The 87021-nt window shown below is 50.7% G+C and carries 64 protein-coding genes, 1 tRNA gene and 5 pseudogenes; 57 read left to right on the top strand and 13 right to left on the bottom strand.

Going from position 1 to position 87021, the window contains the following annotated elements; genetic code table 11:
• Positions 1-347: 347 nt before the first annotated feature.
• A pseudogene (locus tag ACFPYJ_RS14925) lies at positions 348-548 on the bottom strand (IS110 family transposase); the annotation flags it as partial.
• A gap of 924 nt (positions 549-1472) precedes the next feature.
• Here ACFPYJ_RS14925 and ACFPYJ_RS14920 point away from each other — a divergent pair.
• Complete coding sequence (locus tag ACFPYJ_RS14920) at positions 1473-2360, top strand: NAD(P)-dependent oxidoreductase (protein WP_379188950.1); 888 nt, start codon at positions 1473-1475, stop codon at positions 2358-2360.
• Between the two features lie 551 nt (positions 2361-2911).
• On the opposite strand, the gene ACFPYJ_RS14915 is transcribed toward ACFPYJ_RS14920, so the two are convergent.
• Positions 2912-3205 carry a transposase gene (locus ACFPYJ_RS14915; protein ID WP_379188949.1) on the bottom strand — a complete coding sequence of 98 codons (294 nt, stop codon included), beginning with the start codon at positions 3203-3205 and terminating at the stop codon, positions 2912-2914.
• An 80-nt stretch (positions 3206-3285) separates the two neighbouring features.
• Entirely contained in the window at positions 3286-3900 is a 615-nt protein-coding gene (locus ACFPYJ_RS14910; RefSeq protein WP_379188948.1) for a helicase-related protein, read from the bottom strand.
• 455 nt (positions 3901-4355) lie between these two features.
• Here ACFPYJ_RS14910 and ACFPYJ_RS14905 point away from each other — a divergent pair, with 455 nt between their 5' ends.
• The 5 genes from ACFPYJ_RS14905 to ACFPYJ_RS14885 all read left to right on the top strand — a co-directional run bounded on the left by ACFPYJ_RS14905 (position 4356) and on the right by ACFPYJ_RS14885 (position 8214).
• Entirely contained in the window at positions 4356-4778 is a 423-nt protein-coding gene (locus ACFPYJ_RS14905) for a DoxX family protein (RefSeq protein WP_379188947.1), read from the top strand.
• A gap of 74 nt (positions 4779-4852) precedes the next feature.
• The gene (locus ACFPYJ_RS14900) at positions 4853-5182 is read left to right on the top strand and encodes an ArsR/SmtB family transcription factor (protein ID WP_379188946.1); all 330 of its coding nucleotides are present in this window, start codon (positions 4853-4855) and stop codon (positions 5180-5182) included.
• Positions 5179-5598: an SRPBCC family protein gene (locus ACFPYJ_RS14895; protein WP_379188945.1), complete on the top strand. Its 420-nt coding sequence runs from the start codon at positions 5179-5181 to the stop codon at positions 5596-5598. Before ACFPYJ_RS14900 ends, ACFPYJ_RS14895 begins: the two co-directional genes overlap by 4 nt.
• A gap of 22 nt (positions 5599-5620) precedes the next feature.
• On the top strand, positions 5621-6004 hold the full coding sequence (locus ACFPYJ_RS14890; RefSeq protein WP_379188944.1) for a DoxX family protein: 384 nt from the start codon (positions 5621-5623) through the stop codon (positions 6002-6004).
• Positions 6005-6315: 311 nt separating this feature from the next.
• Positions 6316-8214 carry an FIMAH domain-containing protein gene (locus tag ACFPYJ_RS14885; protein WP_379188943.1) on the top strand — a complete coding sequence of 633 codons (1899 nt, stop codon included), beginning with the start codon at positions 6316-6318 and terminating at the stop codon, positions 8212-8214.
• A gap of 54 nt (positions 8215-8268) precedes the next feature.
• Here the strand turns inward: ACFPYJ_RS14885 and ACFPYJ_RS14880 are convergent, their stop codons facing one another.
• Both ACFPYJ_RS14880 and ACFPYJ_RS14875 read right to left on the bottom strand, forming a co-directional pair.
• Complete coding sequence (locus ACFPYJ_RS14880) at positions 8269-10059, bottom strand: sensor histidine kinase (protein WP_379188942.1); 1791 nt, start codon at positions 10057-10059, stop codon at positions 8269-8271.
• Between the two features lie 5 nt (positions 10060-10064).
• Complete coding sequence (locus ACFPYJ_RS14875) at positions 10065-10808, bottom strand: response regulator transcription factor (RefSeq protein WP_379188941.1); 744 nt, start codon at positions 10806-10808, stop codon at positions 10065-10067.
• Positions 10809-11073: 265 nt separating this feature from the next.
• On the opposite strand from ACFPYJ_RS14875, the gene ACFPYJ_RS14870 reads away from it, so the two are divergent.
• The 7 genes and pseudogenes from ACFPYJ_RS14870 to ACFPYJ_RS14840 all read left to right on the top strand — a co-directional run bounded on the left by ACFPYJ_RS14870 (position 11074) and on the right by ACFPYJ_RS14840 (position 26018).
• Positions 11074-12405 (top strand): ABC transporter substrate-binding protein, encoded by a 1332-nt coding sequence (locus ACFPYJ_RS14870; protein WP_379188940.1) that lies wholly within the window; start codon positions 11074-11076, stop codon positions 12403-12405.
• A 26-nt stretch (positions 12406-12431) separates the two neighbouring features.
• Entirely contained in the window at positions 12432-13370 is a 939-nt protein-coding gene (locus ACFPYJ_RS14865; protein ID WP_379188939.1) for a carbohydrate ABC transporter permease, read from the top strand.
• A complete protein-coding gene (locus ACFPYJ_RS14860; RefSeq protein WP_379188938.1) occupies positions 13370-14203 on the top strand; it encodes a carbohydrate ABC transporter permease in 834 nt (277 codons plus the stop codon). Before ACFPYJ_RS14865 ends, ACFPYJ_RS14860 begins: the two co-directional genes overlap by 1 nt.
• Before the next feature lie 43 nt (positions 14204-14246).
• Positions 14247-14381: pseudogene (locus ACFPYJ_RS14855) on the top strand (phosphate-starvation-inducible PsiE family protein); the annotation flags it as partial.
• A 198-nt stretch (positions 14382-14579) separates the two neighbouring features.
• A complete protein-coding gene (locus ACFPYJ_RS14850) occupies positions 14580-18074 on the top strand; it encodes a PA14 domain-containing protein (protein WP_379188937.1) in 3495 nt (1164 codons plus the stop codon).
• Between the two features lie 25 nt (positions 18075-18099).
• Entirely contained in the window at positions 18100-19698 is a 1599-nt protein-coding gene (locus ACFPYJ_RS14845) for an S-layer homology domain-containing protein (RefSeq protein WP_379188936.1), read from the top strand.
• A gap of 26 nt (positions 19699-19724) precedes the next feature.
• Complete coding sequence (locus ACFPYJ_RS14840; RefSeq protein WP_379188935.1) at positions 19725-26018, top strand: glycoside hydrolase domain-containing protein; 6294 nt, start codon at positions 19725-19727, stop codon at positions 26016-26018.
• Positions 26019-26401: 383 nt separating this feature from the next.
• On the opposite strand, the pseudogene ACFPYJ_RS33205 reads toward ACFPYJ_RS14840, so the two are convergent.
• Positions 26402-26543: pseudogene (locus ACFPYJ_RS33205) on the bottom strand (transposase); the annotation flags it as partial.
• Between the two features lie 108 nt (positions 26544-26651).
• Between ACFPYJ_RS33205 and ACFPYJ_RS14835 the strand changes: the two are divergent.
• The 11 genes and pseudogenes from ACFPYJ_RS14835 to ACFPYJ_RS14785 all read left to right on the top strand — a co-directional run.
• Entirely contained in the window at positions 26652-27419 is a 768-nt protein-coding gene (locus tag ACFPYJ_RS14835) for an SDR family NAD(P)-dependent oxidoreductase (protein WP_379188934.1), read from the top strand.
• 375 nt (positions 27420-27794) lie between these two features.
• Positions 27795-28661 (top strand): aldo/keto reductase, encoded by an 867-nt coding sequence (locus ACFPYJ_RS14830; RefSeq protein WP_379188933.1) that lies wholly within the window; start codon positions 27795-27797, stop codon positions 28659-28661.
• Between the two features lie 84 nt (positions 28662-28745).
• Positions 28746-29261 (top strand): annotated as a pseudogene (locus tag ACFPYJ_RS14825) (reverse transcriptase domain-containing protein); the annotation flags it as partial.
• Positions 29262-29558: 297 nt separating this feature from the next.
• Positions 29559-30869 carry a response regulator gene (locus tag ACFPYJ_RS14820; RefSeq protein ID WP_379188952.1) on the top strand — a complete coding sequence of 437 codons (1311 nt, stop codon included), beginning with the start codon at positions 29559-29561 and terminating at the stop codon, positions 30867-30869.
• 17 nt (positions 30870-30886) lie between these two features.
• Positions 30887-33634, top strand: coding sequence for a sensor histidine kinase (locus ACFPYJ_RS14815; protein WP_379188932.1), 2748 nt, complete (start codon positions 30887-30889; stop codon positions 33632-33634).
• A 521-nt stretch (positions 33635-34155) separates the two neighbouring features.
• Positions 34156-35595: an ABC transporter substrate-binding protein gene (locus tag ACFPYJ_RS14810; protein WP_379188931.1), complete on the top strand. Its 1440-nt coding sequence runs from the start codon at positions 34156-34158 to the stop codon at positions 35593-35595.
• A gap of 59 nt (positions 35596-35654) precedes the next feature.
• Positions 35655-36557 (top strand): carbohydrate ABC transporter permease, encoded by a 903-nt coding sequence (locus ACFPYJ_RS14805; protein ID WP_379188930.1) that lies wholly within the window; start codon positions 35655-35657, stop codon positions 36555-36557.
• Between the two features lie 2 nt (positions 36558-36559).
• Entirely contained in the window at positions 36560-37393 is an 834-nt protein-coding gene (locus ACFPYJ_RS14800; RefSeq protein WP_379188929.1) for a carbohydrate ABC transporter permease, read from the top strand.
• 239 nt (positions 37394-37632) lie between these two features.
• Complete coding sequence (locus ACFPYJ_RS14795) at positions 37633-44421, top strand: S-layer homology domain-containing protein (RefSeq protein WP_379188928.1); 6789 nt, start codon at positions 37633-37635, stop codon at positions 44419-44421.
• A 397-nt stretch (positions 44422-44818) separates the two neighbouring features.
• A complete protein-coding gene (locus ACFPYJ_RS14790; RefSeq protein ID WP_379188927.1) occupies positions 44819-46009 on the top strand; it encodes a cytochrome P450 in 1191 nt (396 codons plus the stop codon).
• 238 nt (positions 46010-46247) lie between these two features.
• Positions 46248-46382 (top strand): annotated as a pseudogene (locus tag ACFPYJ_RS14785) (spore coat protein); the annotation flags it as partial.
• Positions 46383-46562: 180 nt separating this feature from the next.
• Here the strand turns inward: ACFPYJ_RS14785 and ACFPYJ_RS14780 are convergent.
• From ACFPYJ_RS14780 to ACFPYJ_RS14765, 4 genes are all read right to left on the bottom strand, one after another.
• A complete protein-coding gene (locus ACFPYJ_RS14780) occupies positions 46563-46745 on the bottom strand; it encodes a hypothetical protein (protein ID WP_379188926.1) in 183 nt (60 codons plus the stop codon).
• A gap of 263 nt (positions 46746-47008) precedes the next feature.
• Entirely contained in the window at positions 47009-47527 is a 519-nt protein-coding gene (locus tag ACFPYJ_RS14775; protein WP_379188925.1) for a hypothetical protein, read from the bottom strand.
• Between the two features lie 25 nt (positions 47528-47552).
• Positions 47553-48305, bottom strand: a complete 753-nt coding sequence (locus ACFPYJ_RS14770; protein ID WP_379188924.1) for a hypothetical protein — start codon at positions 48303-48305, stop codon at positions 47553-47555.
• Positions 48302-48946: a sigma-70 family RNA polymerase sigma factor gene (locus ACFPYJ_RS14765; protein WP_379188923.1), complete on the bottom strand. Its 645-nt coding sequence runs from the start codon at positions 48944-48946 to the stop codon at positions 48302-48304. Before ACFPYJ_RS14765 ends, ACFPYJ_RS14770 begins: the two co-directional genes overlap by 4 nt.
• 554 nt (positions 48947-49500) lie before the next feature.
• Between ACFPYJ_RS14765 and ACFPYJ_RS14760 the strand changes: the two genes are divergently transcribed.
• From ACFPYJ_RS14760 to ACFPYJ_RS14745, 4 genes are read left to right on the top strand one after another with little or no spacing between them, the layout of a single operon-like run.
• The gene (locus ACFPYJ_RS14760; RefSeq protein ID WP_379188922.1) at positions 49501-50502 is read left to right on the top strand and encodes a sugar phosphate isomerase/epimerase family protein; all 1002 of its coding nucleotides are present in this window, start codon (positions 49501-49503) and stop codon (positions 50500-50502) included.
• Positions 50503-50507: 5 nt separating this feature from the next.
• Positions 50508-51290, top strand: coding sequence for an SDR family NAD(P)-dependent oxidoreductase (locus ACFPYJ_RS14755; RefSeq protein WP_379188921.1), 783 nt, complete (start codon positions 50508-50510; stop codon positions 51288-51290).
• Positions 51291-51317: 27 nt separating this feature from the next.
• Entirely contained in the window at positions 51318-53312 is a 1995-nt protein-coding gene (locus ACFPYJ_RS14750; RefSeq protein WP_379188920.1) for a YjhG/YagF family D-xylonate dehydratase, read from the top strand.
• Between the two features lie 2 nt (positions 53313-53314).
• A complete protein-coding gene (locus tag ACFPYJ_RS14745; protein ID WP_379188919.1) occupies positions 53315-54085 on the top strand; it encodes an SDR family NAD(P)-dependent oxidoreductase in 771 nt (256 codons plus the stop codon).
• Between the two features lie 109 nt (positions 54086-54194).
• Here the strand turns inward: ACFPYJ_RS14745 and ACFPYJ_RS14740 are convergent, their stop codons facing one another.
• On the bottom strand, positions 54195-54482 hold the full coding sequence (locus ACFPYJ_RS14740) for a hypothetical protein (RefSeq protein ID WP_379188918.1): 288 nt from the start codon (positions 54480-54482) through the stop codon (positions 54195-54197).
• Positions 54483-54735: 253 nt separating this feature from the next.
• Here ACFPYJ_RS14740 and ACFPYJ_RS14735 point away from each other — a divergent pair, with 253 nt between their 5' ends.
• Entirely contained in the window at positions 54736-55227 is a 492-nt protein-coding gene (locus ACFPYJ_RS14735) for a hypothetical protein (RefSeq protein WP_379188917.1), read from the top strand.
• Between the two features lie 286 nt (positions 55228-55513).
• A tRNA-Thr gene (locus ACFPYJ_RS14730) sits at positions 55514-55588 on the top strand.
• Between the two features lie 84 nt (positions 55589-55672).
• On the opposite strand, the gene ACFPYJ_RS14725 is transcribed toward ACFPYJ_RS14730, so the two are convergent.
• Positions 55673-56635 (bottom strand): LysR family transcriptional regulator, encoded by a 963-nt coding sequence (locus tag ACFPYJ_RS14725; RefSeq protein WP_379188916.1) that lies wholly within the window; start codon positions 56633-56635, stop codon positions 55673-55675.
• A 339-nt stretch (positions 56636-56974) separates the two neighbouring features.
• Here ACFPYJ_RS14725 and ACFPYJ_RS14720 point away from each other — a divergent pair, with 339 nt between their 5' ends.
• From ACFPYJ_RS14720 to ACFPYJ_RS14675, 10 genes are all read left to right on the top strand, one after another.
• A complete protein-coding gene (locus ACFPYJ_RS14720; RefSeq protein WP_379188915.1) occupies positions 56975-58543 on the top strand; it encodes an ABC transporter substrate-binding protein in 1569 nt (522 codons plus the stop codon).
• 16 nt (positions 58544-58559) lie between these two features.
• Entirely contained in the window at positions 58560-59504 is a 945-nt protein-coding gene (locus tag ACFPYJ_RS14715) for an ABC transporter permease (RefSeq protein WP_379188914.1), read from the top strand.
• 19 nt (positions 59505-59523) lie between these two features.
• On the top strand, positions 59524-60429 hold the full coding sequence (locus tag ACFPYJ_RS14710; protein ID WP_379188913.1) for an ABC transporter permease: 906 nt from the start codon (positions 59524-59526) through the stop codon (positions 60427-60429).
• 37 nt (positions 60430-60466) lie between these two features.
• The gene (locus tag ACFPYJ_RS14705) at positions 60467-61207 is read left to right on the top strand and encodes a cysteine hydrolase family protein (protein ID WP_379188912.1); all 741 of its coding nucleotides are present in this window, start codon (positions 60467-60469) and stop codon (positions 61205-61207) included.
• Between the two features lie 45 nt (positions 61208-61252).
• Entirely contained in the window at positions 61253-62215 is a 963-nt protein-coding gene (locus tag ACFPYJ_RS14700) for an ABC transporter ATP-binding protein (protein ID WP_379188911.1), read from the top strand.
• 25 nt (positions 62216-62240) lie between these two features.
• On the top strand, positions 62241-63254 hold the full coding sequence (locus ACFPYJ_RS14695) for an ABC transporter ATP-binding protein (protein WP_379188910.1): 1014 nt from the start codon (positions 62241-62243) through the stop codon (positions 63252-63254).
• 11 nt (positions 63255-63265) lie between these two features.
• Positions 63266-64504: an MFS transporter gene (locus ACFPYJ_RS14690; RefSeq protein ID WP_379188909.1), complete on the top strand. Its 1239-nt coding sequence runs from the start codon at positions 63266-63268 to the stop codon at positions 64502-64504.
• Between the two features lie 328 nt (positions 64505-64832).
• Positions 64833-66494 carry an ABC transporter substrate-binding protein gene (locus ACFPYJ_RS14685; protein ID WP_379188908.1) on the top strand — a complete coding sequence of 554 codons (1662 nt, stop codon included), beginning with the start codon at positions 64833-64835 and terminating at the stop codon, positions 66492-66494.
• The gene (nikB, locus tag ACFPYJ_RS14680) at positions 66494-67432 is read left to right on the top strand and encodes a nickel ABC transporter permease (protein ID WP_379188907.1); all 939 of its coding nucleotides are present in this window, start codon (positions 66494-66496) and stop codon (positions 67430-67432) included. The genes ACFPYJ_RS14685 and nikB overlap by 1 nt, the downstream gene beginning before the upstream one ends.
• A gap of 100 nt (positions 67433-67532) precedes the next feature.
• The gene (locus ACFPYJ_RS14675; RefSeq protein ID WP_465263358.1) at positions 67533-68339 is read left to right on the top strand and encodes an ABC transporter permease; all 807 of its coding nucleotides are present in this window, start codon (positions 67533-67535) and stop codon (positions 68337-68339) included.
• Position 68340: 1 nt separating this feature from the next.
• Here the strand turns inward: ACFPYJ_RS14675 and ACFPYJ_RS14670 are convergent, their stop codons facing one another.
• Entirely contained in the window at positions 68341-69240 is a 900-nt protein-coding gene (locus ACFPYJ_RS14670) for a LysR family transcriptional regulator (RefSeq protein ID WP_379188905.1), read from the bottom strand.
• Between the two features lie 89 nt (positions 69241-69329).
• Between ACFPYJ_RS14670 and ACFPYJ_RS14665 the strand changes: the two genes are divergently transcribed.
• From ACFPYJ_RS14665 to ACFPYJ_RS14585, 17 genes are all read left to right on the top strand, one after another.
• Positions 69330-70262: a DUF4392 domain-containing protein gene (locus tag ACFPYJ_RS14665; RefSeq protein WP_379188904.1), complete on the top strand. Its 933-nt coding sequence runs from the start codon at positions 69330-69332 to the stop codon at positions 70260-70262.
• Entirely contained in the window at positions 70210-71001 is a 792-nt protein-coding gene (locus ACFPYJ_RS14660; RefSeq protein WP_379188903.1) for a putative hydro-lyase, read from the top strand. Before ACFPYJ_RS14665 ends, ACFPYJ_RS14660 begins: the two co-directional genes overlap by 53 nt.
• Positions 71002-71025: 24 nt before the next feature.
• Complete coding sequence (locus tag ACFPYJ_RS14655; protein ID WP_379188902.1) at positions 71026-71994, top strand: ABC transporter ATP-binding protein; 969 nt, start codon at positions 71026-71028, stop codon at positions 71992-71994.
• Between the two features lie 18 nt (positions 71995-72012).
• Positions 72013-72969: an ABC transporter ATP-binding protein gene (locus tag ACFPYJ_RS14650; protein WP_379188901.1), complete on the top strand. Its 957-nt coding sequence runs from the start codon at positions 72013-72015 to the stop codon at positions 72967-72969.
• Between the two features lie 31 nt (positions 72970-73000).
• Positions 73001-73888: an alpha/beta fold hydrolase gene (locus ACFPYJ_RS14645; protein WP_379188900.1), complete on the top strand. Its 888-nt coding sequence runs from the start codon at positions 73001-73003 to the stop codon at positions 73886-73888.
• A 34-nt stretch (positions 73889-73922) separates the two neighbouring features.
• Positions 73923-74636, top strand: coding sequence for a gamma-glutamyl-gamma-aminobutyrate hydrolase family protein (locus tag ACFPYJ_RS14640; protein ID WP_379188899.1), 714 nt, complete (start codon positions 73923-73925; stop codon positions 74634-74636).
• Positions 74637-74692: 56 nt separating this feature from the next.
• Positions 74693-75508: a serine hydrolase gene (locus ACFPYJ_RS14635; RefSeq protein WP_379188898.1), complete on the top strand. Its 816-nt coding sequence runs from the start codon at positions 74693-74695 to the stop codon at positions 75506-75508.
• Between the two features lie 15 nt (positions 75509-75523).
• Positions 75524-76726 (top strand): M20 metallopeptidase family protein, encoded by a 1203-nt coding sequence (locus ACFPYJ_RS14630; protein WP_379188897.1) that lies wholly within the window; start codon positions 75524-75526, stop codon positions 76724-76726.
• Between the two features lie 475 nt (positions 76727-77201).
• Complete coding sequence (locus ACFPYJ_RS14625; protein WP_379188896.1) at positions 77202-78407, top strand: asparaginase; 1206 nt, start codon at positions 77202-77204, stop codon at positions 78405-78407.
• Positions 78408-78427: 20 nt separating this feature from the next.
• Positions 78428-80194, top strand: a complete 1767-nt coding sequence (locus ACFPYJ_RS14620; RefSeq protein WP_379188895.1) for an asparaginase domain-containing protein — start codon at positions 78428-78430, stop codon at positions 80192-80194.
• A gap of 492 nt (positions 80195-80686) precedes the next feature.
• A complete protein-coding gene (locus ACFPYJ_RS14615) occupies positions 80687-81025 on the top strand; it encodes a VOC family protein (RefSeq protein WP_379188894.1) in 339 nt (112 codons plus the stop codon).
• A gap of 207 nt (positions 81026-81232) precedes the next feature.
• Positions 81233-81814 (top strand): hypothetical protein, encoded by a 582-nt coding sequence (locus tag ACFPYJ_RS14610; protein WP_379188893.1) that lies wholly within the window; start codon positions 81233-81235, stop codon positions 81812-81814.
• A 183-nt stretch (positions 81815-81997) separates the two neighbouring features.
• The gene (locus ACFPYJ_RS14605; RefSeq protein WP_379188892.1) at positions 81998-82381 is read left to right on the top strand and encodes a VOC family protein; all 384 of its coding nucleotides are present in this window, start codon (positions 81998-82000) and stop codon (positions 82379-82381) included.
• Position 82382: 1 nt separating this feature from the next.
• Complete coding sequence (locus ACFPYJ_RS14600) at positions 82383-82883, top strand: DinB family protein (RefSeq protein ID WP_379188891.1); 501 nt, start codon at positions 82383-82385, stop codon at positions 82881-82883.
• A gap of 443 nt (positions 82884-83326) precedes the next feature.
• On the top strand, positions 83327-84064 hold the full coding sequence (locus ACFPYJ_RS14595) for a cyclase family protein (RefSeq protein WP_379188890.1): 738 nt from the start codon (positions 83327-83329) through the stop codon (positions 84062-84064).
• 226 nt (positions 84065-84290) lie between these two features.
• The gene (locus ACFPYJ_RS14590; protein ID WP_379188889.1) at positions 84291-86468 is read left to right on the top strand and encodes a PrsW family glutamic-type intramembrane protease; all 2178 of its coding nucleotides are present in this window, start codon (positions 84291-84293) and stop codon (positions 86466-86468) included.
• A gap of 1 nt (position 86469) precedes the next feature.
• Entirely contained in the window at positions 86470-86799 is a 330-nt protein-coding gene (locus ACFPYJ_RS14585) for a hypothetical protein (RefSeq protein ID WP_379188888.1), read from the top strand.
• Positions 86800-87021 lie beyond the last annotated feature (222 nt).

The following is an 87021-nucleotide window of genomic DNA, read 5'->3' as shown; positions in this document are numbered from 1 at the left end:
TGACGGATTCTTCGACCCATTTTCATCATCTGTGGTGCAGCGCTTGCGCTGCATGTGTGGCTAACGGGTACGATAGCATAATGACCAGAACGAAAGGCGCCATTTCAATACAGCTGCCTTTTCCCCGCTAAAGAATAAAATCGAGAATTAATTATGGATATATTAACCATTTGCGATGTGGCCATTATGGTTAGAGACCGTTGGGCAACAAGTAAAAATGCTAGTATCCATTACTTAGATAGTGTGGGCGAAAATAATGGAGAGATTACGCCTGTTGTTTACGTGCCTGGCGCATTTGGATTCGCCGAACAGTTTCGCGATGAAATGAATGTTTTGTCAAACAGACGATAATGGCCCGTAGCTTCTAACACAACAGCCGGACGCTGCCCCGTAAAGGACTCTATGTCTTGAGCAGAACGGAGAAAGGACGCTAATCCCTCAAGATCGTGCTTAAAACGATAGGTCTTTCCGTAGGGCGTTCCTCGATCTGCAAAAGCTTGTGCATGACTTTCCCCTTTTGATACATCCAAACCAATGACAGGATTCATTTACCATTCACCGGTAACCCCTAACCTTCTTGCCGTCCACATTATCGCATGTGATTCGGGATCATTGTCCCAACCAGCCTAATCATGGTTTAACAAGTAGGGGGGATAAACTGTATAGCTCTCGGGATCTAGCTCCCACGGACAGAATCGTCCGATCCCCGGCTACCGCTATGTTACAACCACAAAGAAAAGAGGTCGACCAGAAAGTAAAATGTACCTATAGGGCAGACCTTTTTCAAGTGTCCACTCTATAGGGTGCATTTCAAAGTTCTGGTGACCTCATAATACGAACGGGCAGAATAGTGGAGGTGCGCCTATTTACTTGATGCCGAAGATAAAATTCGCTGAACTAATGTGATATTACACCGCAATAACAACATGGAAGGTAGCCCAATTATTGGCTGCCTTTTCCTAGATAACTGGAAGGGTTGCTTAATGATTTCGAGAACCGTTAGTTTGAAGGCCTACACGACATTAACCGCAAGCTGCTTCAGAATTGCACAACCGCATCCGTGAAGACGGCGGATTCATGCTCTACAAAGCCTAAAATTGCGACGTTCTCCAATTCTCTAAGTACCGAGCGTATTTCTCTTTAAACTTCCAACAAGGAACCATCTGTTCCAGGAGCACCCAGCAGATAACTTTCGACTGTTTCCCGCCAAATGGCAGGAAGAAGTCACTGGGCAAAATCATTTGGCTTTCTGTTCGCTGATCCATCTTGACGTCTCCAAGTGCACGGTTTTTGACGGGGTTACGCCCGTTTTCCTAACACTTAATTCGACAGAAGAGGCGATAAACTTTTTTTTCTTTTGTTCAACAAGCCCTAGTTACTTCGATGTTATTGAATAGAAACGGCGTTCTCTTTTGTGTATAATTTAGTTTTGCACGAAAAAAATAAAAAGAAATAAAAAAATGGAGATGGAGATGAAGGGTCGCATGTTGTCAATCGGATGGATCGGATTAGGAAATATGGGCGTGCCCATGGTCAAGAATTTGCTGAAGGCGGGTTTTCAGGTTCGTGTCTATAACCGTTCCCCCGAAAGAGCCGAAGAGGTGCTGAAAGCCGGTGCAGTGTGGGCGGGGTCGCCAAAGGAAACGGTTCAGCAGTCGGATATGACGTTTACGATGGTATCGGACGTCGCCGCTGTCGAAGCTTTGCATACAGGAGATGAAGGCATTCTCGCCGCACCACTCGCCGGCAAAATCGTGGTCGATATGAGCACGATCGGGCCCGAAGATTCCAGACGATTCGCGCAGCTTGTCAAAGAGAGCGGCGGAGAATTTCTGGACGCGCCAGTGTCCGGTTCGGTCAAGCCGGCCCAGGACGGGCAGTTGGTCATTTTGGCGGGCGGAAATGCCGACGTCTTCGAGATCTGCCAGCCTATGTTCAGGGCGCTCGGCAAAAGGTCGATTCTGTTCGGGGAGAACGGAAGCGGATGCTTGGCGAAGTTGGTCATCAACCTGCTGTTGGGCATAACGGTGCAGGGAGTTTCCGAGGCATTGGTTCTTGCGGATAAAGTGGGGCTCAACCGCGCTCAAGTGCTGGAAATGATGCTGGAATCCGCGCTGGGCTCGCCATTTTTGCGCATGAAGCAGCAGCTTTTTTTGGAAAATGACTTTCCGGCGGCTTTCGCTCTGCGGTTGATGCATAAAGATATCGGGCTTGCCCTTGATGTCGCGAGACGAACCGAAACGCCTTTGCCGGCGGCTTCCGCGGCCAATACCGTTTATTCGGAGGCTATAGCGAGCGGAATGGGCGATCTTGACGTCAGCGCGGTTTATTTGCAGCTCAAAGAGATGGCGGGGCTTTAAGTTCGGGGAAAGGGATCCCAGCATTTAATCTCAAATACGGCCAAGCCCGTAACTGCTGGGTACGTTAGATCTGATCGGCCAGCAACGATTTAGGACAGAAGCCAAAGCGGGCGCGGTAGGCTTCTACGGAAGCCTGCAGCGTGATGCCTTCATTGTAGTTAATCCAGATGAAGTCTGTATGATGATTTGATGGGATGCAGAAGGTTAAGTAAATAAGTTCGTACATCATTTTGGAGGCTTAGGTTTTGATCCCACTTTTCCCCATAAGCAAGCATTCGTGAGAAAACTAGATCGTACCGAGGGAGTTCAATAATAAAGGGGGCAGTTTTTTATTGGAAAAATCAACACTTTATCGTACTAACGGGCACGATAGCTTAATAAAAGACATTGGACGAAGGAGCTGCCGCGGCATTCTACGACTATTCGTATGAATCTCTTTGATCGTATCTAATAGCTCTCGGTTCGCTAGCCGCTTCTGGACACGTGTAGAACCTGGCACATCTTTGCAATCCGAAATTCGAAGCGATGTTCATAGATGAATGTAAACGTGATTATTTCAGATTTTTCGCGAAGTAGGCCGCCGCCTTTTTTAAGATTTCATTCTCTTCTTTTAAGTCTGCGAGCTGCTTTCGTAGCTTGCGCATCTCATCATCTTCAGGCTTTAAGTTCCCGCTGCCCGGAAATGCGCCTTCTCCATCACGTTTATACGTTCTCACCCAGTCTCGGACTGTGGTGTAGTGAACATCCAGTTCCTTGGCCGCATCGCCTACTGTTGATTCCCTAGCCAAGATTCGTAGTACTACTTGCTCCTTAAATGCTTTGTCAATCTTCTTCCGCTGCCCCATATTAAATCCCTCCACGTATATTATAGAGGTTTTCTATGTGTCTATCAGTACAATGCTGGCAGCCTTGCTGCAGCGTTACACTATGGGTTCCGGCATTCCCGATATTCGAACTCGTCGATTTTGCCCGACGTTAGGAGATAATATATGGTCGCTTCTTTATGATATGATGTTTGTCTCGATATGCGGTTGTTGCGCTGCAGAATATCAGAGTAGCGGGCCGGATAATCATAGTGCACAAGATGATTTGCCGCCGTAACGTCGAGACCGGTGTTGACGGAATCCGTAATAAGCAGAACGGTGGATTCCGGGATTTTATTAAATCTGTCAATCATCTCATTGACCTCATGGATGGAAAGCTGTGTCGTAATAATAAAAACGCCCTTGATGTCCTCGTCCGCAGAAAGCTTGTCTAATAACAGGGCGGTGACGGCATTCGATTTGGAGATGACGACCGCCTTTTCCCTTCTGTCACTCACATCTCGGATGATGGACCTCAGCATGTTCATTTTTTGCGGATTCTGGTTGCACATAAGCGCCATTTGCTCTTTAATCGCCATGAGCTGTTTTTTTTCATGAATGGAGGAGGCCCGGCTATCTCGCTCGGAAGCAGTAAAGTAATTATTCAAAAGCTTCAAGTATTCGGTTTCATATTCGGGCTCCAAGGATACGACGATCTGTTTTTCAGTAATGTTCATGATATCAGTCATCCTTCCTGCTCTTCTTATTCTTTGAATAATAGTAACGTAACTTATGATACGGTTCTCTCGACGAAACGGCAAGCTTCATAAAATGGAATTTTACAACGCGACGGCAAGAAATATTACCTGGGGTACGTCAGTTGAACAAGCTATGGCAGCAGCCGGTTAAAACGATCGGCTGCTTTTTCATTGAAGTAACGGGAGTTATTTAGTACCGAATGACATTAATCAAGCAGCCCTGACAACCAACAAAACTGAGTCATGATCATAAAGCTTCGGTATTATCGCACTGAGGCTTTTTAACATGTTGAGTTTAAAAATGTTGTTGACACGACACCAAATGGTGTCCTATAATAAAAGCGTCACTAAATGGTGTCCAATTAGGAGTTAGTCATTTGGAAAGTTTGGAACCTGAATAAGCCTCACTTGAAACTATTATGAGGAGGAAACAAATGAGTAAGATTATCGGTGCGGAAACAACCACGAAAGTAGAAGCCCAGCCCCGAGGAAAAATGATTGCTTATTGGACAGTCACATTACTACTCGCAGCAGCTGTTATGTTAAGTGGTATCGGGCAACTGATGCAATATGGGGGAAACCTCGAGTTAGTGAGGAATCTTGGTTACCCATTATACGTCTTGACCATTCTCGGGATTTGGAAAGTGCTTGGAGCCATCGCTCTCGTCATGCCAGGTTTTCCTCGGCTTAAAGAATGGGTCCACGCTGGTATCTTCTTTGTAATGACTGGTGCGGCTTTATCTCATGCGTTTGCTAACGATTATGGTGATTACGGGTTTAATATTATCCTTCCGCTTTCATATGCTGCACTAAATATCGCCTCGTGGGCGCTACGTCCGAAGAGCCGCAAACTTTAGGGAGGTGCTGAAATTAACGGCTGTCCCTTCGTATCACTAATAGATTTCTACTACAGAAAATTGGAGGGAGTGCTGTGAGCGAGAACAACGAATTACGGGATGTGTTTGACGCGATTGCAGATCCAACTAGGCGCCGACTGATTCGTCTGTTAGCAGAGGCAGAGGAGATACCGCTTCATGAATTAACGGCACAGTTTCAAATGGGCCGTACAGCGGTATCCAAGCATTTGACAATCCTTAAAGAGGCCGGACTGGTACTTGACCGAAAAGTCGGCAGAGAAACGCGATTTAGGTTAAACGCCTCTCCACTCAGAGAAATTCAAAATTGGGTGGCTTTCTACGGCAAGTTCTGGAGTACGAATATGTTGCGCTTGAACCAACTATTAGAGGAGGAAGAAGAATGAGTTTAGCATTATCCTTGGATTTTCAGTACACGACATCGATCGAGAAACTTTGGTCCGCCTTAACCGATTCAAGCAAGCTTGCCAAGTGGGTGGTCAACATCCACAATGGTCAGGCGATGGAAAATGATTTTGTGCCCGTCGTAGGACACCGTTTTCAGTTTCGCACTCAGCCGTCCGAATATTGGGATGGCATTATTGACGGAGAAGTGCTTATCGTGGACGCACCAAACCGGGTGTCCTATACTTGGGCCAGCGGAGGAGAAAAGCACACGGTCACCTGGACGCTGCAGGATTTAGGGGACGGAAAGGTTAACCTTCATCTCGAACAAACCGGATTCGCCAATGCTCAAGGTCTCGAAGGCGCTAGGTATGGCTGGGGTAAATGGTGCGGCGAGCTTGAAAAGGTATTAGCCTAGTTGTAAAAGGAAGGAGAGCCTTATGAATATCATTTTTGTTATTTTACAAAGTTTTCTGCTCGTCTCCATGGCCTTTGGCGGCGGAAGCAAGCTGGCTGGTGCGAAAAATTTTGTTGAAATGTTCGAGTCGATTAAACTGCCGCAATGGTTTCGAGTTGTTACGGGGCTCGTTCAACTAGCCGGGGCAGCCGGACTTGTTATCGGATACTGGAATCCGGCAGCAGCCGTATGGGCAGGCATTTGGATTGGCATCACGATGCTGGTGGCATGCCTTTCACATTTCAGGTATTATAGCAAAAATGTAGGAGAGCCCACTATGCAGGGCTCTTTTTCATTTCCAAAAAGGAGGCGTCAACATTTTGCAAAAGCAGGATTTTGTACATATGTCTATATCCCTATGACTTGATCCGATCCCTGGGTCGATTTCGGGTGGCAAGCAATTTGACTTCCAGCACGATGGAAGGCGACATTTGAACGCATGCATGCCAAATAGGCGTAATCAAATGAATTGGCTCCTATTTTGTAGAAAAGAGCATTTTTTCTATAATCAACATCCCTTTCTTATTTAAACAATACTAACCGCTTAAAACAACAGGAGATTTTCTATAATCCGGTACATTGTTCTATTCTTTGGCGATTGATATGGTAGAGACGAGGTAAATGAAAGCGCTTATATACCTAGGCGTACTTTAAAAATTGGGAAGGAGACAGGGAGCTATGATGAAAAACAAGCACTTATGGAAGATGAATGTCCTCTTGGCATTCACGGTCTTTTTGTCGGTATTGCTCTTAGGTTCCGAGCCTTTAAGCTCCAAAGCTTATGCTGCGAATACCGTATTTAATCAAAAAGGCTCAGGTATTCTTGGTTGGCATGCCACACCTTATGGAGGGGGATTTACCGAAGACAAAATGAAGGCGAACACCGATTGGCTTGCCGCCAACTTTAAGGACGCGGGTTACGAATATGTCAGTGTAGACGGCTGGGTCGGCGACACCACCGTACACAATGCGGACGGTTACATTACAACATATAAAAACGACTGGCAGCACGATTGGAAATATTGGGCAGATTATGTCCATTCCAAAGGCCTAAAGTTAGGGATTTACTACAATCCTTCCTGGGTGCATCAGTCGATCGCTGATGACACGAACAATAAAATTATTGGAACCGACATTCCGATCAAAAGCATTACCGATCCCGCACATATGCACCAAACCCGTTATATCATTGACCCAAGTAAATCAGGTTCGGAGCAGTACGTCAAAGGAATGATCAATTACTATAAGAGTGTAGGTGTCGACCTCCTCAAAATCGACTTCATCCGGTATGTTGACGATGCCTATGGTCCAGAAGCGACAACGACTTTGTACCGTTGGATGAGGGAGGCGGCCGGCGATGACATGATCTTATACTATGCCAATGCCAAAAACCGCAATCATGCCCAGGATGAAGTGAAATATGCCGATATTATTAGAGCAAGCGAGGACTGGAGAACAAATTCCAGCGTACCGGGAGTCTGGTACCATACAAGCGCCCGCAACAGAGGGCAAGTAAAGGATAACAGCTGGCCGCCTGCGTACAATATTTTCGATGGATTCGATTGGCTGTCGGATGTCTCTGGAAGAGGAAAAGTTGTCATTGACGGTGACTTTAGTGTTTTGAGCTCAGGGGGAACAGATGCCGAGAAGAAAACCAGAATCAGCTTGCTTGCCTTGGCAGGCAGCAGTATAAATATCGGAGATAACTTCTCTAACATAGGACAGAATGATGTTTACTACTTAAACCCGGAAATTCTGGAAATGAACAAGAAAGGTTTTGTGGGCAAACCACTTTCCCGTGATTTGAATGATTCCCGAAGCCAAATATGGCAAGGAAAGCTGGCAGATGGCACCTGGATTGTCGGATTGTTCAACAGGGAAGATACGGCACAATCCCGCTCGGTTAATTTTTCCCAGGATTTAGGACTAAAAGGGAGCTATACAGTGAGTGACATGTGGTCACATTCCGGGCTGGGTGTCATGTCGTCTTACAGCGAGAATATTGAACCGCATGGAGTCAGACTTCTGAAAATAGCGGACAATACTCCACCTACCTTGAAGTTGAATGTTAACGGCACAACAATGGTCGAAGGAACAGCTTATGCCGATGATCAAATGGTGACCTTCAATCTGAGTGCTGAGGATTCGCTGTCCGGTGTGGATACTCAGACAATCACCCTGGACGGAAAGTCCTATACGATCGGAACAACAATGGACTTGGCAGGCAAGCTAGGTGATCACAGTCTACGTGTTACGGCAACAGATTTTGCCGGAAACACCATGAATCAAACGTTTACCTTCAAAGTAAACACCAATATTCAGTCCATCCTGAATCTGATCGATCGATATATAGCTTCTGGAGACATCAAAGGGAGTCTAGTTAATTTATTGAAGAATAACTTGGATCAAGCGAGACATCAAACCAATAAAGTCTTACCAAAGCAAGTTATCCATTTCTTGCAAGAAGCTCTCAAGCATCTAAACGACAATCCTAAACTGCTTTATGTGAGCGATGACGCGAAAACCGTCCTGAACACCGATCTTCAATCACTGATTACGGGCTTGTCCGGACAATAAAAAGAAATGCCAGTATCAAGATTCAATTGATGCTGGCTTTCTTTGTTGAAGCTGCTATGTGGAAATGGGAATACGGATCTGTACGGAAGTTCCCCAACCAGATTTGCTTAGAATCCTCAGACTGTACTGGGCTCCATAAGTTAAAATCAACCGTTTATTCGTATTATAGAGTCCGATATTCTGGGCTTTGTCACCAGTCGATTCATTCTCCCGGCTTTCTTCCGGTTCTTTTTCCAATTGCTGTCTGACTTTCTGCAATCGTTCCTTTGTCATCCCAACACCACTATCCGTCACATCAATGGTGATGAAAGCAGAGGAGCACCGCAGTCGGATCTTGATCCCGCATATGCCATTTTTTTCTTTAATGCCGTGATAGATGCTGTTTTCAATTAAAGGCTGCAGCAGCAGTTTGGGGACAAAGTGACGCTCCGGATCGCTATCCAAATCCCAAACAACTTTAAACTGATCCTTGTAGCGGATCTTTTGAATTTCAAGATAAACTTCCGTATATTGAATTTCCTTTTGGAGCATCACTGTTTGCTGGTAGGGAGCGGTTAAAGCATATTTCAGTATATCGCCTAAGTGCTCGATCATCGTACTAGCTTCATTCGGTTTTTTCGTTATCGCTACGGTCTTCCAATAGATAATCTCCAAAGTATTATACAAAAAATGGGGATTTATCTGCGATTGCAGAGCCAGCATCTCCATAAAACGCAGCCGATAATTCCTTTCGGACAATAGGACCTTTAAATAGCTTTGTTCTATGAAGCCTTTAATAATGTTCTGAAGAATAAAGCCATATTCATCAATGACCTTAACCGGTTGAGCAGGTAAAGGTTTGCCTTGCTCGACGGATTTGATGATCGTTACGATGTTCTTTAAGTTGTTATAATTCTTTCTCGTCAGCCAGTAGGTGATCGCCAATCCGATTAGAAGGGAAACCACGAGTAAGGATATAGTAATTTGACTGAGTTGGATGGGAATCCGGTAAAGAATGGTTTGCGGGATGAGTGATATATAATGGAGCCCCTGACGGTTGGATTGCAGCCGGGTTACGGTATAAGCTTTAGATCCCAATCGGATAGTTGAAGATTGAGCAGAAGAGGCCATTATTTTTTGTAGATCCACTTGGGAGGAAGCAAGGGTAGACCTATCCGTTTGGAATAAAACCCGGTAATGATCGTCTGCGATCAATACCGTTTGGTCCTTAGACACGAGATCAGCCAGCATCTTCTCGATATATTCGGGAAGTATATTTAGAACAATTACTCCTGTGACTTTGGCAGTGCCCGTTGTATGAAGCTTGCGGTAGACTGAAATGACGCGCTTTTTCTCAATTCCGTACCGGTTGATCTGCCTTTCTTCCAGCCAAGTTTCTCCTGAGCCAGCCCGTTTGTAGGATTCGTACCAGCTTTGGTCATAGAACCGGTCGAATGATACAAATCCCTCTGTCGAAGTTAACATGTTTTTGGCCGGATTGTTGTAATAAATATAGATGGAATCGATAAACGGACGAGCATAGGCCGGGGCGGTAGCGAAATCAGCAATTAAATCACGGGTCACCGCTTGATCGTATGTTAAGGCGTTCGAATTTAGAATATCCTTCAGACGTACAGCTATATTGTTGCTTGTCTGAAATCCAAGGGATAACGTATCCATTTCATTCAGAATCAGCTCAACATTGTCTCTAGTCTGGGTCAGCAAATTTAAGTTGTTCAGGTTAATATCCTGTTTGACAAAATGCTGTGTAATTAAAATAGCCAACGAACCTAGAATCAGAATGGGTATCAGGAGTGGGATGAGGAAGAAAATCAAATTTTTAAACATGTATTGTTGTTTCCACATGGCTCTTAATCCCCTTCGTGGATGTATAGACGGAATTCTCTAGGGTTCTTGCCATAGAAAGCCTTAAAAGATTTGGAGAAATTTTTAGGATTTCCGTAGCCGACCAACTCGCTGATTTGGTAAGTTTTATACTGCGGATCAGTTAAGTATTCGGTTGCTTTTGTCATTTTGATCGATAAAACATAATCAGAGAAGGATTGTCCCGTTTTCTTCTTAAAATAGGTGCTAACATAGTAAGGATTCATATGGACGATCTGGGCAACATCCTTCAGGCAGGCTGTGCGAAAGTGTTCATGAACGTAGGATTTAATTTTTCCGATCAATACTTCTTCTTCACTCTGAGGCTTCGGCATAGGAACAGCCGATTTCGTCTCCCGGTCCAATTCTTCTTTAAGCTTGCCGAATACCTCTGCAAGCTCTCTATATTTAGTAGGCTTTACGATATATCCTTTGGCCCCGTATTCTAAAGCTTCCTTGACATATTCGAAATCCTTATGTCCAGTCAAAAAGACGATTTTAACCTTTGAATTTTCATTGTATAACTCTCGGGCCAACTCAAGACCGGATTTGATAGGCATTTTAATATCACAGAGAATGACATCCACAGATTGATCCTTAAGGAAATCAAGCGCTTGTTTACCGTTTTCAGCTTCCCCTGCAATATGGAACCCCAATTCATCCCAAGGAAAATAGTTACTGATCCCGTGAAGGATTTCATACTCGTCTTCTACGATAAGCATTGAATACATCTTGCCAGCCTCCTTCTCCCTATGACAGCTCACGAAGTTAGTTTATTATAGCCCATGTAAACCTTTTCGTCGCACTCCTTTCTTAAACAAGACCCCCTTTTCTAAAATCAGCACCCCATTAAATAAAAAAAGATTTCAGAAATGCTTAAAAGACAGCGCCTGAAACTATAATCCGATACATACCGAAACAGGCCGCATCCTGTTAAGGTTGAAGTAAGTCAAGATTAGATTCTAGATCAAACAAGAGAAAGAGGGTTCGATGGCTATGAAAATGAAATGGGTCGGTGTATGGTGCTCTGTTGCTCTATTCAGTATTTTGGCGCTGAGTGGATGTGGAGGAACAACAAATGATAACAACAGTCAGGGTGCTTCCGGGAAACCGGGAGATAAAGTAACTTTGCGTTTCTCCTGGTGGGGAAGCGATGACCGTCACAAAGCGACACTTGCGGCACTAGACAAATACATGGAGCTGAATCCGAATATCAAAGTGGAAGCAGAATATGGAGGATTCGATGGCTATGAACAGAAACTGAAAACCCAACTGGCAGGTGGAACCGCTCCTGATTTGATACAGGTAGATCAGCCTTGGCTCTTTGACATATCCCAACAAGGAGACGTTTTCGTCGATTTGAACACCTTGAAAGATACTGTCGATCTTACTCAGTTTGACAATAAATTCCTTGCCGATTATTCAACAGTGAACAATAAACTTCTTGGGCTGCCTACAGGAATCATTGGAATGGTGTTCTACTACAATAAAGATTTGTTCACAAAATACGGCATACCTGAGGATACCAAGTGGGATTGGGACAACCTGTTGGTATACGGCAAGAAAGTGCACGACCAGAGCAACGGTAAAGATGTCTTGATGAACATTGATCCCAACCTTGCAACCGAATTAGTCAGATACTATGTCATGCAAAAAACAGGTAATCAATTCGTGAAGGATGATTACACGCTTGGCTTCGACAAAACCGTAGCTGTTGAGGCGATGAATTATATTAAAAAATACCTGGATGCCGGTGTCATTCAACCTTTTGAAGAATCCACCGCTTTCTCAAACAAGATTGAACAGAATCCGAAATGGTTCAAGGGCGAGATCGGCTTTACTATGAATTTTACTTCCAACATTCCGGTGATGAAGAAGGATATCACGTTCGCAACAGATGTTACCGCCTCCGTGATCGCAAAGGACGCCAAAAGAACAGCAGTTGATACTCGTCCGGCACAAATTTTTGCAATTAACAAAAATTCTAAGAATGTGAAAGAATCGGCCAAGTTGATGAACTGGCTTCTAAACGACAAAGATGCAGCAACGATTCTTGGTGATGTTAGAGGAACTCCAGCTTCCAACAGTTCCCTGAAAGTGCTGACAGATGCCGGTAAAATTGAACCAAGCATAGCAAAAGGAACAGAAATCGCTTTAAAAACGAGTGGAGGCCCGTTAAACGGAATCAGCAGCAACGCGGAATTGGGTAAAATTCGTTTAGACAATATTCAAAAGTTGGCTTACAAAAAGGCAACACCAGAACAAGCGGCCGACGAATTGATCAAAAATATGAACGCCAAGCTGAAGGAATTGAAAAGCAGCCAGTAATACTAAAGTAAAGGAGAGGTGAACCTATGAAAACAATGGCGGAACACCGTCATAAGTCTATAACCGCCAAGCGAAGGGCCAAACGCCGGTCCTGGAACTATATGGGGTTGCTTTACATCAGTCCTTGGCTCATAGGTTTTCTGTTATTCGAATTATATCCCTTTGCCTCATCCTTCATCTATTCGTTTACAGACCTGAGCTTATTAAGGAAGCCACATTTTATCGGACTGGATAACTTCACCAATTTGTTTTCCAACGACCCTTTGTTTCTTAAATCGCTGCAAGTTACTTTCATATTCGTGTTAATTGCAGTACCCTCTAAAATTATATTCTCATTGCTAGTCGCCCTCATTCTTAACATGAAGCTAAAAAGCATCAACTTGTTTCGAACCATTTACTACTTGCCCTCCATTATGGGGGGCAGTGTAACCGTTGCTATTCTATGGAGGTATTTATTCTCCAAAGAAGGACTGATCAATGTCATGTTAGACCGGATCCATATCCCGGGGGTGGATTGGATCGGCAGTCCCAAATATGCCCTGTTTACGATCAGTTTGCTGACCGTGTGGCAGTTTGGATCTTCTATGGTACTTTTCTTGGCAGGATTAAAACAAGTTCCGGGTGAGCTTTACGAAGCAGGCAAAATTGATGGAGCTTCCCGAATACGGATGTTTTTCAGCATCACATTGCCTCTTATTACTCCTATTTTATTTTTCAACCTGATCATGCAGATGGTCAATGCTTTCCAAGAATTTACCGGAGCTATGATCATTACCGGTGGAGGACCGTTAAACTCCACTTATCTGTATGGTTTATTAATTTACCAGAACGCATTCCAATTCTTCAAAATGGGGTACGCATCGGCACAATCCTGGGTGCTGTTTATCATTATCCTGATCTTTACTTTCTTCACGTTCAAATCTTCATCCAGCTGGGTCCATTACGAGGATGGGGGTAAAAACTAATGAAGAAACTATCTACACTAAGCTCGTATATGTTGTTGTCTCTTTTTGGGCTGATTATGATTTATCCGCTACTGTGGCTTGTTTCGGCAACCTTTCGAACCAATGCTGAAATCTTTTCTTCCATCGGACTCATCCCAAGCCACATCAATTGGGATTCCTATATTAACGGTTGGAAGGGAACCGGACAATATTCTTTCGGAACCTTTTATACCAACTCTATACTGCTTACCCTTCCGGTAGTGGTCGGTACAGCGCTCTCAAGTCTTCTAGTGGGATACGGCTTCGTTCGGTTTGAATTTCCTTTAAAAAAAATATTGTTTTCACTTATGATTTCCACGCTCATGCTTCCAGGAGCGGTTATCATCATCCCACGCTATCTACTGTTTAAGCAGCTGGGCTGGCTGGACAGTTATTTACCCTTTATCATTCCGGCCTTCTTAGGAACTTTTCCGTTCTTTAACTTTATGATGGTTCAGTTTTTCCGCGGTCTTCCAAGGGAATTGGACGAATCGGCGAAGATGGACGGATGCGGATCCTTCGGTATTTTGCTGCGGATTCTGCTCCCACTGTGCAAACCCGCTGTATTCTCGGTTAGTATCATTCAGTTTATCTGGGTGTGGAACGATTTCTTCAACGTTCTGATCTATGTGAACAGCGTAAGAAAATTTACTTTGCCGCTTGCTCTTCGGATGTCTCTGGATGCAGTCGCCAACGTGAATTGGAGCGAAATTATGGCGATGTCGCTGCTAACTATGCTTCCTTGTATTTTCATTTTTTTCTTGGCGCAGAAGCATTTTGTTGAAGGAATTTCAACAACAGGGTTAAAAGGATAATGTATAGCTTGTGAAGTGAGAAGCAGTTCAATGTCAAGGCCTAAAATATACTGCTCTTTTTTTGTATTTCGCGTTTATTTCGATGGTATTGACTTATTTTAAAGAGAACTATCACTTCCCAATTAGATATCTCCTTTATATTGGGATCACAGCGACCATTCGATTCATTATCGTTAACGGAGCCTTTCTTTGAGAAAGGCTCTTTTGGCTTTCATCCGTATATGGCATGCACGAAAAAAACAATAAAAGAAGCAGCAAAATAGTGTTTCTTTTTTACAAAAATTACATGTTGATTTTACACTCTATGAATAGAACCTCTCTCTATTCCGGCTTATACTAATCTAGCAAATCAATATTAGTAGGAGGGAATGTAGGAGTGAAGAGAAGTTTCAAGCTGACGAATCGTATGCTTGTAGTCGTGATGCTTTGGACGTCGGTGTTCGCTGCCGCGGGTTATTTCGCGGTGCAGCAAGCCAATGCCAGAACAACCGCTACGAACGTTTTTGCAGCAGCTGGCGTAACTGCAACCGCGAATGGGTACGTGTCGGAAGATTTTGCGCCGTCCCATGCGATTGACGGAAATATGGACAGCGGCAAGTGGGTTTACGAGGGCGACAGCAATTTGCCTACGCCGGAGAACCCGTATTGGCTCAAAATCGACGCAGGCTCGGAAGTCACCGTACAGCAATTCGTACTGGCTCATGCTGGTGCTGGCGGCGAGCAGGCGCAATACAATACGAAGGATTTCATGATAGAAACGAGCAGCGACGACGTGAGCTGGACGCCTGTCGTTACCGTGACGGGCAACACGTACGGCACGACGACGCATGATCTGGAAACGCCGGTGAAAGCGAGATATTTCAAGCTCGACATCACGAATCCAGGCGATGAGGGTCCTGCCACGGGACGTTATTCGGCTCATATCTATGAATTCCAAGCCTTTGGTTTTGCCGAAGCACCGGCCGGTACGGTCCAAGGAGCGACCGGAAACGTTCAGGGCTTGCTAGGCGAATATTACCTGGGCACCGGCTCGGGCAATAATTTTGCTTTCGGCGATTATAAAGCGACCACGGTCGATCCACTGATCAATTTCACGGATTTGAACCCGGTCCTGACCAACTTCACGGGCGGAGAGGACGGCGCGAACGTGCGCTGGACCGGCCAAATCATGGCGCCGCAAACGGATGACTATACGTTCTATATGCAGGGCGACAACGGATTCCGCATGTGGATCGACGATAAGCTCGTCATCGACCACTGGGTGAATGACTGGGATAAAGAGCAAGTAAGTACCCCTGTCACGCTGGAAGGCAATCGGAAATACAGCTTCAAAATCGAATACTTCGAAGACTTTGGCGGCTCCAACTTGTACCTTCGCTGGTCGACGCCGACTATGACGAAGGATATCGTGTCAAGCAATGCGTTCTTCCTGCCTGCGGATTACACGGGAGCTGCAGCGAGTACCGTTGCGGCCGATGGCAAAAGCATCTCGCTGACGATGGTTTCGGACATGAATCAGCTGACGACCGATCTGCACAATCATATGATCGTGATGGCCGATGCGCTGCCTGTTCAAGTGCAAAGCATCGAACAGGGCGTGGACACCTCCAGTATGACCTTGAAATTGGCGAAAGCCATTTTGCCGGGTCAACGGGTGAGCCTTTCCTATGACGGACAAGCCGGTCTGCAATATGCGGATGGAACGGTTGTAACGAGCCTTAAATTCAATCCGACCAACTTATCTGAATTGGTGAACTATTCGCCGATCGCGATCGCAATGTCGATCTACGGCAGCGCGAAGACGAACCGTTCTTTCGCTTGGTACACCAATTACAACAGGCCGCAGAACGCGCCGGCGAACGCGACGGACAGCATCGTCGAGGTCGTGCCGGCCTCGGAATCCTTCGATTCGCCGGATGTCAAACGTTTCGTAGGCAAGCCGGAAGAGACGAAGATTCTCAACAATCTGAAGATCACGAACAGCACGACCGGATCGTTCATCAGCCATAAAGTGCTGGTGGAAGGCCTGACACCGGGAACGGCCTACAAGTATCGCGTAGGAGCGGAAAATTATTGGAGTCAGACGGGGACATTCACGACCGAAGGCGAGAACGAAAACACCTTCAATTTCTTGTATATGACGGACTCGCAAGGCTCCAACACGCAGGATTACAGCGTTTGGGCCAACACGATGACGCAAGCGCTGCAGCATGTAACGGATCCAAAGTTCCTGCTCATGACCGGCGACCAGGTTGATGCGGGCGCCTTGGAATCCCAATGGCTGGACTATTTCGGAGAGCCGCAGGATATGCTGATGAACCTGCCGATCCAGGCAGCCGTCGGCAACCACGAAGGACCTTATAACGATAACTATTACTATCATCTCAATTATCCGAACAATTCGATCGAGGATCCGTTGCCGCCGGGCAGCGTGTACGCGTACGACTACGGCGATGCGCATATCATGGTGCTTAACACGATGGATATCGGCTGGGACGACCGCCAGAAGGCATCGTTCAGCCACGAGATCGAATGGCTGAAGAGAGAAGTCGCGCAAACGGACAAGAAGTGGAAGATCGTCGCGTTCCATAAAGCGATTTATTCCGTCGGCAACCATGCCATCGAAAGCGATATCTTGGCCCTGCGCCAAATGCTGTACCCGGTCTTCGACGAGCTGGGCATCGACGTGGTGCTGCAAGGCCATGACCATACCTTTATGCGTTCGTTCCAAATGTACAACAACCAACCGATCAAGAACGTCCAGAAGGACGATCAAGACCGCGTGCTCAATCCAGACGGAACGCTGTATATGATCAACAACTCGGCCGCTACGAAATTCTACGATATCCAAGACGGCGTCGACCGCTTCTACGCGGACGTCTTCCTGCAGCCGAAGAAAGCGATTTACTCCGGCATCAGCATGACGGAGAACAGCTTTACGATCAAGTCCTACCAATCGGGCGATGATGCGCCGTTCGATACGTACGCCATCGTAAGGGACGACGTGAAACCGAATCCGGTCGAAGACTTGACTGCGGTCAAGACGGATGACGGCAAACGGACGATCACGTGGACCAAACCGCAAGACAGCTCTGACAATGTTATCAGAGGGTTCCGAATCTATGAGGCCAACGGCAAACTGGGCCCGAACTGGAGCGTTTATCTTCCGGTTGCAGCAGGTCAGGACAGCTATCAATACGTCGTGGAAAATATGAACCTTGACCAAACGTATAATTTCGTCGTGAAAGCCATCAACAAACGCGACAATTCGGATGCCAGAACCGCGACCAGCGCAGGCATCCAACCGGCGGCACCTACCGCGCCGGTCATGGACGATGCGCATAATACGTTTGGCTGGACGAATGCTCCGAAGTATACACAGCCGACCGATTATGAATTCAGCGTGAACAACGGCGCAACATGGAAGCTGGTGACGGCGAATCCACAGCCGGTTGGAGACGGCGATTATCCTGCAGGTTCCGTTCAGGTGCGCATTGCAGCCAATGCGACGCTGGGCATTGCGTACGGCATGCCGCTTGCGTCGACCAAAGCGTACACCAAGAACGACGTTCGGGACACGTTCCTGCTCATGGGAACCATCGATCGAGGCGACCAGATTAAAGTCGGCGTGAACGTCGAGCAGCTGACCGAGTACGGCGACGACGCGTTCCTGGTGTTCCAGCTGTTGAAGGGGAAAAACCCGGCTCCGGTGCTCATCAGCGCCGTTCCGCTGAAACAAACGAAGATGGCAATTACGCAGTACTTCAACGAAACGGGATCGGATTACAAGGTGAAGGTGTTCGTCGTGAATCAATTTGACAGCAAGCTTACCACGCCTACCCAATTGGCGAAACCGATCCTGCTCCAATAACGGCTAGAAAGAGAGGACTGCAAACGTGAAAAAGGTTTTGGCGGCCATGCTGGTGTTGCTCTTCGTCCTATCACCGGTTTCCAGCTACGCGGCGGCTTCTTTCGCACTCGACTTGAGTGCGCAGGAAGTGCTGCGCGGCGATGAAATTACGCTTTCCGGGACGGCATCGAACGACGTTGTCGTGAAGATCGTGCGTCCCAACGATACGGTATTCTATCTGGATGTCATCGAGCCTGCGAACGGCATATTCAGTGCGACGATTACCATTCCGGATACGGAGGATTTTGCGCCTTACGGCGTGTATAAAACAGTCGCTAGCAGCGGCTCCGCCACGTTGAACAAGTCTTTCAACGTTGTGGACAAGCTTGGCGGCGGAGGCACGACGCCTGGCAACGGAAACGGAACGGTTACTCCACCGACCGATACGGGCACGATTCCGGCCGATGCCGGCAGTACGTCCGGTTCCGTCATTCAACCGGATAAAGCCAAAGACGGCACGTATATCTTCGGCGGTGACACGCTGACTTCCGCGATCGAACAAGCACTGGATTCCGTGACGATCGAGCTGCCAGTATCGACGGGCACGTCCGGAAATGCGCTGGAATTCCCCGCACAAGCGCTGAAGACCCTGATGGACAAGGATTTGGATCTCATCGTCATCTCCGATAACGGCACGGTTCGTTTCCTGGCAGGAGCCATTGCGGCTCCAAGCGAGAGCGGACAAAGCACGAATATTCGCATCGTGCTGAACACTGTACTGACGGATGATGCCAAGAACGCCATTAATGGGACGCTCCAATCGAATACGGATTATGCGTCGACCGGCGTTGTGATCTCGGTCGTGATTCAGGTGCATTCGGGCAATAACGTCTCGGAGGTCCACAATCTAGACAAGCCGGCCGTGGTCAACCTGAAGCTGACGAAGGAACAAGAGCAGCTGATCGATTCCGACCTGGCCGGTGTGTACTACGTAAACGGTAAGCAGCTTGAGTATGTTGGCGGCACGGTAAGCAACGGTACGTTGACGTTCCAGGCGAATCATTTCTCGTACTATACGATTCTTGAATACAACAAAACCTTTGCGGATTTGAATGGACATTGGGCGGAGAAACCCGTGAAGTCCCTGACCGCGAAGCATATCTTGAACGGCGTGGACAAGCAGCATTATGCGCCAAGCCGTAACATTACGCGGGCGGAGTTCACCACGATGATCATGCGGAGCATTGAATGGACGGGGAACGCCGACGTGCAAGCCGGAACCAATCCGTTCAAGGACGTGCCGGCCGGCCGGTACTACACCGATGCGGTCGCTCAAGCGGCATCGCTTGGCATTGTTTCGGGCTATGAGGGCGCGTTCAGACCGAATGACAAAATCACGCGCGAAGAAGCGGTCGTTGCGCTTGTGCGCGCCGCCAAGTATTTCGAATTGTCCTCGCCAGGCAAGGGAGCGCCTGCTTTCGCGGATGCGAAAGACATCTCGGCATGGGCAACTGCCGCTGTCGATGAAGCCTGGTCGAAGGGTCTGATCGAGGGCGATGGCAAGCAGTTCAATCCAAAGAAATCCGTGACGCGAGCTGAGGTTGCCGTGATGATCAATCGACTGCTGCCAGTCGGTTCTGTGTAAGACGAACGAAGGAGGACCAAATTCGAATGTGTAAAAAGCTTCTTGCAGTTGTAATGACGGCATTGTTCCTCTACAACATGCTGGTGCCGTTATCCTCGGAAATCGTGTCCGCGGCGACGGCGGTTCAAGGCGAGCCGACCAAGAACGTAGCGCTCGGAGCGACCGCGACGGCTTCCGGCCAGTGCAACGCGAACGAGGGCGCCAGCAATGCCGTTGACGGCAAAACCGACACGAAATGGTGCGACAATACATCCGTTTCGAAAAAATGGCTGATGCTCGACCTGGGCAAAGTCTACAACATCAACGAATGGGCCGTGCAAAACGCGGCCATCAACGAGACGTCGAACAGCCCTTTCTGGAACACGAAGGATTTCCGGCTTCAGAAGAGCGGCGACGGCACAACATGGACAGACGTCGACGTCGTGAAGAGCAACGTGCAAACGATCGTGGACCGCTTAGTGACGCCGTTCGCAGCGCGGTACGTGCGGCTTTATATCGACAAGGCCGCTTACGACAACAATACGGCCCGTCTGTACGAGCTGGAATTGTATGGGGTCGATGCGGATCAAACCCCGGTCGGTCCGGCAACGAACCTGGCGCCGATCGACTATGTGGATCCGTTTATCAACACGCTGGGCGACAACGGGCAGACGAACCCAGGTCCAACGACGCCTTTCGGCCTGGTATCCCTCGGTCCTGACAGCGATGGCGGGGCATTCAGCGGTTACTACTACGAGAGCAAATATTTGAAGGGCTTCTCGCATCTTCGTTTCAGCGGCGTTGGCTGCAGCGGCGGCGGCGGCAACATTCTCATGATGCCAGAGACGCGCGATTTTACAAAGAACGTCGCGGATTATAAGCAGAAGTACGACAAGAGCAGCGAGCAGGCTTCCGCAGGCTACTACGGCGTGACACTCGCATCGGGCATCGGCGTGCAGCTGACGTCTTCGGACAACGTCGGCTTCCACAAGTATACGTTCCCGAACTCGGCGAATACGGGCTCCGCATTGGTTGACCTCTCCAACTCGTACGCAGGCATGGTGGATGCCAACCTGAAAGTGGAGAGCAACAACGAAATCACGGGTATGATCAAGTCCAAGAACGTATGCGGATATGGTTACTACACGATCTATTACTCCATTAAGTTCGATCATAACTTTGACTCCTACAGCACGTGGCAAGACGATGCGGTAGGCCAAGTGGCACAGCGCACCGGCTACAAAAGCGGCGCATGGGTCAATTTCAACACGCAAGACAACAAAGTGATTCAAGCGGAAGTCGGCCTGTCGACGGTCAGTGTGGAACAGGCGCAAGCCGAGCGCGGCCAATACTCGGACTTGGACTTCAACGCGCGTCACGCGGAGGCGAGAGACGCTTGGAGCAGCGTGCTGAACAAGGTTGAGATCACGGATTCGAACGAAGAGAACAAACGCGTGTTCTACACGCAAATGTACCACTCTTACCTGAGCCCGAAGAATGTCACCAGCTCGGCCGGCACGTTCAAGGCGGCTAGAGACGAGAACACCATTCGCCAAGCCTCCGAGCTTGGCGATGATTTCGAATATTACAACGGCTGGACGACGTGGGATGATTTCCGCAAGTACGCCATGTTCTCGCTCTTCGAGCCTCAGCGTTACAACAACATGGTGAAGTCGCTGGTCGATCTTTACAGCACCCGCGGCTCCTATACTCAATACGGCGACGGCTACTGGCCGAGTCCGACTGTACGGAACGAGTTTAACGGTGCCGTTATTCTCGATGCTTATGCGAAAGGCTTCAAGGATTTCGACGTGTACAAAGCCTTGAAAGGAATGGCCGTCGATGCGGACAACTTCTCGATCAGCGACGCCGATATTTCCGGCAAGCTGGAGAAGTACAACAGCGCTTCGTTCCCGATGAAATTAGCTCAATTGATCGGGGATAAAGCGACGTATGACAAGTACAAAAGTCTCGCGTTGTCCTATAAGAATCTGTGGAATAAGAATCAAGTGGACGAGAAGGGCGTTAAGACCGGCTTCTTCACGCCGAACGGCACGACGGTCGGCACCGGCGATATTTTGGCGGTCGACCGGTATGCGTACCAAGGCAACCTGTGGCAGTACCGCTGGTCCGTGCCTCAGGACGTGAACGGCATGGCCGAGCTGATGGGCGGCAAAACGGAGATGGCGAAGCAGCTGCTGCATTTCTTCGCGATCGACGAATATATGGCGATCAATGAAGAGGATATTCAGGCGCCGTATTTGTTCGACTACCTGGGCTATCCTTATCTGACGCAATATTACGCAAGAGAGTTTACGACTGAAGTCGTGACCCAGAAATACCACAACCACGGGGCGTATATGTATCCGATGAAATCGCGCGTCTACCGCGACGATCCGGAAGGCTACTTGTCCTCGATGGACGACGATGCCGGCGGCATGGGCTCTTGGTACGTGTACAGCGCGTTGGGCTTGTTCCCTGGGAACCCGGGCGAAGCGGATTTCTTGATCGGCTCCCCGATTTTCTCCGAGGTGAAGCTGCATATGGGCAGCGGCAAAACGTTGACGATCAAAGCAGATGACGTATCCAGCGAAAATCGTTTTATTCAATCCGCGGAGCTGAACGGAAACAATTTCGATCAAGCTTGGATTAAATACGACGATCTGATGGCCGGCGGCACGCTGGAATTCCATATGGGCAGCAAGCCGAACACCAGCTGGGGCGCCAAAGCAAGCGCTGCTCCGCCGGCGATCGATTACTCGGCGGATATCGACAACAACCTAAACCACGAGCCGTTGATTGCCGAGAAATCGACGTGGAAATTTCTCGATAAAGGCCAATACGCCGGCAATGGCTGGACGGACCTGAATTTCGACGATAGCAGCTGGAGCTCCGGCCAAGCCATGCTTGGATACGACAGCTACGGCAAACCGGCGACGAAGGTCAGCTACGGGCCGAACGTCAACAATAAATACCCGACGACTTATTTCCGCAGAACCTTCAATGCCAAGGACGTCAAGAACATTCTCGAGCTGGATGCCAGCTTGATTCGCGACGACGGCGCGATCGTGTACTTGAACGGGCATGAAATCTCCCGTACCAACATGCCGACGGGAACCGTGAATTACAACACCTACGCGAACGCGACCGTAGCGGATGAACGCGACCGGAACGGATTCGTCATCGATCCGGCATATCTGGTCGAAGGCGAGAACGTCTTGACTGCCGAGGTGCATCAGGTCAACGGAACGAGCACGGATATCGCGTTCGAATTCAGCCTTGAAGCGGTCAGAAAGCTGACGATCCCGGCTGCGCCGACGAATCCGGCCGTGGACGACAAAGCGAACACCTTCGGATGGACGCCGGCGGACGGCATCGAGCCAGCGACCGATTATCAATTCAGCACGGACGGCGGCAAAACGTGGAGACCTGCCACGTCCAATCCGCAGACGGTCGGACCGCTTAATTATGCGGCAGGCGCGATTCAGGTTAGAGCCAAAGCCAATGCGGACATGAACCGCGCGGCAGGCGAAGCGCTGATCTCGAATGCGGCCTATACATCGGACGTGAAATGGGATGTGTACGATCTCAAGGCCGATATCCATCGGGATGGCAACATGACGGTCGATGTTACCGGTACCTTGAAGGGCGACTATGTCAATTCGGCAGTCGTGGTCTTCCAACTGATGGACGGTAATCAGCGCGCTTGGTTGTCCAGCGCAGTGCCGGTCAAACAGGGAAGCTTCGACATTTCGCAAATCTATAACGTGAATGCAAGCAAATATCAGGTCAATGTCTACCTGGTGAACGAGTTCAACGGAGATATTTACCAATCGCCGTTGTGGCTGGCCGATCCGATCGAAAATCAGGCGGAACCAGGAACCTTACCTGATCCGGAAGGACCGCCGACCGTCGAGGATCCGATTCCGGTACCCCTGCCATTGCCGGAACCGGATGCGCCGGAAGAGCCGGGAGAGCCGGGGGATAACGGCTTGACCGTACAATTCGAAGAACGAACGGAGTGGACTTCAGCCACGCATCCAGCCGGCAACGGGGGACTGAGCACGGAAGCAAGCAACGGCGGAGTCGTAGTTGCACATACGTTCAACGGAGCTTGGCTGGCCTATAATGTCGATTTCGGCACGACCGGATCGAACAACGTAACCGTTGAATACGATGCGCCTACAGATAAAGTGCCGGCAGGCAGCAAGCTGGAGTTCCGATTGGGCAGCATCACCAGCGAGGTTGTCGGTACCGTTAATCTGGAGGATAAGCTGAGCGGATGGGGTTCCTATATCGCGACGAAAGCCAACCTGAGCAGAACGCTTACGGGAGCGCAGAAATTGTATGTCGTGATGGTAGCTGGCACGCCAAACAATCTCCCTTATATCGGGAACTTCGATTGGTTTAAATTCGGCTACGAGCCGGTCAGAAGCGATTTTGCCAAGCTGGAACTGGAAACCTATGACGAATGGACGACAGACTTGAATCCGGCTAATAACGGCCCGTTGAAAACGGAAGCTGGCAAAAACGGAGCGGGGCAACAAGTCGCCAATACGTTCAACGGTGCATGGTTCGCTTACAAGCGCATGCATTTCGGCAGCGAGGGCGTGAATCAATTCTCCGTCGAATACTCGGGCAACTTGTCCAACACGTTCGCAAACTCCGCCTTGGAGGTTCATCTGGGCAGCCCGACCGGTGCGCTGATCGGTACGACTGCAACGCCTCCGACGGAAGCAAACGGTTGGGGAACGTATGCGACGGTCACCGGTAGCTTGTCGCAAACCATTACTGGAATTCAAGATATCTATTTTGTGCTGACCGGCAGCGCTGCCCAAGGCGAGACGGGCAAGAAATACATCGGCAACTTCGACAATGCAAGCTTCTCCTTCAACGATCAGACGCCGGGAGACCCAGGGGATCCTGGGGACCCGGGAGATCAGCCGGATGCGGACGTCTTGAAGCTCGAATTCGAGCAGAAAACCGACTGGACGGAAGCGGTCAGCCCCGATATGGGCGGAACGCTGGCAGTAGAGGACAATAACGGCGGACAGACGATCGGCAATACGTTCAACGGTGCATGGCTATCCTTCAAAAATGTCGATTTCGGCAGTCAGAAGGGCAGAAACAACATTGCGATCGTCTATGACGCCCCGGACGACAAAACGCCTGCGGACATCAAGGCGGAAATTAGGCTGGGCGGAATCGCGGGCCTGCTTGTCGGCACGGTCGACCTACCGAATACGGGAACGGGTTGGGGTCACTACAACACGGTCGTTGCGGATTTGGCGACAACGATATCCGGCAGCCAAGACGTATACATCGTATTGAAAGGCACCACGTCGAGCGCGCTTCCTTACGTGGGCAGCTTCGACAGCTTTACTTTGGGCTACGCAGCCGTTCGCAGCGACTTCGCCAAGCTGGAGCTGGAGAAGTACGACGCGTGGACGACGGCAACGAATCCGAACAACAACAATACGCCGCTTAAAACGGAAGGCGGCAAGAGCGGACTGCAAGTAGCGAATACGTTCAACGGCGCATGGTTGGCATTTAAACGAATGGATTTCGGAAGTCACGGCGTTGACCAGTTATCAATCGAGTATGCGGGCAATACGGGCAACTCTTATGCAAACTCCGCGGTCGAGGTTCATCTGGGCAGCCCTGGCGGTACCCTGGTGGGCACGATTGCAACGCCTCCGACGGCAGCAAATTGGACGACGTATACGACGGTTGCCGGCAGCTTGATGCAGAAGATTTCTGGTATTCAAGATATCTATCTTGTGTTTACCGGCAGCGCGGGCTCAGGTGAGACGGGCAAGAAATACGTCGGCAACTTCGATGATGCTAGCTTCTCGTTAAGCGCTCAGCAGCCGGAAGCGGACGTGACCGTGGAGCTTGAGAACAAGATCAGCTGGTCGACGGAAAAGAACACCTTTAACAACAATCCGTTAAAGACGGAAACCCGTCCGGCAGGCATTGACAGAACCATTGTCGGCAACACCTTTACGGGTGCATGGCTGATTTACAATGTCGATTTGGGCGCTCAAGGTAAGAATTCCATCGACATCGACTATGATTCGCCTTCCAACAGGGCGCCTAACGATGTCGTGGCGGAGATCAGATTGAACAACAAGGATGGCGATATTATCGGCAAGGTCAACCTCCCGAATACGGGTGGCGCCTGGGATAATTACAAAACCGTCACCTCGCATCTAGATCAATTGGTAACCGGCAATCAAACGATCTGTGTCGTGTTCAAAGGCTCGACGACATCAGGCCTGCTGTATGTAGGGAACTTCGATAAGATGAAATTTACCAAAGTAATAACGATGCACCCGTAAGGGCAGCCCTTTAGACAGTGAAAAATGCCCCTAACCTACAAGCTGACGCCGATCTCAAGCGGCGTCAGCTTGATTAGTTTCAGTTGAATAATCCGTACCTCGTTGTAATACCGAATATATTACTCGATTCGATGGAGCGGATATCAAACGTCCAAGAATTCCAAAACTAAATTTAAGGTCAATCCGGGCTTCGCCAGCAAAGACGAGTCTGAGGCAGCTGGCAAAAATCGGCTGCCTTTTCCACACTATTCTAGCTAATAGCTTGTAAATATTTAAAACTTATTAGATTAACTCTACGATGCTATACTGAAAAATGAGCATAGTAAATAGCCTTCCCTGCAGTTAGGGGGAGGATTTCCTGAGAAATATGGCTAGGTATAAGGGTATAAGGTTGTTCGAAGGTTTCTGGATCCGCGTTTAGTTGTGTTTCGAGAAGATGTAAATTGTGTTTCTAGTAGACTTGCCGGAAGAGAAGACGCTTGGGTCGATGCCAGCAAATGCAGCAGGCTTTATTGCATGATCAAATCAATCGGTTTTTACCTTCGTATGGAGAAAATAAAAAGGTGATGATTGAGATACTTTACTGTTGTTATAACTGATAACAAAATACACATAAGAAAAGAGGAACTGGGAATGACTCTCGATATGTTTAAGCTTAATGATAGAGTGGCGCTTGTAACCGGTGGGAACAAGGGTCTTGGGTTTGCAATGTCCAATGCGTTGGCCGGGGCTGGTGCCAATGTAGTCCTGACGAGTCGAGATCTCGGAATGGCACAGTCAAGCGCTGAAGCTATTGCACAGGCTACTGGCCGGCACACATTAGGTCTGGAGGTAGACGTGACAGATACGGATCAAGTGGAGACTATGGTTCAATCGGTTGTTGAGCAGTTCGGGCGCATCGATATACTGATAAACAATGCGGGCATCAATATTCGTAAACCGATTGACGAATTAGATGAAGAAAGCTGGGATCTTGTACAAAATACGAATCTGAAGGCTCCTTTTCTATGCACTCGCGCTGTAGCTAAGCATATGAAAAATCAACAATACGGCCGCATCATCAATGTCTCTTCCATGTTAGGCATTGTCGCTTTGCCGGAGCGGGGCGCGTACTGCTCGAGCAAGGGAGGTCTTATTCAGTTTACAAAAGTCATTGCGTTGGAATTGGCGCCTTATAACATTACGGTAAATGCCTTATGCCCCGGTCCGTTTGCTACGGAAATCAATACTCCGGTATTCAACAATTCGGAAGCGAGCCGATTTTTCCTGGATCGTATCGCATTAAACCGGTGGGGGCGGCCGGAGGAGCTTGGAGGCGCAGCGGTCTTCTTAGCCTCGGAAGCCTCCAGCTTTATGACGGGATCTTCAATAGTGATTGATGGAGGCTTTACGGCCACATAAAAATGAGGTCGACCAGAAAGATCTGGTGAGTTCATAATACGATCGGGCACGATAGCACAATGCGAAGGTCCGAAGCGCGTAGTATAAAAAAATAAAACGTATGTTGTTGTTATTCGTCATACAAAACTGCCTTTCGAACTCAACATTTCAATCTTTGTTTGAGATTGAGACTGGAAATCAAAAGAAATGGTCATTCTATTTTTTGGGTGCAGATGCTAGTTCATTATCATGGCCAGTAACATCGAGGTAACTATATGAACTCTATTTCAGTACTACAGTTGAAAAAGCCAAACTGCTATACTTGAAAATGGAAATATTTCATCGTCACATTTGGATACTTCCAATAAAAAACTCATCTCTCAAGGAGGTTTTATAATGACAATGCCACAACGTAAATTGGGTTCGACGGGACTTTTCGTCGGAGAAATAGGGATGGGCTGCATGCCGTTGTCCGTTAACGGGCGTCCGCCCGAGAAAGACGGCATCAAAACGATTCATGCCGCATTGGAGCAGGGCATTACGCTGTTCGATACAGCTGATGCCTACTGTTTGAATTCTACCGAAAATGGTCATAACGAACGTCTGCTGGCCAAAGCACTGCAAAACCGTCCCGAAGCCATCGTGGCGACAAAAGGCGGGCATATCCGTCCGGAAGGGCGCTGGGAGACCGACGGACGCCCCGAGCATTTGCGTCAAGCGTGCGAGGACAGCCTTCGCGCGCTCGGAGTCGAAGCGATTGCGCTTTATCAATTCCACCGTCCGGATCCGAAGGTGCCTTTCGCCGAGTCCGTTGGGGCGGTCGCGGAATTGCAGCGGGAAGGGAAAGTCGTTCATGTGGGGCTGTCGAACGTTTCGGTTGCTCAGCTTGAAGAAGCTCGCGGAATCGTGACCGTAGCGAGCGTCCAAAACCGCATGAACCTGTTTGACCACTCTTCCATGGACGTGATGAAGCGCTGCGAAGAGCTCGGCATCGCCTTCCTGCCGTACAGCCCGCTGAACGGCATGGGCAACGCACGCGGTATCGGCAGCAACGAAACGCTTTCGCGGATCGCCGACCGGCATGACGCTTCGCCGCAACAGATCGCAATTGCCTGGCTGCTCCAATTGTCACCGGCCATCCTTCCGATTCCCGGCGCGAGCAAAGCAACCAACATCATCAACTGCGCTGGCGCGGCAAACGTTACGCTGTCCGCCGAGGACGTTGCCGAGCTGAACGGCATCGCCGCCCAAACCACGGCTTAATCGCATCCGTTGACAAAGAGCCGCCCTTCCAATTGGAGGGCGGCTCTATCGTGTACGCCCAGCATGGGCGTCATCTATACGGTGAAATTCTTTGACCGAGTCAACCATGGCATGCTCATGGCTCGGGTAGCGAGGAGAGTGACAGACAAGCGTGTGCTGAAACTGATTCGTTCCTACCTGAACGCTGGGGTCATGGCACACGGAAGGCTAGAGAAAACGGACGAGGGAACGCCGCAAGGGGGCCCATTAAGTCCGCTCCTAGCGAATATTCTGCTGGACGATCTGGACAAAGAGTTGACTAAGCGAGGACTGCGATTCGTCCGATATGCAGACGATTGCAACATTTTCGTTGCTAGCAAGCGTGCAGGGGAGCGCGTCATGGAGTTGGTAACACGCTTCGTAGAAGGAAAGCTGAAACTGAACGTGAATCGAGCAAAGAGTGCGGTAGACCGTCCTTGGAACCGCAAGTTCCTAGGATTCAGTTTCCTAAGAGACAAGAAAGCGGCGATACGTCTAGCGCCGCAAACCATCTCGCGTTTCAAAGAGAGGGTACGGGAACTAACGAACCGAACGCGATCCCAGTCGATGGAAAGCCGCATCCGACATGATTTTCCCATTCCGCCCCGGCAATATCGGGGACGATACAAAATGTTCCCATGCGATATTACACACGATTAACGTTGTTCGACAAATGATACTTGGAAAAGTTGAATCCATCAATGAAGCCCTTTTCGATGTTCAACCAGCACAATTCAACTGTCGGAAGTCAAAAACATGGGCCCATTAAAAGTCGCGTAAATCGTCCTTGACATCAGTATACTGGAATCAATCTAGCAATGATGTTACTTACTGGTAACCATAGCAGCGGGAGGAAATAAATTGTATAAACTGCTGATCGTGGATGACGAGAGAGAGATCCGCGAGGGCTTGGCTTCGTGGACGTGGGATCAGGTCGGAATCGAAGTGGTGGGCTGTTGCTCGCATGGTTTGGAAGCGCTTCAATTTGTCGAGGAGCATCCCGTCGATATCGTCATTACGGATATCCGGATGCCGTTCATGGACGGCATCGAGCTGATGACTTCGCTGAACGGGCAATATCCGTTCATTCGTGTCGTCATCCTATCCGGCTACAACGATTTTGAATATGCCAAGAAGGCGCTGCAGTTCGGAGCAATCGATTATTTGCTCAAGCCACTGCAGTTTCAGATGCTGTACGACACGTTCGCCAAAGCGGTCGAACGGCTGCGCGAAGAGAAGCAGGCCGAATTCCGCGTGTCCGTGCTGAAGCGCAAGGCGGAAATACTTACGCGGGTGCTTCGCGCCGATTTTCTGCGCCGCCTGTTTCAGGAGCGCCTCTCCGAGGTCGATTTGGAGCAGGGATGCTCCGACGGCGAAGTGCTGCTCGAAGGCACCTGTTACCAGATCGCGGTTTTTCGTCCGGACCGTCTGGCATCTTCTGGGGCAGGCATGGGAGACCAGGAGAAGAAACTGCTTGTTTTCTCGCTAGACAATATTTTGACCGATTTGTGGGAAGGCAAGGAGATTGGCTACCACTGGGTGAATGGACAGACGGGCGAAGCTTACGTGCTATCCACAAAGCCGGACGCCGAAACGCATTTCGCCGAGCTGCTGCCGCTCTGGCGCAAGTACAGAGGGTTGTTTAAATCCACTTTCTCCGGCGGCATCGGCCATACGGTCGGATCGCCAGCCAATATCTACCTATCCGCGCAGGCGGCGTCCGCGGCGCTGTCCGCGAACATGGAAGAGGGAACGCTTGCGGCCGTGCAGCCCGGGACCTCCCAGAATCCCCAGCTCGCACCGCTCGTCCTCGCCAGAAAGGAACAATTTGCCGCCGTGACCGTCGCCGAAGGCAGCCAAGAAGCGGAGCCGGTCAGCATGCTTCTGGTGCAGGCGAAGCAGTACATACGCGACCATTACGACCGCAGCCTGACCCTGAAGGAGGTTGCGGAGCAAGTGCATGTCTCCGGCAGCCATCTCTTCGCGTTGTTCAAAAACTCGGGTCAAACCTTCCTCAGCTTTCTGACTTCCATCCGGCTGCAGCGGGCCATGGAGCTCCTCAGCGGAACGAATCTCAAAATCTATGAAATCGTCGAGCAGGTTGGCTACTCCGATCCGGCTTATTTCACAGAGGTCTTCAAGAAATACACGGGCAGGACGCCGCACGAATACCGCAGCAAATCGCGGTAAACCCGGAGGGACACGGCATGATCAAACGGTTCGGACCGACGCTCCGGCGGATCGTCATTCTCGCAGCGGCGCTTACCCTGGTCACGCAACTTGCGCTTGCCTATATCGGCATCACGTACATAGATGCCATCGACAAGTCGCTGCACGAGAAGCGAACGCAGGACATACTCTACCAGTTTCAGCAGAACGTGCTCGTTCAGCTGAACAACATCGACAATTTGATGCTGCTGCTCCAGACGCCGGAGTTCAGCGATTACTATAAGAACCTCATGCGTCTGCGCAGCGATAACGTCGCGACCCTCGGTATGTGGGAGCTGCAGCAGAAGTTCAATACGCTCGACCTGTCGCCGGATTCCTTTCGGGCGGTTTACTTCCTGGGACAGAGCTTCGTCCAGCGCTCCTTGGCGCAGAAGATCGGATCCGCTTCCTTCGTGGACCTGCCCCGGGTTGATCAGGACCGGCTGCATTATTCCAAGCTGGACAAGCTGATCCTGCCGGACCGCGAGCAGCTGACGCGGTACACGCAGGCGGACTTCGCGCAGGCGTTCCGCACGAACAACCCGATGCTGGAGAAGGCGGACATCAATCAGCTGAAGGAGTTCATGGCGGAAATTCAGGGCCGGCTCGTGTTCTCGAACGGCAACGAGAACGGCGTGCTCACGATCATCGTGCTGAGCGACCGCTTCTTCCAGCAGGCCATTCCCGAGAAGTCGCCGGAGGGGACGTATTTCTCCGTCGTCGGCAAGGACAAGCGGCTGCTGTGGACGACCGCGCCTTCAAACCCGCTGAGCGGGCTGGAGGACACCGGCGCCGGCTCAACAAACGCGTCGAAGGAAGGACAGGCGGACACCGCGTCCTACAACAACGCGGTCAAGCAGCTGACGCCGTTTAACCTCAGCATCGTTTACACCGACAAGGACGGCGGAACCGGGGCGCTCCGCGGCGAACGCATCTACCAAATGGCTGTGCTGTCGCTGGTGACGCTGCTCATCACGATCCTGTTCAGCTACTTGTATCTCAAGCAGGTGTTTAAGCCGTTCCGCATGATTTCGATTCAAATCAAGAGCTTCTCGCTCAGCAGCGAGTGGCTGTTGCGGACACTACCGGATGATCTGATCAAGAAAGGCTTCCACGCCGTTTCCATGCGGAACAAAATCATTCTCGCCCTCATCGTCGCGGTCGGTGTTCCCGCCGTCTCGGATGGCGTGCTGTACGCGTGGCTGTCGGAGCACGACACCAAGCGGGAGATGCAGACGTCGGTCAACGTGACGAGCCGCTTCTCCGCTGTCAGCATTCACAACCGGCTACAGTTCACGGAAACGATCCTGAAAGAAATTTCCGCTAGCCGGCAGCTGCAGGATTACGTGACAAACAATTATACGACCCCGCTGCTGATGGGCGGTCTCCCGACCAATCTGCTCATGTTTCCGGGCCTGAATGACATTTCGTATTTCGTCCTGCTCGACGAGAACGGCAACTGTATTTATTCTTCCATTTTCTCGAACAACAAGAGCGCTTTCAATACCGACACAGACTATTTGAAGGACCGCGACGATCCGTATTGGATCACGAATTACAACAACGTCTTCAATCCACTGTCAACCGCGCTACTAAAGCGGATGGAAGGCCCCGGCGAAGCCACCTATCTGCTGATGGTGCCGAAGCAGTCGATTTTCGAAAACATCGATTCGGGCTTGATCAATACGTCGTACACTATCGCCGACGCCAGAGGACATATGATCTATGAGTCGCGCGCGAACGCCGCCGTCGACGATCCCGGCTGGCATTTCTCCACGATCGGCATTCCGAACACGGACTGGAAGCTGACGATCGGCTTCGTCTTCACCGACGTGCTGGAGATGAACCGGGAGTATCAGCAACAGTTTCTGCTGTTCACGTCGATCGTGCTGCTGCTGTCTATCGCCGTGGCAGTTCCGATTGCGATCCAGCTGGTAAAGCCGATCCATCGGTTAAAGGAGACGATGCTGCGGGTAGGCGAAGGGGACTTGTCGTTGCGGCTTGAGGATATCGACAATACGGAAATCGGCGGCATCGTGCGCAGCTACAACCGCATGATCGACCAGCTGCACCGCGTGATGTGCGAAGAGAACGAGCTGATCGCGATGAAGACGCGGGCCGAGCTCGACATGCTGCAGGCACAGATCAATCCGCATTTTCTGTACAATACGCTGGAGGTCATCAACATGCGCAGCATGAAGAGCGGCAATCTCGAGGTGAGCGCGATCGTCAGGGCACTGGCGGATTTGTTTCGCTACAGCATCGCCAAGGGCTCGGATATCGTGGAGCTGGACAAGGAGCTGGCGCATGTCGCCAACTACGTCACCATCCAGCAGATCCGCTTCGGCCACAGCTTCGAGGTGGACTACGAGGTTCCAGACGAGCTGAAGAGCAGATCGATCGGGAGGTTTGTGCTGCAGCCGATCATCGAGAACGCGATCAAGCACGGCTTCGAGGGCTGGGAGGATGGCGGACGAATCGTCATCTCGGCGTCGGCGGAGAACGGCAATCTCAAGGTGCGAATCGTCGATAACGGGATCGGCATGGATAAAGAGACGCTGGTGCACGTGAGAGCGGACATGGAGCGGGAATACGGGAAGGCGCAAAGCGATGAGAACGGCATAGGGCTGCGCAACGTCTATCAGCGGCTCAGGCTTATTTACAGGGAAGGCACGTCCATGACCATCGAAAGCGGCGAAATGAAGGGGACGGCCATTACCCTGACGGTGCCGCTGCACACTCCGTAGAAATGACCGTCTAATTGGATGATTGCCATCGACTTTTGAATTCTAAAGGCGATGACGACCTGCAATGAAATTCAGTGGAAAGAAAGCGATAGTGAAATTACTGTTGATCGCACTGCTATTATCCGTGCTGCCGCTCACCTATGGCCGGCAATGTGTTTCACGGGCTACATTCCTCGAACGACACGAGCTCGACGCAAATCGGAACCACGCAAAAGATTCCCGATGGGCACGAAAATGTTGAATGGGTTAGCTGTGACATCGACCGATACGACGCAGCTGAACACGTCCACGTTCACGAACGTCGACGGCACCACGACTCCACGACGACTCCGCCTCCTTCGCCGATTACAAAATCCCAAGCCGCTGGCTCTCGACCCATCTCTAAGACAACGGCACGAGAATCCAACACCATACGATTACCCCTTAAAATTGGAGGATCATCGTATACAAACGCTTACATTCCGCGTGCTATATTTTATTCAGCAAGAAGCAATCATTACTTCTCCAAGGGGGAAAAGAAATTGAGAAAATGGACAATCATGCTGACAGCGGTAACGGCTGCGGCCGTCGTGCTGTCGGGATGCAGCAATAACGGAGGCAATACCAGTAGCAGCGGAACAAACGGAAACGCTACAACGACGAACGACAGCGGCGGCACAGCGTCCGGCAACGCCGCAACCGGCAACGACACCGGCGGCGCAAGCAACGGCGAAGTCGTCACGATCCGCACGAGCATTTCCGACGGCGAGCTGTCCAAGGATCAAATCGCCGAATTCGAGAAAGAGCATTCGAACATCAAGATCGAGCTGGAAAATCTAGATGGCACGAAACTGGCGGCCGAGCTCGCGACGGGCGGCGCTCCCGACGTCATCCGGCTGTCCGGGGTATTCGATCTTCCGAACTACGTCATCAAGGGCATCGCGCTCGACCTGACGGACCGCATGAACACCAGTACGGTGATTAAACAGGACGACTTGCTGCCGATCACGAACGTCTTCCGCTTCGACGGCAAAACGGTCGGTACGGGCCCGATTTACGGCCTGCCGAAAGACTGGTCCAACGATTATGCCATCTTCTACAACAAGAAGCTGTTCGACGCTGCCGGCGTGCCGCTCCCGGATCCTACGAAGCCGCTGTCCTGGCCGGAAGTCATGGACTTGGCCAAGAAGCTGACGATCAAAGACGGCGGCAAAATCAAGCAGTACGGCCTGGCCGCCAACGAGTGGGGCAAAACAGAGCCGAACTTCAACAACTTGCTGCAATACCTGCTCAGCGCGGGCGTAGACGTCAGCGCGGAGGACAACGCCTCCGTCGACTTCAACAAGCCTGAGGTCAAAGACTATATCAATATGTGGGTCGACGCGGTCAAGAACAACGTCGGGCCGAACTCTGTTAACAACGACCAAACGTCCGGCGGCGACCTGTTCTTCAAGGACCAAGTCGCGATGATCATCGATGGCTACTGGTACAGCGGAGTGATTCGCTCCAACGAAAGCGCGAAAACGCATCTGGCCGATTACGGTATGCTGCCGACGCCGACGGCTCTGAACGGAACGCGCGTCGTGCCTACGGGCGGCGCAACCGGCGCCATCATCAACAAAGCTTCGAAGCATCCTGACGAAGCTTGGACGTTCTTCGAATGGTTCTTCAGCGGCAAACCAGCCGACGACCGCGCGAAAACCGGCTGGGGCCTGCCGATCTTCAAGAGCAAAATGGAACTCCTGCCCAAGGATACTGACTTCGACAAGCAAGTCAATGCAGTACTCCAAGACGAGCTGAACTACACGAGTCAATACCTGAAAGTTAACCCTTACCTTGCAGGCGGCGGCTGGTCGATCTTCGATAAATACGTACAGCCGCTGTACTTCGGCAAATCGAACATAGACGAAGCGGTCAGCGGCATGACCAAAGACGCAAACGTCGCCATCCAGGAAGCGAAAGACGCAATCGACAGCCAGTAAATTCTACCTGGGAGAGTTCACGACGGAACTCTCCTTTCTTGCAGAAAGGAGTGGAAAGCGTGAAGGAGAAGACGAAAAGAACGATCGCGTTTTATTCAATGATATCCCCATGGTTCATCGTTTTTCTATTTCTGGGTCTGTATCCGCTGTTGTACGGGCTGTACCTCAGCTTCACCAACTATTACGGGTTCAATATCCAACATTTGAAATTCGTAGGAATGAAGAACTACCATAAAGTATTCACGGATTCCGACGCCATGTACTCCCTTGGCAGAACGCTTTACGTTACGGCCTTCAACGTGCCGCTGGGCGTGGCAATCGGGCTTGGGCTCGCAATGCTGCTGAACCGGCAGGTTCGCGGTGTAGGCGTCTACAGGACGATTTTCTATTTACCGTCCATCGTACCTGCGCTGGCTAGCGTTATCATGTGGAAATTCATTTTCTCCAGCAACAACGGCGTTCTGAACGGAATACTTCACTCGCTCGGTTTGCCTGAAGTGAACTGGCTTGGATATGGCTATGCTACGACGTCACTGATCATTATGCTCCTATGGGGTGCCGGAGGCGGCGTGTTAATCAATCTGGCAGGACTTAAGGGCATTCCGCGGGATTTATACGAAGCGGCTTCTATCGACGGGGCGACGACCTTCAAGAGAACGATCTATTTGACGATGCCTCTCATGACGCCGGTTATTTTCTTCAATGTCATCATGGGCATCATCGGCTCCTTGCAAATTTTCATGCAGCCGATCCTGCTGAACGGAACGGAGCTGCTCGCCCGTCCGATCCAGCCGAACTACCTGTACTTCGTCCACGCCTTCCAGCAAGTATTCTCGTTCCAACGGTTCGCTTACGGCATGTCACTGTTGTGGATTCTATTCCTAGTCATTCTGACATTGTCTGTTATCGTCTTTACGACAAGCAAGTATTGGGTTCATTATGAAACGGATCAGGAGGGGTGACCGTGTTAACTACAGCAAAAAGACAAAGAGGATCCATACCGTTATACACGGCTCTGGTTATTTGTTCCGCGATCTTTATATTTCCAATGTATCTCGCGATTGTCAACGCGTTAAGCGCTTGGAACACGACGCCGGGCCTTTTACCGAACGGCTTTCATCCGGAGAATTTCAAGTACGCGACAACCTTGATCGATTTCTGGCATTTTGGCAAAAACTCTGTCATCATCTGTGGAATTTCGCTCTGCACCTCGACGCTGACCAGCGGCCTCGTCGGATACGCCTTTGCGCGCATAGCCGCTCCAGGGCGGAACTTCTTGTTCATGGTTGTTCTTTCAACGATGATGGTGCCAGGAATCGTGACGCAAATTCCGGCATACATTTTGTTTCATAATTACGGTCTGCTGGATACGTTCTGGCCTTGGCTGTTCTGGGGAATCGGCGGCAACGCATTCTATATCTTTCTGTACCGCCAGTTCTTCTCTTCCGTTCCAAAAGAACTCGAGGAAGCAGCGAGGATCGACGGCTGCTCGATCCTCCGAACCTATTGGAATATTTTCCTGCCAATGTCGCTGCCGGTCGTGGCCACTGTAGCGATCATGACGTTTCAAGGGTCGTGGGGAGACTTCATAACGCCGTTCATGTTCTTGAAAACAGAGCATTATCCGCTCGCCACCGCGCTGGGCACGATCAGCTATACGGCGAACGGCACTAAGCTGGTCTTGCAGTCCGTCGCGACCGCAGCGGCTATTCTGCTGATGATTCCCGTTCTTTTGACGTTCTTCTTGGGACAACGATATATTGTCGAAGGTATTGTCACTACGGGCGTTAAAGGATAACAACGAGACAAGCAACCGCATAAGGCTTCACCGGGACAAAAGTAAAAGGGGGGATACTAGCGACAAGACGAGACTCACTGTGCGACCACATCTTTTATAACCGCAATATCGAAATTGGTTGCCGAAGCGGACGCCACATGCCTCAACGTTTAGACAACGATACTGTTATGAAAAGCTGAAAATCAAATAAAGGTTTGGAAAACAGGAGAATCCAAAACTGTAGAATGGGAGGTACATAAATGGCACTGATGCGTAGATTCAGGCGAATTAATCGCTCCATGGCGTTCATATTGACGTTTGCCATGGTATTATCCAGCTTCGCGAGCATGAGCTTTCAAGTGAAAACAGCCCAGGCGGAGGAACCGCCGGTCAGCGAAAGCGATCGGATCACCTCGGTTATTTCGCCGGCTTACCGTTCGGAAATCAATGACAATACGATTTCTGTTGAATTCTATAACAAAATCGGGACGTCGGCAGTGGTATATTCGCAGAAACAGCCTGACGATTTGAGCATCGGCAGCAACGGCTCGCGAGATAAAGTCGGCGAGGTTAATCTGGTTGACGGTCATGGAACCGTCGAATTCAAAGCCTCCGAATATCCATATGGTCCGATTTCGTTGCGTATCCAAGTTTTGAAGGACGGCGCTGAAATCGATAACTGTTACTTACAGCTTTACAATAAAGCAGGCGTCAAATGGAAAACAGGGATTGACAACGCGCCTGTAAATCCGGTAACGGCGGGAATGGATGTTGCCTATACGGATGATTTCAAGACAATGCCGACGATTTCGAAAAGCGGGATCGGTACCCAATACGCCTCCGCGAAAATAGACGAAGCACGGGGCGGCATGTTCGGCTGGGCGGCGTTCGAGGACTATGACGGTCCTTATAACCCGTTTGCCATCACGGACGACGAATTAATGAAGATTACGACAACCTATCATCCAACGGGTTATGTACGGAATGATTATTGGAAGCAGAAGGTCAGCACCGGCTATCTTTCTTCCGAAAATCAGGCGGGAACGGGCTTCCATACCGAAGGCGGCCGCAACCAATATTTCGAGGCCAAAATGTTCTTCGGTCCGAACCCCGGCATGTGGCCCGCGTTCTGGCTGCTGACGGCGAACGGATATGTCCAGAATCCGAATATGCAAAACGAGCCCAGCGACGAACTGGACATTATCGAAGGGTACATGGGAACGCCATCCGGCTACCAAGTCGCATGGCACCCGTGGAGCTACGACAAGGATCCCGGTTCCGGCTACGACCCGAGCAAATTGGGCGGCGGATATCAAGTCAACCTGGATACGCCGGCGTTCAATAATATCAACCTGGCGATGGGCTTCCACACCTTGGGCGTTTACGTTACGAAGGATTGGACCTATTACTATTGCGACAATGTCGAGGTGGTCCGCCATAAAACGTTGCCGTACAGCTGGAAGTATGGCAATTACTTCATCATCAACGCGGCGTTGTCAGATCATTACGGCATCTCCCCGAACAGCAGCGATCCGTTCGAAAATTTTGAAACGCCGTCCGGATTTACCCGTTACGGCAACGAAAGCGAAACCTACGTGGACTGGGTGCGGGTTTATCAGGACGCGGCGGACAAGGCGCGCTTCGAAAGCGAGCCTTCGGTAAAAGCGCCGGCGGGCGACGTGGCGCGCGTGAACATCAACCGCAACGCGTCTGCAGCTGAGCTAACCGGCAGCTATAAAGTCGAGGTGCCCCAAGGATGGAAAATTCGCGAAGGCGACAGCTTTGTTGACGTTAATGGCGTTTATGATGCGGCGTTTTCGGCGGGAGTAACGGCCGATACGTTGACGTTCCTCGTTCCGATCGATTATGCCGGGACGGGAAATATCAAGATTACGCCTATGTCGAGCGACGGTGTTGAATATGATCCGATCGTCATCACGGCGGAAGGCAGCAATCCGGAAGGCGAGCTTGTCCGCGTGGACGGCAACACCTACCCTTACAGAAGCAAGAGCGGCGATTCGGCCGGTTCGTGGCTGAACTACGATCCGGACACCAATGTAACAAATTATTTTAATTTTCTCAGCGGCAATTGGTGGCGCGACAGCTGGACCTGGATGTACGTCGCGGACAATCCCGATTCCAAATTGCAATTCAAGTTCAACGGCGTTTCCGTTGCGATGGATATGATCCAAAGCGAGACCAGCGGCGCCGTCGACATATATCTGGACGGGGAGCTTCAGACGCGATTCGACGCCTACAGCAGCGACGAAAAATCGGTACGGGCGTTTGAAAAGAGAGGACTGGCGGACGGCGATCATACGCTTGAGATCAGGGGCGTCGACGGGACCGCAAACCGCTATATCCGAATCGCCGGGTTCGAGTACCGGCATATCGAGGATCCTACGCTTGCGAAATTTTGGACTGACGATACCTTCTTCGCGGCGGGACCGGGAGATGAGCTCGCGGTTAGGATCAATCGAAACGGCGCGGCAGGCACCAAGTTCGGCGAGTATGTCCTGAGCTTCCCTTCCGATGGATGGAAAGTTTCGGACGACGGCGAATGGAGGGCTGTAACCAGCCAACATTTTTCGACCAACAATTACACGGATACGATCGTTCTCAAAGTTCCCGATGGCTATAACGACAAGAACGGCAAGGTTGTCATCACGCCGACGATTGCTGACGGAAACTACGACCCGATGAGGATTACCGTTCAGGCTCCGGACGCGCCGGAAGCTCCTCCGATTACCGGAAACGGCAATTTGACGACGGTGGACGCGAGCAGCTATCCGTTCGCGCTTCGTCCGGGAGCAACCTCCACTGCATGGACCAATTTCGACAAAAGCTCCCAGCCAAACGACTACTTTACGTTTAACGGCGGCTGGTGGTCCGACAGCTGGAGCTGGATGTACACGACGGCTAGTCCGGGTCAAACGTTAACTTTTACGTTCGAAGGCGATGCCGCGGCTCTCTATGCCCGCTACATTAGCGGGGGCAGTCAGTTTGACTTATACCTGGACGGCGTCAAGCAGGCTTCCGTCGACACGAACGGCAACAGCGGGAAAAGGAGAGTTTTCAGCAAAAGTGGTCTTCCCGCTGCCGAGCATGTGCTTGAGATCAAAGTTACGGGCGTAGGAGGCACCGTAGCCCTTGAAGGGTTCGAGTATGATTATATAAAGTCCACGCAGTCCAAGACGGTCCGCGTTGATCATAACACATACGCGTATAAAAGCACGGATGGCAGTACAGGCGGCAATTGGGCGAATTTCGACAAAAACAGTCAAAGTCTGGATTACTTTACGTCCGCAGGCGGCTGGTGGAGCGACTCATGGGCCTGGATGTATAATCGGGCAGGAACCGGCAACAACGGAGAAACCATGACGTTTGCATTCGAAGGCGTGTCCGCTGCGTTATACATGAGAACGTATGAAGCGGGCGGCTTAGTGGACGTCTATCTGGATGGCCACTTTGAAACAACCGTTGACTCCAAGAGTTCCTCCGCCGTTTCGAATGTCAAGGTTTTTGAGAAGACCGGCTTGCGCGGCGGCAAGCATACGCTCGATTTGAAGGTCAAAGGCGATGACAGCAGGGAAAACGTCGTCATCGACGCGTTCGAATACGTGTACGATCCGACCGCCCCGGCTGCGATATTTTCCGCTCCGGCTCAGGTAAACGTCATACAGGGTCAAACCGTAAGCATTCCGATAAATCGCGATGAAGCCGCGCAGAAATTGTCCGGAACCTACGATATCGTGCTTCCAAACAGTGATTGGTCTATCGTTTCCGGTGCGAGCTTTGCCGCAAACAGCGAAACCGACACGATTATTTTGAATGTTCCGGAAGATTACGTGTCGAAGAACGGCAAGATTATCGTTACGCCTACGGTCGGCGAAGAAAAGTATTCCCCGATCGCCATTGCGGTCAAAGCGCCGCAGAAAGCGCCCAGAGATATCGTTTCATTGATTTCGCCGGAGTACCGCGCGGAGCTTGACGGCACGACCGTACTCCAATTCATCGTTCCGGGCGGCTATACAAAAGCAGCCGGATATAGCTTGCATCAGCCTGACGCCGCACATCCGGATTCAAGCGGATATGTGGTCGAGCTTGCCGCAACGAATTTAGACAGTGAAGGGGAAGGCACGATTACGTTCAATGCCAACGATTACCCTCACGGTCCGACTGCCATAAAGGTTGTCGCTTGGAAAGCCGACAGCGTGACGAAAGTCGAAGATTACTTCCAGTTCTTCAACAAAGGCGGCGTGGACTGGAATATCAGCCTGGACAACGCGCCGATGCCCGCGCAGCTTGAAGGCAGAGATATGCAGGTTGCCTTCGAGGACGACTTCAAAACCATGCCGTCCATTTCCAAGACAGGCAAAGACGAACAAGAGAACAGAACGACCTATATCTCGCACAAGCCGGATAGCAAAGATTATGGGGACGCTTTGTTTGCCGATCATAACGGCGCGTACGATCCGTTCGCGGTCGTCGAAGATTACATGAGAATTAAGACGACCCATTATGACGAGAAGCTGCCCGCCAGCGTGGACCAATACCAACGGAACTTTACGACAGGCTTTCTCAGCTCGGTAGGCGAGGATGGAGGCGGCTTCCGCACGAAAGGCTACGTGGAGCAGTACTTCGAGGCCCGCTTCTTCGTCGGAGCGAACCCCAGACAGTGGCCCGCCTTCTGGACGCTAACCGGCGTGAACGACGACGCGACCGACGAACTGGATATTATCGAAGCGTACTTGCCGACGACCTCCGGTTACGAGATTGCGACTCATCCATGGGGGTACGACCCTAACCTCGGCGGAGGCAAGAGCGTCAAGACGGTGGATTTGCTCGGCGACGCCGGAGATATCGCAATGGGCTTCCATACTTACGGCGTTCTCATTACGGAATCGTATACCACCTACTATTTCGACAATATTGAAGTGTATAAGCAGAAGACTTTGCCATTATCCTGGCGCAAAGGGAACTACTTCATCATCAACAACGCCATTACGCAAAGCGATGCTTATCCGGAAGGATACGGATTCGAGCGTTACGGCAACGAATCCGACATGTATATCGACTGGGTGAGGGTGTATCAGCAGCCTGCTCCCAAGGATGTCGTCTTTGACACCACGATTCTCAGCCCTGTCAGCGTAACCCCGGGCAGCGACGTAAGCATCGGCATCAACCGCGTGACGGACGGCGCGAAGGCTTTGTCCGGCACCTACGATATCGACATGCCGGCAGGCTGGACCATTGTTTCCGGCGGTTCCTTCAGCCCTGGCGCATCGAAGGACACCATTGTGCTGCATGTGCCCGATAATTATTTTAAGAACAATTATGATCTTAAGATTACGCCGATAGCCTCGGATGGCACCAGACACAAGACTTTAACCGTACCGACGACGAATACGGACGACTCTTTCGGCGTCGAAATCTATCCTGCGCAAAACGCGGCGAAGAACGGGTGGGATGTCAAGGTAGCGCTCGTCAATAAACGTACAAGCGGCACGTATGTTGGAGGCTCTGTGAAGATTGAAGCTCCGAGTTCGCTTGCCGGGAATTACGAATTCGGCGAAATTGCACCTAATTCCAGGCAGATTGTGAACATTCCGGCATCTATGCTGTCCATGGATAACAAAACGGAGGTTACATTCAAGATTACGCGCGAAGACGGCTATGAACGAAGCATCGTGAGAAATATCAGCAGCCTTACGGCGACAAGAGTCAACGATGGCAAGCCCATTGCGATTGACGGAACGATTGTCCCTGAACAATGGGCGGGTTCCATGGTCGTCAACTTGGGCGAAAAGCAGTCTACTTCGATAGACGGCAAACCATGGAGCGCAAGTGATAGATCGGCGGCCCAATACGTAAAATGGGATGACAATTACCTGTATCTCGCTGTTGAAGTGTCGGACGACATTCATAGCATGGAAGCGGGCGACGTATACAACTCATGGGGCTCGGACAGCCTGCAGATTTCGTTCGACCCGGAACGAGCCGGAGGATATACGGTAAACGATGGCAACCACCCGCGCTTTATTGCTTCTTTGGATGCCAATGCAGGCGAATCCGCTCTGGGGGTCGAAACATGGGGCAAAGTAACAACCGGTCAATTAAACGATATCAAGTACAAATTCAAGAGGGACGAAATAAACCATAAGACGAATTATGTGATCGCTTTCCCTTGGAGTAGTATTTTAACCGATGATCGGAAGCCTGCGACGGCAAACTTGACCGATATCGGTATTTCGGTTCTTGTCAATGACAACGACGGAAGCGGAAGAGAAGGCTGGCTCGAATATATGGGCGGTATCTCAAGCGGCAAGGATCCATCGAAATTCGGCGATTTGATTCTGTCCGACCGGACCGACGTCAACATACCTGATCCCGGCGACGGTGGAAATGGTGGAAATGGCACGGATGATAACGGATCCGGCTCGGGTACGGATACGCCTGGAGGAAACGGCACGGATTCCGGCAGCGGCGGAACGTCGGGCTCGAAGTTCAGTGACGTGGGCAAGAACCTGGCGTGGGCCGCAGATGCGATTCAATACCTCTCCGATCACGGTATCATTAAAGGCGTAGGCGACGGGAAGTTCGCTCCGTCGCAGCAGGTCAAACGCGGCGACATGCTGCTGATGCTGGTGAGAGCGCTCGACCTGAAATCAGATGCGGACGGCAACTTCTCGGACGTGCCGAAGGGCAGCTACTACTACGATGCGATTGCCGTCGCGAAAGCGCTGAAAATCGCCTTGGGCGACGGCGGCAATTTCAATCCCGCTTCACCGATCATGCGCCAGGATCTGATGGTGCTGATCGACAGGGCGATGCAGGCAGCAGGCAAGCCGCTCCCTGAAGGAGACGACGCGGATCTGATAGGCTTTGCGGACCATGACGGAATAGCCGGTTACGCCAAGGCTTCCATCACAAAACTGGTGAAGGCGGGCATCGTCAAGGGAGACGGAACCGGCATCAACCCGCAGGGCTACGCGACGCGGGCCGAAGTGGCGGTCATCCTGTACGGCGTTCTTACGATGAAGCAATAAGTTCAGGATACGAAAGACTCGCAAAAGCGCTCGAAAGCAAAGACAGATCCCGGCGGATTCAATCCGCCGGGATCTGTTCGTTATGACTGTATAAAAGAAACGTACGAGCTGTACCGATATACTTATAAAGTACCATTGGCACGAGGTTTCCGTATTCAAGAGCCAGATCGGCAAATCAGAATGATGGATCAATATGACTTTATTAAGGATTCGGCAGGCCTCGCGGTCTGCAGCTTCCAGAATGCGATAACGGACAGATTACTTGAATAAGAGATTTGTTTCAGCTAGCATAGTGTTTAAAGAAATAATAAGAGGTTACTTTATAGGAGGATTACCGGCAGACTGCGCAAAAAAGAAGCAAGTCCATTTATTAGGAGTAAAGGAGAATAGGAAAAAAATGCAGAACGACAAATATGCTAATATGCTGATCATGCCTGAACTTGATTCGACGGAAAAGCGATTGCTCCCCTTTGAAATACTTTCAAAGCTGAGAAGGGAAGCTCCCGTACGTTACGATAATTCAAGAAATTGTTGGGATGTATTTGCTTATGACGATGTGCATCGTGTTCTAAAGGATTCACTTACGTTCTCTTCCGTCCGCGGTACCGCTGCAGGGCAGAACCTCCTGTTTATGGATCCTCCTAAGCATACTCAAATGCGTGATCTGGTGAATAAAGCTTTTACCCCTAGAGCAATTCAGGAGCTTGCTCCGCGGATTCAATCCATTACTGAAGACTTGCTGGAGCAGGTATCCGGACAAGAGATGGACCTGGTAAGCGATTTTGCCACTCCAATGCCTGTAATCGTAATAGCGGAGCTGCTTGGCGCTCCAACGGAAGACCGATCTCTATTTAAAAAGTGGTCCGATATCCTAGTTGAAAGCGCAGAAAACGCAACAGATGAAGCTTTTCAGAAAATCACTGAAAAACGAATGCATGCCATGCAAGAGCTTGCCCAATACTTTAAAAACATTATTGAAATCCGTTCCAAACATCCGCAAGATGACCTTATCTCAGCATTACTCATAGCTGAAATCAATGGGGAGAAGCTTACCGATAGGGAGCTTATTAGTTTCTGTATTCTCCTTTTGGCTGCAGGAAACGAAACGACTACCAATCTGATTACCAACGGAGTGCGCATCCTGGCTGAACAACCATCCGTTCAGACTGAACTTTACCGGAATCTGGATGCCATACCAAGCTTTATTGAGGAAGTGCTGAGGTATTACCCTCCGATCGTGGCAATTGGCCGTATAGCCACTAAGGATACCGAGATCGGCTCTCAAACCGTTAAGGCAGGCGAGCAGGTTATTTCCTGGGTGGGAGCGGCCAATCGGGATGAGTCTAAGTTTTCGGAGCCAGACAAGTTTAATCTTCTTCGAAAACCAAACCCTCATATGTCATTTGGCTTCGGCATTCATTTTTGCCTAGGGGCGCCACTTGCACGCCTTGAAGGTAAAATAGCTTTGCAGGTGCTTTTGGAGCGTTACGAAGAAATCAAGCTGGTATCGGACAGACCATTAATACCGATCCCAAGTTCTTTCGTATTCGGCGTGAAGAATTATCCAATTTCGTTCGTACGAATGTAAAAAGTTGGTGTCTATTGAACCTGCGGTTAGCAGAAGACAACGAGTTCTTAAGTTATAGATTAAAAAACCCGTCAAAGAATGTGCGGGGGACACGAAAGTGGAGGTGCAGTTCAATGCAGCAGCTCCTTTTTTTTCTGGTCTGAAATTAAAGCGATGTCCTTATTCAACGGATCCGGAATTGAAGGCAATTCTGCAAGAAGATGTGGAGCTATCCACTCGGCAGCTAGATCTGGAATATATGACAGGGATGAATACGATGACCGATCAAGTCATTGCTATGGATTTCTTAATAAATGCCAAGAGCGGTGTCCGCAAGTATGCTATGGCAGTTACCGAATGTGCCACTCCGGGAATCAAGGCTGTATTAACCAGACGGCGACGAGTATACCGTTTTGATACAGTTTGAAAGTGCGCTCCCTGTAATTGGGAACGCACTTTCAGCTTGTAGGTTGGAAGTCCCCATTTGTTGTTTAATGGCATCAATTCCCGAAAATGACAAGAACATATTTTGTGTAGTTAGATAAAGCATTAAAGTGATGAAGCCTAATGACAATTAAATTCGTTTAAATACTGCGATGATTTTATTAATTGCTACATATATTTTTCTTCCCAGTAATTTCAGTATAACGACTCCTTTTATCACTTTCATAACTACGCCTATTATTTCTTCCCCTGAAACCGTTTTAAGTACAACAACTTTCCCGCGAGATTGATTCAAAATTTCACTGATATACATGAAATATCCCTCCCTTCTTGTCTCATATTCTATTAATATGAGATTGAAACGATAGGGTTCGGGCTTATCCTTATTACGGGCCGCAACAACAACTGAGGTCGACGCCTCTGCACCGTTAGGCGAAGTCGTTCTGCAACTCGAATTACAATATTCAACAAACTGGACACGGAAACGATAGCGGAGGGAGCTTGCAAAGACCTCCGACTCTGCAGCTGCCTGCATAAGCCGAAGGCCTGTCGTTATATGGTTAGGCGATTCAACGATTAGCTGCGGGAAAACAGCTTTCTGCGCTTTGCGACCAGTATCCCGGCAATGATGGCTGCAGCAGCAGCTAGCGTGATCCACAAATTACCGGACGACTCTTGCCCATTGCCGGCATCAGATGGAGCCGCAGCATCCGCAGCACCTGCCGCTTCGAAGGTTACGGCTTGCGCCCCTTCCACGACTTTCACCGATTCGCGGCCGAATTTCTGGTAGAGGAAATTCGCGTGTTTCTCGTCATAGGGCGTAATGCCGACTTCCACCGAACCGCCCACTACAACCGTATGGGTAACGGTGAAGCCTTGTTCAGCCAGTTCGTCATGACCGGCGCCGGAAATAAAGGCATCGATCTCGGCTTGCTTGTTCGCAAGTTTGTCTTCGGCAGCGGCCGTATTGGATATTTTTACGGATGAGGATTGAGCGTCTCCCGGAGCAGCCATTGCAGTTCCGGCAATCATGACGAGCATGCAGCTGGCCGTAAGCAGCACCTTCGCCCAACGTTTCTTATAGGCTTGTATCATGTACATTACCTCCTGATTATAAGCGTTATTGTTCTGTTTGATTAACGAACGGTTCCATCGATCGAGCTACCAATACCGCTTCGCCCCCGGTCAAGATTCCTGAGAGCATGTAATGAATACCCTTCGAGGACCAGTGAAGCTCCACATTCGCTGCCGCTTCCTCCTGCTCCGGAACGGACGGGCTGACAATCAAATAACCGACGGCGCCGTTCACATCAACCGTTTTGCCGCTTTGCGGCATATCTGCATTCTCTTTTTGTGCGAATACGCCGAATGATCGGTCTCCTGCAACATAACTGAACGCGGCATCCGTTGCCTTCCCTTCTTCCGGTCCCGTTACGTTGATTTCATAAAGGGAGAACCCATCCGGAATGTAGGAAGGGATGAGCAGTCCGTCACCGAACGAACGGCTTGCTTCTTCGTAGCTGTCCAACACCCGCGGTCCTCTGCCGGAAGGACCGGTTGGTCTTACGGAGCCATCAGGGTCCTTGAAGGTGTTAACCGGTTCTCCTATAGGAGGCGTACCGTCCGGCGAAATGACATGTTTCGACTCACTGACGAACAGTAAACCGAGTAACGCTGCCGCGACCGCTATCCCCACAAACCATATGTTTCGTCCTGGTTTCCGTACTTTCCGGACCGCAGATCGCTCCTGGGCAGTTCCGGAGAGCTGTCTCACCTTTTCTTTCATATCTGCGTCAAATTGAAGGTTATCGAACAGAAGATCGTCAGCTTCGGCTTTCACGCGTTCTCTGATCTCCTTGTCCCGGTGTGTCATTGTACGAGTCCCTCCTTTGCCAGGCATTCGCCCAGAAGCTCCCTTGCCCGGTGAAGCCGTCCGCGAACGGTACCTTCCGGAACTCCGGTAGCATCGGCAATTTCTCGGGTTCCCAGGTCAAGGTAATAATACAAGTAAATGACCTCGTGATAATGAGCGGGCAGTTTGACGATATATTTGAGAATCGTCGTCTGGTCCAGTCGCTTCATCGCTTCTTCCTCGACGCTGCGCAGAGCGGTTTGCTTCATTAGAACCGGATCCGTTGGCTGCTCCTGAGTCATTTTCAATCCCAGTTTATCTCGACAGGCATTAATTGCGATCGTAGTCAGCCACGTTTTCACGCTGCTGTCCCCCCGAAATGACGCCCATTTGCGGAAGGCTCGGAGAAAGACCTCCTGACTGACGTCCTCCGCCAAATGCCGGTCGCCCAAATAAAAATAGGCCGTTCGCAGCACGGAGGAACCGTAGTCGGTCATCAGTTGTTCAAGCGCCAAGGAGGGTTCTGAAGGGAACATGGATTTGTTGTTTGGGCTGGCCGGCCTCGCCATCGGTTGATCACCTCCATACCCTTTAGACGGCTCAACTTCCGAATCCGCTACATAGAAATTCAAATAAAAAACAAGAGGAGGTGGGTACCGCAAGTTACAAGCCGCATATTTGGTATGATTCCTTCATTGTTGACAGAGAAGAAAAGTCCATTGGTACTATGGATTTAACAACTGTTAACTGCAAGTGGCGTAGATCGTTCGAAAATGGAGCATTTGATACGAGATGGCGCAATACATGCGGGTTTTCTTGATAAATTCAGGCAAAATCGGGATAAACCGCCATTTACAACTGATTACCTATAATGATATATTCATGCCAAGTACATAATAAGTTGTTAGAAGAACATTACAAGTATATATCAAATATACCAAGATTATTTTACACATCCTCGCCGCGCTTGTCCGTACCCTGCTCGTTTACAGCTTCCAACCATCTGAGTAAAGCACACTCATTTACAATCTCCTTGAATCTCTACTGCAAAAAAGGTTGTTTTTTCTTATCTAAAATGTAAGCGCATTCCTAGACGCTTTGAAACGTTCCGCATCCGGGGTATTTCATAAATTGAACAGATTTCAAATTTCATGACCGGATCGTCCATCGTCGCCCTGGCGGCGCTTGGACGTCGGAACAAGGAGGGAGTAACGGCATGCGATTCGGACTTACCGCTTATGGTACGGTTTATCATATGGGCATTCACTCCGGCTCTAACCGGGTCTGCATTACAGCTAAGGAACAGATCGACTTGGCGGAAGCTTATGGCCTTCAAGGCGTGGAAATTCCGCTGGACTTGCTTGCGAAGTGCGACCCCGGCGAAGTTGCCGATTATGCGAGGCAGAAAGACATGTTCATCAACGTCGCGGCGGGCGGTTTCGACCCGGTTACGCTGAAGAAAGCACTCCAGCTTGCAAGGCAGGCAGGTGCAATCACACTCCGCACAGTAGTGGGCGGGGCTAAATTCGGAGGCGACCGCCGGCATATGGAGGGAAGCTGGCAGCCTTTTTTGCAGCAAATTTTGAGAGCATTTGAGGAAACCGCGGAGACCGCGGAGAAGACCGGTGTCAATCTAACGGTGGAGAACCACCAGGATCTGGCATCCGAAGAATTGCTCTGGCTGTGTGAAACAATCGGCTCCCATCGGTTCGGGATTACGCTGGACACCGGCAACCCGCTTGCAACGGCCGAGCATCCTGCCGACTTCTATCGGAGCGTCGCGCCATATGTCAAGAACGTGCATTTGAAGGATTACACGATCTATTGGTCGGAAGAAGGCTATCGGCTCGTACGATGTCCGCTCGGACAAGGTGTAATCGACTTTCCAGACCTCTTCAGGCTTATGGGCGAAACGAACCCGCAGGTGACGATGTCGGTAGAGCACGGTTGGCTGGAAGCGCGGCACGTACGGGTGCTTCAGGAGGATTTCTGGACCGAATATCCGCCGCGTACGGCGCGCCAGTTAACCCGGCTCCTTCGCTTCGTGGAGGATCGGGCCAGACATAAGGGCGATTGGAGAACGCCGTTCGAGCGGGCGCAGACACCGGATGAGATTGCCAAGTACGAGATGGAAGAGATGGATATCGGAATGGCTTACCTAACGAATCAGATCCGCAAGCTCGGGACGCGGAGCGAGTCTAATATGACACAGGGGTGATAGCATTGCATACGACGGGATTGCAAGGGAAAAATGCGCTGGTTACCGGTTCTAGCCGGGGACTTGGCAAGCAATACGCTCTGGACCTGGCTCGCGCCGGCGCCAACGTGATCATTCATGACATCCGGGATAGTTCGGCAGCCGAGTTTAACGAAGCGCCTTCCGGTCATGCGGTTGCCGAGGAGATCAGACAGCTTGGCGTCAAATCGGCATTCATTGCGGCTGATCTGGCTGATCCGGCCCAGGTGGAGAGGCTCGTAAAAGGCGCGATCAGCGAGCTGGGCTCTATGGATATTCTCGTCAATAATGCCGGCGGGGATATCGGCTTCAACACGCCGCGCCCGGAACCGAACGATGCCCTCGATATTTCCATAGACGATATACGTTCGGTTGTCGAACGGAATCTGCTGTCCACCATGTACGCCTGCAAATTTGCGGGTTTACATATGAGGGAGCGCAAAACCGGCAAGATCGTTAATGTAGGTTCGATTGCAGGTCATGTGCCGGTGACAACCGGGCTGATCTATGCCGCTGCTAAGACTGGAATTTCTTCTTACACGAGAAGTCTTGCGGAACAGCTGCGTCCGTATGATGTGAACGTTAACTGCATATCGCCGGCTCCGACCTATACCGGCAGATTTCTTGCAACGCGGACCGTTCGGAGCGAAGAAGGGAGATCCCGTCTGCAGCGCATAGCTCAGCCTGAAGATATGTCAGGCATCGTCCTGTTCCTGTGCGGCTCCGCTTCGGACGCTTTAACAGGCGAAACGATTGTATGCTGGAAATAAGAAACATCCTGAGGGCGAGGTAGAACGATGAACGAGGCCATACGTTTCATCATGGGGCCGGAGGATCCGGACCGTTATGATATTTTTACCCACGCAGCCGGTCCGGAGGGTAAGCTGCCGCTGACAGCCGAAATGCTGATGAATCTCCCGAGCGGGGATTTATTCGGCATGAGCCAGAATGTCGGCATGGGTTGGAAGCCGGAACGGCTTCTAGGCAAACAGATTCTTATTCTCAGCACGCAGGGCGGTGTCCGCGGCGAAGACGGAACGCCGATCGCACTGGGCTATCATACCGGCCACTGGGAAGTAGGTCTTCTCGTGAAGGAGGCGGCGCTTGAGGTGAGCGGGCTCGGCGGCGTACCGTTCGCCGCCTTTGTCAGCGATCCGTGCGACGGCCGTTCACAAGGGACGACCGGGATGTTCGACTCTCTGCCCTACCGAAACGATGCGGCGATCGTGTTCAGGCGACTGATCAGGTCGCTGCCGACGCGAAGCGGCGTCATCGGGGTGGGCACCTGCGACAAAGGGCTGCCCGCCATGATGATTGCCCTCGCGGCCATGCATGATTTACCCGCGATCATTGTGCCGGGAGGCGTCACGCTTCCTCCGACCGTCGGTGAAGATGCGGCCAAGATCCAGACAATCGGTGCGCGTTTCGCGCAAGGGCAAATTACGCTTGACGAAGCGGCCGATTTGGGCTGCCGAGTATGCGCGACGCCAGGAGGCGGCTGCCAGTTTCTTGGGACGGCGGCATCGGCCCAGGTTGTCGCCGAGGCACTCGGCATGTCACTGCCGCATTCGGCACTTGCTCCTTCCGGCCAGCCGATCTGGCGCGACATCGCCAGGCAATCGGCGAGGGCGGTTCAATGGATGGATGCAAACGGGATGGCTATGCGGGATATCTTGACAGACGCTGCCATTGAGAATGCCATGGCGGTGCATGCGGCATTCGGAGGTTCAACTAATTTGCTTCTGCATATCCCCGCTATTGCCTATGCGGCCTCCTGCCGCATCCCCGACGTGGCGGATTGGACCCGTGTGAACAAGGCGGTTCCGCGGCTTGTCAGTGTGCTGCCGAACGGACCGGAATATCATCCTACGGTCCGCGTGTTTATGGCGGGCGGCGTACCAGAGGTCATGCTTCATCTGCGCAGGCTCGGTCTGCTCAATCTTAAGGTGAAAACCGTCGCGGGCGAATCTCTGTCGGATCTCTTGGATTGGTGGGAGGATTCCGAGCGGCGGCACGAAATCCGCAAACGATTGCTGGCCATCGACGGCATTGATCCAGATCAGGTCATTATGAGCCCGGAACGAGCGTCCGCCAGAGGATTAACATCCACGGTAGCTTTTCCGACTGGCAATCTGGCCCCGGAAGGATCCGTCATCAAATCGACTGCTATCGATCCCGAAGTTGTCGGAGAAGACGGTGTCTACCGCCATATTGGGCAGGCCAAGGTGTTCACAACCGAGAAAGAGGCGGTCAAGGCAATCAAAGACGGCCATATTAAGGAAGGCGATATTCTTGTGCTGATCGGCAGAGGTCCGTCAGGAACGGGGATGGAGGAAACCTATCAGTTGACCTCCGCTTTAAAGCATCTGCCTTTCGGCAAGCATGTGACGCTGCTCACAGATGCCCGCTTTTCGGGCGTGTCGACCGGCGCCTGTATCGGTCATATCGGTCCGGAGGCATTGGCCGGCGGTCCGATCGGTAAAGTGCAGAACGGCGATTGGATCGATGTTTTGGTTGACCGCAATACGCTGGACGGCAGCATTCATTTTATCGGTCAAGGTGAAGAACGCTTTAGTCCGGAGACCGGCGCGGCAATATTGGCCGCCCGCCCTCTGCACCAGGACTTGGCCGCAGATCCGGCATTGCCAGGCGACACCAGGCTGTGGGCCGCGCTTCAGGCGGCAAGCGGCGGTACGTGGAGGGGAAGCATTTATGACGTCGACCGGATCATCGAAACGCTTCAAGCGGGTATGGAATCGTTGGCAAGTACCAAGCAGGAGCCGGGAGGGTAATTATGAGTAAACGTTTGGATGGCAAAGTGATCGTAGTGACCGGCGGGACAAAAGGGATCGGTAAAGGCATCGCCCTTATGTGCGCGGCCGAAGGCGCGAAAATTATTGTAAGTGGCAGGAACGAGCAGGACGGGAGCCATGTGGTCCGGCAGATTGAGGAAAACACCGGAGCGGAAGCGCTGTTCATTCGGAAGGATATCAGCATTGAGACGGATTGCCGTGAATTGATCGAGGAGTCGGTCGCGCATTTCGGACGAATCGACGGCCTTGTTAATAACGCGGGGGTCTTTCCCAGAGGCAGTATGCTCGATACTACGGAGGAGCTGTTCGACTTCATCTTCGATGTCAATATCAAAGGAGCATTCTTCTGCTCGAAATACGCCATGCAGGCGATGCTGCAGACCGGCGGCGGCTCCATCGTTCAGATTGGATCCACTAACGGCTATAAAGGCTCCAAGGATCTTGCAGCATACTCCTGCTCGAAAGGTGCTATGCTGACGCTGAACCGGCATATTGCGGTCAACTATGCCAAGGAAGGCATACGCTCGAACTGGGTAACCGTCGGCTGGGTGGCATCCGAAGGGGAAGTGGAACTGTACGGGAAAATGGGCTTGCCCGCTGATCAATTGCGTGAAAAGGCGGCTGGCATTATTCCGAGCGGACGCATGCAGACTGCGGAGGATATGGCATATGGGGTCGTCTACCTGCTGTCGGACGAAGCCAATCAGGTAACGGGAACGGAGCTTTCCATTGCTGGCGGGCTTAACATGTAGTTCGGGGATTGTCGGGGTAAACGATGACAGCTGCTCCAAGCAGAAACATGTTCCTTTGAATCAAAACAAAAAAGCCCGGGAATTTTCTCCAGGGCAATCGTGTATGCGGTTACAGTTTGCTTTTCATAGCGAGCAAATATTTGAGTGCAATTCCAAGCGCACCGACGTAATAGCCGATCACCACCAACCAGCCTGTCGAATCGAGGGTAGAGATGTTGGCGAGCAGGAGCAGTGGGAGGACATAGTACAGCATGCCTTGTAAATAATCCAGGATCAAAGAGGGGGAGAAATCGCCAACGCGCAGCGAACGATAGAGGCCGAGCAGGAAGTCAAGAGCCATTAAACCAAGCACGATCCAGAGCGAGTAGAGCATCCAACCTGTGAGCATCAATGTCATCTTGTATCACCTCCTCGCAGAAGGATCTTTTGTTATGTACCATATCTTATGGCGCCGGACAACAGGTTGTACTAGGTCAACGACACCTTTTTTATGGAATCTTGTAAAAACTCCGGTGCTTCTGCGTGGTAAAATCTAAACCGGCAGAATTCCCTCCTGACTGCACGGATTGTGGGTGCATGGCATAAACTGCAACGAGATCGAGAAACAGGAAGCAGAAATGCCGTTCAAAGTGTAGAGATGGAGGGGATGAATGTTGAGGTATACGGTGCAGTATATCCCGCTTAGCAAGATCAAACCCGGAATTTCCGTCCAGATTTCACAGCGGATCAAGGACCTTCGCAAAGTGGCACAGGATTGCATGCAGGTGCTCGTCGTTCGTAAAAGCAGGAAAGAAGGCGGCTACATTATCGTAAGCGGTGCCAACCAATATGAATATATCAAGAAGTATACAAAAAAAAAGACCGCCCCATGCCTGGTGGACCAGAGCAAAGCTTCTTCCAGTGCTGCCGCGTTTATGAGTCTATTTCACAAAAGAAAACCGCCCTCTGATATCCCGTACATCAAATCAGACCGGTTGGCAATCAGCAGCTGGTCCATCATCCGCACCTTTATGAAACAGGAACCCCGCTTCAAGCAGCTGACCCACAGTCAGCAAATCAAAGTGCTGCGGCTTGGGCTGCAATATAAAAAAACGACAATTTCGTCAATGAAAGCGAAGGTTGACGTACTGTATAAAAAGTAATTTTAGCGGTTTGTCGAAAGGGGTGGCAGAATCCAAGAAACATGGGAAACTGATCACTATAGCACAACAATCAACAGGCTGCCGGCATCCGGCAGCCTATTGAGCGAAAGGCCAGGTTAGTGGAAGTGAAATTCTTAAGCCGAAGCGTTGATTTAACCCCATTTCGGAATCGCAAGCTGCCGTTGTAAAAAAGGTCATATTTACCCTCTTGGCAGGGTTCAAAAGGCTTGACTAATTTGTTCTTGCGTTATATTATAAAAATCGCGTCACAAGGGACGCGGAATATGCTGATGTAGCTCAGGGGTAGAGCAACGCACTCGTAATGCGTAGGCCGGGGGTTCAATTCCCTTCATCAGCACCATACAAAGCCATGAAAGGCGCGGTTTTCCGAATCAGGAAGCCGCGCTTTTTTGCTGTTTCTGACCAGCTTTCGGCACTTGGTTGACTAATCGGTCGATATCCGTCTGACTGGATTATCGAGCTGCGCCCCCTCCAGATAGGTTAACGCCCCCGCTGCGGTTTCGCGCTGCATCAGCCTTGTCGTATGTTGGATAAACAACTGATCCAGGCTGTTCAAGTTCCCTTTTTTATACATCAGAAACACATTTTCGTGCGGGAAGGGGTTGCACTTGATTGGAATAGCCGCCATTTCGCGGCTGATCAATTCGTCGCGGAAAATAAGCGCCCCGGACAGAAAGGCTCCGTCTCCCTCCATGATCCAATGCTTGATGAGCGATAAATTGTTGCTCTCGTATTTGATCTCATGGCGCAGGTTCAGATTCCCGAAGGTCAACTCCATCATTCTTCTATACAGCGTGTCTGAATGATAAGTGATAAGGGGAGTTTCGGCGACCTCCTCCATCGTGATGAACCGGTATGCGGCCAATGGATGATTCCGGGAGACAATCAAGTGGACGTCCTCCTGATAAATGTTCTTGAACGTAAAAGTAGGAACGTTCAATGCATAACGGCTGATGCTGAGCCGAAACTCGTTGTCGGTTATTTTGCGTATTTGTTCCCGTGAAGAATAGCCGAGAATACATACGGAAACTTCCGGATAATGGTCTTTGAATTCTTTCAGTATCCAAGGCAGCAGCGTACCTGCAAATGAATTGTTACAGCCGATCGACAGCTTGCCGGTAAGCCCCAGCCCGAGTTGGTCGATTGCACGCCGGCCCTCCTCAATTGAGTTCACAGCCCGCCTGGCAAACGGAAGAAAGGCGAATCCCTCCTCGGTCAATTGGATGCCGGTTTTGCTGCGGACAAAGAGCAGTTTGTTTAGATCCTGCTCAAGCTGCTTAATCCGGTTTGAGACGGTTGGCTGTGGCAAATAAAGTTGCTCGGCAGCTTTCTTGTAGCTCCCCAGATGATAGATAGCCAAAAACGTTGTGATTTGCTCAAATGTCATTTTCTCACCCCTTCATCGAGTATTTAATGTTATTATACATGACATTCAAATTCCAAATAATGCGGTTACATCCAAATAATCAATCTGTACATTCAGATTACGTTATTTACGAGTCAAGTAAACGGACTTATTATAAATCTACCATCACAGAAATGCCATAAATATGTAATATTATATGACGCATATAGTGTGCGAGGGGGACGACGACGGAATGCAGCGGATTTTGATTTCAGAGTATTCAGAATAAGTTTTCAACTTGCTGCGAGGCCGGTGAAATCAGTTGGAATGAAAAGAACAGTTCACGGTTACAAGTAAGATTTCTATTAAGAGGAGGACTGTATGAAATTGAGAGAGTATCCGAATAAAAGGGTCTTAATTTCAGTTGCGTTAGCTGTCATGATAACACTCTTGCTCAGCGGTTGCGGCGACGAAACCGCCCCCGCGGCAAACGTGCAGGAAACCTCCGCGGAAGCAGTGGGCGGAGTACTGAAGGTCGGGATCATCACCGACTTCGGCACACTGGATCCTGCGAGATCCACCAGACTTATCGATGAAGAGCTGTACAACAATATTTACGATCCGATGGTTAAGCTGACCCCCGACGGGAAATTCCTTCCCGGTCTGAGCACGGAATGGACAATCAGCGATGACGGCAAGACCTATACCTTTAAATTGAGGGAAGGCGTCAAATTTCATGATGGCACCGATTTTAATGCACAAGCCGTTATCGATAACTGGAACTGGATTATGGACCCGGCCAACGCCTCGCCGCGCAGTTCCGATCTCGTGTTGGTACAGGAGTTGTCTTCACCGGACCCTTATACGCTTGTGGTCAAACTAAAAACGCCTTTCACACCCTTTATTGCCACGATTACGGGGCGAACCGGCTTGATCGCATCTCCTACAGCGAGGAAGAAATACGGCGATCAATACGAGATGAATCCGGTAGGAACGGGACCGTTCCAATTCGTTGAATGGAATAAAAATGATCATTTAACCATTCGTAAAAATCCCGACTATTGGGAAAAGGATCAGCCAAAGCTGGATGAAGTCGAATTTATGCCGATCGTCAATCAATCGCAGAAATTGAACGCACTGCTCGCGGGACAGGTTGATCTGGTTGATTCTATCCCGTTCCAGGACATACCCAAGGTGGAAAATACGCCGAACCTCAAGCTCGGAACGCTCACCTCCTTTGGTTATTCCAGACTGTCGTTCAATTTGCAAAAGCCTCCGTTCGATAACGTCAACAATCGCAGGGCGGTCAATTATGCCATCAACAGGGACGAAATCAACCAGCTGATTTATTTTGGCAAGTTCGTACCGGGTTATTCCTTTTTCTCCCCGGCCGGCTTTGCCAACGATCCAAGTATAAAAATTGATTATTCTTTGGAATTGGCCAAGGAAGAGCTGGTGAAGGCCGGCAATCCTGATGGCTTCACATTTACCCTGCTTAGCGCCAACGATCCGCAGACGCTGCAGCTCAGTCAGCTTTTCCAGAGTCAATTGGCCAAGGCCGGAATCAAGATGAATATCGAAGCGCTGGACTCCACCGCCATAACCGAAAAGCGAAACAGCGGCGACTGGCAGACAACTGGCGGCGGCTGGAGCGGAATGATCGATCCCGATCAGAACAGCTATGCGTTTATTGTCACGGATGCTCCTTTCAATTACGGCAAATACAGCAATCTCGAGGTAGACAAACTGATGCAGCAGGCGCGTGAATCCAGCTCAACCGAGGAACGCAAGAAGATTTATTCCCAGGTTTCTTCCATTCTTCTGGAGGAGGTACCGGGCGTGTTCACCGGTTATCAGCCGGTAGTGGATGTCTGGACGGACAAGGTGCAGGGCTTCGAGGTTTACCCGGACCAGCTGCTGCGGCTGCATAAGACTACCGTCAGCAAATAAAGGGAGGGACGCATGAATGACCAGTTATGTGGGACGTCGGCTTCTGTGGTTTATCCCGGTATCCTTGCTCCTGATTATTTTTACCTTCAGCCTGATCCATCTTGTGCCGGGAAACCCCGCGCATACCATTCTGGGAGAGGAGGCAAGTCCGGAAGCTGTGAAGCTGCTGGAAGCGAAGCTTGGTCTGGACCAGCCGTTGTCGGTTCAATTCTTTGACTACCTGTCGGATACGCTGCGCGGCAATTTCGGCAATTCACTGTATGGCAGCCAGCCGGTTATAGAGCTGATCATTACCCGGCTCCCCGTGACCCTGGAGATTTCCGTCTTGGCCATTCTGCTGTCACTGGCCATTTCGCTGCCTCTCGGCATTTTGGCGGCCAGACGCCCGAATTCCTGGATCGATCATACCGGGCGTCTGATCGCACTCGCCGGAGCCGCGGTGCCTACCTTCTGGGTATCGCTCATTCTGGTCTTCCTGTTATCCGTCACTGTCCGCTGGTTCCCGGCGCTCGGATGGGTTCCACTGTCGGAGGGTGTCGGATCCAATTTGTATCACCTGGTTATGCCGGTCATGGCCCTGTCACTTCCTCTCGCCGCTATGGAATCGAGGATGCTGCGGGGTGAAATGCTCGAGGTGCTCAGTCAGGTCTACATTCAGGTTGCCCGCGCCAAAGGGATGCGCGAAAAAGCGGTGCTCCTGCGGCATGGGCTGCGCAATGCGATTCTGCCGGTTATTACAGTAATCGGGCTGCAGATGGGAGGTCTGCTGGGAGGGGCCGTTCTGATCGAATCCATCTTCTCCTTGCCCGGAATGGGCCAGCTTGTGCTGAATGCGATTGTGCAAAGAGATTATCCAGTCGTTAACGGCACTGTCCTGTTTATGGGAGGAACCATTCTGTTTACGAATCTGCTGGTCGATGTCATTTACGCATTCTTGGACCCAAGAATCCGATATTCCTGAGGAAAGGGGAGCAGCAACTATGTCTATGGATCTGACAAGAAGGGAGATCGAGCTTGGCCATCTTCAGGTCAAGCCCAAGAACCGGGCACGCAAGCTGCTGGCCAAAATCCGAAAAAACGGACTGATCATGTCCGGGCTTTTGATGGTGCTCGGCTTTGCTGTCGTGGCTCTGATTCTGCCGACCTTCGTCCCGTATTCGCCTTTTGCCACCGATTATACCGTGGCTCTAAAGCCGCCGAGCCTGTCCCATCTGCTGGGTACCGATAATTTAGGACGCGATGTGTTCAGCCGGGTCGTCTGGGGAGCAAGGGAGTCGCTCGCTTCGGGATTGCTTATTGTTGCGCTGGCTTTTGTGATCGGAGTTCCACTCGGATTAATATCCGGATTTTACGGCGGCTGGACCGATGAAATAATGATGCGTGTAGTTGATACGTGGCTGGCTTTCCCGGGTCTGGTTCTCACCATGGCGCTTACTTTTATTATGGGTCCGTCTTTCATTAACGCTTCTCTGGCTGTAGCTGTTATTATGGCGCCGCAATTTATTCGTATAACGAGGGGACAGGTGCTAAGCATCCGGGATCGGGAATTCGTACATGCGGCTCGAAGCCACGGCGTGCGTACCTGGCGGATTCTGCTGCGCCATATCCTGCCCAATGCATCCACATCGCTTACGGTGGCCTGCAATCTGAATATGGGGCATGCGATTATGGTAGTGGCCAGCCTCTCCTATCTGGGACTGGGCACACCGCCGCCATTCCCCAGCTGGGGAGAAATGCTCCAAAGCGGTACGACATTCCTTACGATGGCGCCCTGGATCTCCTTCGCGCCCGGCCTTGCCATCTTCCTGTTGGTGCTTGCTTTCACCCTGCTTGGAGAAGGCATCCGGGACGAGTTCGATCCCCATTCCAAAGTCAAGTCGGGCTAGAATAAGAACTCAATTTTATATTAATGGAGGGTTAACCATGAAATTTGGAAACGGATCAAACTATTGGATTGTAGAAGGCGATGACTTTGATGTCAGCAGGGGGGCGGCCAAAGCCGTCACCATTGAAATGAATGAGAATCGGACATTGAAGTTCGATCCCGATCGATCGGCTTTTATTATTATCGATATGCAAAATTATTTCTGTTCTCCCCTGCTGGAACGCCCGGAAGGTGCGTTAAAGCTGGTTCCCGCCATCTCTTCGGCCATAAAGAGCAGCCGGCAGCTGGGGATGCGGGTTATATGGGTCAATTGGGGGCACCGGCCCGACACGGCCAATTTGCCGCCTAGTCTGCTGTACGGGTGGCAGCGCAACGGTCGGCCGGGTATCGGCCAGCCATTGCCGGCTGACCTTGGGCCGACGCTGATCAAGGACTCCTGGTCGGCTGCGTTGACGGGCGAGCTGGAAGAGCTGCGAGAAGCGGATGATTATTGGGTTGATAAATACCGGATCAGCGGTTTTCCGGGAACCACGCTTGACCCGATCCTGCGTTCGAACGGTATCACTACGCTGTTTTTCGCGGGAGTCAATACGGATCAATGCGTAATGGATTCGGTACATGACGCCGCTTATCTCGGCTATGACAATGTGCTGCTGATGGACTGTACAGCCACCACATCTCCGGCGAATGTGCTGGAAGGCTCCCTGCACAACATGAGATCGAAGGCGTTTACCGCACTCTCCACCAGCTTGACAGCTGCTGCGGCCAGCTTTGTGTAACCCTGTTATCATCGAATTATCCCAGGTAAAGGCGGTGGCACGCTAATGGAAACCCTGCTTAAGGTCAGCAACCTGAGAACGTGGTTCACCACTTCTGACAGGGTGGTTAAAGCAGTAGACGGCGTCGATTTTGAAGTCGAGAGTGGAAAAGTCTTGTGCATCGTCGGCGAGTCCGGCAGTGGAAAAAGCATGACCTCCCTGTCACTGATGGGTCTGGTGCCGGGTCCTCACGGGCAGATTGTGGACGGCGAGGTGCTGTTCGACGGCGAAGATCTGGTGGGCTTGAGCGAAACCCGGCTGTCGGATTTGCGGGGCAACAAGATCGCCATGATCTTCCAGGAACCGATGAGCGCGCTTAATCCGCTGTTTAAAATCGGGGAGCAGATTATCGAGGTACTGATGCGGCACCGCGAGCTATCCAGACGGGAGGCTCACGCCAAAGCTGTTTCCCAGCTTCGCAGTGTCGGCATCCCGCAGCCGGAAATGATCGTACATTCATACCCTCATCAATTATCGGGAGGGATGCGCCAGCGGGTCATGATTGCCATGATGATGGCTTGCGAGCCGAAATTGCTTATCGCCGACGAGCCGACAACCGCTCTGGACGTCACCATTCAGGCGCAGGTGCTTGACCTGATGCGCAATCTGAAGGACCGGACGGGAACGGCGATCATATTTATCACCCATGATCTCGGGGTTGTGGCTGAGATGGCTGATGATATGGCGGTTATGTATGCCGGTCAGATTGTCGAATCGGGTTCCGCCGATATCGTGTTCGACAAGCCGCTTCATCCCTATACATTGGCTCTAATGGGTTCGGTTCCTTCGATGACGGAAGAAAACGAGCGGCTGACAGCCATTCCCGGAACGGTGCCAAGCGCCGCCAGTTTTCCGCCGGGCTGCAGATTTGCGGAACGCTGCTCTAAGGCAATCTCAGGCTGTCATACAAGTATGCCGGAGCTGCGTGAGATAAGTCCCGGACATTATGTCCGCTGCTCTCTGATCTAGAACTTGAATGGAAGGTGGCTGCGCAATGACACTTGCAGAGCAGACCGTAACAGATGCCGGAGGGACTGTCGGCGGCAGCGGTAATTTGCTGGAAGTCCGCAATGTGAAGATGTATTTCCCGATCACCGGCGGTATTTTGCAGCGCAGGATAGGTGAAGTCAAAGCGGTCGATAATGTTTCGTTCTCCATCAAGAAGGGCGATACGCTGGGGCTTGTCGGCGAATCCGGCTGCGGGAAGTCAACGACCGGCCGCGTTATTATGCGGCTGTATGAACCGACGGAGGGCTCGATTGTATTCGACGGGCATGATATTACGAATATCAAGGGCGATCAGCTCCGCCGGCTGCGGCAAAATTTCCAGATGGTTTTTCAGGACCCCTTTTCCTCGCTGAACCCGAGAATGACCGTCGGTGCAATCGTCGCGGAGCCGATGATTGTGAATACAAGAATGACGCAGAAAGAAGTCGGGGAGCGGGTCGCCTATCTGCTGAGAGTGGTCGGACTGCCTCAGGAAGCCGCATTCAAGCATCCTCATGAGTTCTCAGGCGGCCAGCGTCAGCGAATTGCCATTGCCCGCGCCCTTGGCCTCAATCCCAAATTAATGGTATTGGACGAAGCCGTATCTGCGCTCGATGTGTCCATTCAGGCGCAAATCATTAATCTTCTCGACGATCTAAGGCGGCAATTTGGTCTGTCTTATCTGTTTATTTCTCATAATCTATCCGTCGTCAAGCATGTAAGCAATAAGGTAGGGGTCATGTATCTGGGCAGAATGGTGGAAATCGCGCCGAAATCCAAACTTTACGGCGCTCCCCTCCACCCCTACACGCAATCACTGCTTTCTGCAGCGCCGGAAGCAAGCCGCAAGGTGAAGCGCGAACGCATCGTGCTTGCGGGAGAGGTTCCGAATCCTTCTAATCCGCCCTCGGGCTGCGCTTTCCATACCCGTTGTCCGAAGGCGATGAATATTTGCCGGGAGGCGCGTCCCGAATTGCTGGAAATTGTGCCGGAACAATTTGTTGCATGTCATTTATATTAAGGAAGCGAGCTATGGAAATTTGGCAGAAAAATCTTTGGGTTTTATGGTTTGGCACCTTTGTCGCATCAGCAAGCCTGACGATGGTGATCCCGTTCCTGCCGTTGTTTCTGATCGATATCGGCGTGCAGGACAATACGGAGATGTGGGCGGGACTGTTGTTCAGCTCGACCTTCCTGGCTTCTTCCCTGTCATCTCCGTATCTCGGTTCACTGGCTGACAAATTCGGCCGAAAGAAAATGATTATCCGGGCGGGCATTGTTCTGTTCATCGTGTTCACCCTAACGGCAATGGTAACCAATCCATACGAGCTGCTGGCTCTGAGGATCCTTCACGGCCTGCTGGCCGGATATATTCCTGCCGTTATCGCTCTTGTCGGCACCAACACGCCAGATAACAAGGTCGGCTTTGCGCTGACTACCATATCGACTGCAACGGCATCGGGACGTATCATGGGGCCCCTGCTGGGCGGCGGGATCGCACATCTGTTCAACAACCGGGCGGCTTTCGTGAGCGCCGGAGTTCTCATTCTGTTATCCACGCTGCTGGTTATCTTTCTGGTCAAGGAGGAGAAAATCGGGGAGTCCAAAGGGCGCAGCTCTGTGTTTGAAGCTTTCAAAATCGCAGCGTCCAACCGTTCCTTCTCCATGATTCTCATCTTGACTGTCTTTGTGTCGATTTCGGTGATGACCATCGAGCCGGTAATCAGCCTGTATGTGGTGCAAATCGGCGGGGATGCTGGAGATGCCTCACTGCTTGCGGGTTTCGTATTTTCCCTCGTAGGCATTGCAGGCATTATTTTTGCACCGTTCTGGGGACGATTGGCGGATAAAGTCGGCTTTCGCCATGTTTTGGTCATCGGTCTGGTAGGAGGAGCAGCAGGGAATTTTTCTCAGATGGCTTTTCATAATATTTGGGGCTTTGCTATTGTCCGCTTTGTGTACGGCGCGTTCTTCTGTGCGGTCATTCCTGCGTTGAACGGCATGCTGGTCCGCAATACCCCAAGCGATTTCCGGGGAAGAGCGTTCGGGCTTAATAATACGGCTTCCCAAGTCGGCAATATGATCGGGCCGGGCGTTGGCGGAGCGATCGGGGCGGCATTCACGACCCATATGATCTTTGCCGCCACCGGGGTACTCCTGGCAGGCTCTGCCATGCTGGCCCATCGCCTGACCGAAACGAAAAGGCCGGAAACAGCGTCTGTCAGCGTTATGCCTCACAATGATCCAGTCTCCAAGACCCAACATACCTGACACTAGAATGTAGGATTGTTGTAGAGCCGGATTCGGCAGCAGGTCGAAACAAACACTCAAGTTATTATTAAAGAAGTTAAACTGTTCTGAAATTAATTAATCCCCGCTAAGCCTTGTGGCTGACGGGGATTTTTAACTTGATTGGGGATTTTACCCATTGCTCAACCCTCAACCTATTCAGTAATTGTTTCAAAATGTTATCTATTATGACGCGAACCTATTGAAAATCTCTAATTGCGTATAGAAATGTTTTTAATTTTATCTATTGATAGTGTGATACGATTTTAAATGTTAGGAATCCTTACATACAATAGAGGAGGACAAGCATTTGCTCACAAAGGGATGGACAAAAAGTCTGATGGTCGGAATGGCAGTATCATTATTTCTTGTCGGCTGCACGAAAAACGAGGCAAGCAAAGCACCGGTGTCCGCTGAAAAGCCTGCGAATCAGCAGGCGGCGGCAATTGGCGAGCCCAAAACGGGTGGAACGATCACTGTCGGCCTGTCCGAGGAGCCGGATCAGCTCGATGTTCAAAAAACCGGCTTGGCTGTGGCGGACATTATATCCAGTAATTTCGGCATGGGTCTCGTATCGCAGGATCCGCAAACGCTGAAGTTTGAGCCAAGTCTCGCGGAAAGCTGGCAGGTTTCGGAAGACGGAAAAACGTGGACCTTCAAAATCCGGTCCGGTGTTACTTTTCATGACGGAACTTCTTTTACTGCTCAGTCCTATGTAGACACCGTAAAACGGGCGCTTGACCCGGCAACCAATGCACAGGTGGCAGGCAGCAATCTGGCGGAGGTTCAATCGGTCTCCGCGCCGGACGCCACAACCTTGGTTTTGCAGTTGAAGGAACCGTTTGCTCCGCTCTTGCAATATTTAAGCGACCCCGGGTTTATGCAGCCGCTGTCGCTGGAAGCGATTAACAAGGCGGGCAACCAATACGGCCGCAACCCGGTCGGCGTCGGTCCTTGGAAGTTTGAGAGCTGGGTAACCGGTCAGTCGATCACTCTCGCACGCAATGACGCATTCAAGTGGCCGGAGCCCTTTTACCAGAATCAGGGGGCTCCCAGACCGGACAAGCTTGTATATAAATTTATCTCGGAGAATCAGACCCGATTGGCGGCTTTGGACAGCGGCTCAATCGATATCGCCACTGGGGTTACGGCAAAAGACATACAGAAGTATACAAATAATCCCGATTTTGAAGTGAAGGAAATGCTTCGCAACGGACTTGGACTATTCCTGATGACGAATACGCGTAAGCCCGCGATGCAGGACATTCATGTCCGGAAGGCCCTCAACATGGTTATCAATAAGGATGACCTGATGAAGGCCGTTATTCAGGGCGAAGGCGTTCCCGCATACGGCCCGCTGCCGCCGAACTACTTTGGCTACGACAAAGCGGTGGAGGATTACGGCTATAAGTACGACATTGAGGCAGCCAAATCGGAGCTGGAGCAGGCCGGCTGGACGCTCAATTCCGAGGGCATGCGGGAAAAGGACGGCAAGGCGCTCACGTTCGAGCTGTTAAGTATGACCGGCGTATGGGACCAGGCGGCGCAGGTCATTCAGGCGATGTGCAAGGAGATCGGCATCGAAATCAAAATTACGAACCTGGAATGGGGAACGCTGGTCGATACAGCCACAAAAGGCAATTTCGATCTGACTCTGATGGGCTACACGTATAACGATCCGGATGTCCTGTACCTGTTCTTGCACTCCAGTCAGACAGGCGGCCTCAACTTCAGTTACATCAAGGATCAGAAGCTTGACGATCTACTCGTGAAAGGACGTACCACAGTCGACAGCGATGCCAGGAAGCAAGTGTATGCCGATATTCAAAAATATGTGGTCGAGCAGGCGTGGTGGGTACCGCTTTACACCGAGAAGCAGTTCAGTGTTGTGAACAAGCGCGTTCAAGGCTTGATCGTCCATCCGCTGCGAGGTTTGGGTCTTCAATATTATGATGCTTGGGTGAATCAATAATGTGGCCGTTTATTTTCAAACGGATGGGTTACGGTTTGATTGTGCTGTTTGGTATTTCCGTATTCTCGTTTCTTTTGATCCACCTGATTCCCGGCGACCCGATCCGAATTATGCTCGGAGAGAACGCTTCTGTCGAACAAGTTGAACAATTAAGGAATCAATTGGGGCTTAATAAGCCGCTTTGGGTTCAGTACGGTCATTACTTGGGCGGCATCTTCCATGGGGATTTAGGCAACTCTTTAAAAACCGGACGTCCCGTGTTGATTGAAATTATCGACAGATTTCCCGAAACGGTAAAGCTTGCGTCCGCTGGAATGGCCATTGCGATTGTGGTCGGTGTGACGATAGGGATATTGGCCGCCAGGTTTAAGGACTCCATTCTGGACTTTACTGCCATGAGCCTGACGACTTTTGGCGTTTCCGTACCCAGCTTTTGGCTTGGGCTCATCCTGATCATGGTTTTTGCCGTGCATCTTGGCTGGTTCCCTGTTGCGGGCGGAACGGGGCTGATCGATTTGGTTCTGCCGGCGATCACATTGGGCGTTCTGGCATCGACTGTCATCAGCAGGCTGACGCGCTCAGGGATGATTGAAGTGCTTTCCCTTGACTTTATAAGAACCGCACGAGCCAAAGGCTTGGGCGAAATAGCCGTATTGTTCGGCCACGCTTTCCGCAATGCAATGATTCCCGTAGTTACGATTGTGGGCTTGCAGGTGGCGTCACTGCTCGGCGGAACAGTAATCATTGAGCAGGTATTCAACTGGCCCGGGCTTGGAACGCTGGCGATCAGCGCGATTGCCTCGAGGGATTTCCCGCTCATACAAGGCATTATCCTGTTTATTGGCTTCATATTTGTGGTGGTCAATATTTTGGTCGATCTCCTGTACAGTCTGATCGATCCGCGGATCAAATTTGACAGTCAACAGGAGGGGGCGTAGCGTGGCGAATCAAATGGTTCAATCATCTTCACAAGGTGTTGTGGAAGGCTTGCGGCCGCAGGCTGGCAGCGTGAAAAAAAACGGTGTTGTAAGGAAAGTTATGCGCAATACGAAAGCAAAATTCAGTCTGGCTTTTTTGCTAATCATCATTGTGATCGGCATCATCGGTCCTTTGATCGCGCAGGATGATCCCACGAAGCCGCATTATGATGCTTTGCTGCAGGGACCCTCGGCCGACCATCTGCTTGGCACAGATGCCATGGGGCGGGATGTGTTTTCCCGCATGCTTTACGGAACGAGAATCACTTTGATCGTTGGTGTGATAGCCGTTTCCATAACTTTTGTTCTCGGCACGCTGATCGGCGTCGCCAGCGCATTCATTGGCGGCGTATTGGATAATATCCTGATGCGGATCATGGATATTTTACTGGCGCTGCCCAGCATTATTATGGCGATGGCCATTGTGGCCATCCTGGGGCCAAGCCTTGCAAATGCCATGATTGCAATCGGGATCTCATCGATCCCGTCCTTTGCAAGGGTGGCCAGAGGAGCAACGCTCTCTATTAAATCGTCCGGTTATGTGGAAGCAAGCCGTGCGCTTGGCAGCTCGAACGGCTGGATTTTGTGGAATCAAATTATGCCAAACATCATGAGTACACTTCTCGTGTATACGACGTTATTAATCGGGATCGCCATATTGGATACCGCCGCGCTCGGATTTATCGGGCTGGGTGCGCAGCCGCCGACACCGGAATGGGGGACGATGCTGAGTGAAGGCAAGGAATATATTCGCGATGCGTGGTGGCTGGCCACCTTTCCTGGACTTGCCGTCACAGCCGTAGTATTTGCCGTAAATATGCTGGGAGACGCGGTTCGCGATATTTTGGACCCGAAATCGCTGAATTAGCTTAATTCTTGTTCAACCGGTTGGACTGGCTTTGGATAAAATGCGTAAAAAAGCTCAAAAACGGAGGACGTTTGCTTTGCTTTAAAAAGAGGCATTCAATTTTACGCTCAAGCTCGACCGAAGTAGAAATAGTAATCTGGCATAACTGCGCTTCTTCCAATTCGGTCCGTACACACATCTCTGGAAGAAAGCTGATGCCGATTCCTTTTATGACCATCTGCTTGGCAGCTTCCATGCTGTCAACCTCCAGAACAACGTTCGGGGATAACTTTTTCGACTCGAAAAGCCCGTGAATCATCATCCAGTCAATCGATCCGTGATCGAAAAAAATGAGCGGCTCGCGGCTGACTTCTTCGATCGTCACACTGGATGGATTGACCGCAAATGGATGGCCGGGAGGCACAACCAAGTGAATCGGATCCGTAAAAAAGGGAGACGATTCGATATTGGAATGGGAAACCGAGCGTGCAATTCCAAAGTCTACTTGCTTGTTAATGACTTTTTCCAGCACGTCATTCGAATGCCCGGTGGATATTTTTATCATTACATCCGGAAATTTGGCACGGAAAGCAGTTAGAATTTCAGGAATGATGTAAGTGGAAACCGACAGTGAACAGGCAATGTTCAGCTCGCTTTTTCTCTTGGGCTGATTCAGCATGTTGTGCTTGGCCTCTTGATAGGACTGGAGAATATTCTCGGCATAGGGGAGAAATAGTTTTCCTTTCTCGGTGAGTGTAATTTGCTTGCCTTCCCGGAAAAACAATTTGGCGTTCATTTCGCGCTCAATTGTTTGAATTCTTGCTGTAACGGACGGTTGGGTCAGAAACAGCGCATCCGCTGCCTTTTTAAAGCTTCCAAGGTGAAAAATGTAAACAAAAGCTTCAATATTATCGATATTCATGAGATTTGCTCCTGAATGTGAACTTTATTTACTCCATTATAACATAACTCATAAATGTCGTGATATTGCTTTAGGGAGTGTAGGGACGCATGGAATCCGTATTCGAACAAATAGAAAATTTGATTTGGGACGATGCGGGCGGAAGGGGACTGACGACTTTTGCCCTAGGCGGCCAATTGAAGGGCGCGTCTATTTCGCTTCTGAAAGCCAGGCACGTGCTGATCGTCTCAGGCTTTTATATTGAAAAAAGCGGGTCCGGTGAAACAGACGGTCCGCTCGGTACCGTATTTTTAGCTCGTGCGTTGGAGAAACTCGGCGCCGTGGTAACTTTGCTCACAAGCCCGTTCAACTGTGCTATATTGGCTCGCGCGTCACAAGAGGCGGGTTTGTCCGGAAAAGTGACGGCGATCGGGAAGGGCGAAGAGTCCAACATATTTCCAAAACTGCTGGCTGACGCCGATCTTACGCATCTTATCGCGGTCGAACAGATGGGAGCCGCTGTCGACGGCAACTATTACAGCATGCTCGGAAGTGATTTGACCCATTCGACCGCGAGATTCGATTCCCTGTTCTTGCTGGCCCGGGATAGAGGGATTGTAACTATAGGGATAGGCGACGGCGGCAACGAGCTCGGTATGGGAAAGCTGTATTCCACACTATGCGGGGATGACGTGTACAACCGGATTTGCTGCATCACGCCGGCGGATTACCTGATCGTGGCCGGCATCTCGAATTGGGGGGCTTACGGGCTCGTTGCGGCTTTAAGCTGTATCGCCAGAATACAGCTGCTTCACGAGGCGGAGCAGGAGAAAACGATGCTTGAGGCCATTATTCAGGCGGGGGCTGTGGACGGTAGAACGCTGACGGCTTCCATGTCCGTTGACGGGCTGCCGATCTCCAAACAGATGCAGGTCGTAAACGAACTCCGCCATCTATATGATCTTGCCGAGGCCGAAAGGAGTGAGAACAATGAGAGATTTGCGGCATTTGCCGCCAGAAGAGGCGAGAATGCGGATTCGTGAGCGTAAGCACACAACGCCGACCACAGGTATTTCAATTGATTACGCTCAGGCCAATCTTGTCGTTTTGAATAAGGAAGCAGCTTACGATTTCCTGCTGTTTTGCACGAGGAATCCGAAGCCTTGCCCGCTGCTCGACGTCACGGAGGCGGGCTCGCCTGTTCCGATGCTGACCGCGCCGGGTGCGGACCTTCGTACCGATATCCCGAAATACAACCTTTACCGTCATGGAAAGCTTATCGAGCAGACGGAGGACATAACGTCCTATTGGCAGGATGATTTAGTCGCTTTCCTGCTCGGGTGCAGCTTTACTTTCGAAAAATCGTTGCTTGAGAATGACATCCCCGTCAGGCAGATCGAGTTGAACCGCAACGTTCCGATGTACAAGACGAATATTCCGTGCCGCCCGGCTGGTCGTTTCTCGGGGCCGATGGTCGTCAGCATGAGGCCGATCCCCTCCAGGCAGGTGGCTAAGGCGGTTACCGTCACCTCCCGTTATCCATCGGTTCACGGGACTCCCATTCATATTGGAAATCCCGCACTGATCGGCATAACCGATTTGGACAAACCCGATTATGGAGATGCGGTCCCGCTGTACGAAGGAGAAGTGCCCGTGTTCTGGGCTTGCGGTGTAACACCTCAGGCTGTGGCGGCAGCTTCTGAAGCGGATTTTATGATAACCCATGCGCCTGGACATATGTTCATTACTGATGTGAAAGATCAACAGCTGTCATTGTTTTAAAAGATCCGAAAAGGGAGGGGCAGTATGGCACATGTATTGAATGTAGAGGGATTGACCGTGCAATTTACTGGCGAATCGGGTCGTGTGACCGTTGTGGACCATGTCGATTTGCAGGTGGGCAAAGGCGAAGCACTTGGTATTGTCGGCGAATCCGGCTGCGGGAAGAGTGTGACCTCTCTCTCCATCATGCGCCTTCTGGCGAAAAACGGGACAATTGCGGACGGGCGGGTTGAACTGGACGGGCAAAACCTGGTTGGCCTAAACGAGAAGGAGCTTCGCAAAATCAGGGGCAACCGAATGGCGATGATTTTCCAGGAGCCGATGACTTCTCTTAATCCTGTGCTCACCATCGGAAAGCAAATTACCGAGGTGCTTGTCCTCCACAGAGGCTTAAAACGATCGGAAGCGAAAGAGACTGTGCTGGAGCTGCTCAGGCAGGTAGGTATTCCGAGAGGGGACGAAATTTGCCGCGAATATCCGCATCAGCTTTCGGGCGGCATGCGCCAGCGGATTATGATTGCTATAGCGATCGCTTGCAAGCCCCAGCTGCTGATCGCCGATGAACCGACGACCGCTCTGGATGTTACGATCCAGGCACAAATTCTGGACCTGCTCTCAACGCTGCGGAACGAGCTGGGCATGTCGCTGATTCTCATCACGCATGATTTGGGTGTGGTAGCCGAGATGTGCGACAGGGTGATGGTTATGTACGCCGGGGAAGTGATCGAATCGGCCGACGTTCGGACCTTGTTGAGAAATCCGAAGCATCCGTATACGATCGGTTTGATCCGATCAACGCCTCAAAAATCGAGGGGGCTTGACCGCCTTTATACGATTCCCGGCAGCGTTCCGGCTCCAGGGGAGCAGCCGACAGGCTGCAGATTCGCTCCCCGCTGTGACAAGGCGATGACCGTTTGTTTGGAGAAAAACCCGGAATCCATACGGATCGAAGAGGGACATCATTGCAAATGCTGGCTGTACGGCGGGGATTGAGGATAGAGGAGGGATTAGATGGATACACCCCTTTTGGAAGTGAAAGGATTAAAGAAATATTTTATGAAGAAAAAAGGGCTGCTTCTGCAGTCCGGTTCTGTCAAAGCGGTCGATGGCATTGACCTGTCGGTTAAACAAGGCGAGACTCTTGGCATCGTTGGTGAATCGGGGTGCGGAAAATCGACGGTTGGCCGGGCGATTCTCCGGCTGCTGGAGCCGACTGAAGGACAGATCCTGTTTCAAGGCAGGGACATTACACGGCTTGATGCGAAAGAAATGCGCGGCATGAGGCGTCACCTGCAAATGGTGTTCCAGGACCCGTCCGCCACCTTGAATCCGAAGCTTACGGTCCGCCAGATTTTGGCAGAACCGTTAATTGCCCACCGGATCGAAGCAAAGCAGAGGAAGCCGCTCATTGAAGAGACGATTGAAGTTGTCGGGCTGAGCGTCAGTCATCTGGACCGCTATCCCCACCAGTTTTCCGGCGGGCAAAGGCAGCGGATTGGCATTGCACGTGCGCTTATGCTCAGGCCGCAGCTCATTATCGCCGACGAGCCGGTATCGGCGCTTGACGTCTCCATTCAATCGCAAATTTTGAATTTGCTGCAGGATTTGCAGAAGCAGTTCGGACTGACCTATATTTTCATCTCCCATGACCTTGGCGTTGTCGAGCATATTTCGGACAGAGTCGGCGTTATGTATCTCGGAGGAATCGTTGAGCTCTCCGATAAGTCTGAGCTCTTTCGGAAGCCGCTGCATCCGTATACGCAGACGCTACTATCCGCTATACCTCGGCTTGACCCGGATGAGAAGAAGGAAGTCATCCTCCTGAAGGGGGATCTGCCTTCGCCTTCCAATCCGCCAGCCGGCTGCAAGTTTCATCCGCGTTGTCCCGCCTGCATGGACATATGCATGACCGAAATACCCCCGCTCAAGAAGGTGGAGGGAAGATTGGTAGCTTGCCATCTTTATTGAGGACCAATAGTGAACGATGAGGTGATCAGACATGTACGCGAATATTAACGGAACTCGAATATTTTTTGATGTTGAAGGCGCAGGGTTCGTCCCGGACGGTCCGCTTCTGAGAGAAAAGCCGGTTTGCTTCGTACTGCACGGCGGGCCGGGCGGCGATCATACCATATATAAACCGGCACTCAGCCCAATTTCGGAGTATATGCAGCTTGTCTATATCGATAACCGGGGAAGCGGTTTGTCCGACAGGGGGCCGCAATCCACGTATTCACTTGAAAATAACGTGGAGGATCTGGAGGCATTGCGCCAATTTCTTGGGCTCAAACAAATCGTCCTCCTAGGCCAGTCGTACGGCGGTATGGTAGCGCTGAGCTATGCGGTCAAATATCCGGACAACTTGAAAGCGCTCCTGCTGGTAACGACATCTCCAAGCTTCCGGTTTCTTGAGGGAGCGAAGCGGATCGTTGAAGAAAGTGGCACTCCTGAACAGAAGGCCGTTTGCGATATCCTCTGGAACGGCGCATTCGAATCGTTTGAGCAGTTGAAGAGGTTTTATGAATTAATGGGTCCGTTTTATTCCAATACCTATAACCCCAACCCTTCCGAAGAGGAGCGGCAAAAAGCCGTAAATGCCCAAATGAGGCAGCAAAGATCATTTGAAGCGCTTAACGAAGGCTTTGGAGGATTTTTGAAGAAGTACGATGTGGTCGACAAGCTGGCCGCAATCCCGGTGCCGACGCTTATCATCGGCGCCATTCATGATTGGATCACACCGGTGGAAGAATCCTATGTGATCGCGGACAATATTCCAAGCAGCGAGCTGGTCATTTTCCAAAACAGCAGCCACAGCGTACTCAAGGACGAGTATGACCATTTTCACACAGTGGTACAAGGTTTCGTAAAAAGACGTCTGCTTGTATGATTCGGTGGCCGCCGACAATGAAGAGGTGATGGGCTTGAGGCCGTTAATAGGCATTACAGGATCGCCGCATGGCGACGATCCGACGAAGGGTGTCATTTGTCCGATGGACGTGACCGAAGCGGTATATGAAAGCGGTGGTCAACCACTTGTAATCCCGATTACGGCGCAGCTTGACGCCATCGATGAACTGGCGGTGCGGCTAGACGGCCTTTTGCTGTCCGGAGGAAATGATATTAATCCGCTTTATTTCGGAGAACAGCCTCTGCCAGGCCTGGGGAAGGTCAATCCACTGCGGGATGAGCTTGAAATCCGCTTAATCCTCTCCGTGCTGTCCTTGGACAAACCGGTTTTCGGCATTTGCCGCGGAGCGCAAATTCTGAATGTGGCGACCGGGGGAACGATGTATCAGGACATCTATACGCAGGTGACGGATGTGATTCAGCATAGTCAAAACGCGCCTCAGTATCATGCAAGCCATACGATCAAGGTTGCAAGCGGCTCGAAGCTGCATGAGATCGTACAATCTGAAGAATGTCTGATCAACAGCTATCATCATCAGGCGAACCGCGCTGTCGGCAGAGGCTTCAAAATTACGGCCGTTGCCCCGGACGGTATACCGGAAGCGTTCGAGAGTGAATCGCACCGTTTTGCGGTCGGAGTTCAGTGGCATCCCGAAAACCGGATTCATATTGACGAACCTTCGAACCGCTTGTTTCAAGCATTCGTGGAAGCGTGCCGATACCGGTAAACGGTATTTCATAAGAAATTGGTTCATTTAGTGCGTAAATAAGGGAGGGAATCTGGTTGCTGAAGCGATTGCAAGAGGTATTGCAGAACATTATTGATGGCGGAAATGCAACTTACGGCGTTGCTGTTTATCATTTTGAAACGGACGATTATTTCTTTCATCAACCTGACGAGAGCTTTTATGCCGCCAGCATCATTAAAGTTCCGATAATGTCAGCTGTTTTCGATCAGGTCGAGAAAGGCCGTATATCCTTAAGCGAAAAAATGGTAGTGCGCGCTCAGGATATGGTGACCGGATCGGGCATTCTGCAGAATCTGACCCCGAATTTTGACATGTCGATCTATGATCTGATCGTCCTTATGATTATCGAAAGCGATAATACGGCGACCAATATGCTGGTCGACCGGATCGGCATCGAGGCTGTACAGCAGGCGATGCGCGAATTCGGGATGACGGGCTGCGAATTCCACCATAAGCTGCAAATTATGCCGGCCAAAGGCGAAACGGGCGACAATTTGATTACCGCGCGCGATATAACCGAACATATGAAGAAGATTGCACAGGGGAAAATTGTTTCCTGGAATGCCTGTCGGCACATGATCGGCATTATGAAGCAGCAGAAGTTCAACGACGGGCTTCCGGGCCTGCTTCCTTACCCGGAAGGGCCTCTCGGCTCCATCCCGAAATGGGAAATGGCCCATAAAACGGGATTTGTTCCAGGCCGGGAGCATGACGCAGGGCTTCTGTATCTGCCCGGTCATACGTTTGCGGTATCTGTGTTCGGCAAGGATATCAAAGATCGTGCGGATGCGAAACGGGTGATGAGCAGTATTGGTTATGCTCTTTACGATGCTGCGCATGCACATGGTTGACAGGGGGGTTGAGCCATGGAGCCAAAACGTATCGAGCAGCTGTTTGCCGGGCTGGAGCAACTGTTTCCGGAATTGGTCCGGTTTCGTCGCGACTTGCATATGTATCCCGAGCTTTCGTTCCAGGAAGTACATACACCGAGAAAGATAGCCGATTATTTACAAGGTCTCGGATTGGAGGTACGGACGAAGGTTGGGGGCAGAGGGGTCGTCGCACGCCTTGAGGGCGGGAAGCCTGGCAGAACGGTAGCTCTGCGCGCGGATTTTGACGCGCTGCCCATTCAGGAGGAGACGAATGTGGACTACAAGTCCCGCATTCCCGGTGTTATGCACGCCTGCGGCCATGATCTCCATACGGCCGCTTTGCTCGGTGTGGCCAAGGTGCTGAGCGAAGTAAAGGATGAGCTTCCGGGTACTGTCGTCTTTATCCACCAATTCGCTGAAGAGCTCCCCCCTGGCGGAGCCATATCGATGATTGAGGACGGATGCCTGAAAGGAGTAGACGTTATTTACGGGGCACACGTATGGTCTACCGAGCCGGTCGGCACCGTTGGTGTCGGGGAAGGGTATATGATGGCGGCGATGGATGCTTTTGAAGTGGAGATCCAGGGCAAGGGCGGGCATGGCGCGACGCCGCATTTGACCGTGGATTCGCTTGTAGCGGGCAGCCAGCTCGTCGTCAGCCTGCAGCAAATCGTCAGCCGGCGTGTCGATCCCCTTCAGCCGGCAGTCGTGACGGTAGGCTCTTTTCAAGCCGGGAACGCATTTAATGTCATATCCGATTCGGCCAAGCTAACGGGAACGGTCCGCACCTTCGACGAAAGCGTACGCTGTTTAATCGAAAAGTCGATCGGACAACTTGTTGCTTCAACCTGCGAAGGTATGGGAGCCACGGCAGCTTACAGGTACGACAGGGGTTACCCGGCAGTCAACAACGACCCCCGGGAAACCGAAAGAGTGGAGCGTCTGGCCAGAGCCATTCTCGGGGAGGACAATGTGAAACGGATGACCCCCATTATGGGGGGCGAGGATTTTTCCTATTATTTGCAGCGTGTGCCGGGCACCTTCTTTTTCGTGGGAGGGGGAAAAGAGGAAATAGGAGCGGTATACCCTCATCATCATCCGAAATTCGACGTCGATGAGCAGGCCATACTGATTACAGGCAAGCTGTTCATATCCGCCGTCTTCGATTTTCTTTCTGCAGGTGTCGATCCTGTTTGAGAAACAAGTCCCGATCCGCCATATTTGACCGAGGGGGTTAAGAGCCCCTCCTCTAAATAAAGCCTAACCATCTCCGCTTTTATATCTGCTGAATACACCTTGTTCTTCCGTTTAGCTAAATTCAAAAATCCTCCGGTAAAAAACATCATAAGGTCATCTTAACAGATGACCTTTTTTCGTTGTCAACCATAAGGGGGGTAATATCACAAAGCAGGCATAAACCTATCATTATGTAATATATACTCCGTTTAATGTTACGAAATATAACGTAATTTTATGAAATAGTGTACTAAATATTAAAATCTCTATTGTATTGGTTTACTAGTGTCGTTTATAATGAAACATGTTATATGAAACTATCATACAAAGAGAGGGAAACTGACATTGAATTAGAAGATTTTATTTTTTTGTTTAAGAGTGTCTTTTATAAAGAAACTTGCTATTCAAATCTATTATTTAGCGGGAGGTAATTTACATGATTTCAAAAGTTAGGAAGAAATTCTTCTTTAAAAAGGTCCTCGTTCCATTCCTTGCAGTAGCTATGCTAGGCGCAACTGCTGGTGCAGCATATGCGGAGAATGCGGCTCCAACCCCTATCGTACAACAGAAATTTTCAATTCCGGATGTCAAGGTAAAGGATGCTACAGCGAAACCCAACGTACTCGTTATCGGAACTGGCGGCACGATTTCCGGTCAAGCGAACGACGGGGACCCTACGAATCTGCAGGACTACAAATCGGGTACATACAAGATTGAAGATATGGTAGCCCAGCTGCCGAAAAAAGAGAAAATTGCCGATGTATCCACCTATCAATTCGGCAATAAAGGTTCCGGAAGCTATTTGATCAGCGATTTATACGATCTGTCGCTCACCGTGGACCAAGCGCTAAAAACCTACGACAGCGTAGTCGTGACGACAGGAACGGATACGATGGAGGAAATTGGATACTTCCTCGATCTAACGGTAAGAAGCGAGAAGCCAGTCGTAATTACAGGATCGATGCGTCCTTGGGACGTTATCGGCACCGATGCCCCCGCCAACCTGTACAATGCAATCAAGCTGGCAGGCAGCGGCAAAACCAAATGGTTCGGTACCGTGCTGATGCTGAACGATATTGTTCAGGCAGCCCGGGATGTAACGAAGACCAACGCGCAGCGTTTGGATACGTTTGAGACGCCGATCCTGGGAGCGCTCGGTTACATTGATCAGGACAACATCTCGATTTATCGTGCGCCTGGCAGAGTTAGCAAAGCCGGCACACCGGATTGGTCCACGCCTTATGATTTGAGCAAAATTGCGAAAACCGATCTGCCGATCGTCGAAATTGCTTACGCCTACCAAGACGCAGGCGGCGGCGCCATCAAAGGCTTCGTTGTTGACGGAGCGAAGGGTATTGTAACGTCTGGAACCGGAGCAGGCGGCATTTCTTCCAAGATGAGTGCCGCGCGTACGGAAGCGATCAAGCAGGGAGTCCTTTTCGTAACGACGACGAGAACGGGCTCGGGAACGATGTATCCAAGCGACACAGACGGTGTTATTGCTGGCGACAGCTTGAATGCGCAGCATGCGCGCATGATGCTCCTGCTGTCGTTAGCATTCTCGAAGGATCAAGCCGTCATTAAAAGCTGGTTTGCCAAATATGGAGCGCAGAACGTCGGTATCAATGTGACGAAACAATAACATACAGGAGGTAAGGACATATGATATCGATTCATAGAAGCAAACTCGGGAAAAGGCTTCTCATTCCGTTTCTAATTGCGTTGTCATTAATCGTGCCCTTATCGGGCGCGGTCGGCGTCGTTCCGACCGCTGCAGCGGTACAAACGCCTGTTTTTCCGCTTCCACCGCTAACCGATGCATTCAAAGCATCCGCGCTGCCTAACGTTCTGGTGATCGGAACGGGAGGAACGATTTCGGGTCAAGCGAACGACGGAGACCCGACCAATCTGCAAACCTATAAATCGGGCACGTACAAGATCGAGGATATGGTTGCCCAATTGCCGCGCAAAGATAAAATTTCCGATGTGTCCACGTATCAATTCGGCAACAAAGGCTCCGGCAGCTATTCGATCGGCGATCTGTATGATCTGTCACTTACCGTCGATCAGGCGCTGCAAACCTATGATGGGGTTGTTGTAACGACGGGAACGGACACGATGGAAGATATTGCTTACTTCCTCGATTTGACGGTCAGAAGCGGAAAGCCGGTTGTCGTGACGGGCGCGATGCGCCCCTGGGACGTCATCGGTACCGATGCTCCTGCGAATCTGTACAACGCAATTAAGCTGGCGGGCAGCAATAAAACCCAGTGGTACGGCACTGTCGTAATGCTGAATGACGTGATACAAGCTGCCAGGGATGTCACGAAATTGAACGCGCAGCGTTTGGATACGTTCGGAACTCCGATTTTCGGAGCGCTCGGATATATCGATCAAGACAACATCTCGCTCTATCGATTGAATGACCGCGCATTAAAGGCGGGACGGCCCGAGTGGGCAACGCCGTTTGATTTGAGCAAAATCCAAAAAACGGATCTGCCGATGGTCGAGATCGCGTATGCCTATCAGGATGCCGGAGGCGGTGGTATCAATGGTCTGGTGGCGGACGGCGCGAAGGGCATCGTCACTGCCGGAACGGGCGCAGGTGGCATTTCTTCTAAGATGAGTGCGGCGCGCGCGGAAGCGATCAAGAAAGGCGTCATTTTTGTGACAACTACGAGAACGGGTTCCGGAACGATGTATCCGAGCGATACGGACGGCATTATTGCGGGCGATAGCCTCAATCCGCAGCATGCCCGCATGATGCTTCTCGTTGCGCTGGCCTTCTCAAATGATTTCAAAACGGTAAAAGACTGGTTCTGGCAATTCGGCAGGCAGGACATTGCTCAAGATGACGTCAGCGCCGTAGGCGGACCGGTCGAAGAGCCGGTGGTATTGAAGGATATTGCAGGGCACTGGGCGATGTCCTCTATAGAAAAAGCGGTAGCGAGCGGCATCATTCGCGGTTATACGGATGGTACGTTCAAACCAAATCAGAGCCTGACCCGGGTGGAATTCACGGTTATGCTGATGAATGCCTTGAAGCTGCAGGGGGATGGAGCTTCGCTCACCTTCAAGGATAGCAACCAAATCGGAAAATGGGCTGTGAACGGGATATCCCAAGCGGTTAAAGCCGGTATCGTCAGCGGCTATACCGACGGCACGTTCAAGCCAAACACACCTATTTCCCGATCCGAAATGGCTGTAATAATTGCGAAAGCTATGAAGTACGACCTCCAAGCCGGGTCGACAACCGGATTTAAGGACGACGCCGCGATCCCGAAATGGGCCAAGGGCAGCGTAAAGGCGACTAAAGATCACGCGCTCATCACTGGCCGCAGCGGAGGTGTGTTTGTTCCAAACGACCCGGCAACGAGAGCGGAAGCGGTAACGATTCTACTTAAACTGCCGGCTATTCCGATAAGCTAGCGTAAATGCGGCGCGGCAGTGCTGCTATGCAGGATTGACATCGATTTTATACCACTTATAAAGAGAACCCTCCGGAAGCGGAGGGTTCTCTTTCGTGGTAAATGATGATGTCGAGTGGAAATAAACGATTCGACTGAGTGGAATTGTATTGAACTCACAGGCAGGATAGTGGAAAAAGGTGCTTTCCATCTTTATTGAAAACAGAGGGTAACTCATGGAAAATAATAAAACAATTAGACACGGAAGAACTAAAATTGGTGTGGGATTATTTAAAAATTATGGTGCAGCTCAAAGGATATATTGCAGTCCCCGATGGAAATGGAATCATGTATAACAATAAAGAAGTTGAGAGTCAACATCATATAACAGATCGTTCCTACTGTCGTTCACGCATTATCGAGGGCTGCATCTTGGTCAGCCATACGTTACACTACCGGGCAGCATTTTGTGGTAGAATAAGGAATAAATTACTAAGAAGAGAAGGTGTATGCTATGAAACTAAACCATCTCAATCTCACAGTCAACGACGTTAAAGAGGCTCGAGAGTTCTTGGAGAAATATTTCGAAATAAAAACCAGGGATACGCGCGGTAATTCATTCGCTTTACTATCTGATGACAACGGGTTAGTGCTTACATTGATGAAAGGTACTCAAGTCAGCTATCCCAAGACCTTTCATATCGGCTTCATTCAGGAGAGCGAAGAACGGGTGAACGAGATCAATCAACGCTTGAAGGCTGATGGCTTTGATGTGGATCCGCCGCAAAGGTTGCATGGTTGGACATTCTATGTTGAAGCCCCGGGCGGATTTACCGTCGAAGTTCTCTGTTGAATGATCCGGAGACTTAGTTGACTAGAGATGAACTAAAACTAGCGGAACGCGCTACTGGAGGAGCATGCTATGCGGCAGCTCCTCTTTCTATTGAAGTAAAAGGCAGTACAACTGAATATTATCCAATATTAGTATAGAAACATTATAGTAGGGACCGGCGTCTTATTATTTAAATTCATCTCATTGTTCATAGAACGGAGCGTTACTGTGAAAAAGAAAGTTATTCTTGGTCTTGTAGCAGTTTTGGGAATAGCGGGTATAGCAAGTGCTGTTATGGCTAATGAGGGTTTCACGAAGAAGGAGCCGCAGAAGTCAATAAAGATCGTTCCGATTCATCATAAAGAAACCATCGGGGACCTAGTGTATGAGATTCAATTGAGCAAAAACCAGTTTGATTTGGACAATGAAATTGAGGTTTACGCAAAGGTGACGAACATAGGAAAAGAGACGATGACGTATGTTTCGGGCAGTTCCAGCTGTCCGAACCACGTGGTTATTGACATCGTTCATCAAGAATCGAATACAAGCTTGGCGATAAAGCAAGGCGAGGCTTGTACGTCTGATCTGGGTACATCTATATTGGCACCTGCTCAAACTGTTGAAGACAAATGGATTTTCATTCCGAAACAATGGATTAATTCCAAACTTGAACCTGCGCTCACCGGTACTTACGATGTGGAGGTTGCGTTGCCTCCGGAAAGTATCGAATTTACAGAAGATCAACCAGAAGCAAAAAATCAACGTGCCAGTACCAAAACATCAATAATCCTAACGGGGAAGACAACGTAATGATTCCCAGGGCGTGCAGATGGTTCTGTGGCAGCCTAGCAATATCCGCTATATACCAAATATAAAATGAATCCAAATCTAGAAAACCGCAATCCATAAGAAATCCTTGTGCCGATTGCATGTTATTCTTTGGAAGGATCGAAACATCTTAGCACGAATACTATGTTCAGCGGAGGGAATAACTTGAAAATTTCACATGTACGCTTAATAGTGCCGAATGTTCGAGAATGCTTTTTGTTTTACCGAGACATCCTGGGACTCAAAGTCCTCCATGGAAATGAAGACACTCCATATGCTGAGTTTCAAACGGGAGACATCAATATTGCGTTAGAGCCTCCGATGGTAAGCGAACCTATTAAAGACTCGCGTAAGCGGAATGAGTTCAGTGTCAATGATCAGGTTTCCATTATTTTCAGAGTTGATGATGTTGATGCAGCTTACGATCAATTGAAGAGCCAAGATGTTGAATTTGTAAAGGAACCGCATGACACGCCTGAATGGGGTCATCGTGTAGCCTATTTTCGCGATCCCGCTGGGAATTTGATCGAGCTTAACGGAGGAATTTAATTTGAGCGATCAGCAATGGATTGAAATATACAAAAGCGATCTGCAAAGTTATTCACTGCAGCAGCTAAGGCAAATAACATCGCAAGGGGCTTGGTCACTCAGCCAATTGTATAACCACCTGATCCTCGCTGCTCTTGATTACCTTGACCAAGTGGAAATTTGTGCGACAGCAGGTGTCGAGCAAATGCTCGGGAAGACGGAGGCTGGCAAGGAGCTGTTCAAACTCGGCGGATTCCCGCCGATTAAAATCAAGTTGCCGGACGGGCCAGAAAACACCCCCAGCAATTCGGAAAGTAAAGAAGACCTTAGGCGCGGACTCGATCAAGTACTGCAGCGAATGAGAGAATGGGAAGGGAAATTAGATCGTATAAACCCAAACTACAAAGCTAAACATGATGGCTTTGGCTGGCTGAACGCGAAGGATTGGTTCGATCTAGTCGGCATGCATTTCCGCCATCACCTGCGTCAGAAGAGTGAACTGGAACAAAAACTTGGGCTCTGAGTACTTGTTGAACAAACGGAAAAGAAAGCGCAGCGATGGATCCGATCCGATTGGAGGTTTATTATGAGAAACTCAATTGTTTTTGGATTAATGGGATTGATTCTATCTTGGTTATTCCACAGATCAATTGCATTAGACGAATTTTATTTAGCGGTAATAATCGGCATCTTACTCGACATTTATTTGCTCTTAAAATCCCGATATAAACATTAATCTAACTGAAAAAAGATTCCAATAAACATAAGGAGAAGGCAACCGGTCTAAGTGGCCGGGTGCCTTTACTTTACTAGCAGGCAAATATCAGCAACATGGTTAGAACCAAATATCCTCCATGTAAGGGCTTTATGAAACGGAGGTTATTTCTATAACCTAACGGGAATTGGCAGTTGGAGCAATATGGTATAATGGGTTTGAATTTTTAAGACGAGGAAGGGGAATTCGTGATGAAGCTTATTGACTTGAGCGTGCCGATTAGTCCGCGCATCCGTGAGCCGCTGCCGGCAAAAATCGAGTATGCGACCCATGAAGACGGAGCGCTGCAAGCGGCAGCGGCACTAGGCCTTAAGCAGGAAGATTTTCCGGAATGCAAGGCGTGGGCAACGGAAACGGTGACACTGAATACGCATGCGGGTACTCATATCGACGCGCCATGGCATTACTGGCCGACTTCGGAAGGGAAGAAGGCAAGAACCATTGATGAAATGCCGCTCGAATGGTTTTATTCCGACGGTGTGGTACTCGACTTCAGCGCGAAGCCGCCTGGTTACGAAATTACGACGGATGACCTGGTCGCCGAGTTGGAACCGTTCGATATCGTTCTCATCCGGAGCGATGCGGACAAACGGCTGTACCACGAACATTATGCGTTTCTTCACGCCGGAGTATCGGCAGATGCTACGTTGTGGCTGCTGGATCAAGGCATCAAGGTAGTCGGTACTGACGGCTGGGGCTGGGATATTCCGCTTAACCTGCAAGCCGAGGCGTATAAAAAGCAGCCGAAGGAAGGCGTCCTATGGGCAGCGCATTATGTCGGCAAGGACAGGGAATATTGCCAGATCGAAAAACTGGCCAATTTGGATAAAATTCCGAAGCCGTTCGGCTTCAAAGTCTGCTGCTTTCCGATCAAAGTAGAAATGGCGAGTGCAGGCTGGGCCCGTCCGGTCGCAATCGTGGAGGAATGAGACGAAAAAGTGCTGCAGCACGTACCATCGTGCAGTGGTGCCTTTTTTCAGTTATCAACCAACAATTCGTTGTTTAACTATGGAAACGAAAGTTTAATAACATAAGGGCTTCTAAAGTGGAAGAAAATGCCGCGAGCCAAGTTATAGAAGGTAGAGTAGTGTACCCAAATTATTAATCCGAACATTATCTATTACATGTTACTAAAAAATCCGGATATATGAAGGGTTGTGCTGGCTTTCACACGGAAAGCCGGGTTTAGGAGGGATCGATACGAATACCATATGGCGGATCCGAAGCGGGGTCAGAGACTACGCAGAAGCAGTATATGAATTCGTACGGGGGATACCCAAACGTTATCCGTGGCTCAAAACCATTTACGCGATCTGGTGCTGGCTGTCGCTGCTGCTGTTTATCGTGGGCCTGTTCCTTTACCGGGATTCGAGAACGATGTTGGTGCAGTATCTGTGGTCGTTCTATGTGATGATGCAATTCTGGCTATTATGCCGAAGTAAGACATTTACCTGGAAGCAAACCGCGATGTTCATGCTGCTCGGTATCTTCCTCGTGATCCCGATTACGACATTGACGCTTATGACGGCACACGGTTTAATCGGCGGACGGACTTCGGATACCTGGTCGACCGCGGTGCTCACCCCCATCGCCGAGGAGGTGTGGAAGCTGCTTCCTCTGGGGTTTTATCTGCTCTTCTCACGCCGGGCATCATCCATGAGTTTGGCTGACTATGCCCTGGCGGGAGCGGCCGGAGGTGTCGGTTTCCAGCTCATGGAGGAGCTGAGCCGCAGGTGGCTTAACTCTGGAATACTCGGTCGGATGTTCGGTTACAGCACGACGATGCTGGGAGGAGAGACGATTCACTGGGATTTCTGGACTCTGTTTCCCGGACGGTTCGAAGAGAGCTTCCTGCCTACACTCATGACGGTCAGCCATCCTGTACACACGGCAATGGTTGCTCTGGGACTCGGAATGGCCGTGCGCGGCCGAAGGCGGCTGACGAATGCTATTTATGTCCTGCCTGCTCTGCTTCTGGCCTGGTCGATCATGGACCACGCCGCTTATAACGGACAGAACTCTCTGCCGGACTGGATTATGAAGATCAACGAATGGACCGGGAGCGGCTATCAGACGAAGAGTATCTTCCTGCTTATGCTAGTCCTGGCGCTAGTCCTGGATTATATCGCACTCTTTCGGGTGAGGAGAAAGCTCCCGATGATGGAGGGCGAGCGATTTATCGACCCGCTCTCGGAACTGTGGTATATGTGGGAGGCATTCCTGCTGAAGAGGGAGAGGTTCGCAAGCGTTATGGCCTGGACTAGGGAGCGCCGGGAAATGGGATTCTCTCTGCTGTACGGAAATGCCGAGGCTGTTTCCATCCAGGAGGATCTGCGCGGCCGGATGCGGATTCACTACCGGATGGCAGCAGGGCTGACCGCTCTGCTGGTCGGGGCAGGTCTGCTTGCAGGCTGCATAGCCTATTGGCAGGCAGCTGTTCATCCTGCCGACAGTGCGTGTTTTTCCTGTATGTTCGACTCGCTGCAGAATTGGTGGGATCGTCTAAGCTTCGGGGAGAAGGGGGCTATCGTGCTAGGGGCGTTTGCTCTATCCCTTCTGTTCGTCGGCTTCTGGCCGGCTTTGGGGATTGCATTAACTGCAGCGAGCATCCCAGGCAGCGGACACGAGATTGCTCAGGATATCCGGGATCCCAAGCGGCTGCTGACACCTGAGAATGCCATCTCGGCTCTGCTGGCTATTGCGCTCAGCCGCATACCGTTTGGGCGTCTAGCGGATCGACTAGCCAAGAAAGGTGGACGCCGGCTCAAGGACTGGCTGGAGAAGCTGTTCAAACGCCGAACCAAGCCTGATCCAGACATGCCCCGCAAGCCGGACGCAGAAGGGCCGAGCAAGAAACCGGATGCGGAAGAAGAAGCTCCTCCGAAAGACGCGGACGATTATGTGCACTGGAGTCGAGCAAAATACAGAGGCGTTGAGCTGCATGACAGCCGTAACGGAGCACTTGGAGAGTTCGACGGTATTGATGTCGAGAACGGGATTTTCTATGAAGCGAAGTCAGCCGAAGGATTGAATCGCATTCATCCCAAAACCGGCAAGCCGCAGCAGACGCCGCAGGAGTTTACCGATAAACAGCTCTATCAGAAAACGCGGACGCGGATCAACAACTTGCTGGAGAAGGCAGTCGGGACTCGGACAACGCCGGATGGAACATCGGAAATTCCGACCCTGGATGAGATCAAGGGGATCCGCAACTTCCAGTTCCAGCTTGACGGAGACTCGCCGGAGCTGCGAGCCGCGGCAGAGAACAGTCTGAACCGTCTGCGTCAGGAATTCCCTGATTACACATTTACCATTCGATTTGGAGTGAAATAAGATGTCGATTAGCGCTATTATCATTGATCCCGAAAATGAATTCGAACGCTATTTCATGCTGCCGATTGCGACAGAGGCCTTTTATAAAAAGTACTGGGAGCCGGCGGTTGAGGAGCTGGGTCTCCAGTGGATCGCTCTGTTTCAAGACGGCACGGATGTGGAGCGAGAGGATGCGCCAGCGGTCCTGGAAGAGATTTCCCGTTTGAAGGACTGGGTGCGCTCCAAGATTAGCGGTGACGCTCAGGAGCATATGCTAAGCAGGCTCGAGCTGCTGGAGAGCGAGCTTCCTAACGCATTTCGGCGCGGGGGTGCGGTTGTTTATATCGGGTGAAGCCATACAAACATAATCGCTAAAAAAGCCCATATACACCACTACCACTCTAACCCTACCCGTATTCGCAAAATGGAAGTAATTCGATTTGCAGGAAGTAGAGCGTCAGAAAGAGCCTCTGTAGTGAAGATTAAAAAGTTCCTTGGGATGTAACCGAGGCCACTGAAAAAGTCCTTCTGAATAAAAAGGCACATCCCCTCATTTTTTTGAGGGGATGTGCCT

The organism is Paenibacillus solisilvae (genome assembly GCF_042656405.1).
Classification (GTDB): domain Bacteria; phylum Bacillota; class Bacilli; order Paenibacillales; family Paenibacillaceae; genus Paenibacillus_Z; species Paenibacillus_Z solisilvae.
The sequence above is the reverse complement of the archived record's forward strand: the minus strand, read 5'-3'. Positions and strand labels throughout refer to the sequence as shown.

What these genes read in the sequence shown, in the direction of transcription:
- ACFPYJ_RS14920 (WP_379188950.1), top strand. Translation starts at nt 1,473, where the DNA reads ATGAAGGGTCGCATGTTGTCAATCGGATGGATCGGATTAGGAAATATG.
- ACFPYJ_RS14915 (WP_379188949.1), bottom strand. Translation starts at nt 3,205, where the DNA reads ATGGGGCAGCGGAAGAAGATTGACAAAGCATTTAAGGAGCAAGTAGTA.
- ACFPYJ_RS14910 (WP_379188948.1), bottom strand. Translation starts at nt 3,900, where the DNA reads ATGAACATTACTGAAAAACAGATCGTCGTATCCTTGGAGCCCGAATAT.
- ACFPYJ_RS14905 (WP_379188947.1), top strand. Translation starts at nt 4,356, where the DNA reads ATGAGTAAGATTATCGGTGCGGAAACAACCACGAAAGTAGAAGCCCAG.
- ACFPYJ_RS14895 (WP_379188945.1), top strand. Translation starts at nt 5,179, where the DNA reads ATGAGTTTAGCATTATCCTTGGATTTTCAGTACACGACATCGATCGAG.
- ACFPYJ_RS14890 (WP_379188944.1), top strand. Translation starts at nt 5,621, where the DNA reads ATGAATATCATTTTTGTTATTTTACAAAGTTTTCTGCTCGTCTCCATG.
- ACFPYJ_RS14885 (WP_379188943.1), top strand. Translation starts at nt 6,316, where the DNA reads ATGATGAAAAACAAGCACTTATGGAAGATGAATGTCCTCTTGGCATTC.
- ACFPYJ_RS14880 (WP_379188942.1), bottom strand. Translation starts at nt 10,059, where the DNA reads ATGTGGAAACAACAATACATGTTTAAAAATTTGATTTTCTTCCTCATC.
- ACFPYJ_RS14875 (WP_379188941.1), bottom strand. Translation starts at nt 10,808, where the DNA reads ATGTATTCAATGCTTATCGTAGAAGACGAGTATGAAATCCTTCACGGG.
- ACFPYJ_RS14870 (WP_379188940.1), top strand. Translation starts at nt 11,074, where the DNA reads ATGAAAATGAAATGGGTCGGTGTATGGTGCTCTGTTGCTCTATTCAGT.
- ACFPYJ_RS14865 (WP_379188939.1), top strand. Translation starts at nt 12,432, where the DNA reads ATGAAAACAATGGCGGAACACCGTCATAAGTCTATAACCGCCAAGCGA.
- ACFPYJ_RS14860 (WP_379188938.1), top strand. Translation starts at nt 13,370, where the DNA reads ATGAAGAAACTATCTACACTAAGCTCGTATATGTTGTTGTCTCTTTTT.
- ACFPYJ_RS14840 (WP_379188935.1), top strand. Translation starts at nt 19,725, where the DNA reads ATGTGTAAAAAGCTTCTTGCAGTTGTAATGACGGCATTGTTCCTCTAC.
- ACFPYJ_RS14835 (WP_379188934.1), top strand. Translation starts at nt 26,652, where the DNA reads ATGACTCTCGATATGTTTAAGCTTAATGATAGAGTGGCGCTTGTAACC.
- ACFPYJ_RS14830 (WP_379188933.1), top strand. Translation starts at nt 27,795, where the DNA reads ATGACAATGCCACAACGTAAATTGGGTTCGACGGGACTTTTCGTCGGA.
- ACFPYJ_RS14815 (WP_379188932.1), top strand. Translation starts at nt 30,887, where the DNA reads ATGATCAAACGGTTCGGACCGACGCTCCGGCGGATCGTCATTCTCGCA.
- ACFPYJ_RS14795 (WP_379188928.1), top strand. Translation starts at nt 37,633, where the DNA reads ATGGCACTGATGCGTAGATTCAGGCGAATTAATCGCTCCATGGCGTTC.
- ACFPYJ_RS14790 (WP_379188927.1), top strand. Translation starts at nt 44,819, where the DNA reads ATGCAGAACGACAAATATGCTAATATGCTGATCATGCCTGAACTTGAT.
- ACFPYJ_RS14780 (WP_379188926.1), bottom strand. Translation starts at nt 46,745, where the DNA reads ATGTATATCAGTGAAATTTTGAATCAATCTCGCGGGAAAGTTGTTGTA.
- ACFPYJ_RS14775 (WP_379188925.1), bottom strand. Translation starts at nt 47,527, where the DNA reads ATGATACAAGCCTATAAGAAACGTTGGGCGAAGGTGCTGCTTACGGCC.
- ACFPYJ_RS14770 (WP_379188924.1), bottom strand. Translation starts at nt 48,305, where the DNA reads ATGACACACCGGGACAAGGAGATCAGAGAACGCGTGAAAGCCGAAGCT.
- ACFPYJ_RS14760 (WP_379188922.1), top strand. Translation starts at nt 49,501, where the DNA reads ATGCGATTCGGACTTACCGCTTATGGTACGGTTTATCATATGGGCATT.
- ACFPYJ_RS14750 (WP_379188920.1), top strand. Translation starts at nt 51,318, where the DNA reads ATGAACGAGGCCATACGTTTCATCATGGGGCCGGAGGATCCGGACCGT.
- ACFPYJ_RS14745 (WP_379188919.1), top strand. Translation starts at nt 53,315, where the DNA reads ATGAGTAAACGTTTGGATGGCAAAGTGATCGTAGTGACCGGCGGGACA.
- ACFPYJ_RS14740 (WP_379188918.1), bottom strand. Translation starts at nt 54,482, where the DNA reads ATGACATTGATGCTCACAGGTTGGATGCTCTACTCGCTCTGGATCGTG.
- ACFPYJ_RS14735 (WP_379188917.1), top strand. Translation starts at nt 54,736, where the DNA reads ATGTTGAGGTATACGGTGCAGTATATCCCGCTTAGCAAGATCAAACCC.
- ACFPYJ_RS14725 (WP_379188916.1), bottom strand. Translation starts at nt 56,635, where the DNA reads ATGACATTTGAGCAAATCACAACGTTTTTGGCTATCTATCATCTGGGG.
- ACFPYJ_RS14720 (WP_379188915.1), top strand. Translation starts at nt 56,975, where the DNA reads ATGAAATTGAGAGAGTATCCGAATAAAAGGGTCTTAATTTCAGTTGCG.
- ACFPYJ_RS14715 (WP_379188914.1), top strand. Translation starts at nt 58,560, where the DNA reads ATGACCAGTTATGTGGGACGTCGGCTTCTGTGGTTTATCCCGGTATCC.
- ACFPYJ_RS14710 (WP_379188913.1), top strand. Translation starts at nt 59,524, where the DNA reads ATGTCTATGGATCTGACAAGAAGGGAGATCGAGCTTGGCCATCTTCAG.
- ACFPYJ_RS14705 (WP_379188912.1), top strand. Translation starts at nt 60,467, where the DNA reads ATGAAATTTGGAAACGGATCAAACTATTGGATTGTAGAAGGCGATGAC.
- ACFPYJ_RS14700 (WP_379188911.1), top strand. Translation starts at nt 61,253, where the DNA reads ATGGAAACCCTGCTTAAGGTCAGCAACCTGAGAACGTGGTTCACCACT.
- ACFPYJ_RS14695 (WP_379188910.1), top strand. Translation starts at nt 62,241, where the DNA reads ATGACACTTGCAGAGCAGACCGTAACAGATGCCGGAGGGACTGTCGGC.
- ACFPYJ_RS14690 (WP_379188909.1), top strand. Translation starts at nt 63,266, where the DNA reads ATGGAAATTTGGCAGAAAAATCTTTGGGTTTTATGGTTTGGCACCTTT.
- nikB (WP_379188907.1), top strand. Translation starts at nt 66,494, where the DNA reads ATGTGGCCGTTTATTTTCAAACGGATGGGTTACGGTTTGATTGTGCTG.
- ACFPYJ_RS14675 (WP_465263358.1), top strand. Translation starts at nt 67,533, where the DNA reads ATGCGCAATACGAAAGCAAAATTCAGTCTGGCTTTTTTGCTAATCATC.
- ACFPYJ_RS14670 (WP_379188905.1), bottom strand. Translation starts at nt 69,240, where the DNA reads ATGAATATCGATAATATTGAAGCTTTTGTTTACATTTTTCACCTTGGA.
- ACFPYJ_RS14665 (WP_379188904.1), top strand. Translation starts at nt 69,330, where the DNA reads ATGGAATCCGTATTCGAACAAATAGAAAATTTGATTTGGGACGATGCG.
- ACFPYJ_RS14660 (WP_379188903.1), top strand. Translation starts at nt 70,210, where the DNA reads ATGAGAGATTTGCGGCATTTGCCGCCAGAAGAGGCGAGAATGCGGATT.
- ACFPYJ_RS14655 (WP_379188902.1), top strand. Translation starts at nt 71,026, where the DNA reads ATGGCACATGTATTGAATGTAGAGGGATTGACCGTGCAATTTACTGGC.
- ACFPYJ_RS14650 (WP_379188901.1), top strand. Translation starts at nt 72,013, where the DNA reads ATGGATACACCCCTTTTGGAAGTGAAAGGATTAAAGAAATATTTTATG.
- ACFPYJ_RS14645 (WP_379188900.1), top strand. Translation starts at nt 73,001, where the DNA reads ATGTACGCGAATATTAACGGAACTCGAATATTTTTTGATGTTGAAGGC.
- ACFPYJ_RS14630 (WP_379188897.1), top strand. Translation starts at nt 75,524, where the DNA reads ATGGAGCCAAAACGTATCGAGCAGCTGTTTGCCGGGCTGGAGCAACTG.
- ACFPYJ_RS14625 (WP_379188896.1), top strand. Translation starts at nt 77,202, where the DNA reads ATGATTTCAAAAGTTAGGAAGAAATTCTTCTTTAAAAAGGTCCTCGTT.
- ACFPYJ_RS14620 (WP_379188895.1), top strand. Translation starts at nt 78,428, where the DNA reads ATGATATCGATTCATAGAAGCAAACTCGGGAAAAGGCTTCTCATTCCG.
- ACFPYJ_RS14615 (WP_379188894.1), top strand. Translation starts at nt 80,687, where the DNA reads ATGAAACTAAACCATCTCAATCTCACAGTCAACGACGTTAAAGAGGCT.
- ACFPYJ_RS14595 (WP_379188890.1), top strand. Translation starts at nt 83,327, where the DNA reads ATGAAGCTTATTGACTTGAGCGTGCCGATTAGTCCGCGCATCCGTGAG.
- ACFPYJ_RS14585 (WP_379188888.1), top strand. Translation starts at nt 86,470, where the DNA reads ATGTCGATTAGCGCTATTATCATTGATCCCGAAAATGAATTCGAACGC.